Source organism: Streptomyces sp. NPDC107575, from assembly GCF_055657265.1.
Window position 1 is genome coordinate 223,447 of the sequence record NZ_JBVKBG010000001.1, and the last position, 113,635, is coordinate 337,081.

At 71.7% G+C, this 113,635-nt stretch carries 102 protein-coding genes, 1 tRNA gene, 1 pseudogene and 1 riboswitch (2 of these 105 running past the window's edge); of the genes and pseudogenes, 55 read left to right on the top strand and 49 right to left on the bottom strand.

The annotated features are described in order from the left end of the window. The 3 genes in view from ACZ7L4_RS01090 to ACZ7L4_RS01100 are tightly spaced (at most 35 nt apart) and all read right to left on the bottom strand, a layout consistent with a single transcriptional unit that may run on beyond the window. Window positions 1–975, bottom strand: partial view of an FAD-dependent oxidoreductase gene (locus tag ACZ7L4_RS01090; RefSeq protein ID WP_472098592.1) — the 5' portion only. The gene continues 156 nt to the left of window position 1, outside the view; the window shows 975 of its 1,131 coding nt (coding positions 1–975); the start codon lies at window positions 973–975; its stop codon lies off the left edge, out of view. A 35-nt stretch (window positions 976–1,010) separates the two neighbouring features. Next, complete coding sequence (locus tag ACZ7L4_RS01095; RefSeq protein WP_472098594.1) at window positions 1,011–1,973, bottom strand: cyclase family protein; 963 nt, start codon at window positions 1,971–1,973, stop codon at window positions 1,011–1,013. Continuing rightward, complete coding sequence (locus ACZ7L4_RS01100; RefSeq protein WP_472098595.1) at window positions 1,970–2,965, bottom strand: fumarylacetoacetate hydrolase family protein; 996 nt, start codon at window positions 2,963–2,965, stop codon at window positions 1,970–1,972. The genes ACZ7L4_RS01095 and ACZ7L4_RS01100 overlap by 4 nt, the downstream gene beginning before the upstream one ends. Window positions 2,966–3,110: 145 nt before the next feature. On the opposite strand from ACZ7L4_RS01100, the gene ACZ7L4_RS01105 reads away from it, so the two are divergent. The 4 genes from ACZ7L4_RS01105 (at window position 3,111) to ACZ7L4_RS01120 (ending at window position 7,055) form a co-directional block, all read left to right on the top strand. Further along, window positions 3,111–4,016: a LysR family transcriptional regulator gene (locus ACZ7L4_RS01105; protein ID WP_472098597.1), complete on the top strand. Its 906-nt coding sequence runs from the start codon at window positions 3,111–3,113 to the stop codon at window positions 4,014–4,016. A 30-nt stretch (window positions 4,017–4,046) separates the two neighbouring features. Beyond that, the gene (locus tag ACZ7L4_RS01110; RefSeq protein WP_472098598.1) at window positions 4,047–4,814 is read left to right on the top strand and encodes an IclR family transcriptional regulator; all 768 of its coding nucleotides are present in this window, start codon (window positions 4,047–4,049) and stop codon (window positions 4,812–4,814) included. 69 nt (window positions 4,815–4,883) lie between these two features. Then, window positions 4,884–5,834 carry a PDR/VanB family oxidoreductase gene (locus ACZ7L4_RS01115; protein WP_472098599.1) on the top strand — a complete coding sequence of 317 codons (951 nt, stop codon included), beginning with the start codon at window positions 4,884–4,886 and terminating at the stop codon, window positions 5,832–5,834. Between the two features lie 30 nt (window positions 5,835–5,864). After that, on the top strand, window positions 5,865–7,055 hold the full coding sequence (locus tag ACZ7L4_RS01120) for a cytochrome P450 (RefSeq protein ID WP_472098601.1): 1,191 nt from the start codon (window positions 5,865–5,867) through the stop codon (window positions 7,053–7,055). A 1-nt stretch (window position 7,056) separates the two neighbouring features. On the opposite strand, the gene mnhG is transcribed toward ACZ7L4_RS01120, so the two are convergent. The 8 genes from mnhG to ACZ7L4_RS01160 form a co-directional block, all read right to left on the bottom strand. Beyond that, complete coding sequence (gene mnhG / locus ACZ7L4_RS01125) at window positions 7,057–7,401, bottom strand: monovalent cation/H(+) antiporter subunit G (protein ID WP_399233614.1); 345 nt, start codon at window positions 7,399–7,401, stop codon at window positions 7,057–7,059. Beyond that, window positions 7,398–7,754: an MrpF/PhaF family protein gene (locus ACZ7L4_RS01130; RefSeq protein WP_472098603.1), complete on the bottom strand. Its 357-nt coding sequence runs from the start codon at window positions 7,752–7,754 to the stop codon at window positions 7,398–7,400. Before ACZ7L4_RS01130 ends, mnhG begins: the two co-directional genes overlap by 4 nt. Beyond that, complete coding sequence (locus tag ACZ7L4_RS01135) at window positions 7,751–8,344, bottom strand: Na+/H+ antiporter subunit E (protein WP_472098604.1); 594 nt, start codon at window positions 8,342–8,344, stop codon at window positions 7,751–7,753. The genes ACZ7L4_RS01130 and ACZ7L4_RS01135 overlap by 4 nt, the downstream gene beginning before the upstream one ends. Further along, window positions 8,341–9,933, bottom strand: a complete 1,593-nt coding sequence (locus ACZ7L4_RS01140) for a Na+/H+ antiporter subunit D (RefSeq protein ID WP_472098606.1) — start codon at window positions 9,931–9,933, stop codon at window positions 8,341–8,343. The genes ACZ7L4_RS01135 and ACZ7L4_RS01140 overlap by 4 nt, the downstream gene beginning before the upstream one ends. Next, entirely contained in the window at window positions 9,930–10,523 is a 594-nt protein-coding gene (locus ACZ7L4_RS01145; protein WP_472098608.1) for a Na(+)/H(+) antiporter subunit C, read from the bottom strand. Before ACZ7L4_RS01145 ends, ACZ7L4_RS01140 begins: the two co-directional genes overlap by 4 nt. Next, a complete protein-coding gene (locus tag ACZ7L4_RS01150) occupies window positions 10,520–13,414 on the bottom strand; it encodes a Na+/H+ antiporter subunit A (RefSeq protein WP_472098609.1) in 2,895 nt (964 codons plus the stop codon). Before ACZ7L4_RS01150 ends, ACZ7L4_RS01145 begins: the two co-directional genes overlap by 4 nt. Before the next feature lie 100 nt (window positions 13,415–13,514). Beyond that, window positions 13,515–14,756, bottom strand: a complete 1,242-nt coding sequence (locus ACZ7L4_RS01155) for a cytochrome P450 family protein (RefSeq protein WP_472098610.1) — start codon at window positions 14,754–14,756, stop codon at window positions 13,515–13,517. 111 nt (window positions 14,757–14,867) lie between these two features. After that, on the bottom strand, window positions 14,868–15,680 hold the full coding sequence (locus ACZ7L4_RS01160; RefSeq protein ID WP_472098612.1) for an SDR family oxidoreductase: 813 nt from the start codon (window positions 15,678–15,680) through the stop codon (window positions 14,868–14,870). 58 nt (window positions 15,681–15,738) lie between these two features. On the opposite strand from ACZ7L4_RS01160, the gene ACZ7L4_RS01165 reads away from it, so the two are divergent. After that, entirely contained in the window at window positions 15,739–16,317 is a 579-nt protein-coding gene (locus tag ACZ7L4_RS01165) for a TetR family transcriptional regulator (RefSeq protein ID WP_472098614.1), read from the top strand. Between the two features lie 3 nt (window positions 16,318–16,320). Here ACZ7L4_RS01165 and ACZ7L4_RS01170 read toward each other — a convergent pair whose 3' ends face one another. Both ACZ7L4_RS01170 and ACZ7L4_RS01175 read right to left on the bottom strand, forming a co-directional pair. Continuing rightward, window positions 16,321–17,346: an SMP-30/gluconolactonase/LRE family protein gene (locus ACZ7L4_RS01170; protein ID WP_472098616.1), complete on the bottom strand. Its 1,026-nt coding sequence runs from the start codon at window positions 17,344–17,346 to the stop codon at window positions 16,321–16,323. Between the two features lie 149 nt (window positions 17,347–17,495). Further along, the gene (locus ACZ7L4_RS01175) at window positions 17,496–18,548 is read right to left on the bottom strand and encodes an SDR family NAD(P)-dependent oxidoreductase (protein WP_472098618.1); all 1,053 of its coding nucleotides are present in this window, start codon (window positions 18,546–18,548) and stop codon (window positions 17,496–17,498) included. A gap of 165 nt (window positions 18,549–18,713) precedes the next feature. On the opposite strand from ACZ7L4_RS01175, the gene ACZ7L4_RS01180 reads away from it, so the two are divergent. Beyond that, window positions 18,714–20,516, top strand: a complete 1,803-nt coding sequence (locus ACZ7L4_RS01180; protein ID WP_472098620.1) for a flavin-containing monooxygenase — start codon at window positions 18,714–18,716, stop codon at window positions 20,514–20,516. 22 nt (window positions 20,517–20,538) lie between these two features. On the opposite strand, the gene ACZ7L4_RS01185 is transcribed toward ACZ7L4_RS01180, so the two are convergent. The 5 genes from ACZ7L4_RS01185 to ACZ7L4_RS01205 form a co-directional block, all read right to left on the bottom strand. Next, complete coding sequence (locus ACZ7L4_RS01185) at window positions 20,539–21,351, bottom strand: endonuclease/exonuclease/phosphatase family protein (RefSeq protein WP_472098622.1); 813 nt, start codon at window positions 21,349–21,351, stop codon at window positions 20,539–20,541. Window positions 21,352–21,410: 59 nt separating this feature from the next. Further along, window positions 21,411–22,277 carry a PaaX family transcriptional regulator gene (locus tag ACZ7L4_RS01190; RefSeq protein ID WP_472098624.1) on the bottom strand — a complete coding sequence of 289 codons (867 nt, stop codon included), beginning with the start codon at window positions 22,275–22,277 and terminating at the stop codon, window positions 21,411–21,413. A 52-nt stretch (window positions 22,278–22,329) separates the two neighbouring features. Further along, window positions 22,330–23,721 carry a prolyl oligopeptidase family serine peptidase gene (locus ACZ7L4_RS01195; protein WP_472098626.1) on the bottom strand — a complete coding sequence of 464 codons (1,392 nt, stop codon included), beginning with the start codon at window positions 23,719–23,721 and terminating at the stop codon, window positions 22,330–22,332. Further along, window positions 23,718–25,034 carry an MFS transporter gene (locus ACZ7L4_RS01200; protein ID WP_472098628.1) on the bottom strand — a complete coding sequence of 439 codons (1,317 nt, stop codon included), beginning with the start codon at window positions 25,032–25,034 and terminating at the stop codon, window positions 23,718–23,720. Before ACZ7L4_RS01200 ends, ACZ7L4_RS01195 begins: the two co-directional genes overlap by 4 nt. Before the next feature lie 109 nt (window positions 25,035–25,143). Continuing rightward, entirely contained in the window at window positions 25,144–25,596 is a 453-nt protein-coding gene (locus ACZ7L4_RS01205; protein ID WP_472098630.1) for an Lrp/AsnC family transcriptional regulator, read from the bottom strand. Between the two features lie 114 nt (window positions 25,597–25,710). On the opposite strand from ACZ7L4_RS01205, the gene ACZ7L4_RS01210 reads away from it, so the two are divergent. Then, a complete protein-coding gene (locus ACZ7L4_RS01210; protein ID WP_472098632.1) occupies window positions 25,711–26,325 on the top strand; it encodes a LysE family translocator in 615 nt (204 codons plus the stop codon). Between the two features lie 263 nt (window positions 26,326–26,588). Continuing rightward, the gene (locus ACZ7L4_RS01215; protein ID WP_472100323.1) at window positions 26,589–27,077 is read left to right on the top strand and encodes a GNAT family N-acetyltransferase; all 489 of its coding nucleotides are present in this window, start codon (window positions 26,589–26,591) and stop codon (window positions 27,075–27,077) included. Here the strand turns inward: ACZ7L4_RS01215 and ACZ7L4_RS01220 are convergent. Then, window positions 27,037–28,248, bottom strand: a complete 1,212-nt coding sequence (locus ACZ7L4_RS01220; protein WP_472098634.1) for an acyl-CoA dehydrogenase family protein — start codon at window positions 28,246–28,248, stop codon at window positions 27,037–27,039. The two genes, ACZ7L4_RS01215 and ACZ7L4_RS01220, sit on opposite strands and share 41 nt — an antisense overlap. A gap of 115 nt (window positions 28,249–28,363) precedes the next feature. On the opposite strand from ACZ7L4_RS01220, the gene ACZ7L4_RS01225 reads away from it, so the two are divergent. The 3 genes from ACZ7L4_RS01225 to ACZ7L4_RS01235 all read left to right on the top strand — a co-directional run bounded on the left by ACZ7L4_RS01225 (window position 28,364) and on the right by ACZ7L4_RS01235 (window position 31,231). After that, window positions 28,364–29,578, top strand: a complete 1,215-nt coding sequence (locus tag ACZ7L4_RS01225; RefSeq protein ID WP_472098636.1) for a CaiB/BaiF CoA transferase family protein — start codon at window positions 28,364–28,366, stop codon at window positions 29,576–29,578. 57 nt (window positions 29,579–29,635) lie between these two features. Next, complete coding sequence (locus ACZ7L4_RS01230) at window positions 29,636–30,307, top strand: GntR family transcriptional regulator (protein WP_472098637.1); 672 nt, start codon at window positions 29,636–29,638, stop codon at window positions 30,305–30,307. Between the two features lie 177 nt (window positions 30,308–30,484). Then, entirely contained in the window at window positions 30,485–31,231 is a 747-nt protein-coding gene (locus ACZ7L4_RS01235) for an SAM-dependent methyltransferase (protein ID WP_472098639.1), read from the top strand. A 68-nt stretch (window positions 31,232–31,299) separates the two neighbouring features. Here the strand turns inward: ACZ7L4_RS01235 and ACZ7L4_RS01240 are convergent, their stop codons facing one another. The 6 genes from ACZ7L4_RS01240 to ACZ7L4_RS01265 form a co-directional block, all read right to left on the bottom strand. After that, window positions 31,300–32,583, bottom strand: a complete 1,284-nt coding sequence (locus ACZ7L4_RS01240; protein ID WP_472098641.1) for a YeeE/YedE family protein — start codon at window positions 32,581–32,583, stop codon at window positions 31,300–31,302. 275 nt (window positions 32,584–32,858) lie between these two features. Further along, on the bottom strand, window positions 32,859–33,944 hold the full coding sequence (locus ACZ7L4_RS01245) for an ABC transporter ATP-binding protein (RefSeq protein WP_472098643.1): 1,086 nt from the start codon (window positions 33,942–33,944) through the stop codon (window positions 32,859–32,861). After that, complete coding sequence (modB, locus tag ACZ7L4_RS01250; RefSeq protein ID WP_472098645.1) at window positions 33,941–34,771, bottom strand: molybdate ABC transporter permease subunit; 831 nt, start codon at window positions 34,769–34,771, stop codon at window positions 33,941–33,943. The genes ACZ7L4_RS01245 and modB overlap by 4 nt, the downstream gene beginning before the upstream one ends. After that, a complete protein-coding gene (modA, locus tag ACZ7L4_RS01255) occupies window positions 34,768–35,559 on the bottom strand; it encodes a molybdate ABC transporter substrate-binding protein (RefSeq protein WP_472100324.1) in 792 nt (263 codons plus the stop codon). The genes modB and modA overlap by 4 nt, the downstream gene beginning before the upstream one ends. A 188-nt stretch (window positions 35,560–35,747) precedes the next feature. Beyond that, complete coding sequence (locus ACZ7L4_RS01260; RefSeq protein ID WP_422429451.1) at window positions 35,748–36,143, bottom strand: TOBE domain-containing protein; 396 nt, start codon at window positions 36,141–36,143, stop codon at window positions 35,748–35,750. 111 nt (window positions 36,144–36,254) lie between these two features. Further along, complete coding sequence (locus tag ACZ7L4_RS01265; protein WP_472100326.1) at window positions 36,255–36,863, bottom strand: TOPRIM nucleotidyl transferase/hydrolase domain-containing protein; 609 nt, start codon at window positions 36,861–36,863, stop codon at window positions 36,255–36,257. A 264-nt stretch (window positions 36,864–37,127) separates the two neighbouring features. On the opposite strand from ACZ7L4_RS01265, the gene ACZ7L4_RS01270 reads away from it, so the two are divergent. Further along, window positions 37,128–39,809: an ATP-binding protein gene (locus ACZ7L4_RS01270; RefSeq protein WP_472098647.1), complete on the top strand. Its 2,682-nt coding sequence runs from the start codon at window positions 37,128–37,130 to the stop codon at window positions 39,807–39,809. An 85-nt stretch (window positions 39,810–39,894) separates the two neighbouring features. Continuing rightward, on the top strand, window positions 39,895–40,494 hold the full coding sequence (locus tag ACZ7L4_RS01275) for a DUF4822 domain-containing protein (RefSeq protein ID WP_472098649.1): 600 nt from the start codon (window positions 39,895–39,897) through the stop codon (window positions 40,492–40,494). A gap of 58 nt (window positions 40,495–40,552) precedes the next feature. Here ACZ7L4_RS01275 and ACZ7L4_RS01280 read toward each other — a convergent pair whose 3' ends face one another. After that, complete coding sequence (locus tag ACZ7L4_RS01280) at window positions 40,553–41,224, bottom strand: GntR family transcriptional regulator (protein WP_472098651.1); 672 nt, start codon at window positions 41,222–41,224, stop codon at window positions 40,553–40,555. A 178-nt stretch (window positions 41,225–41,402) separates the two neighbouring features. On the opposite strand from ACZ7L4_RS01280, the gene ACZ7L4_RS01285 reads away from it, so the two are divergent. The 10 genes from ACZ7L4_RS01285 to ACZ7L4_RS01330 all read left to right on the top strand — a co-directional run bounded on the left by ACZ7L4_RS01285 (window position 41,403) and on the right by ACZ7L4_RS01330 (window position 53,582). Next, the gene (locus tag ACZ7L4_RS01285; protein WP_472098652.1) at window positions 41,403–44,300 is read left to right on the top strand and encodes an AMP-binding protein; all 2,898 of its coding nucleotides are present in this window, start codon (window positions 41,403–41,405) and stop codon (window positions 44,298–44,300) included. Window positions 44,301–44,395: 95 nt separating this feature from the next. Next, window positions 44,396–44,821 carry a malonate transporter subunit MadL gene (madL, locus tag ACZ7L4_RS01290; protein ID WP_472098654.1) on the top strand — a complete coding sequence of 142 codons (426 nt, stop codon included), beginning with the start codon at window positions 44,396–44,398 and terminating at the stop codon, window positions 44,819–44,821. A 1-nt stretch (window position 44,822) separates the two neighbouring features. After that, window positions 44,823–45,587: a malonate transporter subunit MadM gene (gene madM / locus ACZ7L4_RS01295; RefSeq protein WP_472098656.1), complete on the top strand. Its 765-nt coding sequence runs from the start codon at window positions 44,823–44,825 to the stop codon at window positions 45,585–45,587. A 79-nt stretch (window positions 45,588–45,666) separates the two neighbouring features. Next, a complete protein-coding gene (locus ACZ7L4_RS01300; protein WP_472098658.1) occupies window positions 45,667–46,938 on the top strand; it encodes a GDSL-type esterase/lipase family protein in 1,272 nt (423 codons plus the stop codon). Between the two features lie 108 nt (window positions 46,939–47,046). Next, a complete protein-coding gene (locus ACZ7L4_RS01305) occupies window positions 47,047–47,619 on the top strand; it encodes a TetR/AcrR family transcriptional regulator (protein WP_472098660.1) in 573 nt (190 codons plus the stop codon). Between the two features lie 65 nt (window positions 47,620–47,684). Continuing rightward, a complete protein-coding gene (locus ACZ7L4_RS01310) occupies window positions 47,685–48,893 on the top strand; it encodes a GDSL-type esterase/lipase family protein (protein ID WP_472098662.1) in 1,209 nt (402 codons plus the stop codon). Between the two features lie 27 nt (window positions 48,894–48,920). After that, window positions 48,921–50,366 (top strand): glyceraldehyde-3-phosphate dehydrogenase, encoded by a 1,446-nt coding sequence (locus ACZ7L4_RS01315; RefSeq protein WP_472098664.1) that lies wholly within the window; start codon window positions 48,921–48,923, stop codon window positions 50,364–50,366. Window positions 50,367–50,703: 337 nt separating this feature from the next. Beyond that, window positions 50,704–51,627, top strand: a complete 924-nt coding sequence (locus ACZ7L4_RS01320) for a TauD/TfdA dioxygenase family protein (protein WP_472100328.1) — start codon at window positions 50,704–50,706, stop codon at window positions 51,625–51,627. A 138-nt stretch (window positions 51,628–51,765) separates the two neighbouring features. Further along, window positions 51,766–52,935 carry a sensor histidine kinase gene (locus ACZ7L4_RS01325; protein ID WP_472098666.1) on the top strand — a complete coding sequence of 390 codons (1,170 nt, stop codon included), beginning with the start codon at window positions 51,766–51,768 and terminating at the stop codon, window positions 52,933–52,935. Next, complete coding sequence (locus ACZ7L4_RS01330; RefSeq protein ID WP_472098668.1) at window positions 52,932–53,582, top strand: response regulator; 651 nt, start codon at window positions 52,932–52,934, stop codon at window positions 53,580–53,582. Before ACZ7L4_RS01325 ends, ACZ7L4_RS01330 begins: the two co-directional genes overlap by 4 nt. A gap of 1 nt (window position 53,583) precedes the next feature. Here ACZ7L4_RS01330 and ACZ7L4_RS01335 read toward each other — a convergent pair whose 3' ends face one another. Then, window positions 53,584–53,955: a VOC family protein gene (locus ACZ7L4_RS01335; RefSeq protein WP_472098670.1), complete on the bottom strand. Its 372-nt coding sequence runs from the start codon at window positions 53,953–53,955 to the stop codon at window positions 53,584–53,586. 171 nt (window positions 53,956–54,126) lie between these two features. Here ACZ7L4_RS01335 and ACZ7L4_RS01340 point away from each other — a divergent pair, with 171 nt between their 5' ends. Both ACZ7L4_RS01340 and ACZ7L4_RS01345 read left to right on the top strand, forming a co-directional pair. After that, window positions 54,127–56,241, top strand: coding sequence for an MMPL family transporter (locus tag ACZ7L4_RS01340; protein ID WP_472098672.1), 2,115 nt, complete (start codon window positions 54,127–54,129; stop codon window positions 56,239–56,241). Window positions 56,242–56,300: 59 nt separating this feature from the next. Then, window positions 56,301–56,558 (top strand): hypothetical protein, encoded by a 258-nt coding sequence (locus ACZ7L4_RS01345; RefSeq protein ID WP_472098674.1) that lies wholly within the window; start codon window positions 56,301–56,303, stop codon window positions 56,556–56,558. Between the two features lie 199 nt (window positions 56,559–56,757). On the opposite strand, the gene ACZ7L4_RS01350 is transcribed toward ACZ7L4_RS01345, so the two are convergent. The 4 genes from ACZ7L4_RS01350 to ACZ7L4_RS01365 form a co-directional block, all read right to left on the bottom strand. Beyond that, window positions 56,758–57,246, bottom strand: a complete 489-nt coding sequence (locus ACZ7L4_RS01350) for a thioesterase family protein (RefSeq protein ID WP_472098676.1) — start codon at window positions 57,244–57,246, stop codon at window positions 56,758–56,760. Next, entirely contained in the window at window positions 57,243–58,223 is a 981-nt protein-coding gene (locus ACZ7L4_RS01355) for a 3-hydroxyacyl-CoA dehydrogenase NAD-binding domain-containing protein (RefSeq protein ID WP_472098678.1), read from the bottom strand. Before ACZ7L4_RS01355 ends, ACZ7L4_RS01350 begins: the two co-directional genes overlap by 4 nt. Before the next feature lie 53 nt (window positions 58,224–58,276). After that, window positions 58,277–59,167, bottom strand: coding sequence for a beta-keto acid cleavage family enzyme (locus ACZ7L4_RS01360; protein WP_472098680.1), 891 nt, complete (start codon window positions 59,165–59,167; stop codon window positions 58,277–58,279). An 80-nt stretch (window positions 59,168–59,247) separates the two neighbouring features. Next, window positions 59,248–60,096: a TetR/AcrR family transcriptional regulator gene (locus ACZ7L4_RS01365; protein ID WP_472098682.1), complete on the bottom strand. Its 849-nt coding sequence runs from the start codon at window positions 60,094–60,096 to the stop codon at window positions 59,248–59,250. Window positions 60,097–60,362: 266 nt separating this feature from the next. Here ACZ7L4_RS01365 and ACZ7L4_RS01370 point away from each other — a divergent pair, with 266 nt between their 5' ends. The 8 genes and pseudogenes from ACZ7L4_RS01370 to ACZ7L4_RS01405 all read left to right on the top strand — a co-directional run bounded on the left by ACZ7L4_RS01370 (window position 60,363) and on the right by ACZ7L4_RS01405 (window position 68,882). After that, on the top strand, window positions 60,363–61,346 hold the full coding sequence (locus ACZ7L4_RS01370; protein WP_472098684.1) for an ABC transporter substrate-binding protein: 984 nt from the start codon (window positions 60,363–60,365) through the stop codon (window positions 61,344–61,346). After that, a complete protein-coding gene (locus ACZ7L4_RS01375) occupies window positions 61,346–62,101 on the top strand; it encodes an ABC transporter permease (RefSeq protein WP_472100330.1) in 756 nt (251 codons plus the stop codon). The genes ACZ7L4_RS01370 and ACZ7L4_RS01375 overlap by 1 nt, the downstream gene beginning before the upstream one ends. Further along, complete coding sequence (locus tag ACZ7L4_RS01380; protein ID WP_472098686.1) at window positions 62,098–62,898, top strand: ABC transporter permease; 801 nt, start codon at window positions 62,098–62,100, stop codon at window positions 62,896–62,898. Before ACZ7L4_RS01375 ends, ACZ7L4_RS01380 begins: the two co-directional genes overlap by 4 nt. Continuing rightward, window positions 62,891–63,706: an ABC transporter ATP-binding protein gene (locus ACZ7L4_RS01385; RefSeq protein ID WP_472098687.1), complete on the top strand. Its 816-nt coding sequence runs from the start codon at window positions 62,891–62,893 to the stop codon at window positions 63,704–63,706. The genes ACZ7L4_RS01380 and ACZ7L4_RS01385 overlap by 8 nt, the downstream gene beginning before the upstream one ends. 69 nt (window positions 63,707–63,775) lie before the next feature. Beyond that, window positions 63,776–65,530: a sensor histidine kinase gene (locus ACZ7L4_RS01390; protein ID WP_472098688.1), complete on the top strand. Its 1,755-nt coding sequence runs from the start codon at window positions 63,776–63,778 to the stop codon at window positions 65,528–65,530. After that, a complete protein-coding gene (locus tag ACZ7L4_RS01395; protein ID WP_472100332.1) occupies window positions 65,527–66,165 on the top strand; it encodes a LuxR C-terminal-related transcriptional regulator in 639 nt (212 codons plus the stop codon). Before ACZ7L4_RS01390 ends, ACZ7L4_RS01395 begins: the two co-directional genes overlap by 4 nt. 320 nt (window positions 66,166–66,485) lie before the next feature. Next, window positions 66,486–68,012: pseudogene (locus tag ACZ7L4_RS01400) on the top strand (long-chain-fatty-acid--CoA ligase). 105 nt (window positions 68,013–68,117) lie between these two features. Then, entirely contained in the window at window positions 68,118–68,882 is a 765-nt protein-coding gene (locus tag ACZ7L4_RS01405) for a sulfite exporter TauE/SafE family protein (RefSeq protein WP_472098690.1), read from the top strand. Window positions 68,883–68,907: 25 nt separating this feature from the next. Here the strand turns inward: ACZ7L4_RS01405 and ACZ7L4_RS01410 are convergent, their stop codons facing one another. Next, window positions 68,908–70,995, bottom strand: coding sequence for an MDR family MFS transporter (locus ACZ7L4_RS01410; protein ID WP_472098692.1), 2,088 nt, complete (start codon window positions 70,993–70,995; stop codon window positions 68,908–68,910). Between the two features lie 104 nt (window positions 70,996–71,099). Continuing rightward, the gene (locus ACZ7L4_RS01415; RefSeq protein WP_472098694.1) at window positions 71,100–71,588 is read right to left on the bottom strand and encodes a DUF309 domain-containing protein; all 489 of its coding nucleotides are present in this window, start codon (window positions 71,586–71,588) and stop codon (window positions 71,100–71,102) included. 128 nt (window positions 71,589–71,716) lie between these two features. Here ACZ7L4_RS01415 and ACZ7L4_RS01420 point away from each other — a divergent pair. Next, a tRNA-Pro gene (locus tag ACZ7L4_RS01420) sits at window positions 71,717–71,793 on the top strand. A 108-nt stretch (window positions 71,794–71,901) separates the two neighbouring features. After that, window positions 71,902–72,414, top strand: coding sequence for a hypothetical protein (locus ACZ7L4_RS01425; protein ID WP_472098696.1), 513 nt, complete (start codon window positions 71,902–71,904; stop codon window positions 72,412–72,414). A gap of 16 nt (window positions 72,415–72,430) precedes the next feature. Here ACZ7L4_RS01425 and ACZ7L4_RS01430 read toward each other — a convergent pair whose 3' ends face one another. From ACZ7L4_RS01430 to ACZ7L4_RS01445, 4 genes are all read right to left on the bottom strand, one after another. Beyond that, complete coding sequence (locus ACZ7L4_RS01430) at window positions 72,431–73,525, bottom strand: hypothetical protein (RefSeq protein WP_472098697.1); 1,095 nt, start codon at window positions 73,523–73,525, stop codon at window positions 72,431–72,433. 157 nt (window positions 73,526–73,682) lie between these two features. Next, a complete protein-coding gene (locus ACZ7L4_RS01435) occupies window positions 73,683–74,573 on the bottom strand; it encodes a geranyl diphosphate 2-C-methyltransferase (protein ID WP_472098698.1) in 891 nt (296 codons plus the stop codon). A gap of 16 nt (window positions 74,574–74,589) precedes the next feature. Then, on the bottom strand, window positions 74,590–75,900 hold the full coding sequence (locus ACZ7L4_RS01440) for a family 2 encapsulin nanocompartment cargo protein terpene cyclase (RefSeq protein ID WP_472098700.1): 1,311 nt from the start codon (window positions 75,898–75,900) through the stop codon (window positions 74,590–74,592). Between the two features lie 53 nt (window positions 75,901–75,953). Then, window positions 75,954–77,372, bottom strand: coding sequence for a family 2B encapsulin nanocompartment shell protein (locus tag ACZ7L4_RS01445; protein WP_472098702.1), 1,419 nt, complete (start codon window positions 77,370–77,372; stop codon window positions 75,954–75,956). Window positions 77,373–77,785: 413 nt separating this feature from the next. Beyond that, a riboswitch (TPP riboswitch) is annotated at window positions 77,786–77,881 on the top strand. On the opposite strand from ACZ7L4_RS01445, the gene ACZ7L4_RS01450 reads away from it, so the two are divergent. From ACZ7L4_RS01450 to thiD, 4 genes are all read left to right on the top strand, one after another. Then, window positions 77,871–79,271 carry a purine-cytosine permease family protein gene (locus tag ACZ7L4_RS01450; RefSeq protein ID WP_472098703.1) on the top strand — a complete coding sequence of 467 codons (1,401 nt, stop codon included), beginning with the start codon at window positions 77,871–77,873 and terminating at the stop codon, window positions 79,269–79,271. It overlaps the preceding riboswitch by 11 nt. A gap of 54 nt (window positions 79,272–79,325) precedes the next feature. Then, window positions 79,326–80,144, top strand: a complete 819-nt coding sequence (gene thiM / locus ACZ7L4_RS01455; protein WP_472098705.1) for a hydroxyethylthiazole kinase — start codon at window positions 79,326–79,328, stop codon at window positions 80,142–80,144. Further along, complete coding sequence (thiE, locus tag ACZ7L4_RS01460) at window positions 80,141–80,851, top strand: thiamine phosphate synthase (protein ID WP_472098707.1); 711 nt, start codon at window positions 80,141–80,143, stop codon at window positions 80,849–80,851. The genes thiM and thiE overlap by 4 nt, the downstream gene beginning before the upstream one ends. Next, entirely contained in the window at window positions 80,848–81,657 is an 810-nt protein-coding gene (gene thiD / locus ACZ7L4_RS01465; protein WP_472098708.1) for a bifunctional hydroxymethylpyrimidine kinase/phosphomethylpyrimidine kinase, read from the top strand. The genes thiE and thiD overlap by 4 nt, the downstream gene beginning before the upstream one ends. 7 nt (window positions 81,658–81,664) lie before the next feature. Here thiD and ACZ7L4_RS01470 read toward each other — a convergent pair whose 3' ends face one another. After that, window positions 81,665–83,335 (bottom strand): amidohydrolase, encoded by a 1,671-nt coding sequence (locus ACZ7L4_RS01470; protein WP_472098710.1) that lies wholly within the window; start codon window positions 83,333–83,335, stop codon window positions 81,665–81,667. A gap of 47 nt (window positions 83,336–83,382) precedes the next feature. Further along, window positions 83,383–84,801 carry a purine-cytosine permease family protein gene (locus ACZ7L4_RS01475; RefSeq protein WP_472098711.1) on the bottom strand — a complete coding sequence of 473 codons (1,419 nt, stop codon included), beginning with the start codon at window positions 84,799–84,801 and terminating at the stop codon, window positions 83,383–83,385. Window positions 84,802–84,948: 147 nt separating this feature from the next. Here ACZ7L4_RS01475 and ACZ7L4_RS01480 point away from each other — a divergent pair, with 147 nt between their 5' ends. After that, window positions 84,949–85,566, top strand: a complete 618-nt coding sequence (locus ACZ7L4_RS01480) for a TetR/AcrR family transcriptional regulator (RefSeq protein WP_472098712.1) — start codon at window positions 84,949–84,951, stop codon at window positions 85,564–85,566. Between the two features lie 93 nt (window positions 85,567–85,659). On the opposite strand, the gene ACZ7L4_RS01485 is transcribed toward ACZ7L4_RS01480, so the two are convergent. After that, window positions 85,660–86,511: a DUF3626 domain-containing protein gene (locus tag ACZ7L4_RS01485; RefSeq protein ID WP_472098714.1), complete on the bottom strand. Its 852-nt coding sequence runs from the start codon at window positions 86,509–86,511 to the stop codon at window positions 85,660–85,662. 137 nt (window positions 86,512–86,648) lie between these two features. Continuing rightward, the gene (locus ACZ7L4_RS01490) at window positions 86,649–87,113 is read right to left on the bottom strand and encodes a hypothetical protein (RefSeq protein WP_472098716.1); all 465 of its coding nucleotides are present in this window, start codon (window positions 87,111–87,113) and stop codon (window positions 86,649–86,651) included. Window positions 87,114–87,302: 189 nt separating this feature from the next. On the opposite strand from ACZ7L4_RS01490, the gene ACZ7L4_RS01495 reads away from it, so the two are divergent. Next, window positions 87,303–87,914, top strand: coding sequence for a TetR/AcrR family transcriptional regulator (locus tag ACZ7L4_RS01495; RefSeq protein ID WP_472098717.1), 612 nt, complete (start codon window positions 87,303–87,305; stop codon window positions 87,912–87,914). After that, window positions 87,911–88,822, top strand: a complete 912-nt coding sequence (locus ACZ7L4_RS01500) for an SDR family oxidoreductase (protein ID WP_472098719.1) — start codon at window positions 87,911–87,913, stop codon at window positions 88,820–88,822. Before ACZ7L4_RS01495 ends, ACZ7L4_RS01500 begins: the two co-directional genes overlap by 4 nt. A gap of 21 nt (window positions 88,823–88,843) precedes the next feature. Here the strand turns inward: ACZ7L4_RS01500 and ACZ7L4_RS01505 are convergent, their stop codons facing one another. From ACZ7L4_RS01505 to ACZ7L4_RS01515, 3 genes are read right to left on the bottom strand one after another with little or no spacing between them, the layout of a single operon-like run. Next, the gene (locus ACZ7L4_RS01505; RefSeq protein WP_472098720.1) at window positions 88,844–89,086 is read right to left on the bottom strand and encodes a hypothetical protein; all 243 of its coding nucleotides are present in this window, start codon (window positions 89,084–89,086) and stop codon (window positions 88,844–88,846) included. A 39-nt stretch (window positions 89,087–89,125) separates the two neighbouring features. Then, on the bottom strand, window positions 89,126–89,824 hold the full coding sequence (locus ACZ7L4_RS01510) for a response regulator (protein WP_472098721.1): 699 nt from the start codon (window positions 89,822–89,824) through the stop codon (window positions 89,126–89,128). Further along, window positions 89,821–91,455 (bottom strand): sensor histidine kinase, encoded by a 1,635-nt coding sequence (locus ACZ7L4_RS01515; RefSeq protein WP_472100334.1) that lies wholly within the window; start codon window positions 91,453–91,455, stop codon window positions 89,821–89,823. Before ACZ7L4_RS01515 ends, ACZ7L4_RS01510 begins: the two co-directional genes overlap by 4 nt. Before the next feature lie 222 nt (window positions 91,456–91,677). Here ACZ7L4_RS01515 and ACZ7L4_RS01520 point away from each other — a divergent pair, with 222 nt between their 5' ends. Genes ACZ7L4_RS01520 through ACZ7L4_RS01530 form a run of 3 tightly spaced genes read left to right on the top strand, consistent with a single transcriptional unit; the run spans window position 91,678 to window position 94,498 of the window. Then, window positions 91,678–92,526, top strand: coding sequence for an ABC transporter ATP-binding protein (locus tag ACZ7L4_RS01520; protein ID WP_472098722.1), 849 nt, complete (start codon window positions 91,678–91,680; stop codon window positions 92,524–92,526). Beyond that, window positions 92,516–93,382 (top strand): ABC transporter permease, encoded by an 867-nt coding sequence (locus ACZ7L4_RS01525; protein WP_472098723.1) that lies wholly within the window; start codon window positions 92,516–92,518, stop codon window positions 93,380–93,382. Before ACZ7L4_RS01520 ends, ACZ7L4_RS01525 begins: the two co-directional genes overlap by 11 nt. A gap of 39 nt (window positions 93,383–93,421) precedes the next feature. After that, window positions 93,422–94,498 carry an ABC transporter substrate-binding protein gene (locus tag ACZ7L4_RS01530; RefSeq protein WP_472098724.1) on the top strand — a complete coding sequence of 359 codons (1,077 nt, stop codon included), beginning with the start codon at window positions 93,422–93,424 and terminating at the stop codon, window positions 94,496–94,498. A gap of 26 nt (window positions 94,499–94,524) precedes the next feature. On the opposite strand, the gene ACZ7L4_RS01535 is transcribed toward ACZ7L4_RS01530, so the two are convergent. Next, window positions 94,525–97,719, bottom strand: coding sequence for a cytochrome P450 (locus ACZ7L4_RS01535; protein WP_472098725.1), 3,195 nt, complete (start codon window positions 97,717–97,719; stop codon window positions 94,525–94,527). 194 nt (window positions 97,720–97,913) lie between these two features. Between ACZ7L4_RS01535 and ACZ7L4_RS01540 the strand changes: the two genes are divergently transcribed. After that, complete coding sequence (locus ACZ7L4_RS01540) at window positions 97,914–98,567, top strand: PAS domain-containing protein (RefSeq protein WP_472098726.1); 654 nt, start codon at window positions 97,914–97,916, stop codon at window positions 98,565–98,567. 26 nt (window positions 98,568–98,593) lie between these two features. On the opposite strand, the gene ACZ7L4_RS01545 is transcribed toward ACZ7L4_RS01540, so the two are convergent. Together ACZ7L4_RS01545 and ACZ7L4_RS01550 are read right to left on the bottom strand one after the other, a co-directional pair. After that, window positions 98,594–99,619: a LacI family DNA-binding transcriptional regulator gene (locus tag ACZ7L4_RS01545; protein ID WP_472098728.1), complete on the bottom strand. Its 1,026-nt coding sequence runs from the start codon at window positions 99,617–99,619 to the stop codon at window positions 98,594–98,596. Next, window positions 99,603–102,059 carry a glycoside hydrolase family 3 N-terminal domain-containing protein gene (locus ACZ7L4_RS01550; protein ID WP_472098730.1) on the bottom strand — a complete coding sequence of 819 codons (2,457 nt, stop codon included), beginning with the start codon at window positions 102,057–102,059 and terminating at the stop codon, window positions 99,603–99,605. Before ACZ7L4_RS01550 ends, ACZ7L4_RS01545 begins: the two co-directional genes overlap by 17 nt. Before the next feature lie 249 nt (window positions 102,060–102,308). Here ACZ7L4_RS01550 and ACZ7L4_RS01555 point away from each other — a divergent pair, with 249 nt between their 5' ends. From ACZ7L4_RS01555 to ACZ7L4_RS01565, 3 genes are read left to right on the top strand one after another with little or no spacing between them, the layout of a single operon-like run. Further along, entirely contained in the window at window positions 102,309–103,649 is a 1,341-nt protein-coding gene (locus tag ACZ7L4_RS01555; protein ID WP_472098731.1) for an extracellular solute-binding protein, read from the top strand. Further along, entirely contained in the window at window positions 103,646–104,548 is a 903-nt protein-coding gene (locus ACZ7L4_RS01560; RefSeq protein ID WP_472098733.1) for a carbohydrate ABC transporter permease, read from the top strand. The genes ACZ7L4_RS01555 and ACZ7L4_RS01560 overlap by 4 nt, the downstream gene beginning before the upstream one ends. A 10-nt stretch (window positions 104,549–104,558) precedes the next feature. Next, window positions 104,559–105,440, top strand: a complete 882-nt coding sequence (locus ACZ7L4_RS01565) for a carbohydrate ABC transporter permease (RefSeq protein WP_472100336.1) — start codon at window positions 104,559–104,561, stop codon at window positions 105,438–105,440. A gap of 6 nt (window positions 105,441–105,446) precedes the next feature. Here the strand turns inward: ACZ7L4_RS01565 and ACZ7L4_RS01570 are convergent, their stop codons facing one another. Further along, window positions 105,447–106,862 carry an MFS transporter gene (locus tag ACZ7L4_RS01570; protein WP_472098735.1) on the bottom strand — a complete coding sequence of 472 codons (1,416 nt, stop codon included), beginning with the start codon at window positions 106,860–106,862 and terminating at the stop codon, window positions 105,447–105,449. Between the two features lie 164 nt (window positions 106,863–107,026). Next, entirely contained in the window at window positions 107,027–108,469 is a 1,443-nt protein-coding gene (locus tag ACZ7L4_RS01575; RefSeq protein WP_472098736.1) for an aminopeptidase P family protein, read from the bottom strand. A 134-nt stretch (window positions 108,470–108,603) separates the two neighbouring features. Here ACZ7L4_RS01575 and ACZ7L4_RS01580 point away from each other — a divergent pair, with 134 nt between their 5' ends. The 6 genes from ACZ7L4_RS01580 to ACZ7L4_RS01605 all read left to right on the top strand — a co-directional run. Beyond that, complete coding sequence (locus ACZ7L4_RS01580) at window positions 108,604–109,224, top strand: helix-turn-helix domain-containing protein (protein ID WP_472098738.1); 621 nt, start codon at window positions 108,604–108,606, stop codon at window positions 109,222–109,224. A gap of 103 nt (window positions 109,225–109,327) precedes the next feature. Continuing rightward, complete coding sequence (locus ACZ7L4_RS01585) at window positions 109,328–110,521, top strand: NAD(P)/FAD-dependent oxidoreductase (protein ID WP_472098740.1); 1,194 nt, start codon at window positions 109,328–109,330, stop codon at window positions 110,519–110,521. Next, window positions 110,518–110,856, top strand: a complete 339-nt coding sequence (locus ACZ7L4_RS01590; protein WP_472098742.1) for a (2Fe-2S)-binding protein — start codon at window positions 110,518–110,520, stop codon at window positions 110,854–110,856. The genes ACZ7L4_RS01585 and ACZ7L4_RS01590 overlap by 4 nt, the downstream gene beginning before the upstream one ends. 66 nt (window positions 110,857–110,922) lie before the next feature. Continuing rightward, window positions 110,923–112,422 carry an FAD-dependent oxidoreductase gene (locus tag ACZ7L4_RS01595; RefSeq protein ID WP_472098744.1) on the top strand — a complete coding sequence of 500 codons (1,500 nt, stop codon included), beginning with the start codon at window positions 110,923–110,925 and terminating at the stop codon, window positions 112,420–112,422. After that, window positions 112,419–113,375: a dihydrodipicolinate synthase family protein gene (locus ACZ7L4_RS01600; protein ID WP_472098745.1), complete on the top strand. Its 957-nt coding sequence runs from the start codon at window positions 112,419–112,421 to the stop codon at window positions 113,373–113,375. Before ACZ7L4_RS01595 ends, ACZ7L4_RS01600 begins: the two co-directional genes overlap by 4 nt. Then, on the top strand, window positions 113,375–113,635 hold the beginning of the coding sequence (locus ACZ7L4_RS01605; RefSeq protein WP_472098747.1) for a proline racemase family protein. The gene runs 741 nt beyond the window's last position; 261 of the gene's 1,002 nt are visible here — the first part of the coding sequence; it begins with the start codon at window positions 113,375–113,377; its stop codon lies off the right edge, out of view. The genes ACZ7L4_RS01600 and ACZ7L4_RS01605 overlap by 1 nt, the downstream gene beginning before the upstream one ends.

The window sequence follows — 113,635 nt, forward strand, 5'->3', positions numbered from 1 at the left end:
CGCGTCGTCCCAGGTGTCGGTGGCGGTCAGCATCTGGGCGAGAACCCAGGCGTCCTCCAGGGACAGGGCCGCGCCCTGCGCGAGGGTCGGCGGGCAGCAGTGGGCGGCGTCGCCGACCAGCACGACGCGGCCGCGGTGCCAGGAGCCCTCGACCAGCATCCGGTCGAACCACGTGTAGTTGACCTGCGCCGGATCGGTGATGTGCCCGGTGATCTCCGGCCAGTGGCCGCCGTACGCCGAGGCCAGGCGGCGCATCTCGTCGGCGTAGGAGTCCGCCGGGACCGTCGCGCGGTCGCGGTTGGCCTCCACGACGTACGCGTAGATCGTGGACTCGCTCGTCGGGCAGTAGCCCGCGATGTAGGCGGGGCCGCCGTACGCGAGGTCCGTGCGGGTCAGCCCGGCCGGGCGCGGGGCGGCGACGCGCCAGATGGCCATGCCGGTGGGCTCCGGCTTGTCCGTGATGCCGATGGCGGCGCGGGTCGCGGAGCCCAGGCCGTCGGCGGCGATCACGAGGTCGTAGCGGTGCTCGCTGCCGTCGGTGAGGCGGACGGTGACTCCGTCGGCGTCCTGGTCGAGGGCGTCGGCGCGGACGCCGAGCCGCACGGTGGCGCCGCTCGCGCGCACCGCGTCGATGAGGATGCCCTGCAACCGTGGGCGCCGCATGCCGACGGTCGCGGGCAGGTCGTCGCCGCCGGTGCGCAGGTCCTCGGCGACGTGCAGGACGGTGCCGTCGGGGGCGGTGATGCCGACCGCGCCGAATCCGTATCCGGACTTCTCCACCTGGTCCCACACGCCCAGCTCGCGCAGTACGCGCAGCGCGTTGCCCTGCAGGGTGATGCCGGAGCCTGCGGTGGCGTTCCAGTCGTCCTTCGCCTCGATCAGGTCGACCGCGACCCCGGCGCGGCGCAGCAGGATCGTCGCCGCGCTGCCGGCCGCGCCGCCACCGATGACGAGGACGGTACGGGGTGTGCTCATAGGGGAACTCCTCTGTTCCTCAAGGCCGTTGAGGGTCACTTGACGGCGACGGGGTTGACCGGGGAGCCCACCGCGCCGGTGATCGGCAGGGGCGGGGCGGTCAGCCAGAACTCGTACACACCGTCGCGCGCGCAGTCCTCCGCGAGCGCGTCCGGGTCCCACATCTCGCCGATCAGCAGGCCCATGTTGGGGATCGCGACCTGGTGCAGCGGCTGGAAGGCGTGCTCGAACTCGTTGGGCCGCACCTCGAAGCCCCAGGTGTCCGTGGCGATCGCCGCGATCTCCGTGCGGTGCAGCCAGCCCGCGGTGGTGAAGGACAGGCCGGGAGCGGGGCCGCCCGCGTACTCGCCCCAGCCCTCGCGGCGGGCGCGGGCGAGCCGCCCGGTGCGCACGACCACGATGTCGCCCCTGCCGACGGTCACCCCGTGCGCCTCGGCGGTGGCGGCCAGGTGGTCCTCGGTGATGGCGAAGCCGTCGGGCAGCTCGCCGTCCTCGCCGACGACGCGGCCCACATCGAGCAGGACGCCGCGTCCCGCGACATGGGCGGCCATGTGCTCGATGCCGGTCACCAGGTCGCCGTCGGAGGTGACGGTGCGGGCCGCGTCGCGGCCGTTCCACGCCTTGCCGTGGTCGAAGATGTGGCCGAGCCCGTCCCACTGCGTCGAGCACTGCAGCGGCATCGCGATGACGTCGTCGGCGCCGCCCATCCCGTGCGGGAAACCCTGGTTGGCGAGCGCGGCGTCGGTGCCGGTGTCGAGCATCGTGTGCACCGGGTTGGTGCGGCGCCGCCAGCCCTTCTGCGGTCCTTCCATGTCGAAGCGCTGCGACAGCGAGAAACTCGCGCCGCGCCGCACCAGCTTCGCGCCCTCGCGCCGCTTGGCCTCGTCGAGGAAGTTGAGCGTGCCGAGCACGTCGTCCTCGCCCCAACGTCCCCAGTTGGAGTACGACTTGGCGGCCTCGGCGATCGCGCCCTCGGGGTCGTTCCTGTCCAGGCTCACCGCGCCACCTCCGCGACGCAGCGGGTGCGCTGGGCGCCGAGGCCCGTGATGGAGCCGTCCATCACGTCGCCGTCGCGCAGCAGCCGCCCCCAGTGCATGCCGTTGCCGGCGGGCGAACCCGTCAACACCAGATCGCCCGGTCGGAGTTCGACGCACTGCGAGGCGTAGGACACCATGCGGGCCACATTGAAGATCATGTCCTTGGTGGACTCGTCCTGCATGGTCTCGCCGTTCAGCTTCAGGGTGAGCTGAAGATCGGAGGTGTCACCGACGGAGGACGCCGGCACGATCCACGGCCCCAGCGGGGTGAACCCGGGCGCGTTCTTGCTGCGCAGCCAGTCCGTGCCGATCTGCGGCATGTCCCTGCGGAACACCGTGGCGCGATCGGTCAGGTCGTTGGCGATCGTGTACCCGGCGACGTACTCGAGGGCCTCCTCGACCGACACCCGGTGCGCGGCGCGACCGACGACCGCCGCCAACTCCAGCTCCCAGTCCGGCTTCTCGGCCCACGCAGGCAGCGTGACCTCGTCGTACGGTCCTGTGATCGCGCCCGGCAGGCCGATGAACACGTACGGCAGGTCATCGGCGGCCCGGCGGTCCATGATCTCCGCGGCCTCGGCGCGCCGCTCGTCCTCCGGGCGCTCGTCGCCCGGAGCCTTGTGCGCGACGTGCAGATCGATCACGTGCTGCCGGTAGTTGGCGCCCGACTGCAGCACCTGGCGCGGCGCGATCGGGGCATGCACCCGGAACGCGTCGACGTTCGCCGCGTCCGCCGGGCCCTCGGCCGCGAGACCGGCGAACCGCGGCTCCAACTCCTGCCACCGGTCGAGGACATCGAGCATGGTGAGGCGGGCGTCGTCGAGTGCGGCACACAGATCGACGACCGTACCGTCGCTGCGGACGAGGGCCGGGAACGCGGGGCGTTCGGCGTCGGACAGGGTCCCCAGGGCGTAGGGACCGGCGAAGAGCGGGGCGGCTGCTTCAGATTTCACAGGTGTGTCCTCCAGACGGCGTCAGGACCAATCTGGCCCCTCCACCCCCGATCAGGGAAATAGATTGTGTGGATGCCTTGCATCCACCCGATGGATGCCCGTCGTAGAGTGGCGGCAGCAGCCGTCGAGCCCCTTAGGACCCGCCGTGAACCTGTCCCGCCTGGACCTCAACCTCGTCGTCGCCCTCCGCGCCCTGCTCGAGGAACGCAACGTGACACGGGCAGGTCAGCGCGTCGGGCTCAGCCAGCCCGCCATGAGCGCCGCCCTGTCCCGGCTGCGCCGCCACTTCGGCGACGAACTGCTCGCGCGCAACGGCGGCCAGTACGAACTCACCGCGCTCGGCCAGGTCCTCCTCGAACGCACCTCGACCGCGTACGACCTCTTGGAGCGCCTCTTCAGCAGCCAGGCCGACTTCGACCCCGCCACCGAGAGCCGCACGTTCACGCTCATGGCCTCCGACTACGCCGTCGCCGTCTTCGGCACGGCCCTCGCGCGCCGCATCCACACCGAGGCGCCGCACGTCAGGCTCCGCTTCACCCGGACACCGCCCACCGTGGTCGAGGACCTGGGCGTGCTGCTCAGCACCTCCGACGGGCTGCTGATGCCGCACGGCGTCGTCAGTGACATGCCGCGCACCGACCTGTTCGCCGATGAGTGGGTCTTCCTGGTGGCGGACAGCAACGAGGAGGTCGGCGAGCGGCTCACCCTCGACGACCTCTCGCGGCTGCCGTGGGTCACCTACCAGCGCACCTACGACGCCCCTGCCGTACGCCAGTTGGGCATGCTCGGCATCGAACCCCGCGTGGAGGTCTCCGTCGACCACTTCGCGATGCTGCCGTTCCTGGTCGCGGGCACCGACCGCATCGCGCTCGTCCAGCGCCGCCTCGCCGAACTCCTCGGCTCGGCGGCCCCGGTGCGCATCATGGCGCCGCCCTACGAGTCGGTGCCGCTGCAGGAGGCCCTGTGGTGGCACCCCGTGCACACGCACGACCCGACGCACATCTGGCTCAGGGAAGTGGCCGAGGAGATCGGATCGGAGGTCGCCCCTTGACCCCGGCGCCCGTGCGCAGATGATGGCCGGGTGAGGACACAGAGCGGCGAATCGGTGCTGTCCAGGGCCGTGCGGATCTTCGAGGCGTTCACACCCGACGAACCCGCCCTGACCGTCTCCGCGATCGCGCGGCGCACCGGCCTGCACGTGGCCACGGCGTCCCGCCTGGTCGCGGAGCTGGTCTCGCACGGGTTCCTCGCCCGCGACGACGACGGCCGGGTGCGGATCGGCATGCGCATGTGGGAACTGGTGACCCGGGCCTCGCCCGCCCTGTCGCTGCGGGACGCCGCGATGCCGTTCATGGAAGGTGTGCACGACGTCGTGGGCCACCACGTCCAGCTGGGTGTCCTCGACGGCGACGAGGTGCTGTTCCTGGAGCGGCTGAGCGCACCCGGCGGTGTCATCAACTACACGCGGATCGCGGGCCGGCTGCCGTTGAACGCCTCCTCCAGCGGTCTCGTACTGCTGGCCCACGGCTCCGCCGACCTGCTGGAGCGGGTGTGCGCCGAACCCCTCCACCGGTACACGGCGAACACTCCGGGCACGGCCGCGGGACTGCGCGCCCTGCTCGCCGACATCCGCCGCCAGGGCTTCGCCGGCTGCCCCGGCTACGTCCACCCGGACGCGCTGGGCATCGCGGCGCCCGTGCGCGACGCCCACGGCGACGTGTGCGCCACCCTGTCGGTCATCGTGCCGAACGAGGAGGGCTCCGCCGCGGTGGTGCCGGTGGTGCGGACGGCGGCACGCGGTATCTCCCGGGCGCTGGCGGCGCGTTCGGGTTCGCCTCTCACTGGTTGAGAAAGGCCTCGCGGAGGCCGGGCGCGGCCGCGCATCCTTCCTGCCAACCCAACGACGGGAGGCGACAGCGTGGTCGGGACTGGCGTGGTCATCGGCAAGGAACCCATCTCGGAGGGCGTGGTGTCACTGACGCTCGCGCACCCGGACGGGGCCCGGCTCCCGGACTGGACACCGGGCGCCCACATCGACCTGGTCCTCCCGGACGGCACGGTCCGGCAGTACTCCCTGTGCGGCGACCGCTGGGACCCGGGCACCTACCGTGTCGCCGTGCTGCGGGAGCCGGACGGCAGGGGCGGCTCCGCGTACGTGCACGACAGGCTGAAGGCGGGCGACCGGGTCGGGATCGGCGGCCCGCGCAACAACTTCCCGCTCGCACCGCTCGCGGACCCGGGGTCGTACCTCTTCGTCGCCGGGGGTATCGGCATCACGCCGCTCCTGCCCATGATCCAGCAGGCGGAACTGCTGGGGGTGGACTGGCAGTTGCTGTACGGAGGGCGGGCCCGCGCCTCCATGGCCTTCCGTCAGGAACTCGCCGCGGCGTACGGCGGGCGCGTGCATGTCGTGCCGCAGGACGAGAGGGGGCTGCTCGACCTGGACGCCTGGCTGGGGACGCCGCGGGCCGGAGCCAAGGTGTACTGCTGCGGGCCCGCCCCACTGCTCGCCGCGGTGGAGGAGGCGTGCAGGAGCTGGGCGCCGCACGCGCTGCGCACCGAGCGGTTCACCGCCGCAGAGCGCGGAGCCCCTGCCCGCGACACCGCCTTCGACGTGGAACTGCGGCGCAGTGCGCGCACCGTGCGCGTCGACCCCGATGTGTCCGTGCTCCAAGCGGTGCGCGGCGCCGGGGCGGACGTGGTGTCGTCCTGTGAGCAGGGGACGTGCGGGACATGTCTGACGCCCGTGCTCGACGGCGAGCCCGACCACATGGACTCCGTCCTCACAGACAACCAACGAGACGCCGGTGACTGCATGTTGGTGTGCGTGTCGCGGTCCTGCGGGGACCGCCTCGTACTCGACCTCTAATGCCCGCCAGTGCACGAAGGAGTGTGTGACGTGACGCCCCCTGTCAGCGACGCCGACCCGTTCGCCCGCGACCACCTGCTGAACCCCGAGCCCCTGCACCGGGCACTCCGCGAGGCCGGGCCCGTCGTGCGTCTGACCCGCTACGACGTGCACGCGCTCGCCCGCTACGAGCAGGTGCACGCCGCGCTCGTCGACTGGCAGCACTTCGAGTCGGGCTCCGGTGTGGGCCTCGCCAACTTCCGCCACGAGGAACCGTGGCGCAAACCCAGCCTGCTCCTGGAGGCCGACCCGCCCCGGCACGATGCGCCCCGCCGCGTCCTGCGGGACATCCTCGCCCCACCCGCCCTGCGTCGCCTGCGGGACAGGTGGTCCGCGGCGGCCGAGGAACTCGTCGACCAAGTCCTCGCGGAGGGAACCGAGTTCGACGCACTCCCGGCGCTCGCGGAGGCCTTCCCCCTGCGTGTCTTCCCCGACGCCGTGGGGCTCGGCCCCGACGGGCGTGAGCACCTGCTGCCGTACGGGAACATGGCCTTCAACGCCTTCGGCCCGCGCAACGATCTCGTGGCCGCCGACGCCCATCGGGCCGCCGACCTCGGTGCGTGGGTGGGTGCCCAGTGCGCCCGCGAGGCGCTCGCCCCGGCTGGGTTCGGTGCCGACATCTGGGCGGCGGCCGACCGCGGCGACCTCACGTGCGAGCAGGCGCCGCTCGTTGTGCGCTCGCTGCTCACCGCCGGAGTCGACACCACCGTGCACGGCCTCGCCGCCTGCCTCTACGCCTTCGCGACCCACCCGCAGGAGTGGCAACGGCTGCGCGGAAGGCCGGAGTTGGCGCGCGTCGCCTTCGAGGAGGCGATCCGCTGGCAGTCGCCGGTGCAGACGTTCTTCCGCACCGCGACGGCCGATGTCACCGTCGCGGACACCGTGATCCCCGAGGGCACGAAGATCCTCATGTTCCTCGGCGCCGCCAACCACGACCCGGACCGCTGGACCGACCCGGAGCGCTTCGACCTCACCCGTGACCCGTCCGGCCATGTCGGCTTCGGCATGGGCCTGCACCAGTGCGTCGGCCAGCACGTCGCCCGCCTGGAGGCGGAGGCGCTGCTGACGGCGCTCGCCCGCCACGTCGAATCGTTCGAGCTGACGGCCGAGCCACGGCGGCATGCCAACAACACACTACGGGCGTGGGAATCACTGCCCGTCCGCGCAAGGACCACCGCCTGACTCACTGCCGCGGCGCCGAGGCCAACTCGTCCCGCAGCAGCGCGACCTCGCCGACCTGACCCGTGCGGTACGCGGCCCGCGCCACCAGATGCGCCGCGACCGCGCTGGTCAGGAGTTGGAAGAAGGCGACGAGCGCGAGCGTGCCCAGGTCGACGCCCGAGCGCAGCCGCAGCGCGACGCCCGCCACGAGGAGCAGCATGCCGAGGGTCTGCGGATTGGTCGCGGCGTGGCTGCGGGTCAGCACATCGGGCAGCCGGAGCATGCCGATGACGCCGGTCAGGCAGACCGCCGCGCCGAGGAACAGCAGCGCGGATCCGGCGAGATCGGTGACGTCGTGCCAGTTCACGGGCGCTCCTTGGGGCCTTGGCCCTTCTTGAGGGACGGGGTCTTCTTGAGGGAGATGGCGCCGGACCTCGGCCGGATGCCCGGCCGGTCGCGTGCCGCGATGAAGCGTGCGATGGCCACGGAACTCGTGAAGCCGAGGAAGGCGGTCACCAGCATGATCGACAGGTAGTAACTGGTGCGTGTGATGGCGGCGTTGACCCCGATACCGGCGATGATGAGCACCGCCGCGATGTCGACGGACACGGCCCGGTCCAGCATCGAGGGGCCCCGCCAGATCCGTACCAACAGCAGCGCGCCGGCCAGGACGATCAGCACGAGCGCGCCGTTGAGCAGGATGTCGTTGGCCAGCTTCATGCGTCGGGCGTCCTTCCCTCGGGAGCGTCATCTGCGTCCGGCGGTGGCGTCGAATCCGTGAGCCGGGCGATCTCCTCGCGTGTGCCGAAGGCCCGTACGACGAGGGTCTCCAGGCGCCGCACATCGGCGCGGGCCCGGTCCACCGCCTGCGGGTCGTCGGCGTGCACGACGTGCAGGAACAGGGTGGCGGTCGAGCCGTTGACCTCCACGAGCGCGCCACCCGGGACGCTGGACACCGCGACGGCGGTCGCCGCGATCATCAGGTCGGTGCGGCAGCGCAGCGGCACCGCGATCACGGCGGCGGGCCCCGGCTTTCCGTGCAGTGTCTGCCAGGTCACGGTGACGGTGGACGAGGTCATGTCGTACAGGAGATAGCCGGCGAGCCGGATGATGCCGACAGGCCGCAGGCGCAGGTCGAGTTCGACGGCGGGCAGCGGGAAGACCAGGCACAGCACGATCGCGACCACCACGCCGCTGATGACGTTGCCCCAGCTCAGGCCGGTCCACAGCAGCGTCCAGATGACCGTGAGCCAGGCGATCAGCGGCAGGTCGATGCGGCGCCAACGGGTCTTGTGTCCAGAGGAGTTCACTGGTCGAGCACCGCCTCCACGTAGGGCGTGCGGGAGAGGAGTTCGGCGGCCGAGCGGTCGGCGAGGCCCGTCAGTGGTGTGGCAAGCAGGGTGTAGGAGAGGCCGAGGAGGACCGCTGCGGCCGTCGCCGCGGTCATGACGCGGGGGACCCGCATGGTGGTGCGTACGCACACGGCGGTCGCCACCGCGGCTCCGCCGCCGCCGTCCTCCGGCGCCGAGTCCGGATCGTCGCTCTCCTCCAGCACGTCGTCCTCGGACGGCGGCTGGGCGGGGGCGGCCCGCCAGAACACCAGGTTCCACACCTTCGCCATCACGTACAGCGTCAGCAGGCTGGTCACGGCGGCCGCGGCGAGCAGGGTGTACGACCACGCGCCGCCGGCCGCCGCACCCGCCCGCATCAGGCCCAGCTTGCCGAGGAACCCGGACAGCGGCGGGATCCCGGCGAGGTTCATGGCGGGCACGAACCAGAGCGCGGCGAGCAGCGGGGCGGAACGCATCGTGCCGCCCAACCGTGTCAACTCCGTTGTTCCGTACCGCTTTTCGAGCAGCCCCGCCGCCAGGAACAGCGTCGTCTGTACGGTGATGTGGTGCGCCGTGTAGACGATGGCGCCGCCGATACCGCCCCGGGTGCCGAGCGCGAGCCCGTACAGCATGAAGCCGATGTGGCTGACGAGCGTGAAGGACAGCAGCCGCTTGAGGTCGGTCTGGGCCACCGCGCCGAGGATGCCGATGATCATCGAGGCGAAGGCCACCGCCATCAGCGCGCCGGAGAGCCGGTTGCCGGGGAAGAACAAGGTGTCCGCGCGGATCATCGAGTAGACACCGACCTTGGTGAGAAGGCCGGCGAACACGGCCGTCACCGGCGCGGGCGCCGTCGGGTACGAGTCGGGCAGCCAGGCCGCGACGGGGAACGCCGCCGCCTTCACCCCGAACACCGTGAGCAGCAGCACCTCCGCCAACGTGCTGACTCCCAGCGGTAGTTCGGGCATGCGCTGGGCGAGCTGCGCGAAGTTGACCGTGCCCACCGCCGCGTAGGTCACGGCGATTCCGCACAGGAACACCAGGGACGAGACGAGGGAGACGACGACGTACGTCGACCCGGCCCGCACGCGTGGCTCCGTGGCGCCCACCGTGAGCAGCACGAAGCTGGCCATCAGCATGATCTCGAAGCCGACGTAGAGGTTCACGAGGTCGCCCGCGAGGAAGGTGAGGGACACCCCGGCGACCAGGACCAGGTACGCCGGGTGGAACACGGCGATCGGTGCCCGCTCCTCGCGGTCGGCCATGCCCTGGCTCATCGCGTAGACCAGGACGATGAAGGTGACGGCGCCGGAGACCAGGAGCATCAGCGCGGCGAGCCGGTCGGCGACCAGGGTGACACCGAGCGGCGGCCCGAAGTCGCCGAGGTGCACGACGAGCGGGCCCGTGCGGTCGGCCTCGACGAGCAGGACGACATCGACCGCGACGACCGCGGCGAGCACCCCGACCGTGATCAGGCGGTGCAGCCAGCGCAGCCGCGGCCCGATGAACAGGGTCAGCCCGCACACCACGAGGGGCAGCACGACGGGCAGCGGGACGAGGGAGTTCACCGGGTCTCCTCCGGGCGGGTCTCGGTGGGCTCGGCCGGGTCGGCTGCGGACGGCTCGGGCGGGTCCGCGCCGAGCACGTCGTCCCACAGGTCGCCGTCCGCGTCCCGGGCGCGGGCCTGGTAGGCGCGGTTCGCGCGCAGCCGGCGGCGCTGCTCGCGCCGCTCGTCGCGCCAGGCGCTCGGCCCCTCGCCGCGATGGAGCTCGCGCAGCTCGGCCCGCTCGGCGGAGATCTCCGCGCGCAGCACCACCCGCCGGTCCGCGACGTCGTCCGGCACGAAGTCCGAACCGGTCAACTGGCTGCTGCGGTACGCCATCGCGAGCACGAACGCCGTGGTGGCGAGCGTGATGACGACGGCGGTGAGGATGATGGCCTGGGGGAGCGGATCGGTGACCTTGGCCGCGTCGACGCCCGGGTACAGCAGCGGCGGAAAGCCCGCGGCCCCGGTCGAGGCGAGGACGAAGAGATTGACGCCGTTGCCGCACACGATGATGCCGACCAGGACCCGGGTGAGGCTGCGCGTGTGGATGAGGATCCCGCCTGCGCTGGTCAGCACGACCGCGCAGACCAGCAGGGTGAGACTGACGGTCACGAGTTCTGCGCCTCCCCGGCGAGCGCGAGACTCGCCCTGTACTCGGTCTGCTGGTCGATCTTCGAGCCGAGCGCCCGTACGACGTCCAGGACCACCCCGAGGACCAGCAGATACACCCCGAGGTCGAAGATGACGGCGGTGCCCGCGTGCCAGTCGCCGATCAGCGGCAGGTGTCCGTGCCAGGTCCAGGCGTGCAGCACCGTGCCGTCGGCGAGTCCGACGAGCGCGACCGTCGTCGACAGGGTCAGGCCGAGCCCGGTGAAGAAGCCCGGGTGCACCGGCGCCGCCACCGCCAACTCGTGGCGCCCGCCGGCCAGATAACGGATCGTCAGGGCGACCCCGGCGACGAGACCTCCGACGAATCCGCCGCCTGGCAGGTTCTCCGCGCACAGCAGCAGATACACCGACAGCATCAGGATCGGGTGGAAGACGAGCCGGGCCACCACCTCGAAGACGACCGAGCGGTGCTCGGGCGCGAGGGTGTCACCGGCGACCAGCCAGCTGCGCTCGGGCGCGCCCTGCTGGTACTTGGCGGGCACCTTCAGCTTCGAGGTGGCCAGCGACCACGCGGTCACCCCGCCGGGCAGCCGGGGCGGTGGCGCGGTCGCCCGGCCCTGACGGCGGTGCACGTACAGCAGGCTCGTGACACCGAGGACGGCGACGGCGAGGACGGCCGACTCGCCCATGGTGTCCCAGGCCCGGAAGTCCACGAGGATCGTCGCGACGACGTCCTTGAGGCCGTGGTGCGCGGTCTCCTCGATGTGCGCGGCGCCCGCGGGCTCCGCGGTGCGCGCGCCCGTCGCCAGCCACACCGCGCACGCCACCGCGACGCTGCTGCCGAGCGCGAGCAGCATGCTCACACCCCAGCGCCAGGTCCGCTGCGTGTCACCGAAGAACACCGGCAGGCGCCGCAGGACGAGGACGAGCACCACGGTCGACACCGTCTCCACGCCGAACTGCGTGAGCGCCAGGTCGGGCGCGCCCTGCACGACGTACAGGAGCGCCGTGCCGTACCCGGTCAGACCCGCGAGCACCGCCGCCTTCATGCGCCGCTGCACCACCAGACACATCAGCGCGCACGCACATGTCAGCGCGCCGACGCCCGCCTGCATCGGGTGGTCCCACAGACGGGGCGCGGGTGTGCCGTGCCAGGGCCGGTCGGTGGCGAGGACCGCGAGCAGGCCGACGAACATGACGCCCAGGACCGTCGCCACGTACGAGGGCAGCGAACCCTTCTGGACCGCGCCCGTGATCTGCAGCGCGGAGCGTTCGAGGCCGAGGACGGTGCGGCCGAACGCCTCGTCCGCCTTCGGCCAGGCGAACCGCCGCCCGAGCCGCACCACCGGCTCCCGCGCGAGGAACAGCACGGCGCCGCCCGCCCACGCGAGCACCGACAGGCCGAGCGCCGTGCCGAACCCGTGCCACAGCGCCAGGTGGTATGGGTGCGCGGGGACCGGGTACTGCTTCGCGTACTGCTCGAAGAGGTGGGCCGTCCAGCCGATGCCCGGACCGAGCAGCAGACCGGCGAGGGCGAGCAGCGCGGGCGGCGCGAGAAAGGAGACACCGACGCGGTGCACGGGGGTGTCGGCGACCCCCGGCTTGCGCGCGAAAGCGCCCCACACGAAGCGCAGGGTGTACGCGGTGGTGAGCGCGGAGCCGACGACGATGCACGCGAGCACCCACCGCTCGCCCACGCTGCCGTGCAGCAGCGCGTCGAACGCGGCCTCCTTCGCGGCGAACCCGAGCAGCGGCGGAAGCGCCGCCATCGACGCACCCGCCAGGACGGCGGTGCCGGCCACCCACGGGAGCCGCCGCCCCACCCCCGAGAGCCGTCTCAGGTCACGGGTGCCGCTCGCGTGGTCGACGATCCCCGTCACCAGGAACAGGGGTGCCTTGAACAGCGCGTGCCCGAGGAGCATCGCGATGGCCGCGAGCGCGGCGTTGTACGTGCCGTCCCCGGCCAGCACCATCAGGAAGCCGAGCTGGCTGACGGTCCCGTAGGCCAGCACCAGCTTGAGGTCGTTGAGGCGCAGCGCGCGCCATCCGCCGAGCAGCATCGTCACCGCGCCCAGGACCAGCAGCACGGGGCGCCACGGCGCGACGTGCGCGAAGGCGGGAGCGAACCGCGCCACCAGATAGACGCCCGCCTTCACCATCGCGGCGGCGTGCAGATAGGCGCTGACCGGGGTGGGCGCCGCCATCGCGTTCGGCAGCCACATGCTCAGCGGCCAGATCGCCGACTTGGCGAGCGCCCCGCACAGGATCAGGACGAGCGCGGCCGACAGCGTGCCGCTCGCGGCGGGCGGCGACTGAAGGATGTGCGAGATCCGGTACGTGCCCGCCAGGTGACCCAGCATCAGGAAGCCGACGAACATCGCGAGCCCGCCGACCGAGGTCACCGTCAGCGCCTGCAACGCGCAGCGGCGGCTGGCGCGCTTCTCGCTGTCGTAGCCGATGAGCAGGAACGACAGGACGGTGGTGAGCTCCCAGAACAGATAGAGCGTCATGAGGTCGTCGGCGAGGACGAGCCCGAGCATCGCGCCCGCGAACGCGAGGAGGTTGCCGCCGAACGAGCCCAACTGCCGGGCGCCGCCGTCGAAGTAGCGCACGCAGTACAACAGCACGAGCGCCCCGATGCCGGCCGCGAGCAGCACCATGACCAGGGACAGCGCGTCGAGCCTGAACGCGATCTCGACGTCATAGTCCCTGATCCACCACCAGGCCTCTTCGCTCGCCCCGCCGTCGCTCACCTCGCCCCAGCGGGACAGTGCCCAGCCGAGGGCGGCGGCCGGCGGCAGGGCGAGCAGCACGAACGCGCGGGACCCCACCCGGCGGATCAGCGGGGCAGCGCAGAGCGCGACGACGAAGTGTGCGAGGACCAGTGCGGTCATACACGATACATATCGGGTGAAAAGGCGTACGCCGGGTGGGGCGCGCCGGGGGAGCCCCACCCGGTCCGCGACGGGGCGGGGCGCCGTGCTTCGTGCTGTGTCAGTGCCGAGGTGCCCCGCCCGGCTTCAGGCGCACGGGGAGCGAGGTGTGTCCGTTGCTGATCAGTGTCGGGGACGGCGCCAGGTCCGCCACGGGGACGGCGAGCTCGATGCCGGGGAAGCGGTCGAACAGCATGCGCAGGGCGGTCTCGACCTCCAGGCGGGCGAGCGGGGCACCCAGGCAGAAGTGCACGCCGTGGCCGAACGCGAGGTGTTCCTTGGACGGGCGGGTGGCGTCGAAGGCGTCGGCGGTGTCGCCGTGCAGGGAGGGGTGGCGGTTGGCGGCGGCGTACGAGGCGAGGATCGCGTCGCCCGTCCGGATCACCTGGCCGTCGGGGAGGGGGATGTCCTGGAGCGCGTAGCGCAGCGGGAGGTGCTTGACCGCGGGTTCGTGGCGCAGGGTCTCCTCGACGACGTCGTTCCAGGTGCAGCGGCCGGCCCGGACATGGGCGAGCTGGGCGGGGTCGGCGAGCAGCGAGGTGACGGCCTGGTCGATGACGTTGACGGTCGTCTCGTAACCGGCGCTGATCATCAGCAGCAGCGTGTCGCGCAGTTCGCCGTCGGACAGCTTGCCGCCGTCGCCCTCCTCGTCGCGGGTGGCGATGAGCAGCGACGTCATGTCGTCCTCCGGCCGGGACCGCTTGGAGGCGATCAGCTCGTCCAGGAGGTCGTAGACGGCGGCCGTGTTCTTCGCGGCCTCCTCGGCGGAGAGCGTCGTCGCGAACACCCGGTCCACCAGCGTGCGGAACTGCTCCCGGTGCTCCTCGGGCACCCCCATCAGACGGCTGACCACGGAGATCGGCAGCGGGTAGGCGAGACGCTCGCGCAGGTCGACCACCGTGCCGGCCGGGAGGGCGTCGAGCGGGTCGAGGATGCCGGTGACGAGCGTTTCGATGTCCGCCTGTAAGGCCGTGACGCGGCGGGCCGAGAAGGCCGGGGCGATCATGCGGCGCAGGCGGCGGTGATCGCTGCCGTACGCCGTGAACATGTTGTCGACGGCCACCCACAGCGCGAGTGGCCAGGTGGCGAGCGCGTCGGCGAACCCCGGCCAGTGGGCACGCGCGTTCTTGGAGATGTGCGGGCTGGTCAGGAGCTGCTTGAGGAGCGCGGGATCGGAGACGGACCAGGCGGTCACCCCGAGGAGGTCGACGCGGCTGGCGGGGTCGCGGGCGCGCAGGGCGCGGTGCTCGGCGTGGTGGTCGGACGCGGTGGGGTCGAGGGTGAGAACCGGCTGGTCGGGCATGGGGGCTCCTCTGCTTGGCGGGAGGCTCGCCCTTGAGCCTCCCGCCGGGTGCGCGGGGCGTCCAGGGTGGGTTCTCGGCCAACCCGGGGGCCGTTCCCACGCCTCGGGGCTCTATACGGCCCTCTGGGATGCCACCGCGCCGCCGTCCACCAGGAGGTCGGTGCCGGTGATGAAGGACGCCGCCGGGGAGAGGAGAAAGGCCGTTGCCTCCGCGATGTCGTTCGGGGTGCCGGCGCGGCCCGTGCCCGAGCCCTCGACCAGCGCGCGCATGTGGGAGCCGGACTCGCCGGCCAGCTCGGCGCGGCCCATCCGGGTCGAGACGACCCCGGGGCTCACCGAGTTGACCCGGGCCCCGCGCGCGCCCCACGCGAGCGAGGCGGCTTGGACGCGCAGGTGGTTGGCGCGCTTGGCGAGGGCGTACGCGGCACCGGGGTCCGACAGGGCGTCGGGCCGCAGGAACGGCAGGTCGAGCAGCTCGTCGGCCGCAGTGGAGCGCAGCGCGGACTCGACCTCGGGCGGCAGCGGCGCCATGTGCCCGGCCATCGACGCGATCACCACGCCCGCGCCGCCCGCCGCGACCACCTTCCCGAACTCCTCCAGGACGAGGGCCACGCCCAGCAGGTCCACGGCGAGCACCGCCGCCGTCGGCGCCTGCACCGGGGACAGGCCCGCGGTGTGCGCGACCTGCGTGACGGGGCCGAGCGCCGCGCACTGCTCGGCGAGCGCCGCGACCGACGCCCGGTCCGAGACATCGACGCGCACCGGGGTGACCTCGTACCCGTCGGCCGTCAGCTCGTCGGCCGCCGCGGCGAGCAGATCCTCGTCGAAGTCGGCCGCGACGAGCCGGGTCCCGGGGCCCTGGCGCCGGGCGATCTGCATCCCCATGCCGCCGACACCGATGACGACGACCACTGGCTTCGACATGCTCTTCCTCCTCGTTGACGTTGATCAGGTCGGTATTGCACTGCATTACGCTGCCAACGTGACGAACCCCTCCGAGCCCGACCGGGCCCGCCCGGCCAACCAAGGCCGGCGGGTCGCCGCCCGCAATCGCGCCGCCCTCATCACCGCCGCCCGCGAGGTCTTCGCGGAGCAGGGGCTGAACGCGCCGCTGTCGGCCGTCGCGCGGCGGGCCGGCGTCGGACAGGGGAGCCTGTACCGGCACTTCGCCGACCGGATGGCCCTGGCCTCGGCGGTCCTCGACGAGAACGTGCGGCAGATCGAGACGGCCGCCGCCGAGCCGGACGCCACCCTCACGTCCGTGCTCGGCGTCGTCACCTGGCACATCACCCGCTCCACCGCCTTCGTCGACCTGCTGCGCGTACGCGGGGGCGACGAGCAGGGCCGGGAGCTGTCGGCGCGGGTGCGCGGCGTGCTCGCCGGATGCACGCCCGCCGGGCGCGGGTTGTCCGCCGACGAGCTGATGCTCGCCATCGCGATGGTCTCCGGCGCCGTCGCGGGCCCCACCCTCGCCGAGCGCGAGCGCCTGGCACTCGCGGCCTGGGGGCTGCTCGGCGTCGAAGTGGGTCCGCTGCGGTCCGTCGAGCTCACGGAGGACTGAGCGTCAGCCGCCGTTGGACAGGCGGATGCCCTTGGCCAGCGCGTCGAACTCGTAGACGTACCCGCCCTTCGGCCCGCTGACCGTCATATACGCGTCCCGGCCGCCCGGCGTGATCGCGACATTGGTCGCCGACTGCAGGCCCTCGGCCTCCTTCGCGGGCACCTCCACCGTGCCGAGGCGCTCGCCGTACTTGCTGAAGACCGCCATGGCGGGGCGGCCGTGCAGCGCCTGGTAGAGGTTGCCCTTGGCGTCCACGGCGATCGAGTCCGTCTGCGCGACGCCGCCGTCGACGTGGATGGCCTCGTGCTGTGTGGTCACCTTGGTCCTGTCGGCGTCGAGCAGCAAGTACGAGACGGTGTCCTTGGCCAGTTCGCTGATCCACAGGCCCTTCTGCTCGGGGTCGAACATCACGCCGTTGGGGTGTGCGAGCTTGTCGGCGAGGACGGTGGTCTTCTCGCCGTCGCGGTCGATGCGCACGATGCGGCCCTCGGCCTCGCCCGTCTTCATGCCGTGCAGATCGCTGACGTAGAGATTGCCGTCGTCGTCGAACGCGATGTCGTCGGGGTTCATCGGGGACCCGTCGACCTTGCCGGAGAAGAACGTCCGCGGGTCCGAGCCGTCCTGCTCGATGCTGACGATGTCGCCCGACTGGTACTCCGTCAGATACACGCGGCCGTCGTGCGGGCTGATCTGCGCGGAGGTGTAGGCGCCCGTCTTGTCGGTGTAGACGCCCTTGTGGTCACCGGTCTTCACGTCGACGGAGATCACCTTGGGCTCGCCGGGCGGGGCGGTGACGTCCACGAGCCGCAGGTCACCGTCCTTCCCGAGGACCGGCCCTTCGAGGAGCGTCATGCCGGTGGCCTGGTGCGGGGTGGTGACGTGGGAGAGCTGGGTGGCGCGGATGGTGCGGCTCTCGCTCGAAGCGGCGGGGCGGGCGTCCGAGGTGGCGGCCTTCTCGGTGCCGCAGGCGGTGAGGGTGAGGAGGCCGAGGGCGGAGAGAGCGGCGAGGGTGTGTGTTCTGGTGGGCATGGGGGGTGAACCTTCCTTGCTGGAATGGGGGGCAGGTCCGGTTGCTTGGAGCCCTCGTGGCGGTTGAGCGGGTCTTTCAAGCCCCGGCGGCGATTGAGCAGCGGGGCCCGGGGCAGAGCCCGAGACCTCGGCCACGGTGGGCCGAGCGATCACGCCACCGACCAACCCCCGTCCGACGGCAGCACGACCCCGTTGAGGTTCACCGCATCCCGGCTGAGCAGAAACGTGACGGACGCCGCCAGCTCCTCCGCCATCGCGAGCCCGGGGATCGCCACCCGCATCTTCGCGGTGCGGGCCGAGCCGTAGGGCGCGCCCGCCGGGACCTGAATGCCCGTGGCGACGGCACCCGGTGCGACCGCGTTGACCTGAACTCCCGTGCCCGCGTACTGGTACGCCGAGGACTTAGTCAGCCCGACGAGCGCGTGCTTCGACGTCGTGTACGCCGCGCCGGCCGCCGAACCGCGCAGCGCCGCCTCGGACACGATGTTCACGATCCGGCCGCCGCCCGCCTCGAGCATCCCCGGCACGACGGCGCGCATCAGGTACATGGGGCCGTCGACGTTGATGCGCATGACGCGCTGCCAGATCTTGTCGTCGACCTCGTGCACGGCGGCGTCGTCGTCCATCACGCCCGCGACGTTCGCCAGCGCGTCGACGCGCCCGCCCGCCGCGGCGAGCACGGTGTCGGCGGCAGTCGGCTCGGTGATGTCCGCGGTGACCGGCACGAGCGCGTCGCCCAACTCGGCGGCCACGTCGGCCAGTTTGTCGCCCGACACGTCCACGGCTACGACCCGCCCACCCTCGCGCACGACACGCGAGGCGACGGCCCGGCCGATGCCGGAGGCGGCGCCGGTGACCACGACGGTCTGGCCGGCGAAGCGGCCGGAGGTGAGCTGCTCGGTCCACGGCTCCGGGGCGCCGATCTCGATGCCGAGGTCCGCGGCCGCGGCCGCGGCCGGGGGAGCGGTGGGCAGGCCCTCGGGGACCTCGCCGGTCTCGGCCGCGGTCACGAGCACGTCCACCAGCTCGGCCGGGAACTTCCCGCCGGACATCTTCACGAGCTGCTCAAGCGGCAGGCCGAGGGCGGGCGCCAGGGCCTCCTCGCTCTGCCCCTGCGAGGCCAGCATGCCGCGCAGGATCTGCCCGGCGGCCGGGTCGGCGAGCCAGTCGCGCAGCGGGGAGGCGGGGGTGAGGTTCGACATCGAGGACCTTTCGAGCCGGGGTGCATCGGATTCGGGGTCGGACCGCACCGAACCCCTACCGGACAATGGTGTCCGGTTGTTGGGTTACGGTACCCGTGACGGTGCGGAAGTCCCAGCGAGGGCCTCCCTCCGGCGTATGCCCCCCCCACGAGAGGAAGCCGTCGCATGACCCTGCCGCAGTGCGCCACGCCACCCACCCCGCAGGAGACGGCGGAGCTGCGCGAGCGCTACCGCGCCGAGCGCGAGCGCCGCGTCCGTCCCGACGCCACGGCCCAATACCGTTCCACCACCGCGGAGTTCGGCTACTTCGCCGCCGACCCGTACGCGGGCGAGATCCCCGAGCGCGCGCCGCTGCGCGACACGGTGGACGTCGCGGTCGTCGGCGGAGGGTTCGGCGGCATCCTGGCGGGCGCGCGGATGCGGCAGCAGGGCGTGACGAAGATCCGGGTGGTCGAGCAGGGCGGCGACTTCGGCGGCACCTGGTACTGGAACCGCTACCCCGGCATCCACTGCGACATCGAGGCACACGTCTACCTGCCGATGCTGGACGAGACCGGCTACGTGCCCGAGTGGAAGTACGCGCCGGGCGAGGAGATCCGGCGTCACGCGGTGCGGATGGCCGAGCACTTCGACCTGTACGAGGACGCGCTCTTCTCGACGGCGGTCACGGCCCTGACGTGGGACGAGGCGGCCCACCAGTGGCTGGTGACGACCGACCGCGGCGACGAGTTCCGCGCCACGTACGTCGTCACGGCGACCGGCACCCTCTCCGAGCCCAAGCTGCCCGGCATCCCCGGCATCGAGGACTTCAAGGGACACACCTTCCACACCTCGCGCTGGGACTACGGCTACACCGGCGGCGGCCCCGAGGGCGGCCTGACAGGCCTAGCCGACAAGCGCGTCGGCGTCGTCGGTACGGGCGCCACCGGCGTCCAGGCCATCCCCAAACTGGCCGAGGACGCCCGGCAGCTGTACGTCTTCCAGCGCACACCGTCCGCCGTCGACACGCGCGGGCAGCGGCGCATGACACCGCAGGACGTCGGGGCGGACAGGCCCGGCTGGGCGGGCGAACGCCGCGAGAACTTCCTGCGGATCGTGTCGGGCGAAGACGCCGACCGCGACCTGGTGGCCGACCGCTGGACGGAATCAGCGGCCCTCCTCGAGAAGCTCCTCCCGAGCTTCCGCCGCGACGGCGAACCGGACTTCGAGGCGGCGTACGAGGCCGCCGACCACGCCACGATGAACCAGATCCGCGACCGCGTCGCCGCGGAGGTCACCGACCCGGCCACCGCCGAGACCCTCAAGCCCTGGTACCGCTACGCCTGCAAGCGCCCGACGTTCTCCGACCTGTACCTCCCCGCGTTCAACCGCGAGAACGTGACGCTGGTCGACACCGCGGACACCCACGGCATCGAGCGGATGACGGAACGCGGTGTGGTCGTCGGCGGTGTGGAGTACGAGATCGACTGCCTGATCTTCGCGACGGGCTTCTCGGTGGGCGTCTCCGGAGTCACGTCCGGCAAACTCCCGGTAACAGGCCGCGACGGCCTCCAACTCCTGGCCTCTCTGGCCGAATTCGGCCCCCGCACACTCCACGGCTTCACCTCCCCCGGCTTCCCCAACCTGATCCAACTGGGCCCGATGCAGAACTCCTCCAGCGTCAACTTCAGCCACATCCTGGACGAACAGGCCATCCACGCCGCGGCGTTGGTCGCCGCGGCGGAGCGCGACGACGCCCTCCTGGAACCAACCCCGGAAGCGGTCACCGCCTGGCGCACAACGTGCTCCGAGGGCGCCCCCGACCACGAGTGGTTCCACGCGGACTGCACCCCCGGCTACTACAACCGCGAGGGCCGCGGCCGCCCGAACGGCCCGAACGCGTACCCACACGGAGCGGTCGCCTTCCACGAACTCCTGCGGAAGTGGCGGGAGGAGAGTGTGGGGGAGGTGCTGCGGAAGAAGGGGTGACGGTTCCTTCCCGGGCCGGCCTCTATGGCTTCAGGTCGGCCCGGAACGAATGGTGGTCCGAGTACTCGCTCGGATGCACCGCATGGTCGCGCGCTTCGAAGCCGCGCAGGAAGATGTAGTCGAACTTGCTGGACCAGTCCGTGGTTGTTTCGCAGGATGCGTCGGCCGTCGGGTGGCAGGCGGGGTCCGCGTCCTTCGCCAAGGACCACATCGGGGCGAGTTCGGGGGCGTCCGGGGGCGCGTTGAAGTCGCCCAGGGCGATGGTGCGTTCGTGGCGGGCGACCGCCTTGGCGAAGAAGGTGAGCTGCTTCTCGCGGAATGGCGCTTGTTGGCGTTGCGCGAGGTGGGTGTTGAAGACGCGGACCGGGCGGTTGCCCACCGTGGTCGTCACCGCCAGGTAGCCGCGGTCCTCGGAGCCGCCGTCGGGGTACTCGACAGTGACGGGGTCCGAGAGCGGCGTTGCCGACAGGATTGCCTGGCCGTAGCCGCCTGCTCGCCACGGGAGGCCCCCGCAGCGGCTCCAATTGCGCAGGACCGAGCCGTACTCGACGTGGTACGTCAGGCCGTAGAAGGTCTTCAGGTACGCGCGGATTTCCTCTACGTCGCGGACGCATGCCTCCTGGAGGCCGATGACCTGTGGTGCGTACGTCGCGATTTCCGCCGCCCGGCCGAGGTTCTGCGTGCTGCCGCAGGGGTTGCAGATGTTCCACGTCATGACGCGGTTCGGAACGATGTCCTTCGCCGCGCCGACCGGCAGCGGGAGGGGTTCGGAGACCAGTGCGCCGCTGGGCGTGCTCGGGCCGATGAGGGCCAAGCAGACTGCGGCTACGGCCACTGACCACCACCGTCTGCCCCGTACGAACACCGGCACCGCACCTCCTCAGGTGGATCCTGTCATCGCACCGTCGTCGTCTGGAGCAGTTCGCGGGCCATTTCCCGCGCGGGCGCCTCGGTTTGTTCGGCGATGTGGTGGAACGTCTCCTGGGCGCGGCGGGCCGGCCAGTCGTGCGGGAGGTGGCAGGACGGCAGCCGGGGGTCGGCCCGGATGGTGTCCAGCCACTCGCTGACCAGTCGCAGGCGGGTGCCGAGGGGGTCGGCGGACCCGGCCCCCGCCCGACCGCTCGGCCCGTCGCTCCACCGCTCCTCGAACGATCGGTAGCGGGACGCGATGCTTTCCAGGTCCCAGGTGTCGCGGATCATCTCCTCGATGTCCGTGGCCACCCCGGCCTCCCCGTAGAAGACCTTGACGTTCTTGGCGAGGCCGAGCTCCGCGACCACCGCCGACACGTCGACCTTCCCCGGCGCGATCCACAACCCGCTGTACAGCGCGCCGAACCCGGACCAGGCGAGGCGCGAACGCAGCTCGTGACGCTGGCGCTTCCAGGCGTCGGGGAGGGAGAACGCGAGCAGTGTCCAGGTGCCGTCCCACTCGTCGTTGACCGCGCCCTGCTTCCAGACGCGGGCACCGCCGTCGTACAGCACCCGCTTCGCCTGCTCCGTCAGACCGAAGTGCATGCGACGGCCCTCGCGCCGGCGCTCCAACAGGCCCCGGTTGACCATCCGCGTCAGCGTCGAGCGCACCGCCTGTTCGCCGACGCCGACCCGGCCGAGCACCTCGATGATGCTGCCCGAGTACACGTACAAGTCCCCTGCCTCCAGCACGTGGTTGCCGAAGAAGGCGAGCAGGAGCGACTGCGGGCGGGGTTGCGAGATGTCCGCCGCGTCGCTGGTCGGGTCGTCGTCGATGCCGATGTGCTCCACGGCGCCAAGACTACGGGCGCCCACCGACAACGCGGCGGGCGCCCGTCCCGGATCACCGGCCATCGGCGGGATGCGCGCGGTCGTACGGCCGCAGGTACTGGGTGGGGCGGTAGGCGACGTAGCGCGCGGGGTCGGCGGGGTTCGCTTCCGCGGCGCGCGAGTTGAGTGAGGCCGCGTCCGTGCCGTGCCACGTCCCCGTCTCGATGCGGTCCTCCAAGGTGTGCAGCGCGGCGAGCTGTTCCGCCGCGCTGAACGTGCAGTGCCCTGCGTTCTCGGTGTAGGCCTGCCGCAGCTGGGAGGAGGAGCCGGCGGCGGTGACGGCGCGGTGCAGCGCGCTCTCCGTCTGTACGGGGACCAGCGGGTCGCCGGTGGTGTGCACGTCGAACTGGGGCTTGGCGAGCTTCCCGGTGAACGTGCTGGTGCGGCGCATCCAGGACACCGCGTCCGGGTCGGCGGTGATGCGCGGCGCGCGGCCCAGCGTGGCAAGGTCCGCGCGCAGCGAGAGGCCCGCCTCGCGGTACAGCTCGCCGACCTCCTTGCGCACGGAGGACCGGGCGAGCAGCCGTGCGTAGTCGACGCCGGTGTTCCAGGAGGTGTTTCCGCCGGAGCGGGCCTCGGAGTCCTGGCGCCGGTTGAAGGCGGCCACCTTCAGCAGGCCCTTGACGGCCGTGTACTGGTTGGCCTGTTGGGCGTTCCAGTCGTCCGGCGCGGGGCGAGCCTGCGACTCCTGGTTCCAGCCGGGGATGTTGTGCAGGGCGGCGGCGAGCGCGATACGGGCCCGCCCTGCGGGGGAGGCCTGCGCCTTGTCGACGGCGGCGACCATGGTGTCCGCCGCGCGCGTGGCCGTCCGCTGGTCCGGCAGGTCGACCAGGGGAACGTCGGAGCCCGGCGCGAGGAGGGTCTTGAGCGCGAAGACGGGGTCCAGGGTGTTGTTCCAGTTGGCGACGCCGCCGTGGACGAGGCCGCACAGGGAGAGCGAGCCGTTGATGCGCCCGGGGTGCCGCTCGGCGATCGCGGTGGTGACCATCCCGCCGTAACTGCGGCCCCAGGCGACGGTGCGCCGGGCCGAGCCGAACCGCTCCGTGAACGCCGACAGGGTCGCGAGCTGGTCGTCGACCGCGCCCGGCATCGCCCAGCCCGTGGTGGCGTAGGAGGAGCCGATCAGGGCGTAACCCTGCTTCAGGAGCAGGGACTTGGTCGCGTCGTCCGGGGCGTTCTCGGCCGGATTGGGCGTGCCGACGTCGTTGTAGCCGTGGCTGAAGAGCAGGACCGTGCCGTTCCACGCGGAGGGTACGTCCATCACGTACGCGGCTCCGGAGGGCAGGGCGCCCTCCACGTGCCCGCTGTCCGGCGCGGCGGCGAGGGCCGGGGCGGGCAGCGCGGTGGCGGCCAGCGCGAGCGCGGCGGCGCAGGCGATACGTGTCCGGGAACCGGGTGTCCTCATGCGGAGGCCTCCTTGGCGGGGGTGACGGGCCGGTCGGTGGTGTGCGCGAGCGTGTCCTTGCCGGTCTCGCGGACGAACCACAGCGAGAAGGCGGTGATCAGCGAACCCCCGCACATCAGCAGGGCGATGGGAGTGCCGTTGCCACTGCCCGCCACCAGTGTTCCGGCGATCATCGGGGAGAACCCGGCGCCGATCAGAGTGGCGCCCTGGTAGCCGAGCGAGGCACCCGTGTAGCGCACGCGCGTGCCGAACATTTCGCTGAACAGGGCGCCCAGGGGGCCGTACATGATGGACTGCGCGAACCCGTGCCCCAGCACCACGGCCAGGATCAGCAGACCGGGCGAGCCGGAATCGACGAGCGCGAGAACGGGGAAGGCGAGCGCCGCCGAGAGCAGTGCTCCGGCGAGGACGACCGGGCGGCGGCCGATCCGGTCCGAGAGCACCGAGGCGCAGGGCAGTACGACCAGCGCGACCGACGAGGACACCGTGAGCGCGGTGAGCGCCTGCGGGCGGGCGTAGCCGATGCCGGTGGCGTAGGAGATCAGGTAACTGGTCAGCAGGGACTGCGTGGTGAAGGCGCCGATGCCGACGCAGCACGCCAGCAGGACGGGGCGCGGTCGGCGCAGCACGTCCAGGATCGGCAGCCGCGCCGTGCCGCGCTCCTGCTTCACCTCGGCGAACAGCGGGCTCTCGACGACCTTCAGCCGTACGAACAGACCGACGCCGAGCAGCACCACACTCAGCAGGAACGGCACCCGCCAGCCCCACGACATGAACTCTTCTTTAGGAAGTGTGACGACGAGGGCGACCACGGCGGCGGACAGCAGGGAGCCGAGCGGCGCCCCCAGTTGCGTGAAACTGGACCACAGTCCGCGCCGCCGCGCCCCCGCGTGCTCGACCACCATCAGCGTGGCGCCGCCCCACTCGCCGCCGATGGCGATGCCCTGCACGACGCGCAGGGTGATCAGCAGGAGCGGCGCCCAGACACCTACGGTGTCGTACGTCGGCAGCAGCCCGATGAGGAAGCTGGCGCCGCCCATCAGGCCCATCGTGAGCAGCAGCATCGACTTGCGGCCCAGCCGGTCGCCGAAGTGCCCGAAGACGATGCCGCCGAGCGGGCGGGCGACGTATCCGGCGGCGAAGGTTCCGAACGCGGCGATGGTGCCGACGGCCGGATCGGCGCCGGGGAAGAACAGCTCACCGAAGGCGACGGCGGCGACCGTGCCGTAGACGAGGAAGTCGTAGAACTCGACGGCGGTCCCGAGCAGCCCGGAGAGGGCAACTCGCCTTAGTTGCTTGGTGCGTTGGGACATCGCGGGCTCCCTGGGGCGGGGGAAGGGTGCCCGTGAATGTATGCGCGCCGATGACTGCGGTCAATAAAGTGCACAACATCGGGAGTCGGTGAGCCAGTGGATCGGCGGCTCAGTCCGGCAGCGGACGGTTCGTCACCACGTTCTTCATCACCAGCGTGGAGTTGAGGCGCTGCACCCCCGGAAGGCGTGCGAGCTGCTGGTCGTAGAGCTGCTGAAAGGCGGTCAGGTCGGCGGCGGCCACCCGCAGCAGATAGTCCGGATCGCCGAACAGGCGCTGCGCCTGCAGCACATGCGGCACCGCCGCCACCGCCTCCTCGAACGACGCGACGGTGTCCCGGTCCTCCCAACCCAGGGTGACGAAGACCAGCGCCTCGAAGTCCAGGCCGAGGGCGGACGGGTCGACGACGGCGCGGTACCCGCGGATCGCCCCCGAACGCTCCAGGTCACGCAGTCGCCGGTGGCACGGCGAGACGCTCAGCTGCACGCGGGCGGCCAGCTCGGTGATGGTGAGACGGCCGTCCATCTGCAGCTCGGTAAGAATTTTCCGGTCCATGGCATCCATGGAGAAGATTCTCCCTCACAACCGCCGGTGGTGGAGTAAAGAAGGGAACACTTACGGGCAGATCCCGCCTAGCCTTCCTCGCGTACAACTGCACGTGAGAGAGATCGGCAACACATGGACACGACCACGCTGGCGGCATTCCTGGCGGTGGACCTTCTGCTGGTGTTCACACCGGGCGCGGACTGGGCCTACGCGATCTCGGCCGGACTGCGGGACCGCTCGGTCGTCCCGGCGGTGGCCGGGCTGATAACCGGCTACGTGGGATACACGCTGCTCGCCGTCGCCGGCCTGGCGGTGCTCGTGGCGAGTTCGGCGACCCTGCTCACGGTGCTGACAGTCGCGGGGGCCGGTTACCTGGTGTGGCTCGGCTGCAACGTGCTGCGGCAGCCCGCGGTACTGACCGCCGGAGAGGAGCCCGTCGGCGCCTCCCGTCGCCAGGTCATGCTCAAGGGCATCGGCATCAGCGGCCTCAACCCCAAGGCGCTGCTGCTGTACCTCTCCCTCTTCCCGCAGTTCATCCACCCGGCGACGGGCTGGCCCGTCGCCGTGCAGACCGGTGTGCTCGGCACCCTCCACATGACCGCCTGCGCCGTCGTCTACCTCGGTGTCGGCGTGCTGGCGCGCACCGTCCTGAAGACACGGCCCGCGGCGGCGCGGGCCGTGACACGGGTGTCCGGGGTCATGATGATCGCGATCGGTGGTTTCCTGTTGGCGGAGCAACTGGCGTAGAAGGAGCGCCTGTTGTCCGGCCACTCAGGTTCCCTGCTGCCATCGGAGTGCGAGGAGCGCGCGTGAACGACGAGAAGGACGGGATGCGGGCGGTACAGGACCGCATCCGCAAGAGCTTCGAGAGTCAGGGCCTGATGGCCCACCTTGGTGCCCGGCTCACCGAGGTTGCCGAGGGCCGGGTGCGCATCGAGCTGCCGAGCAGGCCCGAACCCACCCAGCAGCACGGCTACGAGGTGTCCGGCTTCGCCACCGACCGGCTCACCATGCTGCCGTTGCGCGTCGAGCACGCCGAGGAGATGGCCGAGGTGCTCGCCGACCCGGCCCTGCACACCTTCATCGGCGGCACGCCGGACACGGTCGAGGAACTGCGGGCGCGCTACCGACGGATGCTCGCGGGCGCCCCCGACCCGGGCGTCGCGTGGCTCAACTGGGTGGTCCGACTCCGGGGCGATGAGCGCCTGGTGGGCACCGTGCAGGCGACCGTCCACGGGGGCCGCGTCGCCGAGATCGCGTGGGTCGTGGGTACGCCGTGGCAGGGGCGCGGGATCGCCACCGAGGCCGCGCGGGCGCTCGTCGCGTGGCTCGGGGAGCAGGGCGTCGGGACGTTCGTCGCGCACATCCACCCCGGGCACCACGCCTCCGCCGCCGTCGCCACCGCCTGCGGTCTTGCGCCCACGGACGAGTGGCACGACGGCGAAGTGACATGGGAACTCAGCGGAAGGCCGGAAGCCCCGTCAGGGTCTTGCCGATGACCAGCGAGTGGACCTCGCTCGTGCCCTCGTAGGTCAGCACCGACTCCAGGTTGTTGGCGTGCCGCAGCACCGGGTACTCGAGGGTGATGCCGTTCGCGCCGAGGATCGTGCGGCACTCGCGGGCGATCTTGATGGCCTCGCGCACATTGTTGAGCTTGCCGACGCTGATCTGCTCCGGCGTGCCGCGGCCCTCGTCCTTGAGCCGGCCGAGGCGCAGCGCGAGCAGCATGCCCTTGTCGAGCTCCAGCGTCATGTCGGCGAGCTTCTGCTGGGTGAGCTGGTACGAGGCCAGGGGGCGCTCGAAGACCGTCCGGTCACCGGCGTAGGAAATGGCCGCCTCCAGGCAGTCGCGGGCGGCGCCGAGCGCGCCGAACACGATGCCGAAGCGGGCCTCGTTGAGGCAGCCGAGCGGGCCCGACAGGCCGCGCGCGTTCGGCAGCATGGCGTCGGCGGGCAGGCGGACGTCCTCCAGGACCAGCTCGCTGGTGACACTGGCGCGCAGGGACAGCTTGCGCTTGATCTCCGGCGCGGAGAAGCCGGGGGTGTCGGTCGGCACGACGAAGCCGCGCACGCCGTCCTCGGTGCGGGCCCAGACGACGGCGACGTCCGCCACCGAACCGTTGGTGATCCACATCTTGGTGCCGTTGAGGACCCAGTCCGCGCCGTCGCGCTTGGCGTTCGTGCGCATCGAGCCGGGGTCGGAGCCCGCGTCGGGCTCGGTGAGGCCGAAGCAGCCGATCTTCTCGCCCGCCGCCATGCCCGGCAGCCACTGCTGCTTCTGCTCCTCGGAGCCGTACTTCCAGATCGCGTACATCGCGAGCGAACCCTGTACGGAGACGAGGCTGCGCAGGCCCGAGTCGACCGCCTCCAGCTCCATGCAGGCGAGACCGTACGAGACGGCGCTGGTGCCCGCGCAGCCGTAGCCCTCCAGGTGCATGCCGAGGACGCCGAGGCCGCCCAGTTCACGGGCCAGCTCGCGGGCGGGGATGGCGCCGGCCTCGAACCACTCGGCGACCTTGGGGCGCAGCTCGCGCTCGCCCATGGTGCGCACGGTGTCGCGGATGGCGCGCTCCTCGTCGCTCAGCATGCCGTCGATGTCGACGAGGTCGAAGGGGTGGAGGGGCGTTGAGGACGACGGCATCGCGGGCTCCTTGGCTGCTGACAAGTGCATGTGGTGACGCTAGGGTGCGGACATTGCGGATATCGGATTTTGGATCCAACTTCTTCAGGTCCTCGGATCGTAGCCGCACGCCCACCGCTTGCCAAGGTTCCACAAGGAGAGCCGTATGCCGGCCACAAGGCCCGTCGCCCAGGGAGCCCTTTCGGGGCTCGTCGTCGCCGACTTCGGCCGGGTCCTCGCGGCCCCGTACCTCACGATGCTCCTCGCCGACCTCGGCGCGGAGGTCATCAAGGTCGAGCGCCCGGGAGCCGGTGACGAGACCCGCTCCTGGGGGCCGCCGTTCGCCGACGGCGAGGCCACCTACTTCCTCGGCGTCAACCGCAACAAGCGCTCCGTCGCCCTCGACCTCAGCGCGGAGTCCGGCCGCGAGGCCGCCCGCGCCATCGCCGCACGCGCGGACGTCCTCGTCGAGAACTTCCGGCCCGGCACCATGGACAGGCTCGGCCTCGGCTACGAGGAGCTGAGCGCGCTCAACCCAGGGCTCGTGTACTGCTCGGTCACCGGATTCGGCACCGCCGAGGGCGCCGCGCTGCCCGGCTACGACCTCCTCGTCCAGGCCATGGGCGGACTGATGAGCGTCACCGGGGAACCGGGCGGCCAGGGCACCAAGGCCGGTGTCGCGCTCGTCGACGTCATCACCGGGATGCACGCGGGCCTCGGCGTCATGGCGGCACTGCGCCACCGCGAGCGCACCGGCGAGGGGCAGAAGGTCGAGGTCTCCCTGCTCACCTCGCTGCTCTCCGCGCTCACCAACCAGGCCTCCGCCCATGTGGCCGGGGGAGTGGTGCCCCGCGCGATGGGCAACAAGCACCCCAGCATCGCCCCGTACGAAGTGGTGGACGCCAAGGACCGGCCGCTCGCGCTCGCCGTCGGCAACGACCGGCAGTTCGGCGCGCTGTGCGCCGAGTTGGGGGTGCCGGCCCTCGCCGACGACCCGCGCTTCGCGAGCAACACCGCGCGCGTGGCCCACCGCGAGGAACTTCTCGCCGAACTCACCGAACGGCTTCGCGAGCGCGGGGCCGACGAGTGGTTCGAGACACTCACCGCCGTCGGCGTGCCCTGCGGCCCGATCAACGACCTGGGTGAGGCCTTCGCCTTCGCGGAACGGCTCGGCCTCGACCCCCGCGTGCACATCGACGACCCGAACCGCGAGGCCCCCGCCGCGCAGGTCGCCAACCCGATCCGGCTGAGCGCCGCCCCCGCCGCGTACGTCACGGCGCCGCCGCGGCTCGGGGAGCACACCGAGCAGATCCTCGCCGAGCTGGGGCTCTCGGGGAATTCCGCCGCAGGTGAGGCGGGCGATGTCAGTGACGCTCCGTAGGATGGGCGGCGTTCACCACGTGCTGCCGACGCCCGGCAGAGAGGACAAGGAGCCGCCATGACCACGCCCGCGAGCAGGCGGCGGCCCCCCACGGCGCAGCAGTTCGTCCTCGAGGAGCTGCGCCGGGCCATCACCAGCGGAGAGATCAGACCGGGCATGCCGATCCGGCAGGACGCCCTCGCCGAGCAGCTCGGCGTGAGCCGGGTGCCGCTGCGCGAGGCCCTCAAGACGCTGGAGGGCCAGTCCCTCGTCGTGCACCACGCGCACCGCGGCTACTTCGTCGCCGAGCTGTCCCTGGCCGAGCTGCGCGAGGTGTACCGCATCCGGGAGATCCTGGAGGCCGAGGCCGTACGCGAGGCGATGCGCACCGGCGGCGCCGTCCTCGACACCCTGGAGGAGGCCCAGGAGGAGGTGGAGGCGCAGGCCGCGGCGGCCGATGTCGCGGCGATGGCGGCCGCCAACCGCAGATTCCACTTCGTCCTCTTCGAGGCGTCCGGCATGCACCGCCTGGTGCGCCTCATCGCCACCCTGTGGGACGCCACCGACGCCTACCGCTCGCTCTACTACGCGGACTCGATCAGCCGCGAGCACGTCCTCGTCGAACACCGGGCGGTGCTCGACGCGCTGCGCGAGGGTCGCACAGAGGACGCGGTGCGGCTGCTCGACGGGCACCGGGAGCACGCGGTGGCGGCGTTGGAGGGGCTGCTCGGCGAGGGGACGGGCGCGTAATTCGGTGGAGGCGCGGAGCCGGAGCGCCTACGGTGGCCGGGTTCGCGGTCCACGCGTTCCAGATGTTCCAGACGATTCAATGAGGTGTGCTCGATGACGGTCCGTGCCACGGCGGTCGACTCCGGTCGGCTGTCCCGGTAAAGGACATGACCTCATCGAACGTAAGGAACACCCCTCGTGGATCTGCCACGCGTCTTCACCATTCGCGAAAGTAGCCACCGCATCCACAACCCGTTCACCCCGGGCAAGCTCGCCGCCCTGGGCCGGGCGCTGTGCCTGGAGCCGGGCACCCGCGTGCTCGACCTCGCCAGCGGTTCGGGCGAGATGCTGTGCACCTGGGCCCGCGACCACCAGGTCACCGGGACCGGAGTGGACATCAGCACGGTGTTCACCGAACAGGCCTGCGCCCGCGCCGCCGAACTCGGTGTCGCCGACCGGATCTCCTTCGTCCACGGCGACGCCTCCGGGCATGTCGCGGACGAGCCGGTCGATCTCGCCGCGTGCGTCGGCGCGACCTGGATCGGGAACGGAGTGGCCGGCACCGTCGACCTCCTCGCCAAGAGCCTGCGCCCCGGCGGCCTGATGCTCATCGGCGAGCCGTACTGGCGCCGGGAGGTGCCGGACGAGGAGACCGCCAAGGCCTGCCACGCCACCAGCAAGGCGGACTTCCTGCTGCTGCCGGAGCTGATCGAGAGCTTCGGTGACCTCGGGTACGACGTCGTGGAAATGGTGCTGGCCGACCAGGACAGCTGGGACCGGTACCAGGCGGCGCAGTGGCTCAACATGCGCCGCTGGCTCGACGGGAATCCGGATGACGAGTTGGCCGCCGAGGCGCGGGAGGAGCTCACCACCGAGCCCGCCCGCTACGCGCGCTACCAGCGCGAGTATCTCGGGTGGGGAGTCTTCGCGCTGATGGCGCGCTGACGCTTCTACGAGATCGGGCCCGGGGAACACGCTCCCCGGGCCCGCTCTTCTCTCTGATGTCTACGGGATCAGCAGACGCTGTCCGACGGCTTCGGGTTGCCGAGGCCGAACAGCGGGCGCAGCCGCAGACCGGCCCACGTGCCGAGGATGGCGACCGCGCCCCAGATCCAGCCGTGCAGCGAACCGGAGACGATGCCGGCGAGGTACGCGCCGATGTTGCAGCCGCCCGCGAGGCGCGCGCCGATGCCCATGAGGATGCCGCCGATGACCGCGGCGACGGCCGTACGGGCGGGGATGCCGCGGTGCAGCTTCCACACGCCGCCCGCCGCGGCGGCGACCGCCGCGCCGACCATGATGCCGATGTCGGTCAGGCTCGTCTTGTCGGCGAGCACCGGGCCCGTCAACTGTTCGGCGCTGCCGGGCTGCTGCCAGAACGCCCACGTCTCGGGGGACCCGCCGAGCGCGCCCACCACCTTCGAGCCCCACAGCGAGAACGCACTGGTCACACCCCATGCGCCACCGGACACGAGGAGCACGCCCGCGCCGAGCACGGCGAGCACGAGCGCGCCCGCCGCCAGCGGCCAGGAGCCACGGACCGTACGGAGCAGGGTGCCCTTCGCCGACGGCGGGGCGCCGACCGGCGGGGGATTGCGGCGGGCCTGCACGGCGCGCGCGACGAACCAGATGGCGGCGAGCGCGACGATGGTGATCACCCAGGAGCCGAACCAGCCGACGTGGTCGGACAGCAGATACGGGTCGAGCGCGGGCAGATCGCCCCAGAGCCCGAACTGCCAGGCGGCGAGGGTGGAACCGACGATGAACCCGAAGAGCGTGAGCACGATCGAGGTCTGCCCCGAGCCGACGGCGAACAGGGTTCCGGAGGCGCAGGCGCCGCCGAGCTGCATGCCGATCGCGAACAGGAACGAGCCGACGATGAGCCCGATGCCGATCGGCCCGGCGCTCGGCGCGGGCACCGAACCGAACAGCCCGGTGCCGGTGCCGATGATCAGCGCGAAGAGCGTCGCCGTGCTGCCGAGCAGCAGGGTGTGCGCCCGCAGCCCGGTGCCGTTGCCGACGGCCACGAGCTGCCGCCAGGCGGACGTGAACCCGAACCGCGAGTGGAACAGGGCGAATCCGAGCCCCAGGCCGAGCAGCAACAGGACGCCCGGCTTGGCGCCGTGCTGCGCGAACACGTACACGGCGAGCGCCGCGCCGATGACCCCGGAGCCGACGAGCGGCCCCCACCGGGTGGGCGGCGCGGCCTCGGCGACCGGGGCGGGCGAGGAGGTCGGGGACGGGGTGAGCAGGGTGGTGGCGCGCGGCGGCGCCCCGGCAGGGGGAGCGGTGGTCACGGCAGATCTCCGGCAGCTGGAGTGGGAGTTGTTCGGGCGCGGTGGAAGGACGTCAGCGACGACAGAGCGCGTCGTCGACACTCCACGTCGTGGCCGCGAAGAGCGCGAGAGCCAGGTGTCGAGCGGGTCCGAACATGTGCGCCACTTTAGGCTCCGCCGGGGGAGCGGTGGAGGGTGTCTCATATTTCGGGCGGGTGGTCTCGTGTGGCGGCCCGTGGCGCGTGGCCCGTGGCGCGGGTTGCGGGGCTCTCGTCCGAAAGGCGGGGCTGGAGTGGCTACGCCGGGTACGCGTGCGTCTGTGTCGCCTTCACCGTTGCCCATACCTCCGCCCCGAGGTGCAGCCCCAGCTCCGCCGCGGCCACGGTCGTGAGGTCCGCGGCGAGCGGAAGCTCGCCGGACAGGGCCGCGCGGATCTGGTCGCCGTGGGTTTCCATGCCGCTCACCTCGCAGCGCCACAGGTTGCGGGCGCTGGAGCCCGTCGGCCGCTCCCGGTGCAAGGTCACCGCGCTCGGCGGGAACGCGACGAAGACCGGGCCGGACAGGTGCTCCGTCGTCGTGATCGCGGGACCCTCGTCGTGTACGTGGACGGCGTGGCCGTCGGCCCGGCCCCGGTACAGGTTCAGGCCGACGAGTTGGGCGATGTAGTCCGTGCGCGGTCGGCGTGCGACGTCCGACGGGGCGCCCTCCTGGACGATGCCGCCGTGTTCGATGACGACGAGCCGGTCGGCCAGCACCATCGCGTCCAGCGGATCGTGCGTGACCAGGACCGCCACGGCCTCGAACTCGGCGAGGTGGCGGCGGAGTTGGGCCCGAACGTCCAGGCGGGTGCGGGCGTCGAGCGCGGCGAGCGGCTCGTCGAGGAGCAGCAGCCGCGGCTGCGTGGCGAGGGCGCGGGCGAGTGCCACGCGCTGGGCCTGGCCGCCGGACAGGCGGCGCGGCTTCGCCCCGGCGTGCTCCGCGAGCCCCATCCGGTCGAGCCAGGCCTGCGCCCGCGTACGGGACTCGGCCTTCGTGGCGCCCTGACAGCGCGGCCCGAACGCCACGTTGTCGAGCGCGGTCAGGTGCGGAAAGAGGAGGTAGTCCTGGAACACCACGCCCACCGGGCGGGACTCGGGAGGCGTGCCGTCGAGCGCCGCCCCGTCCAGCGTCAAGTGCCCGGCGTCGAGGGGTGCAAGGCCCGCCAAAGCGCGCAGCGCCGTCGTCTTCCCGGCCCCGTTCGGGCCGAGTAGCGCGACGACCTCACCGGGCTCGGCGGTCAGCGCGACGTCGAGCCGGAAGGCGCCGCGGTCCACGACCAGCCGTGCGTCGAGACCGGGCCCCGCCACCTCCTCGGGCGCCACCGTCTTCTGAAGGTCGGTCATGAGGCGGTCATCCAGCGGTCGCGCAGGCCCGCCAGGACCGTGACCGACACGGCCAGCAGCACCAGGCTGAGGGAGATCGCCGCGGCCGGGTCGCTCTGCATGGCGAGGTACACGGCGAGCGGCATGGTCTGGGTGCGTCCGGGGAAGTTGCCGGCGAAGGTGATCGTCGCGCCGAACTCGCCGAGCGCCCGCGCCCACGCGAGCACCGCGCCGGCCGCGATACCGGGTGCGATCAGCGGCAGCGTCACCCGCCGGAACGCGGTGAACCGGGAGGCGCCGAGCGTCGTCGCCGCCTCCTCGTAGCGCGGATCCGCCGCACGCAGCGTGCCCTCGACGCTGATCACGAGAAACGGCATCGCCACGAACGCCTCCGCGATCACGACACCCGTCGTCGTGAACGGCAGCGTGATCCCGAACCACTGGTCCAGGTACTGCCCGACGACCCCGTTCCTGCCGAGTGCCGTGAGCAGCGCGACGCCGCCCACCACGGGCGGCAGCACCAGCGGCAGCGTCACCAGAGCCCGTACGAGACCGCGCCCCGGGAACTCCGTGCGCGCGAGCAGCCACGCCAGCGGCACCCCGAGCACCAGACTCACCAGCGTCGCCAACGTGGCGCACATCAGCGACAGTTGGAGCGCCTGCCACACCTCGGGGCTGGTCAGCTGCTCGGGCAGCTGCGCCCACGGGGCCCGTACGAGCAGTGCGATCAGCGGCACCACCAGGAACGCGAGCCCCACGAGCGCGGGGACGAGCAGCGGCAGCGGAGGGACGCGGCCACGGCGACGCCGCGCCCCGCCCTCCACGGTGTCGGTCGCCGCCACGGTCACGGCTTCAGGAACCCGGCATCGGTCAGCGCCTTCTGCCCGTCGGCGGACTTGACCAGCTCGATGAACGCCTTGCCCGCCGCGGCGTTCGGCGCCTTCTTCAGCGGGGCGATCGGGTAGTCGTTGATGGCGTCCTTGGACTCGGGGAACTCCACGCCCTCCACCTTGTCACCCGCCGCGTGCACATCGGTCTTGTACACGACGGCCGCGTCCGCCTCCTTCAGTTCCACCTTCGTCAGGGCGCTCTTCACGTCCTGCTCGTACGAGACCGGGGTGAGCTTCAGCTTGCTCGCTGAGAGGGCGGTCTGCGCGGCGGCGCCGCACGGCACCTCCTTCGCGCACAACACGACCTTCTGGCCCGGCTTCGTGAGGTCCTTCAGGGACGACACCTTGTGCGGGTTGCCGGGGAGGGTGGCGATCTCCAGCTGGTTTCGTACGAAGGTGCTCGGCTCGCCCTCGGCGTCACCGGCGTCGGTCACCGTCTTCATCGTCTTGGGGCTCGCGGCCGCGAACACATCGGCGGGCGCGCCGCCCGTGATGCCCGCGGCGAGGCTGTCGCTGCCGCCGAAGTTGAAGGTGACCTTGGTGCCGGGGTGCTCCTTCTCGAACTGCTTGCCCAGCTTCGTGAAGCTCTCCTTGAGGGATGCGGCGGCGAACACGTTCACCGTCCCGGACAGCTTCTTGGCACCGGAGTCGCCACTGGAGGAGGAGCCGGAGGAGTCCGAGTCGGACGATCCGCAGGCGCTCAGCGTCAGCACCGCCACGGCCCCGATGCCGGTCACCTGGAGCATGCGGCGGGTGGTGGTCCTGCGCGCGGAACGGGTTGTCACGGGTCAGCTCCCCTGCTGTGTCCTGGAACGCTTACGGCGACCATACTGCCGCATCTGCCAGGCAGAAGTCCCCTGTGGGTTCGCATGATCCCGGCAGATGGACGATGTGGGTGTGCATGTGCGTTCGTACGGGCGCGGTGCGGGAGGGTTCAGGTGCGGTCGACATGGACATTCGTCGACTTCACGCGGGCCGTGGCCTCCATGCCGACCTCCAGGCCCAGCTCCTCCACCGCCTCCCGCGTGAGCAGCGAGACCAGCCGGTGCGGCCCGGCCTGGATCTCCACCTGGGCCGCGACGTCGCCGAGCTTCACGGCGGTGACGATGCCGGGGAACGCGTTGCGCACGGAGGTGTACGAGGGGTGGTCGTCGGCGTCGTCGCCCGCGGCCAGCTCCACGGAGAACGCGGCGAGGTCCTTGCCCTGGACGACCCGGCGCCCGCTCGCGTCGCGCTCCGTGGTGATCCGCCCGGCGTCCGCCCACCGCCGCGCGGTGTCGGGGCTGACGCCGAGCAGCCGTGCGGCCTGGCCGATTGTGTAGGACTGCATGCGGCAAAGATTAACTTCGGCCGCCCCGCGGAGATCTCCCGGCGCACCTGCCGAGGACGGCGCCGTGCGCCGCCTGCATCCGCGTACGCCGCCAGCATCCGCGTACGCCGTCTACAGTCGCGCGAACAGTTCCTCCAGCGGCGCGGGCACGCACCCGGCGTCGCACGCCGCCTCCGTCAGCAGCCGTCCGTAGCGGATCTTGCGGCCCGCCTTGGTGCCGAGGAAGCGCCGCAGGCGGCGGTGCGTGGTCCTGTCCTGCTGGGCGGGCTGGCGGGCGAAGGTCTGCCAGGGGTGCCACTCGCCGGCCTCCCGGATCAGCTCCTCGACCCGCCCGACGCCGAGCGCGCGGATGAACTCGTCCTCCAGGTCCGCGACGCACACGAAGACGGTGTCCGTGTCTGTGTCCGTTCCCAGCGCCCGGTCGTAGTACCGCCGCTCGCGCTCGTCGCACAGCCCGGTCAGTCGCAGCCCCAGCCCCTCCGGCCCGAGCAGTCGGGCGTACCGGCCGACGTTCATCGCGCCGCCCATGGACACGACGCACACGCCCTCCGCCGCGAGGTCGCGCCCGCGCCGCTCGGCGAGCGCGTCAACCGCCGCGGCGTCACTCAGCCCTTCGAGGAGCACCGCGGTGCGCACCCGCAGCCGCCCGGCCAGCTCGCGCACCGGCTCGCCGGGACCACCCGCGGCCCAGTCGGTGACCGCCTCGTGGAACGCCTTCATGCCCGCCGTGTCCGTCGTCTCCGTCACGCGCTCAATCCTCTGCTGGAAGGGCCCAGAGCCCAACCGAGTATCACGGCGAGGAGGATTCTCGGTCGAACCGCTCCCGCGCCGCACGGCGCCGGTACTAGCCTCGAAGTCCGTTCAAAACGCCCATGTGTGCCGTGGGCACATTCCGCGGGTCGTTTCTCCGGGCACGTACCGCGGACCGCACAAGTCCGGACAAGTCCGTACAAGCCCCATACAAGGCGACCCCCAGGGACCCGCATGGACGCCACACCGCCAGGACCCCGTCTCTTCGAGCGCGACCTCGAAATGGCCGCCGCGACACGGGCGTTGGACGCGTTGTGCGGTGCGCGGCGCACCGGCGGAGTCGTCGTCTACCGGGGCGAGGCGGGCGTCGGGAAGACCGCGCTGCTCACCCGGATCGCGGACGCCGCCCGCACCCGCTGCACCGTGTACGCGGCCCGGTCCGGCGAATCCACCACGCATCAGCCCTTCCACCTGGTGCGGCACCTGCTCGGCCCCGCCGCGCCGCGGACCGGTCCCGCGCTCGACGTCGCGGGGCCCGCCCTCGGCCTCACCACCCCCGGCGCCCGCCCCGCCGACCCGCAAGGCGTCCGCGACGCGCTCGACACCCTCCTCGCCGAACTGGCCCGCCAGCGGATCGCCGCCCCGGACGGCCCGAAGCCCCTCGTGCTGCTGGCCGACGACGCCCACTGGGCCGACGGCGAGAGCCTCACCTGGCTCGCCGCGCTGGCGCCGCGCCTCGCGGAGCTGCCGGTCCTGCTCGTCGTCGCGCACCGCCCCGAAGAGCTCGCGGACACCTCGCGCGAGGCCGCGGGGAACCTCGCCGCGCTCGCCCGCGCCGCCCGCCTGCACGTCACCCTCCAGTCCCTTACCCAGGAGGCCACCGGCGACCTGGTGCGGGGCGTGCTCGGCGACACCGCCGACGACGTGTTCTGCCGCGAGGTGTGGGCCGTGACCACCGGAAACCCGTACGAGGCCGTGGAGTTGCTCGCCAAGTGCAGCGCCCGCGGCCTCGCCCCGACGCAGGACGCCGCCCCCGTGCTGCGCGCCTTCGGGACCACGGCGCGCGGCGGCGGCATCGTGGCCCGGCTCGGCGAACTCGACCCGGACTGCAACCGGTTGGCGTGGGCCGCGGCGGTCCTCGGCGCCGACATCACGTTCGCCTCCGCTGCCGGGCTCGCGGGCCTGCCGCCGGAGCGGGCCACCCGGTGCGTACAACTGCTGCGCGAGGCCCGCATCCTGGCGCCCGACGGAGCACCGGGCGGCCCACGCCCGCCCGCCTTCGGCGAGGTCCTCGACCCCTCCGAGCCGCTCGACTTCCAGCACCCGCTCGTCGGCACCGCCGTCTACCGCAGCGTCCCGCCCGCCACCCGCACCGCCCTGCACGGCCAGGCCGCCTGGGCGCTGACCCGGCGAGGCCACGGACCCGCCGCGATCTCCCGGCACCTCCTGGAGGTGCACCCCGACGACGACCACGAGGCGGTCCGCCTGCTGCGCGCGGCCGCCGCCGAACACCTCGCGGTCGGCGCCCCCGAAGCGGCCCGCCGCTGCCTGGAGCGCGCCCTGCGCGAACCGCCGTCCGTCGTCGACCGCGCCCAGGTGCTCTACGAACTCGGCTGCGCCTGCCTGCTCTCCTCGCCCGCCACCACCGTCAAGCACCTGCGCGCCGCCCTCCAACTACCGGGCCTCACGCAGCAGTTGCGCATCGACGCCACCCTGCGCCTCGCGCAGGCCCTCGCCCACGGCAACGACATGCGGGACGCCGCGCGCTGCGTCGCCGACGCCGCCGCCGTCACCCCGGCCGGCACCCAGCAACTGCGGCTGCTGTCCGCCCGGTTCATGTACGAGGCGTTCCTCGCCGAGGAGGACGACGGGCCCGCGCGCTCCGAGCAACTCGTCCTGCTCGCCGACGCGTTGCCCGGCGCCGACAACGCCGAGCGCGCCCTGCTGACCCTGCGCGCCTTCGACGCGATGCTGCGCGGCGAACCCGCCGACCACGTGTCGGACCTGTGCGACCGCGTCCTCGTCGAAGGACGGCTCCCGCCCGGACTCGGCTGGACCGACACCGAATGGGGCTTCGAGATCCCCGCCCTGCTCGGCATCACGCTCGCCTACATCGACCGGCTGCACGACGCGGAGGGCCTGTTCAGCGAGGCGCTGCGGACCTTCGAGCTCGGCGGCTGGAGCGGCGCCCACCTGGCCTTCGCGCACATCCTGTGCGGAGCCGTCGAGCGCAGGCGCGGCCGCCTCGTGGAGGCCGAGGCGTACCTGCGCGAAGGGCTGCGTCTCGCGGGGCGCATCGGCGACCGGGCCACCGTCCAGTGGGACGCGCTCTGCCTGCTGATCGACACCCTGCTCGCCCGCGGCCACGTCGACGAGGCCCACCGGCTCGCCGACGACCACGGATTCTGCCCGCCCTACCCGGACGCCCTGATCCTCCCCGACGCCCGCTCGGTCCGCGCCCGCCTGCTGCGCGCGCTCGGCCGCACCAAGGAGGCCAGGGCCGAACTCGAGGGCACGGCCGCCTCGACGACGAAGCGCGGCCGCCACAACGTGCAGTGGGCGCCCTGGCCCTACGATCTCGCGGACCTGGTCGCCGCCGAGGACCCCGACCGCGCCGCCGGCCTGCTCGCCGACGCACGCCACTGCGCGCGCGTGCTCGGCACCCACAGCGCCGTGGGTGAGTCACTGCGCCGCGCGGCCGCCGCGGCGCCACCGGATCAGGCACGCGCCCTGCTCGCGGAGGCGGTCCGGGAGCTCGCCGCGTCCCCGGCGGCGTACGAGGAGGCGGCCGCCCGTCTCGACCTGGCGGAGGCCGCCACCGACCGCAACCAGGCCCGCCGGGCCCTCACCCTGGCGGAGACGTGCGGGGCCGACGGCTTGGCGGAACGGGCGCGGGCGCTGCTGGGGACGATCTAGGCCTCGCGAGTCGGCAATCCAGGGCATCCATCAATAGCCGATCGGATGACATGCCCGCCCCGGTGCCGCTCATAGCGTCGAGGACATGAACATCACTCGCATCTCCCGCCGTCCCGCTCTCACCGCATCCGCGATCGCGATCGCCGTGTCCGCCCTGGTGCCGGTCTCGGCGATGGCCGCCGAGGCGCCCGCCGCACCGGCACCCGCATCCGCGGCACTGAAGGACGCGACCCCGTCCGACCTGCTCGCCTCGACCCCGTGGAAGACCACCGGCGCCGTCGACCAGGACGGCAACCGCGTCGCCCTCGACGACCCGGCCGTGTCGAACTTCGTGGGCTGGGCGTACTTCGACGCCGACGGCACCTACACCATGTACAACCTGGACGACAGCCCGAAGATGAACGGTGACTGGACCGTCGCCCCCGACGGATCCGAGCGCTGGATCAACTCGAAGGACGCGAACGGCAAGGTGCTCTTCGAGCGCACCGTTCCGATCACTCAGCTCGACAAGCACACGTTCACCTACCGCGTCGTCCCGAACGCCGACGACCCCAGCGTGTACTACGACATCGTGCACACCAAGACCAACCACGCCGAGCCCGGCACCGACGACCGCGGCCCCGGCGCGAACGGCAACCAGGGTGGCAACGGCGAGTACCACTTCAACAACGGCAACGCCCACTGATCGCGATCCGCCGGAGCGGTTCGGTCCCTGGTAGCAGGGGCCGAACCGCTCCGGCGCGTCACCCGGTGACCGGCTCCGTCAGATGCCGCCACGTCCGCACCAGCTGGCTGAACTCCTTCACCTGCACCAGCACATGCTCACGCGCCGCCTCCTCCGCCCGCTCCGCCGCGCCGGAGGCGATCGCGTCGGCGATCGCGCGATGCTCCGCCAGCGACCGCCGCATCCGGTCCGGCACCCTCAACTGCAGCCGCCGGTACGGCTGGAGGGCCCGCTTGAGGGCATGGGCCTGCTGGCGCAGATACTCGTTGCCGCACGAGTCGTAGACGATGGCGTGGAAGCGGGCGTTGGCGTAGTAGTAGGGGTCGGCGTCGCCCGCGTGCGCGTGCTCCTCGCACTCCTTCAGCGCGTCCTCCAGCTCGGCGAGCGCTTCCCGCTCGATGCGCCGCGCCGAGAGCCGCGCCGCCATCCCCTCCAGCTCCGCCATGACCTCGAAGCGCTCGGCCAGCTCGGACACGCTCAGCTCGGTGACGTACGTGCCCTGCTTCGGGCGGATCTGCACGAGACCGGACCGCTCGAGCGCCTGCAGCGCCTCGCGCACCGGCGTGCGCGAGCAGCCGAACTCGCGCTCCAGCTCCGCCGGGTCCAGGCGCTGGCCCGGCCGGTACCGGCCGTCCACGACCGCGTTCTCCAGGGCGTCACGCACGCGCCTGGCCTCAGGGACTCGAGCCATCTCCACCTCCGATTGCCCAGATTATCGGCCCGCTCCAGGGGGTGGCGCGGGTGCTTCCTGTCATCTACGGTGCGCTTGTTATATACATCACGGCGAACGATGCATATCAAGCCTCGGGCGGCCCTCCGGACGGCCGGATGGCCGGATGGCACGTGGAGAAACGTGGAGAGGAGCGGAGATGGACCGGCACGACGGCTGGCTGCTGTCCGACCTGTACCGGGCTCTCGGGGAGCGGCGCACCGGCCGCCCGGAGCCCGATGCCCCGCTCGACCAGCTGCTCGCGGCCTGCGAGGTCCTGATGAGCGATGTCGGCGAGGCCTCCATGCGCGCCGTCGCGGCCCGCGCCCTCGCCGCGTACGACGCGCTCGACGACGCCGGCCGACAGGCCTTCTTCGCCCACATCACCAAGACCTACGACGCCGACGCCGACCAGGTCCGCGCCGCCTACCGCCGCTGGGAGGAGGCCCGCGCCACCGGCTCCCAGGGGGAGGCGGAGCTCGTGGGTCTCTTCGACGTCGTCGAACCGGCCCGCCAGCAGCTCCTGCGCCGCATGAACCACGCGCCCGACGCCACCCTCGCCCTGGTCCACATGCGCGCCGACCTGCGCCGCCTGCTGCCCGCCCACCCCGAACTGCGGCCCCTGGACCACGACTTCCACCACCTGCTGACGTCCTGGTTCAACCGCGGCTTCCTGCGCATGCAGGAGGTCACCGTCGACTCGCCGCCCGAGCTGCACCGGCATCTGCTGCGCGGCGAGCGCGTGCACCCGATGGCGAACGAGGCCGAACTGCGGCGCCGCATCCAGCCCGAGGACCGCCGCGTCTACGCCTTCTTCCACCCGGCCACCGGCGACGTACCCCTGATCTTCGTCGAGGTCGCTCTTGTCCGCGGGCTGCCCGACAGCATCGCCCCGCTGCTCGACCCCGGCCCCGTGCTCAGCCCCGCGGACGCGGACACGGCGGCGCTCTACTCCATCAACAACGCGCTCGACGGCCTCGCCGGAGTCTCCTTCGGCAGCTTCCTCATCAAGCAGGTCATCGAGCAGGTCGGCGAACAGCTCCCGCACCTGACGCAGTTCGCGACGCTGTCACCGATCCCCGGCTTCCGGGCGTGGCTGGAGGCGCGGGCCGAGCACGAGACCGAACTCGCCGCACTGGCAGCGGAGTTGAGCGTCCCGGACGCCGCCACCGCCGGCGCCGAACGCATCCGCCCCCGCCTCCTCCCGGTCCTCGCCCGCTACATCACCGCCGAGCGGCGCCCCGACGGCCGCCCCCTCGACCCCGTCGCCCGCTTCCATCTCGGCAACGGCGCCGCCGCCTGGCAGCTCGACTGGCCCGCCAACACCTCGCCCGACGCCTGGCGCCAGTCCTACGGAGCGATGATCAACTACCGCTACGAACCCGACCAGTTGGAGCGCCGTCACGAGGACTTCGTGCGCCGCGGCTCCGTCGCGGTCGGCGGACCGCTCGCGGCCGACGGTCCGCACGCGAGCGGCAATCCCCTCAAGAAAGGAACCACCCCGATGACCACCCCGACGAGCACGCACGAGAGCGATCCGGCGGCGCCCTTCCGCACCATCCACCGGTCCTTCGCCGAACAGGCGGAACTCCGCCCGGACAAGGCGCTCTTCGAGCTGCCCGACGGGCGGTCCGTCACCTACCGCGAGACCGCGGACCTCGTGCGCCGCATCGCCGCGCGCCTCGTCGCCGACGGTGTCACCCCCGGTGACCGCGTCGCGATGCAGGTCGACAAGTCGGTCGAGGCCATCGCCCTCTACCTGGCGACGCTGCAGATCGGTGGCGTGTTCCTGCCGCTCAACACGGCCTACACCGGCGCCGAGATCGACTACTTCATCGGCGACGCCGAGCCGCGCGTCCTCGTCTGCCCGCCCGAGCGCCGCGCCGACCACGCCCACCGCGAGGGCCCGGACCTCGTCGTCGAGACCCTCGGCACCGCGGGCGACGGCAGCCTCCTCGAAGGCGACACCCGCCACGACGACGTGTACGAGGCCGTGCCCGGCGACCCGGCGGCCATCCTCTACACCTCCGGCACCACCGGCCGCTCCAAGGGCGCGATCCTCACGCACGAGAACCTCGCGTCCAACTGTGAGGCCCTCCTGGGAAGTTGGCGGTTCACGTCCGAGGACCGGCTGATCCACGCCCTGCCGATCTTCCACGTGCACGGCCTCTTCGTCGCCGCCAACATGGTGCTCGTCTCGGGAGCCTCCATGTTCTACCTGCCGAAGTTCGACGCCGACGCCATCGCGGAGCTGCTGCCGCGCGCCACGGTGCTCATGGGCGTGCCCACCTTCTACACGCGCCTGCTCAAGCACGAGAAGGTCACCCCGGAGACCTGCGCGTCCATGCGCCTGTTCGTGTCCGGCTCGGCGCCGCTGCTCGCCAGCGACCACGAGGCGTTCGAGGCCCGTACCGGACACGCCATCCTCGAGCGCTACGGCATGACCGAGACCGGCATGAACACCACCAACCCGTACGAGGGCGGCCCCCGCAAGCCCGGCACCGTCGGCAAGGCGCTGCCCGGCACGGAGATCCGCGTGGTCGACGCCGAGACCGGAAAGCCGCTGCCCGACGGGGAGGTCGGCAGCGTCGAGGTCCGCGGCCCCAACGTGTTCGCCGGCTACTGGCAGATGCCCGAGAAGACGGCCGCCGAGTTCCGCGAGGACGGCTTCTTCATCACCGGGGACCTCGGCCTCATCGACGAGGACGGCTACCTCTGCATCTCCGGGCGCGGCAAGGACCTGATCATCTCGGGCGGCTACAACGTCTACCCGAAGGAGATCGAGACGCTCCTCGACGCCCACCCCACGGTCCTCGAATCCGCCGTGATCGGCGTCCCGCACCCGGACTTCGGCGAGACGGTCGTCGCCGTGGTCGTCGCTGCGCCGGGCCAGGAGCCGCACGAGAGGGAGCTCATCGACTCCATCGCCGCCGACCTCGCCCGCTTCAAGCACCCGCGCGCCGTACGCGTCGTGGACTCGCTGCCCCGCAACGTCATGGGCAAGGTCCAGAAGGCCGAACTGCGCAAGACCTACGCGGAGTTGTTCGCGACGTCCTGACCTCCACCCAGCCCTTTTTCGGTCCACCACTTTTTTCGTTCCACCCCCCACGTGCTCGCTTACTTACTTCCCGGTCTCTCAATGTGGAGAAGACGATGGTCCTCTATGGAGTGGCAGCGCTGGCGGTGTGCATGCTCACGGGCACGCTCGTCGGTGAATACCTGGGCGAGGCGCTCGGCGTCGACGCCAATGTCGGCGGCGTCGGCTTCGCCATGATCATGCTTGTGTTCGCGACCCACTGGCTGCGCCAGAAGGGGAAGTTCCCCGAGGCGAGCGAACAGGGCGTGCTCTTCTGGAGCGCGATGTACATCCCCATCGTGATCGCGATGGCGTCGACGCAGAACGTGTACAAGGCCGTCACCGGCGGCCCGATGGCCCTGCTCGCCGGGCTCCTCGCGCTCGTCGCGGGCTTCGCCCTGGTGCCGGTGATCGCGCGGATCGGAGGGCGCGGGGAGCCGCTCCCGCCGTTGACCGAAGCGGCGCCCGAGACCGAGCCGGCCACCGCGAAGCAGGGGGTGTGACGTGGACACGTTCCTCTCCGTCTGCAAGGACAACGGGCTCATAGTCGCCTTCGCCCTGGTCGGCACGTTGATGCTGGTCTCGGCCTGGCTGTCCAAGAAGCTGACCCGCGGGCGGCTCCAGGGCTCCGCCATCGCCATCGTGCTCGGTCTCGCGCTCGCCTATTGGGGCGGCTCGGCGACCGGGGGAGAGGCGGGCATCGCCGACATCGCCGCGCTCTCCGGGATGAGCCTGATGGGCGGCGCGATGCTCCGCGACTTCGCGATCGTCTCCACCGCGTACGGCGTCGACCTGAAGGAGATCAAGGGGGCGGGCCCCGCCGGCGCCCTGTCGATCCTGTTGGGTGTCGGCGTCTCCTTCGCCGCGGGCGCGCTCGTCGCCGCGCTCTTCGGCTACCGGGACGCGGCCTCGCTGGCGACCATCGGCGCGGGCGCGGCGACGTACATCGTGGGTCCCGTCACGGGCACCGCGGTGGGCGCGAGTTCCGACGTGATCGCGCTGTCGGTCGCCGCAGGGCTGGTCAAGTCCGTGGTGGTGATGGTGGGCACGCCGTTCGCCGCGCGCCTGATCGGCCTGAACAACGCCAAGTCGGCGATGGCCTTCGGCGGACTGCTCGGCACCACGTCCGGCGTCGCAGGCGGCCTCGCGGCCACCGACAAGCGACTCGTCCCGTACGGGGCGATGACCGCGACCTTCTACACGGGCGTCGGCTGCCTCCTCGGCCCTTCGCTCTTCTACGTGTCGCTGAGAGCGCTCGTCGGCGGCTGACAGCACAACGCAACAAAAGCACAGCACAGCACAGCACAGCACCATCCAGACTCCCGTTCACTGGAAGCAGGTTGTGCACATGCCTCGAATGCGTACGCTCACGACCGTCGCGGCCGCCGTTCTCGCCCTCGCGGGCGGCGGCCTGGCCGGGGCCCCGCACCCGGCCGAGGCCAGACCCGGACAGGGCGGCAGCGCCTGGTTCACCTCCTGGGCCCAGTCCCAGCAGGACGCGGCGACGGAACCGCTGCGCGACCAGTCCGTCCGGACGGTCACCCATCTCAGCCAGGGCGGGGACAGTGTCCGCGTCCGCATCCAGAACACCTTCGGCACGGCGCCCCTGGAGATCGGTGGCGCTTCCGTCGGTCTGAGCGGCGACGGGGCGTCCGTCAAGGGCGACACCCACCCCGTCCGTTTCGACGGGAAGACCCAGGTCACCGTCCCTGCGGGCGGCGAGGTGTGGAGCGACGCGACCGACCTCGACACGGCCGCCCAGGACGACGTGACCGTCTCCGTCGCGCTCAAGGGCGCCGCCACCCCCGGTCAGCACCGCACCGCGCTGCGCACCAACTACCTCACGCCCGAGGGCACCGGCGACCACACGGCGGACACCAGCGGCGCCGCGTACACCAAGACCGTCGACGCCACCTACCTGGTCAGCGCGGTCGACGTGCGCAACCCGCGCCTCAAGGGCACCTCCGTCGCCTACGGCAGCTCGGTCGTCGACGGCGTCGGCAGCACCAACTGCGGCCCCGGCTGCACCGAAACCGGCACCAACCGCCGCTGGACCGACGACCTGGCACGCCGCGTGCACACCGAACTCCCGCGCACCGAACAGGTCGCCATCGCCAACGCGGGGATCAGCGGCACGACGAGCGCGGCCGACTGCCCCGGCACCCCGTCGAACGTCCGGGCCCTCGATGCCGCCACCCGTCTCAAGCGCGACGTCCTCGCCCTGCACGGGGTCACCTCGGTCGTCTACTACTACGGCACCAACGACCTCGCCTTCGGCTGCGACGGCGAGCAGATCCTGGCCAGCTACCAGAAGGTCTTCAAGGAACTCCGCGACGCCGGGATCAAGATCTACGTCACGCCGATCACGCCGCGCCCCGGCTACAGCGACCAGAACAACCTGGACCGCCACACGGTCAACCTCTTTACGAAAAAGTCGAGTTCGTGCGACGGAACCTGCGACGGCGTCATGGACTTCGACGAGGTCCTGAAGGACCCCCTGCACCCCAACAGCATCGAGCCCGCCTACGACAACGGGGACGGCGTCCACGCGAACATCGCCGGGCAGCAGGCGATCGCCGACTCGATCTCGCTGCGGATGCTGACGGCCGGGAACCGGTAGCCGGCAACTGGAAGCCGAAAGCCGATGTCCATTTGCCTAAAGCTATTAGGCGGGTGCAGAATCGTTTTCGGTAACAGTGGCGGGAGCTGAGGGAGAGGGCGTACGGCCATGGTGCGTGCCGGACTGACCGCGGAGCGGCTTGCCCGGGCCGGTGCCGAGCTCGCGGACGAGGTCGGCTTCGAGCAGGTGACCGTCTCGGCGCTCGCCCGCCGGTTCGACGTCAAGGTCGCGAGCCTGTACTCGCACGTCAAGAGCTCGCACGACCTGAAGACGCGGATCGCCCTGATCGGCCTGCAGGAGATGGCCGACCGGGCCGCCGACGCCCTCGCCGGGCGGTCCGGCAAGGACGCGCTCGTCGCGCTCGCCAACGTATTCCGCGACTACGCCCGCGAACACCCGGGCCGCTACGCCGCCGCCCAGTACCGGCTCGACCCGGAGACGGCGGCGGCCAGCGCGGGCGTGCGGCACGCGCAGATGACACGGGCCGTGCTGCGCGGCTACGACCTCACCGAGCCCGACCAGACCCACGCCGTGCGACTCCTCGGCAGCGTCTTCCACGGCTACGTCAGCCTCGAACTGGCCGGCGGATTCAGTCACAGCGCGCCCGACTCGGGCGAGAGCTGGGCGCGCAGCCTCGACGCGCTCGACGCGCTGCTGCGCAACTGGCCCGCACAGGCGTGAGCCGCCGGGCTCCTTGAGCCCTTCCTTGAGCCATCCACACCCTTGATCAACGGATTGACACCACCATGCACACCTCTGACTCCGTCCATGAATTGACCACGACACCGCTGACGGACAACCTCGTCCACGGCGCGATCGACATCGAGCGCACCGCCCGCGGTCTCCTCCCGCACCGCCTCCCCGCCTGGGCCCGCGCCCAGAACACGGACGGCCAGCTGACCATGGCCGAGTCCCAGCCCTCCGGCGTCCGCCTCGTCCTCCGCACCCGCGCCACCGTCGTCGAACTCGACACGGTGCCGACCAAGCGCGTCTATGTGGGCGTGCCGTCGCGCCCCGACGGCCTCTACGACCTGCTGGTCGACGGCCGGCTCGCCGCGCAGGGGAGCGTGAGCGGCGGCGACACCCTCACCATCGACATGTCCCAGGGCACGTTCGAGCACGCGGCCGGACAGCCCGGCACGCTCCGCTTCGAGGGCCTGCCGGAAGGTGCCAAGACCGTCGAGATCTGGCTGCCGCACAACGAGACGACCGAGCTCGTCGCCCTGCGCACCGACGCTCCCGTGGAGCCCGCCGCGCCGCTGGGGGAGTCCGGCCGCAAGGTGTGGCTGCACCATGGCAGCTCCATCAGTCACGGCTCCGACGCCGCGAGCCCGACCACGACCTGGCCCGCGCTCGCCGCGTCCCTCGGCGGCGTCGAGCTGATCAACCTGGGCTTCGGCGGTGGCGCCCTGCTCGACCCGTTCACCGCGCGCACGATGCGCGACACCCCGGCCGACCTGATCAGCGTCAAGATGGGGATCAACCTCGCCAATGCCGACCTGATGCGCATGCGGGCCTTCACCCCCGCCGTGCACGGCTTCCTCGACACCATCCGCGAGGGCCACCCGGACACCCCGCTCCTCGTCGTCTCGCCGATCCTGTGCCCGATCCACGAGCAGACACCGGGGCCCGGCGCCCCCGACTTCAGCAGCATCGCCACCGGGCAGCTGCGCTTCGTCGCCACCGGGGACCCGGCCGAGCGCGCGCAGGGCAAGCTCACCCTCGAATCCATCCGCGAGGAGCTGGCCCGCATCGTCGCCCAGCGCGCGGCCGACGACCCGCACCTGCACTACCTCGACGGCCGCGAGCTGTACGGCGAGAAGGACCACGAGGAGCTCCCGCTGCCGGACTCCCTGCACCCCGACGCCACGGCCCACCGCCGCATCGGAGAGCGCTTCGCGGACCTGGGAATCGGCCCCCTGATCGATCACCCGAATGGGCGGGTTACCATTTGAGCGCCGCCTAGCTCGAAAGAGACGCACGTGACTGTCAACGACGACTCGTTCACCAACTGGAAGCACCGCGAGGAGACCGCGGAGGCAATGATCCCGATCATCGGGAAGCTGCACCGCGAGCGGGACGTGAACGTCCTGCTGCACAGCCGCTCCTTGGTGAACAAGTCGGTGGTCAGCCTGCTCAAGGCCCACCGATTCGCCCGCCAGATCGCCGGCGAGGAGCTCTCGGTCACCGAGACGATGCCCTTCCTGAAGGCTCTCGCCGAGCTCGACCTCGGGCCCTCCCAGATCGACCTCGGCATCCTCGCCATGACGTACAAGACCGACGACCGGGGCTTGAGCGTCGAGGAGTTCACCGCCGAGGCCGTCGCCGGAGCGACCGGCGCCCTGAAGCTGGAGCGCGGTGAGGGTCGTGACGTCGTCCTCTACGGCTTCGGCCGCATCGGCCGCCTCGTCGCCCGCCTGCTCATCGAGAAGGCGGGGTCCGGCAACGGTCTGCGCCTGCGCGCCATCGTCGTGCGCGGCGGCGGTGAGCAGGACCTCGTGAAGCGTGCCTCGCTGCTGCGCCGCGACTCGATCCACGGCCAGTTCCAGGGCACGATCACTGTTGACGAGGACAACAGCACGATCAATGCCAACGGCAACGCGATCAAGGTGATCTACGCCAACGACCCGTCCGAGATCGACTACACGGCGTACGGCATCAAGGACGCCATCCTGATCGACAACACCGGCAAGTGGCGCGACCGCGCGGGCCTCTCCGAGCACCTGCGTCCCGGTATCGACAAGGTCGTCCTCACCGCGCCCGGCAAGGGTGACGTGCCGAACATCGTGCACGGCGTCAACCACGACACGATCAAGCCGGACGAGCAGATCCTGTCCTGCGCCTCCTGCACCACGAACGCGATCGTGCCGCCGCTCAAGGCGATGGCCGAGGAGTACGGCGTGGAGCGCGGTCACGTGGAGACCGTCCACTCGTTCACGAACGACCAGAACCTCCTGGACAACTACCACAAGGCCGACCGCCGAGGCCGCTCCGCGCCGCTCAATATGGTCATCACGGAGACCGGCGCCGCCTCCGCCGTCGCGAAGGCCCTGCCGGACCTCAAGGCGCCGATCACCGGCTCCTCGATCCGTGTGCCCGTCCCGGACGTCTCGATCGCGATCCTCAGCCTGCGGCTCGGCCGCGAGACCACCCGCGACGAGGTCCTCGACCACCTGCGCGACGTCTCGCTGAACTCGCCGCTGCGCCGCCAGATCGACTTCACGGACTCGCCGGACGCGGTCTCCAGCGACTTCCTCGGTTCCCGGCACGCCTCGATCGTCGACGCGGGCGCGACCAAGGTCGACGGCGACAACGCGATCCTCTACCTCTGGTACGACAACGAGTTCGGCTACTCGTGCCAGGTGATCCGCGTCGTCCAGCACGTCTCCGGCGTCGAGTACCCGACGTTCCCGGCGCCCACCGCCTGACCTACGGCACATGTCCCGAGGCCGGTCCCGCATCCTGCGGGGCCGGCCTCGCGGCACTTGACGGGATGATCAACTGGGGCGCAGGATGGGGCACATGTTGACGTCTCGCACCCTCGCATCCGGAACGGCCCCCGTTCCGGACCGATGTGGTTGCGGACGCAGCGGCTTGTAGCGGGCTCGTAGACCCCTCGCCGCCCTTCCCGTACGTCTCGTAGCAGCCAGCGCCCCGTTGCAGGGCGCCGGCCGCCCACGTTCCGCATGTACGGATCTCTCTCGCGTTCAGCGCGTTCCCCCGTCACCCGCGTGCCTGTGGAGGCTCCCCTTGTCCGTGACCGAAATGCCCCCTTCCCTCTCGCTGCGCCCCGCCGAGATCCCCGCCGACGGCCTCTACGAGGGGCGCCGCGTGCTGCGCCGCACCCCCGAGGGCTGGCAGGACCGCCCCTACGAGCTGTTCGAGCTCGTCCCGCAGGGCGCCACCATCGGCGCCGAGATCCGCGGTCTCGACCTGAGCCGGCCGCTCTCCCCGGAGCTGCGCGAGGAGCTGAACCGGGCCCTGCTCGAATGGAAGGTCCTCTTCTTCCGCGGCCAGCACCTCACCAGCGAGAGCCAGCGCGACTTCGCCCGCAACTGGGGCGAGCTGGAGACCAATCCGCTCCTGGAGCGCGGCGACAGCGAGGACGTCGTCCGCTTCGACAAGGGTGCCGGCGGTGTCCCCAGCTACGAGAACGTGTGGCACACCGACGTCACCTTCCGCGAGCGCCCCGCCCTCGGCGCCGTGCTCCAGCTGCGCGAGGTGCCGCCGTTCGGCGGCGACACCATGTGGGCCGACATGGCGGCCGCGTACGACAACCTCTCCGACGAGGTGCGGGCGCGCATCGAGGGCACCGAGGCCGAGCACGACTTCCTGCCCGGCTTCCGCCGCTTCTACGGTCCCGAACGGCTCGCCCAGTGGCAGGAGTTGTTCCCGCCGGTCACCCACCCGGTCGTGCGCCGCCACCCCGAGACCGGGCGCCACATGCTCTTCGTGAACACGTCCTTCACCACCCGGATCCTCGGCATGGAGCGCGCCGAGAGCGACCGGCTGCTGCGGCTGCTGTACCAGCAGGCGCACGTGCCGGAGTTCCAGGTCCGGTTCCGCTGGCAGCCGGGCGACATCGCGTTCTGGGACAACCGTGCCACCCAGCACTACGCGGTGGCCGACTACGGTGACGCCCGCCGGGTCGCGGAGCGCGTCGCCATCGCGGGGGACCGACCCTTCTAGGGAACCCTTCCGGGAAACCGGTGCGGGCGGCCCGAAATCCCTCTCCCCGGCGAGGTGTTGGGGCGGGCCGCCCCTCGATACTGGCCCCGCGGAGCCGCTGCCGCTCCGCGCAGGGACCAGGCCACGAGGAGCCGCACCATGCGCCTGCCGCGCCGCACCAGCCCGTACCTCGTCGACGGGGCGCTGGCCGCCCTCGTCCTGTTCGCCGTGTCCCTGCAGTTCCTCTTCCCCGACGAGGGCGGCGACCCGCTGTCCTGGCAGGGCTTCCTGCTGGGCGCGGCCACGGCGGTGCCGCTGATCTGGCGGCGGCGCGCGCCGATCCTGTGCGCGATCGTGCTCTCCTGCGCGACCCCGGCCATGGCGCTCTACCACGCGCCGCCGCCCGACGTCGTGTACGGCGGACTCGTCCTGCTGTACACGCTCGCCGCGTACGCGGAACCGGTGCCGCGCCGCGTCATGCTCGTCGGCTGGGTGATCGGCGCGTCGGCGACGATGTCCATGAAGGAGCACGCCGAACCCTTCGAGTACGCCTTCCACCTGCTCAGCCTCCTCAGCGCCTACGGATTCGGGCTCCTCGCCCGCACCCAGCGCGCGTACACCGCCGCCCTGGAGGAGCGCGCCCGCGCCCTGGAGCGCGAACGGGAGGTCGACCGGGCCCGGGTGGTGGCCGGGGAGCGCGCCCGCATTGCCCGCGACATGCACGACGTGGTCGGCCACGCGGTCAGCCTCATGGTCGTCCAGGCCGAGGCGGGCCCCGTCGTGGTCCGCAGCAACCCGGCGCGCGCCGAGGCGGCGTTCGACGCCATCGCGGGCGCGGGCCGCGAGGCGATGCAGCAACTCCGCCTGATCCTGGGCGTGTTGACGGACACCGGGAACGGCGGAGGGGGCCTCGAAGCCCCGGTCCCGGGTCTCGCCCGCCTCCCCGACCTGATCCGCCAGGTGTCCGAGACCACCGAAGTCGCCGTCACCCTCCGCACCACGGGCCGCCCCCGCCCCATCGGCGCCGAAATGGAGACCGCCGCGTACCGCATCGTCCAGGAAGCCCTGACCAATACCGTCAAGCACGCGTACGCTGCCCGGGCGGACGTACAACTCGACTGGGGGGACGCGGAGTTGGCGATCACCGTGACGGACGACGGAACCGGCGCCGCACAGGCGGCCGGTGCCGGACGCGGCCTCGTCGGCATCGAGGAGCGCGCCGCGGCCTGCGGCGGCAGCGCGCACAGCGGACCGGGCCCGCACGGCGGGTTCCGGGTGGCCGCCCGACTGCCCGCGTCGGCCCGGCAGGCCGCCGAAAGGGCGCCATGAGCATCCGCGTCGTGGTCGCCGACGACCAGGAACTGGTGCGCAGCGGCTTCACCATGATCCTCGACGCGCAGCCCGACATCGAGGTGGTCGCCGAGGCGGCCGACGGCGCCGAAGCCGTCACCGCCGTGCGCCGGCACGCCCCGGACGTCCTCCTCCTCGACATCCGCATGCCGCGCATGGACGGCATCGAAGCGGCCCGCCGCGTCTGCGAACAGTCCAGCTGCCGGGTCGTCATGCTGACGACGTTCGACCTCGACGAGTACGTCTACGAGGCGCTGTACGCGGGCGCGTCCGGCTTCCTCCTCAAGGACGTACGCCGCGACGACCTCGTGCACGCGGTCCGCGTCGTGGCGGCGGGCGACTCGCTCCTCGCCCCGTCCGTCACCCGCCGCCTGGTGGCCGACATCACCCGCCGCAGGCCCAAGTCCCCGCAGCTGCCCACCCTTTCGGCCCTCACGGCCCGCGAGACGGAGACCCTGCGCCACCTCGCCCGCGGCCTCACCAACGCGGAGATCGCCGCGACCCTCCACGTCAGCGAACACACGGTCAAGACGCACGTCAGCAACGTCCTGAGCAAACTGCACCTGCGCGACCGCGTCCAGGCGGTCATCTGCGCGTACGAGTCGGGGTTGGTGGCACCGGGCTGATTCAGCCGATCAACGTCCGCTTCGGGCGGACCACGCAGAACTCGTTGCCCTCCGGGTCGGCCAGCACCGTCCACGACTCGTCGCCGCTCTGCCCGACGTCCGCCCGGCGGGCCCCGAGCCCGATGAGGCGCTCGATCTCGGCGTCCCTGTCCTCGGCGGTGCAGGTCAGGTCGAGATGCAGGCGGTTCTTGGTCGTCTTGCGGTCCGTCACGGGCATGAAGCAGATGCCGACCGGGGCGTTCTCGTCCGGGCCGACCACCACTTCCCGCTCCCGCTCGGACAGGATCCGCCAGCGCAGCGCCGCCGCCCAGAACCGGGCCAGGGCGGGCAGGTCGTGGGTGTCGATGACGATGTGGTGCAACGAGACAGGCATGCCGGCCAGTGTGCAGCGGGCTGTCGCCGCCCGTCCTCACTCGTGCGACCCATGCCGCGCGCCCCGCCTCCCTCCCGCGCGGGAGCCGCGAACCGCCCGCTCCGGCGATCCCTCGCACCCGGTGTGCGACGACGCTGACGGTGACCCATCGGAACCCTCCGAGGAGGCGCCGTGCTCAGCGCACTCGCCCGGGCGGCGACCCGCCGCCCCCGTACCGTGATCCTCACCTGGCTCGTCCTGATCGTGCTCGGTTTCGGGCTCGGCACCGGCGTCTTCGGCCGGCTCTCCGACTCGGTCCCCGACGTGCCGGGCACCGAGTCCGACCGCACCGCCGAACTCCTCGACGACATCGACCCGCGCGGCGAATCCCTCAGCGCCGTCGTCGAGGCGCCCCGCGTCGCCGCACCCGCACTGCGCGGACACGTCGAACAGGCCGTCACCGACCTGCGCCGCATTCCCGGCGTCGCCGCCGTCCCCGACCCGTACGCCACCCAGGGCCTGGCCTCCCGCGACGGCCGCGCGCTCGTCGTGCCCGTCACCCTGAAGGGCGGCCTCGACGACGACGCGGAGGACGGGACCGTCGACGCCGTCGCCGAACGCGTCAAGGAGATCGACGGCGCCGACGTGCACGTCAGCGGCGGACCGCTGCTCGGCCGGCAGCTCGGCGAGCGGGCCCAGGAGGACGTCCAGCGCGCCGAATTGATATCCCTGCCCGTCGTGCTCGGGCTGCTCCTGCTCATCTTCGGCGGGCTGCGCGCGGCCGGTCTTCCGCTGCTCGTGGCGGTCAGCGGCGTGGCGGGCGCGTTCCTCGCCCTGTTCGGCTTCAGCCAGGTCACCGAGATCTCCGTCTACGTGATCCAGGTGACGACCATGCTCGGCCTCGGCCTCGCCGTGGACTACGCGCTCCTGATGGTGATGCGGTTCCGGGAGGAACGCCGGACGAGCGCGGACGTCGCCGAGGCCGTGCACCGCACCGTCGAACGCGCGGGCCGCACCATCCTCTTCTCCGGCCTCACCGTCGCCGTCAGCCTCAGCGGACTGCTGGTCTTCCCGAGCCCGTTCCTGCGCAGCATGGGCCTGGCCGTCGCCGCCGTCGTGGTCGTCGACATGCTCGCCGCGCTGACGCTGTTGCCCGCGCTGCTCACCCGGTTCGGCGCGCGCATCGCCCCGTCCAAGCCGCGGGCGCCCGGCACGGAGGGCCGCGTCTTCGCCCGCCTCGCCCGGTTCTCCGCCCGCCGCCCCATCGCGGTGACGACGGTGAGCGTCCTCGCCCTGCTCGCCCTCGCGCTCCCGGTCGCGAACCTGCGCATCGACATCGGCGACGCCCGCCAACTCCCCGCCTCCACCGAGGCACGACAGCTGTACGACACCGTGGAGGCGCACTATCCGGCGGGCGTCGGCGTCGACCCGGTCGTCGTCGTGGCACGCCCCGGCACGGACCCGGCCTTCGAGACCCGCGTCAAGGCGCTGGACGGCGTCGCGTCCTCCGAGACACAGACCCTCGACGACGGAACCCGCGTCCTGCACATCACCCCGTCCGGCTCGGTCGACGGTGCCACGGCCACCCAACTCGTAGAACAGGTAAGGGAGTTGCGCGGCGACAATCCGGTGGCCGTGGCGGGCGTCGCCGCCCGGCTCGTCGACTTCCGGCAGATGCTCGCCGACCGCGCCCCGTGGGCCGCGCTCACCGTCCTCGCCGGCATCCTGGCCCTGCTCTTCGCGTTCACCGGCTCGCTCCTGATCCCCCTGCGAACCGTCCTCACCACACTGCTGAGCCTGGGTGCCGCGCTCGGCGTCGTGGTCCTCGTCTTCCAGGACGGGCACGCCGCGTCCTGGCTCGGCGGCGAGGGCCTCGGCGCGCTCAGCCTCACCGCACCCCCGCTCATCGTCGCCATCGCCTTCGGGCTCGCCATGGACTACGAACTGTTCATCCTCGCCCGGATGCGCGAGGCCTGGCGCGCGACAGGGGACGCGCAGGAAGCGGTGGTGACCGGGCTGCGGCGCTCGGGCCGCGTCGTGAGCTGTGCGGCGCTGCTCCTCGCCGTCGTCTTCGGCGCCTTCATGACGGGCGGCTTCGCCCCCATCCTGGAGATCGGCCTCGGCCTCACCCTGGCGGTCGTGATCGACGCGACGATCGTCCGGATGCTGCTCGTACCGGCGACGATGGCGCTGCTGGGCCGGCGCGCGTGGTGGGCACCGCGGGCGCTGCGCAGGCTGCACGGGCGGATCGGCCTGCGGGAGGCGGAAGAGGCCCCGGCGGAGCGCCTGGCGGCGCCGCGTCCGTAGGGGTGACGGCGGTGGCGGTGCGCCCGTGCCCTCGCGGAACCGTGATCGTTGGATGGGGCATGCACACCACGAAGCGCATCGCCGCCGCCCTCTTCCTGGCCGCTTCGGCGGCGTCCCTGGCCACTCCGGCCCTGGCTGCTGACGCCCCCGCCGGCGGTTCGGACATCGCGAGCCCGGACGCGCCCACTGCGGAGTCCCTGGCCGCTCCTGCCGCGGCCGACAACGCCTCCGACGCGGACGAGGGCGTCGACCCCGCGAAGGTTCTGAAGACCGGCACGATCAGTTCGCAGGGCTCGCCGATCGGGTTCCTGGGCTGACGCCGCTGCCCCACCGGGCCGCGTCGGGGCATGAGGGAGCCCCGTCGCGACGGGGGAGACACGACGGGGCCCAACGAGCGGGTGCCCCGAACCGTAGTGGGTATGCACGGTCGGCTCCGGCCCGCGGCACGGTGTGGACCACGAGGGCCCCGGACACATGTGTCCGGGGCCCTCGGGCGTCAGGCGGTCGAGCGCGACGTCAGACGACGGCGATCGACCGGCCCGCCCACTCCGGGGCGGGCTCCGTCAGCTCGGTGAAGCGGTCGCGGATCGCGGCCGGGAGCTCGGCCGCCTTCCCCGCCTCCTGGTCGACGTGGATCGCGAGCAGCTCGGTGGTCGCCACCGGGGCCGCGTTCGGGGCGGGCTCGCCCGCCTCGTCGTCGACCACGAACATCTCGTGCGTGAAGCGCGCCTTCTTCGAGGCGACGCCCAGCACCCTTGTACGGATGGCGAGATGGGACGCCTCGGGGACGTCTCGCAGATAGCGGATGTGCGACTCGACCGTGTAGAGCGAGCAGTGCGTGGACTCGCGGTACGTCGAGTCCAGGCCCGTCTCGATCATCATGGCATCGGTGGCGTGCCCGAAGGCGAGGACGTAGAACGCCTCGCTCATGTGACCGTTGTAGTCGATCCACTCGGGGCGGACCGTGCGGTGCAGAAGGGGCAGTGCGGTGGTTGCGGTACTCATCGCGCCTCCGCCTTCCCGCTGCCGCCCTTGTTCAACCGTCCTGTGGCACGCAGCACATCGATGACACCCTGGTCGCGCTCGGCGACGAGCTCGGCGATGGAACGGCCGTCCGCGGCGACATCGCAGCCCGCGACCACGGAGTCGTACAGCTGCTTGTCGAGCTCCGGGGCCTCGAGCCGCGTCCACGGCGACTTCAGGGACGGGCCGAAGTGGTCCAGCATGTGCGCCATGCCGCCCTCGCCGCCCGCGAGCGCGAACGTCAGCATCGGGCCCATGAACGCCCAGCGCAGGCCGGGGCCCTCGGTGATCGAGTCGTCGATCTCCTTCACCGTCGCCTCGCCGTTGGCGACCATGTGCAGCGCCTCGCGCCACAGGGCCTCCTGCAGACGGTTGGCGATGAAGCCCGGCACCTCGCGGTCCATGGTGATGACCGACTTGCCGGCGACCTCGTAGAAGCGGGAGGCCCAGGCGCTGGCGTCCGCGTCGGTCTTCTCGCCGCCGACGACCTCGACGAGCGGGATCAGGTACGGCGGGTTGAACGGGTGGCCGACGACCAGGCGCGCGGGGTTCGCGGCCGTGGTCTGCATGTCGGTCATCGGGTAGCCGGAGGTCGACGAGGCGATGACGACGCCCTCGGGGGCCGCGGCGTCCAGGCGGGACAGCAGATCGCGCTTGAGGTCGAGGTCCTCGGGGGCGCTCTCCTGCACGAACTCGGCGTCGGCGACGGCCTCTTCGAGCGTCGGGGCCACGGTGAGACGGTCGCGCGAGGCGCCGTCGGCGAGGCCCATCTCGGTGAGGGCGGGCCAGGCGGCGTCGACCAGTCGGCGCAGCTTCTGCTCGGCGTCCGGGGCGGGGTCCCAGGCCTTCACGTCGTAGCCGCGGGCGAGGAAGTGGGCGACCCAGCCGCCGCCGATGACGCCGGCTCCGACGCAGGCGACCCGGCGGACGTCCTCGGGAGCGGTGAGGGGGGAGGTCATGAGGGTGATGCTGCCTTCCGGTGATGCGGGTGGGGGTGCGGGGGCGCGGAGCTTCAGGAGCGCGGCTTGAGGCCGAGCATCGCGCGGGCCTCGTCCGGCGTCGCGACGCGCGAGCCGAGGGACTCCGTGATGGTCACGGCACGCTCGACGAGCTGCGCGTTGGTCGCCTTGTTGCCCTTGCCGAGGTAGAGGTTGTCCTCCAGGCCGACGCGGGCGTGCCCGCCGAGCAGGATCGACTGCGCCACCCACGGCATCTGCATGCGGCCGAGCGCGAAGCTGGCGAACTGGGCGCCCTCCGGCAGCATGTTGACCATCGACTGCAGCACGCCCGGGTCGGCCGGGGCGCCCCACGGGATGCCCATGCACAGCTGGAACACGGTCGGGTCGTCGAGCAGGCCCTCGGCGAGGAGCTGCTTGGCGAACCACAGCTGGCCGGTGTCGAAGATCTCCAGCTCGGGCCGCACACCCAGCTCCTGGATGCGCTTGGCGCCCTGGCGCAGCATGTCGGGCGTCGACACGTACAGGTTCGAGCCGTCGCCGAAGTTCAGCGAGCCGCAGTCGAGCGTGCAGATGTCGGGCAGCAGCTCCTCGACGTGCGGCAGCCGGTCGAGGCCGCTGACGAGGTCGGTGCCGGGCAGGTGGTTCAGCGGCTCGTCCGGGTCGATCACCAGGTCGCCGCCCATGCCGGCGGTCAGGTTGATGACGACGTCGGTGCCGGTCTCCTTGATCCGCTCGACGACCTCGCGGTACAGCTTCGTGTCGCGCGAGGGGTCACCGGTCTCGGGGTCCCGTACGTGGATGTGCACGACGGCGGCACCCGCGTCGGCCGCCTCCACGGCGTTCTTGGCGATCTGCTCCGGCGTGACGGGCACGTGCGGACTCCGCCGCACGGTGTCGCCGGCACCGGTGAGAGCGGCGGTGATGATGACGTTTTCGTTGGGCATAGAAGGACCTCCCAAGGTGAGTAAAAAAGCCCCTGCGGCGATTGAGCAGCGGGGTCCGGGGCAGAGCCCCGCGGCGTCGGCTACGGTTCCGTGATCACGCTGTCGACGTAGGAAACCAGCGCCGCGTGCATCGCATCCGCGGCCGACCCGAACGACTCCCGGCTCACCGACAGGACCTGCGTGGCAAGCCCGTCGATCAGCGCGGTCAGCGCGAACGCCGCCGCACCGGGGTCGACGGACGACCGGAACACGCCCTGGTCGACCCCGCGACGCAGGACATCCGCCACGGTCTCCCGCCACTGCCGGTAGTACTCGGTGTGCAGCCGCCCCACCGTCGTGGAGCGCGCCGCCTCGGCCCACAGGTCGAGCCACACCTTCCACTGGCGCCGCTGCTGGTCGGTGCGCGGTGTCTGCAGCTCGATGAGCTGGCGCAGCTCCGCCGCCGCGTCGTCCGCCTCCGCGAGGTGGGCGGCGCGGCGCGCGGTGTCCTCGTCCATGCACCAGCGCACGGAGGCCTCCAGGAGGTCTGCGCGGCCGGGGAAGTGGTAGTGGATCGCGGCGGTGCTGGTGGCGCAGGCGCGGGCGATGTCGGAGACCCGGACCGCGTGGAAGCCGTGCTCGGCCACGAGCCGCACCGTCTCCTGCACGATCTGCAGCGGCCGACCGCCCTCCACGGGCGCCGGCGCCTCGACCTCGGCCTCCAGGGGGCGCGCGCCGAGCAGCCAGCCGGGGTCGACGCGCGCCTCGTCGGCGATCCGCGCCAGCTCGGCCACCGTGAACCGGCGGGTGCCGCTCAGCGAGCGGGAGAGCTTCGACGGATCCATGACGATGCGGCGCGCGAACTCGCGCTGGCTGACACCGGCCGCCGTGATGACCTCACGGACGCGGGCGGCGGTGTCGGCAGGGGTTGCCTCGTTGCTGGATTCCACGGGACAGGACCCTAACCATGTGTTGAGAAGAACGCAATGCGATGAACGGTGAAGCCCGGTAAATGCTGGTCATTGAGCCTCTGACTGTCTCATCAGTCACCATCGCAACACGGGGGACGGTGTCGACGTGCCTCGCGAGGGCCGCCGCGCCCGCGCAACGAGTCCGCTGTGAATCGAGTCAATACCCTTGCCCGCAAGGGGAGTTGACCCCATAGGGTGCGGGCTCTACGTTGCCGCCGAGCACCAGGGCTCCCAGGGGGACACCCATGCGTTGCACGCGTCGCACACTCACCGCTGCCGCCGCCATGCTGCTGCTCGCGGCCACCGCTGCCTGTGGCTCCGACTCCGGCTCCGACGGCTCGACGTCCGGATCCACCGACGACGCCGGCACCACGAAGCTCAAGATCGGGATCATCCCGATCGTCGACGTCGCGCCCCTGTATCTCGGGCAGAAGAAGGGCTTCTACAAGGAGCAGGGCCTCAGCCTGTCCATGACCATGGCGCAGGGCGGCGCGGCGATCGTGCCGGGCGTGGTCAGCGGCCAGTTCCAGTTCGGCTTCTCGAACTCCACCTCGCTGATGGTCGCCCAGTCCAAGGGTGTCCCCGTCAAGGTCGTCGTCAACGGCGTCGGCTCGACGGGCAAGCAGGACGCGGACTTCGGCGCCGTCGTCGTGAACAAGGACAGCCCGATCAAGTCCGCCAAGGACCTCGAGGGCAAGAAGGTCGCCGTCAACACGCTCAAGAACATCAACGACACCACGGTCCGGGAGTCCGTCCGCAAGGACGGCGGCGACCCCTCCAAGGTGAAGTTCGTCGAGCTCGCCTTCGACCAGATGCCCGCGGCGCTCGACAAGGGGCAGGTCGACGCGGCCCAGGTCGTGGAGCCCGCCACCGCCACCGTCAAAGCACAGGGCGGCCGCGTGATCGCCTCCAACTACGTCGACACGGCGCGCAATCTGACGGTCGCGATGTACTTCTCGTCGAGTCAATACGTGGATCAACACCCGGACATCGTCAAGAAGTTCAACGCCGCCACCCAGAAGTCCCTCACCTACGCCAACGGTCACCCCGAGGAGGCCCGGGACATCGTCCGCACGTACACGAAGATCCCGCAGGCGACCCTCGACAAGGTGACGCTCCCGGCCTGGCCCGCCCAGTGGAACCGCCCCTCGCTCGACACCCTCGCCGAACTCGGCGACCGGGACGGCCTGTTCGAGAAGACCCCCGACCTGGACGCGCTGCTGCCGTGATCCCCGGCCTCCTGGGACTTCTCGCGTGCGCGGCCCTGTGGGAGGCGGTGCCGCGCCTCGGCCTGGTCGACCCCGCCTTCCTGCCGCCCTTCACGACGACGCTGAACGCCCTGCGCGGCGAGCTCACCGACGCCGCCTTCTGGACGGCGCTCGGCGACACCCTCACCGGCTGGGCGCTCGGCCTCGCCCTCGCCACCGCGGGCGGCGTCCTCGCGGGCCTGGTCATCGCCACGGTCCCGTACCTGCGCGCGCTGACCGCCTCCACCATCGAGTTCCTGCGCCCCATCCCGTCCGTGGCGCTCATCCCGCTCGCGATCCTCCTGTACGGCACGGAGCTGCGCTCGGTCCTGCTGCTCGTCGTCTACGCCGCGTTCTGGCAGGTCCTCGTGCAGGTGCTGTACGGGGTGCGGGACGTGGACCCGGTCGCCGAGGACACCGCGCGCGCCTTCGGCCTCGGCCCGTGGGCGCGCGTGCGGCACGTCGTGTGGCCCACGGCCCTGCCGTACGTGATGACAGGCGTGCGGCTCGCGGCGGCGGTCGCGCTGATCCTCGCCATCACCGTCGAACTGGTCATCGGCGCTCCGGGGTTGGGTCACCGGATCAACGTCGCGCAGAGTTCCCAGGCCGTCCCGGACATGTACGCATTGATCCTGGTGACCGGCTGCCTCGGCGTATTGATCAACACTGGAGCGCGGTTCGTGGAGCGCCGCGCCCTGTCCTGGCACCAGTCCGTACGGGCGGAGGCCCCGGCGTGAGCCGCACACTGCGCGCCCTGCGCGCCGCCGCACTCGCCGTGGCCCTGCCGTGCGTCCTGATCGCGGTCTGGTGGGTGGCCTCCGACGCCAGCACCAGCTTCTACGCGCCGCCCCTGCGCACGATCCTGTCCCGCTTCGACGACACCTGGACCGCGGACCGGCTCCAGGACGACGTCCTGCCCAGCGTGGCGCGGCTGCTCGCCGGATACGCGGCCGCGGGCGTCGCAGGCGTCGCGCTCGGCGTCGTCATCGGCTCCTCGCGCCGCGCCCGCGCCGTGTGCGAGCCCGCCCTGGAGTTCCTGCGCGCGGTGCCGCCGCCGGTCCTCGTCCCGGTCATCATGCTGTTCGCAGGCATCGGCGACACGATGAAGATCGCCGTGATCGCCTCGGGCTGTGTGTGGCCGGTGCTCCTGAACACGGCCGCGGGCGTACGCGCTGTGGACCAGGTCGCCGCCGAGACGGCCCGCTCGTACGGGATCGGGGGAGCGGCCCGGCTGCGCCATCTGGTGCTCCCCGCCGCGAGCCCGCAGATCTTCGCGGGCCTGCGCCAGGCCCTGTCCATCGGCGTGATCCTCATGGTCATCAGCGAGATGTACGCCTCCAGCAGCGGCCTCGGCTTCGCCGTCGTGGAGTTTCAACGATCCTTCGCCGTACCGGAGATGTGGACAGGCATCCTCGTCCTCGGCCTGCTCGGTGTGGTGCTCGCGCTGCTGTTCCGGCTCGTCGAACGGCGGGCGCTCGGCTGGTACCACGGATCGCGCGGGGCGCGGCGGAAGGCGGGAGGCGGCGGTGCTTGAGGTCACGGGACTGCGCAAGCTCTACGAGGGTTCGGGCCGGCAGGTGGAGGCGCTGTGCGACCTGACGTTCCGCCTGGACGCGGGCGAGCTGGTGTGCGTCGTCGGCCCCTCCGGCTGCGGAAAGACGACGCTCCTGAAGTGCGTGGCCGGGCTGCTGTCGCCGACCGGGGGCTCGGTCGCCCTGGACGGCACGCCGGTGACCGGCCCGCGCCCCGGCCTCGCCGTCGTCTTCCAGGAGTACGGACGCAGCCTCTTCCCGTGGATGCGGGTCGGAGAGAACGTCGAACTCCCGCTCAGGCAGCGCAAATCGATCCCCAAGGCGGCCCGCCACGCGCGCGTGGCGGAGTCCCTCGAAGCGGTCGGCCTCGCGGGCGTCCACCGCGCCTACCCGTGGGAGCTGTCCGGCGGCATGCAGCAACGCGTCGCCATCGCGCGCGCGTTGGCGTACGAACCGGAGGTGCTCCTGATGGACGAGCCCTTCGCCGCCGTCGACGCCCAGACCCGCGCCGAGCTGGAGGACCTGGTGCGCGGGCTGTGGCGGGAGCGCGGGATGACGGTCCTGTTCGTCACGCACGACATCGACGAGGCGGTGTACCTGGGGGAGCGGGTGCTGGTCCTGAGCGCGTCGCCGACCGTCGTCCTCGAGGACGTGCCCGTCGGACTCCCGCTTCTGCGCGACCAGTTGACGACGCGGGCGGACGCGCGGTTCACGGCCCTGCGGAGCCGGGTCCTGGAGCTGATCCGGGCGGGCGGCGGAGCGCGCGCGGGCGGCGAGCCCGAGGGGCAGGTTGCACAGGATAGGAGGTAACCCGCGGTTACGCTCAGGTGGGCGCCTTCGATTTCCCCGCCCCACCCCTGGATGCCTTACCGTGTGGCCGTGGACAGTCAGGGTGAGCGGGCGGTTCGGCTGCGCCTGACCGGGGCCGCGGCCCTCGCCGCAGTATCGGGCGCGGCAGGCGCGTGGGCGTACGCGCGCAGCGGCGCGTCCGCGGGCGATCTCGTGCGGGACCTCGCGGTGGGCTGGGCGTACGCGGTCGCCGGCCTCCTCGCCTGGCGGCGCAGGCCCGCCAACCACACCGGGCGCCTGATGGTGCTCGAAGGCATCACCTGGTTCCTCGGCAACCTCCAGGGCACCGCGGTGCCCGCGCTCTTCGCCTTCGGCGCCTGGTGGGAGGCGCTGAACATGGCGGTCCTCCTGCACCTCATCCTGTCGTTCCCCGAAGGCCGTCTCACCACCGTCCTCACGCGCCGCCTGGTCCAGGTCACGTACGGGCTCGTCGCGGTCGGCGGATTCGTGCGCACGCTCCTGTTCGACCCGGCGGCGCAGACCGGGGCGACGTACCTGGACTGCCGGGAGTGCGGGCCGAACCTGCTGCACGTGCCGGCCTGGGACCACCTCTTCGGCCCGTTCGACGCCGCCTACCACGCCGCGGGCTGGCTGATCTCGGCCGTCGCCGTCGTCGCGATCGTGCAGCGCTGGCGGCACGCCTCCGCCGCCCGCAGGCGCGCCCTGCTGCCCGCCTGGATCGGCATCGGCGTCGCCACCGTGTTCCTCATGTGGGACATGCTGTTCTACGTGGTGCCGTGGTTCGGCGGCGTCGGCTCGATCGCCGAACAGGCCGTCTACCTGCTGTCCGACCTCGCCCAGGTCGCCGTCCCCTTCGCCTTCCTCGCCGGACTGCTACGGATGCGCCTGCAGCGCGCCGAGGTCAGCGGGCTCGTCATCGACATCGGCACCGACTCCGACCCGGCACGCCTGCGCGAGGCGCTGGTGCGCGTCCTCGGCGACCCGACGCTGCGGCTCGGCCTGTGGGACGAGCGGCGCGGCGGCCACGTCGACGGCTCGGGGCGCGAGGTCGGCGCGGGCGGTCCTGGCAGGACTCCGGTCGCCGCCACCGACGGCCGCCCGCTCGCCCTGCTCCACCACGACCCGGCGCTCGACGAGGACCCCGAACTCCTGCAGTCCGTGGCGGCTGCCCTGCGCCTCGCCCTGGAGAACGTCTGGCTGCGCACGCGCGCGAAGGACGTCGCCACCCGCATCGTGCAGGCCGCCGACGCCGAGCGCGGCCGCCTGGAGCGCGATCTGCACGACGGCGCGCAGACCCGCCTCGTCTTCGCCCTGATGTCCGTGCGCCGCGTCCAGAAGGGCCTCGCGGACCACCCGGACGCGACGCTGCGCGAGGCCGCCGACGAGGCCGAGACCAGCGTGCGGCACGCCATCGACGAACTGCGCGGCATCGCGCACGGCATCCACCCCGCCGTCCTCACCCGCGAAGGCCTCGCCGCCGCGCTGAGCGAGCTGGCCGAGGAGGCCACCGTGCCCGTCGTCGTGGCGGCCGAGTCCCGCCGCTACGACCCGCTCGTGGAGTCCACCGCGTACTTCACCGTCTGCGAGGCGCTCACCAACGCGGCCAAGCACGCGGGGGCCCGGGCCGTCAGCGTCTCCGCCCGGCACCACGACGGGCGGCTCGTGGTGGAGACCGTGGACGACGGCGTCGGCGGCGTCGACCTCGCGCGCGGCACCGGCCTGCGCGGACTCGCCGACCGGCTCGCCGCCGTCGACGGTGTACTGCACATCGACAGCCCCGCAGGGGGCGGAACCAGAATCAGGGCGGAGCTTCCGTGCGGGTGATCGTCGCCGAGGACTCGGCACTCCTTCGGCTGGGGATCGTACGGCTGCTGACCGACGAGGGCGTCGAGGTCGTCGCCGAGTGCGCGGACACCGCGCCGCTGCTCGCCCTGGTCGCCGAGCACACTCCGGACGCCGTGCTGCTCGACATCCGTATGCCGCCCACCCATACCGACGAGGGACTGGTCGCGGCGGCGGCCGTGCGCTCGGCGCACCCCGGCATCGGTGTGCTGCTGCTGTCCCAGTACGTGGAGACGAGCGCGAGCGTGCGTGCGCTCGCCGAGCGGCCCGAGGGCTTCGGCTATCTCCTCAAGGAGCGCGTCGCCGACGCCGAGGAGCTGTGCGGGGCGCTGAAGCGGGTGGCCGCGGGGGAGACCGTCGTCGATCCGCGGGTGGTCGCCCGCCTCATGAGTGTGCCGCGTCCGGCGGGGCCGCTCGACGACCTCACCGGCCGCGAGCGCGACGTGCTCGCGCTGATGGCCGAGGGGCGCTCCAACGAGGCCATCGCGAACAAGCTGGTCATCGGCGGCAAGACGGTCGAGACCCATGTCCGCAACGTCTTCGCCAAGCTGAGCCTGGAGTCGGACCCCGCCGAGCACCGCCGTGTGATGGCGGTGCTGCGCTTCCTGCGCGGCTGACCCGCGCCCGCCCCCTGGGCGGAAGAGATTCCGGCTACCCGCTCCGGCGGACGACGCGCTACCCCCGTAGCCCCCGTACTTCCCCCGTACGTCGTCCGCGGAGCGGTGCCGGACCTCCACAGTAGGCGGGCCGACCGGGGCGGACATCAGGGCCAGCCCTGAGATCCGGAAGTGACCCAGGGCACATACCGCGCGGTAGGGGTGCGGGCGTAGAGTCCCCACAGGAGGGTAAAACTAGCGTCGCTAATTAACTGCTGTGGCGCCCTCCCGACCTGGTCCACCGCCGCACCAGCAGTCAGTACGGAACGGAGCGCTACCCGATGGCCACTCTCTCGCTCGCCGCGATCCTCGCCGACAACGCCCGTCGGCACCCCGACAAGACAGCCCTCGTCGCGGGCGAACTGCGCAGCACCTTCGCCGAGCTGTGGCTCCAGGTCCGCAAGCAGGCCGCCGCCCTCGCCGACCTCGGCGTCCGCCCCGGCGACAAGATCGCGCTGATGGCGCCCAACACCGCCGAGTTCCCGCGTGCCTACTACGCGGCCATCGCGGCCGGCGCCGCCGTCGTCCCCGTCCATCTGCTCCTGTCGGCGCCCGAGGTCGAGCACGTGCTCAAGGACAGCGGCGCGACGCTCCTGCTGTGCCACCCGGCGCAGGCCGAGACCGGCGAGGCGGCCGCCGAGGCGGTCGGCGTCCGCACCGTCGTCCTCGGCGACGACGGCGAGCTGGAGAAGCTCACGCGGGACGCCGAGCCCATCGCCACGTACGCCACCCGCGACGCGGACGACCCCGCCGTCGTCTTCTACACGAGCGGCACCACCGGCGTCCCCAAGGGCGCCGTGCTCAGCCACTTCAACCTCGTGATGAACGCGACCGTCGAGGCCTTCGACTGCAACGAGCACAGCCCGAACGACATCGTCCTCGGCGCGCTGCCGCTCTTCCACGCCTTCGGCCAGACCGCCTCCATGCACGCCACCTGGCGCGCCGGCAAGACCCTCGTCCTGATGCCGCGCTTCGACGCCGCCAAGGCCGTCGAACTGATGGTCCGCGAGAGCGTCACCGTCTTCCAGGGCGTGCCCACGATGTACGTGCACCTGCTCACGGCGGCCGCACAGGCGGTCGAGCAGGGGACCGAACTGCCGCGCCTGCGCGTCGCGGTCTCCGGCGGCGCCTCGCTGCCCGTCGCCGTCCTCGAACGCTTCCAGGAGCTCTTCGGCGCCCCCGTCCACGAGGGCTACGGGCTGAGCGAGACCTCGCCCGTCGCCGCCGTCAACCAGCCCTGGTACGGCGCGAAGGCGGGCACCATCGGCCACTCCATCTGGGGCGTCGACGTCGAGGTCGCCCGTGCCGAACTCGACGACCGCATCGAACTGCTCCCCACCGGCGAGCTCGGCTAGATCGTCGTCCGCGGCCACTGCGTCTTCTCCGGCTACCTCGGCCGTCCCGAGCAGACCGCGGAGGCCCTCGTCGACGGCTGGTTCCGCACCGGCGACCTCGGCACCAAGGACGAGGACGGCTATCTCCGCATCGTCGACCGCAAGAAGGACGTCATCATCCGCGGCGGCTGCAACGTCTACCCGCGCGAGGTCGAGGAGGTGCTGATGCGCCACCCCGGCATCGAGCACGTCGCCGTCATCGGCCTGCCCGACGACGTGCACGGCGAGGAGGTCTGCGCCGTCGTCGTCGCCAAGCCCGACGCCTCGCTGGACGCCGCGGAACTCACCGCGTGGTCCAAGGAGAACCTCGGCAAGCACAAGTACCCGCGCCGCGTGGAGTTCACCGACCGGCTGCCGCTCGGCCCGAGCATGAAGGTCCTCAAGCGCGAGCTGCGGGAGACGTACGCGGGCTGAGGCGCACGGGAGTTGGGGGCACCCCAGCTGGTGAAACGTAACCCGTATCACCATGTGGCGCCCCTGACGCCCGACAGGTAGTTGCGTCTAGCATCTGTCTTCGCCATGCACGACATATTCGGGATCACCCCCTGGGAGTTCTCCGCTCTGGCCGCCGCGGCCATGGTGGTGGGGTTCTCCAAGACCGCCGTCAGCGGCGCCAATACGGTCAGCCTCGCGGTCTTCGCCGCGATCCTGCCCGCGCGCGCCTCCACCGGGGTGCTGCTCCCCATCCTGATCTGCGGCGACATCCTCGCCGTGCTCACCTACAGGCGGCACGCCCACTGGCCCACCCTGTGGCGGCTGTTCCCGGCCGTCGGCGCGGGCGTGGTCCTCGGCACCGTCTTCCTCGGCTTCGCGGGGGACGGGGCCGTACGGATGTCGATCGGCGTGATCCTGCTCGTCATGGCGGGGGTGACGCTCTGGCGCCGCAAGCAGCAGGCCGCCGCCGAGTCCGAATCGACGCCCACCCGCGCGGCCCGCGTCAAGGCGGGCTCCTACGGGGTGCTCGGCGGCTTCACCACCATGGTCGCCAACGCGGGCGGCCCCGTGATGTCCATGTACCTGCTGTCGGCGGGCTTCAAGAAGCTCGGCTTCCTGGGCACCTCCGCGTGGTTCTTCCTCATCGTGAACTCCGCGAAGGTGCCGTTCAGCGTGGGCCTCGGTCTCATCGACGGCCGCTCGCTGCTCCTGGACGCGGCGCTCGCCGTGTTCGTGATTCCGGGCGCCATCATCGGCAAGGCGTGCGTGAACCGCATCAACCAGCGACTCTTCGAGCAACTCGTCATCGCGGCCACGGTCCTCGGCGGCCTCCAACTCCTGCTGAACTGACGGCGGAACCCCCTCAGCCGACCCCCTACATGGGCACGAGGGTGCGCTCCGAGCCCGGCCCGCTCGTCGAACCGCTCGCCATGTCCTCGGCCAGCAGCCGCTTCGCGATCGAGTCGACCGCGACCCGCAGCTCGGCGTCCGCGGGACGGCCGACGTCGGCCTCGACCTTCGCGCTCAGCCAGTCGCCCCACGCCTGGTTGATGACGGCCGACTCCCGGTGCCCCGCCTCGGTGTGCGAGAAGTACGAGCCCGTACGCGTCAGATAGCCCTCGTCGACCATCCGCTGGAACACCGGCACCAGCACCTCCGGCGGCACCCTGCGGCGCGCCGCGATCATGCCGAGGCTCGCGTGGCCGACCATCCGCGTGAAGAAGTCCACCTGCATCACGGCCCACGCGCCCGCGACGTCGAGCCGGGTCTCGGACTTCTCCAGGATCTGCCGCGCCGTGTTGAGGTTCGTCTCCTTCACCAGGTTCGCCACGGCGCGCTCCAGGACGTGTGACGAATCTCCGGTCGACGGCTGCGCGAAGCCCTCGCCCATGTCGGCGGAGCCCGCGCGCGCGGTGTCGCGCAACTCCACCTGCTTCAGGAACAGGGCCACCAGGAACCCGATGACCGCCACCGGCACCGTGCACAGGAACACCGTGTGCAGCGAGTCGGCGTACCCGTTGACGATCGGCTCGCGCGCCGCTTCCGGCAGGCTGTGCAGGCCCTGCGGGCTCTGCGCGGCCTTGGCCAGGGCCTCCGGCGCGATCCCGGTCCCGGCCCGCGCCGCCTCCGCCACGCCCTGCTTCAGGTTCGGCTCCAGGCTGTTGGCGTAGATCGTGCCGAACACGGCGGTGCCGAACGAGCTGCCCAGCGTGCGGAAGAACGTGACACCGGAGGTCGCGGTGCCCAGTTCCGCGTACTCGACGGTGTTCTGCACGGCGATCGTCAACACCTGCATGCACAGACCGATGCCGAGGCCCAGCACGAACATGTAGACCGACTCGAGCCACGCGCTGGTCGAACTGTCCATCAGGGACAGCAGATACAGGCCGAGCGCCATCACCAGGGCGCCCACGATCGGGAAGATCCGGTACTGCCCGGTCTTGCTGACCACGTTGCCGGAGAAGATGGACGCGATCAACAGACCGATCACCATCGGCAGGGTGCGTACACCCGAGATGGTGGCCGAGTCCCCGTCCACGTACTGCAGATACGTCGGCAGGAACGTCATCGCGCCGAGCATCGCGAAGCCCACGATGAAGCTGAGGATCGAGCAGACCGTGAACACCGGATTGCGGAACAGATGCATCGGCAGCATCGGTTCCTTGGCCCGCGTCTCCACCCAGCAGAACAGCCCGAGCGCGACGAGGCCGCCGACGAACAGCCCGATGATGACGCCCGAGCCCCACGCGTACTCGTTGCCGCCCCAACTGGTCCCAAGGATCAGGGCGCTCGCCCCGACCGCGACGAGCGCGATGCCGATGTAGTCGATGATCGGCTTCGCCGCCGACTTCACCACCGGGATCGTCCGGGCCGCCGCGATGACGACGACGATCGCGATCGGTACGTTGACGTAGAACGCCCAGCGCCACGTCAGGTGGTCCGTGAAGAGGCCGCCGAGCAGCGGGCCGATGACGGTCGAGACACCGAAGACGGCGCCGATCGCACCCTGGTACTTGCCGCGCTCGCGCAGCGGGATGACGTCCGCGATGAGCGCCATCGCCGTGACCATCAGACCGCCGGCGCCGATGCCCTGAAGCGCCCGCCAGGCGATGAGCAGCGACATGTTCGTGGACAGGCCGCACAGGAACGACCCGGTGATGAAGATGATCGCCGAGAGCTGGAAGACGATCTTGCGGCCGAACATGTCGCCGAACTTGCCGACGAGGACCGTGGCGACGGTCTCCGCGAGCAGATAGGCCGTCACGACCCACGACATGTGCGCCGCCCCGCCCAGGTCCGAGACGATCGTCGGAAGCGCCGTACCGACGATCGTCTGGTCCAGGGCGGCCAGCAGCATGCCGAGCATGATCGTCCCGAAGACGACATTGCGGCGGCGTCTGTCGAGGACCGGGGGAGCCGTCTCGGCGGCCGGCGGCGGGGCTGCTTCTTCGGTGGTCGTCACTCTCGCAGCGTCACATCGGGGCCCGGACGGCGCATGCGGGTGGGGGCCGGACCGGTGACGTGCGGGTTTGGGCCCGGACGGCGGTACGCGTCCGGCGCCCCGCGTCAGGTGAGGCGCGGCGCGACGGTGGCGGCGTCCACGGGTTCGGCGGCCCGCTCCACCTCGTCGGCCAGCCCACGCGCCCAGCCCACCAGCGCCGCCGTGTCGAGGCCCGCCGGGGCGACGCCCTGCCATGCCGCGATGCCGTCCGCGCCCCGGCGCAGCAGCCGGGCGCCCCCGGTTGCGTTGCCGCGCGCCGCGTGCGTGAGGCCCACGGCGGTCTGCGCGAGGGCCCGCCACAGTTCGCGCTCATTCTCGGGCCCGGACTTCCACGCGTCCTCGAAGACCTCGTGCGCGTGGAACGGTCGCCCGGCATCCAGCAGCGCCTGCGCCTCCGCGACGCTCTCCGCGGCCGTCCGCACGACCCCTTCCGGCTGTCGCTCGACCCCGGGCGTGCCGTAGGGGAGCGGCCGCCCGAGCCCGTCACGGGGCCGGGCATTGCGGGCCCGTCCCTCCTGGTCACGGTCCCGTTCACCGTTGCGCGAAGTGCTCATGCCCCGATTCTCGCGCAGCCGCCCGCAGGCCCGCAGATCCGGTTTCAAACCACCCCTGAGCTTGGGGTATTGTTCTTCTTGTCGCCGCCGGAAGGGCCGGACAACACCGGGCCGGAGGCAGTGGACATCGGGACGTGGCGCAGCTTGGTAGCGCACTTGACTGGGGGTCAAGGGGTCGCAGGTTCAAATCCTGTCGTCCCGACCAGCTTTTGCAGGTCGGAGGCCGTTTCTGCCGTTGGGCAGGGACGGCTTTTTCGTTTGCGGCTTTGTGTGTGGTGCCACAACACCCCGCCGCCCTCTATAGGTTGACTTCATGGGACTTTTCGACAGGCTGACCGGGACCAGGCGCCCCGCCGAGGGAGTTGCTCCACGATCAGCGACCGGGGTGCGCGAGGCCCTGCTCGGTCTGAACCGTCCCGACGTCCCGTACGTCGTGAGGAGCGGCCGCGACGAGGCCGCGGACCTGGTCGCCGAGTGGCGCCTCACGGACCCGGCCTGGCGGACCTTCTTCTTGCGCACCGAGGTGAGCCGCGTCTTCCAGGTGCACATGCGCCTGGTCCCGGACAAGCGCGAAGTGCGCTCCCTCGACCAGCAGTACGAGGTCACGTGGGCCGGCGGCGTCCCCACCCTGGCGCTCTCGACCGAGAGCCGACGCGGCCAGGTGCGGACGACCTCGAAGCGCTGGACGCTCGGCCGGGGCGCGGCCGGCGGCCCGGAGGCAACCGAGACGTTCGGCTTCGACACGTCCGACCTGAAGGAACCCCTGCGGAAGACGGTGCTGGGCGCGGGGTGGACGTGGCGGGGAGTCGTCACCGGCAGGTTGTGAGACGTGCCGCCGCTGCTCACGACCGCGTCGCGGTCCCGCACCTCTCGTCCCCGGCGCCGCCCATTCGCTCGTCCATCGCCGTGCTCCGGTCGTACGGGTCCACCGCGGGCCCGTCGGCGGAGTCGCGGTCGGTGGTGAAGGACGGGGTCAGGTAGCCGTTGTAGGTCTCGCAGCCGGCGTTGGTGGTGTCCACGCGGTTCGAGACGACCGAGAAGGTGCCGGGCTCGGTGATGATCTTCGACGGGTCGGGCCAGTTCATCACCACTTCGCGGCGGACGATGACCCGCGTGACACGCTCGTCGTCCGGGCTCGCCACCGGGTACACGTACGTGATGTCCGTAGTGACCTTCAGCGCTCCCTTGTCGCCCTCGGCGTACGTGATGCGGCCGCGCGTCTTGACCACGTCGCCGACCAGTTCCGCCTTCGACGGGTCGAAGCGGCTGAACAGGACGAGGGGGTTGTACTTCTCGCTCGGCGAGGTCAGCGACCTGTCCAGGAAGGTGGCTTCCTTCGGCTGGTGGGGGTTGATGAGGGCGATGGCCTTGGTGGGGCGCTCGCCGCGCAACACCGCCCGGTCCAGGCTCGAGGCGACCAGGAAGTCGCGGGAGCGGTTCAGTGTCTCGGCGACCTGTGTCCTGGTCATCCAGCCCGTGGCCCGGGCCGGGGGTACGTCGATTCCGGCCGTCCCGTCGGCCCAGTGGGCGGCGGGGGAACCCCTGAACGGCTCGTCCAGCGTGGGGCGTGCGGCCGACTCGCCCGGGGGCGGCGCCGTCGGCCGCACGCTCTCCCCGACCAGTGGCGTCGCATCGGCGTCGGAGCCGCCGGTGAACCACCCCGTCACCCGCCCCGGATTGAGCGCCACGACCGCCACCGCCACCGCCGCCACCACGCCGAGCGCGTACCAGCCCTTCCGTCTTCGCGGCCGGGGCGGCCGGTGTGCGCGCCACGGCTCGGCCCGGGCGTCCTCCTCGCGCAGGCGGCGCGTCACCATGCGGGCGCGTGCCGACGGTTCCTTGGGCGCGTCCCGTACGCCGTCCTCGGACTCCTGGAGGAAGCGCTCCCACTCCTCGTCCGACAGCGACGAACCGCCGTGATCCCCACCCGAATTCAACTCTGAACTCCCCTTGTGCCGTGCGGTTTCCGTGGCGGCCGGTCCCTCCCCAGGGCCGGTCGCCGTCGACGGATCATGGCACAGGCGCGAACGCCGTAGACACAGCAGGAGGCGGGACCGTTCGGGAACGGTCCCGCCTCCCAGGTTCAGCCGGGGATCAGACGCGGTCTGCCGCGATCAGCAGGTACTGGAACGAGCCGTCCCTGTACGAGTTGATGAACGCGTCCTCGATGCCGGTGACCAGCGACGACGTGGCGCGCAGCTCCCAGTAGGGGAGGGTGTCGGGGGTCAGGTCGATGACGGTCTGCGGGACGAGGCGGTTGTCGGCCATCGCGCGCAGGTACTCGCGGCGCGAGTGGATGTTGCACTCGAAGTGCGCGTTGATCTGCGACACCCACTTCGAGGGCTGGCCGTAGCGCGGGTTCCAGCAGCCCGTGATGGTGACGTAGCGGCCGCCGACCTCCAGGATGCGGGAGTGCTCGGCGAACAGGTCGTGCAGGTCGACGTACATGGTCGACTCGTTGTTCCACGACGCCGAGATCTGCCCGGTCTCGAACGGGGTGTCCAGCATGTTGCAGACACGGGCCCTGACGTGGTCCTGGATGCCGAGTTCCTCGGCCCGGCCGTTGGCGAAGTCGGCCTGCTTGGCCGAGAGCGTGACCCCCTCGACCTTGCTCCCGAAGCGCTGGTGCGCCATCACCATCGAGCCACCGCGGCCGCAGCCGGCGTCGACCAGGGTGTCGTCGCGGCCGATGTCACCGAGGTGCCCGAGCAGGTACGCGGCCTGCGCGGACTCGAGGCGGTGCAGCTCGGCGATCAGCTTCTGCTCGCTCGCGTCGCCCGCCGGGTCGCCGAGCGCGGCATGGTCGACCTCACCGATGCCGTAGTGGTGGTGGTACAGACCGTCGACATCGCCGAGCCGCAGATTGACCGGCCGGGCCTCACCGTCCCAGTAGCGGGCGATGTCACCCTGGTAGGGCGTGGCCGGCTCGGGGATGTACGGGGTGGCGGTGCTGTGGGCCGTGGCGGTGAGTTCGGTGCTGGTCACTGATGAGTCCTATCTCTTACCAGAAGTCGGGCAGGCTGTAGCGGTAGGTGTTGTTCTGGTGCCATTGGTGGTTGCCGTCGACCCACGCCGCGACGCCCCGCAGGAAGCGCTGGACGTTCGGGAGCGGGCAGGCGGCGGCCAGGGCCGCGGCCTCTGTCTCGAAGGCGTGCATGAGTTCGTTGTGGACCTCGACCGACTTGAGGTAGGCCTCCTTGTCGGACAGGTCCTCGCGCTCGGCGATCACGACCGGCAGGTTCAAGTGCCGTCCGGGGGCGTCGAGTTCCTTCGTGTACGAGTACAGGTCGTTGACGATGGTCGTCGCGTTGCCGGCGAGCGCGATGACCTTCTGCATGTCCGGCAGGGCGTGCAGGTCCGCCGGCAGTTCGTAGCCGCCGACGGTGTCGGTGATGGTCGGGCAGGGGCGGAAGTTGTTGAACTGGCGCATCGCCAGGTACTCCCACACCTCCGGTACATGGTCGTGCTCGGACCAGGCCGCCTCGGCGAGATAGCCCATGTGCAGGCGGGCCATGTCGTGCCGGTACCGGTCGGCCTGGGAGGGGCTGCTCGCCCGGACGAAGTACTCCATGGCCGAGCGGTAGGCGCGCCGGGGCGCGTCCGCGTGCAGCGACCGCGCCCACTGCGGCTGGTACTCCTGCGTCGTGTACAGCGGGTCGAGGGTGGTGTGTGCCAGCAGGAGGCGGGAGCCGAGGCCGACCGGCGAGCCCCCGTGGTCCTCGCAGTAGCAGTCGTCCAGCGCGTTCTCCGCCATCATCAGGCGGGTGGCGATCATGACGTGGTCGACGCTGGGTGCGTCGGGGTGGCAGCCGACCATGTAGCTGCCCACGGAGAATCCGTCGAACTCCTCCTCCCAGTCGTCGGGGTACAGGTCGACCTCGTCGAGCGCCCAGGCCTTGATCCTGCGGCTGACCTCCGCGACCCGTACGGGATCGGGCTCGGGCGCCGGGTGGTGGTACAGGCCGGGGACGGGCCGACCCTTCTCGGCGGTACCTGCCGCCGGCGGCGGTTGGTGTGTCGGCGGCTCCTCGCGCGGAGTCAGCCGCAGGCCCGCCGTTCCGAGGCCGCTGGGCCCGCGCAGCAGCCGCTCCAAGTTCCCTTCGCAAGCCGGTACTTGGGGCTCCGGCACCTCGACGGTCGGAGCCTCGACCGCCGGGGCCTCGACGGCCTGCGAGGGCACGCGCGGCGGGCCGCCCGTGACGGCGCCGATGTCACGGGCGCGGGCCGCGGCGTCGGCCAGGACCTGCGCCCCGAAGCGGGAGACCGCTTCCGGCAGGCTCGACTGAGGAGGTGTCGGCTCGGGCGGGGGCATCCATGTCTCCTTGAGGGCTCCTCGGCGGGGTGGGCGGCTGCGGTCCTGGCCCGCTACCTGCTGGGCCAGCGGCCGATCTGCACGTTCTCCAGCACGCCGACCGCGTCCGGCACGAGGATCGCGGCGGAGTAGTAGGTGCTGACGAGGTACTTGGTGATGGCCTGCTCGTCGACGCCCATGAACCGCACCGAGAGCCCCGGCTCGTACTCGTCCGGCAGGCCGGTCTGGTGCAGGCCGATGACACCCTGGTTGTCCTCGCCGGTACGCATGCAGAGGATCGAGCTGGTGCGTTCCTTGGTGACCGGGATCTTGTTGCAGGGCAGGATCGGCACCCCGCGCCAGGCCGGGACCTGCTGGCCGCCGAGGTCGACGTGGTCGGGGTACAGGCCGCGCGCGTTGAACTCGCGCCCCATCGCCGCGATCGTGCGCGGGTGCGCCAGGAAGAACTTCGAGCCGCGGCGGCGGCACAGCAGCTCGTCCAGGTCGTCCGGAGTGGGCGGTCCCGAGTGCGGCTGGAGGCGCTGCTTGAAGTCGGCGTTGTGGAGCAGGCCGAACTCCCGGTTGTTGACGAGCTCGTGCTCCTGACGCTCGCGCAACGCCTCGACGGTGAGCCGCAGTTGCTCCTTCGTCTGGTTCATCGGCTCGTTGTAGAGATCGGCGACCCGGGTGTGGACCCGCAGGATCGTCTGGGCGGCTGACAGCTCGTACTCGCGCGGTTTCGCCTCGTAGTCGACGAAGGCGCCCGGCAGTTCGTGCTCGCCGACGTGCCCCGCCGACATCGGGATCTCCGCCTCGCCGCGGTGGTTCTGGCCCCGGCCCGCGAGCGACTTGAACTCCTCGATGTGCTCCCGCAGGGGCGGCGCCGAGGACAGCACGGACGCGAAGTCGGCGCGCGAGAGGGTGAGCAGGGTGCCCGAGGTCTCGGCGACCACGGTCTGCTCCCAGCGGGCGTCCTCGTCGAGGAGCGCGTTGTCGCCGAAGCGGTCGCCGTCGGCGAGGACGTCGAGCGCGACCTCGTCGCCGTACTCTCCCTCGGAGAACTGGTTGATGCGGCCGTGGGCGATCAGATGGAGCTTGTCCGCCGGTGCCCCGCGCTCCACCAGCGTCTCGCCGGCCCGGAAGTCGCGCTGCTCGCACCGGTCGGCGAGGGCGGTCAGCACCTCGACGTCGTCGAAGCCCCGCAGCAGGGCCAGTTCGCCGAGTTCGCGGGGGATCACGCGGACGTCGCCGCCGTCCTGGATGAACTCGATGGTGCCGTCGCCGACGGTGTACGTCAGGCGGCGGTTGACCCGGTAGACGCCACCCTTGGTCTCCACCCACGGCAGCATCCGCAGCAGCCACCGCGAGGTGATCTCCTGCATCTGCGGGGCGGACTTGGTGGTGGTGGCGAGATTGCGGGCGGCCGCCGTGCCCAGGCTGGTCTGCTGCGGCGGCACCGACGCGGTGTCCGGGGTGGTCGAGTCAACGGTCATCGGATGAGCTCTCCTTGGTCGGGCGAAAGCGCGCATGCCCGTTGCTACGGGACAGAAGAAGGAAAAGTGAACAATTCGGCGGGAATGCGTCCAGAACCAGAATCACCGTAAGGGCCGTCTCGCCCGCCCGACCAAGGAAAGTCGGCGACATTAGCTCGATACGATGATCAAGTCCGGTCGGTGTTTGCCCGGTGACCGACGGATCTCGGCCGGTTTCCCCGAAGCGTCCCCGCGGGCGTCGACCCCTGTGTCAGGCGGTGGGCGGGCGTCGCGGTGTCGCCAAACCGACAGAAGTCGGCCAGCGGCCGCAGCGGTCCTCATTGCGGACCTCGCGCCGTGCGAGGTAGGGGAACGCGGCGGAACCGGAACCCACCCGTGCGACATCGCGCGCCACCGCGTTACGCTGGCGGCCGTAACCGGACACGGGGTGCCCCGACCAGAGGGCTGAGAACACACCCGTCGAACCTGAACCAGTTCGTACTGGCGGAGGGATGTCTCATGCCTGTGACGCATGTTTCCAGTGGCCTGCCCGTCGACCGCGAGAGCGGCGCCTTCGACGGGCGGATGCCCGCGGCCCCCGGCGACCTCGGCATCGAGGGGCACGGCATCGAGCCGGTCCCCGAGGCCAACCGCTACGGCGGCGCCGGACGCCTGTTCACCGTCTGGTTCGCCCCGAACCTGACGATGACCGGCGTCTTCACCGGCACCGTCGGTATCGCCCTCGGCCTCGACTTCGCCACCGCGCTCGCCGCCGTCGTGCTCGGCACCCTGATCGGCGCGGTGCCGACCGCGTACCTGGGGACATGGGGGAGCAGGACCGGCGCGGGCCAACTCCCGCTGGCGGGGCTCGCGTTCGGGCGCGGCGTCGCGCTGCCCGGCGTGCTGCAGTGGCTGTCCTCCATCGCGTGGGACGCACTGATCGGCCTGTTCGGCGGTGACACGCTGGCCCGGCTGCTCGGCTGGCCGTTCTGGGCAGGCGTCCTGGTCATGCTGGCCGCCCAGGGACTGCTCGGTGTGTTCGGCTACGAGGCCATCCACCGGCTCCAGATCGTCATGACCTTCGTGCTCGGCGCCGCCTTCGCGCTCATCGCCTGGCGGATGCTCGACGGCGTGCACCCGGCCGCCCACGCCTCCGTGCACGGGGCCGACCGCGTCGGCGCGTTCGTCCTGACCAGCACCATCGCGCTCAGCCTCAGCCTGTCCTGGGCGCCGTACGCCAGCGACTTCAGCCGCTACCTGCCCGCCGCCACCTCCCGTACCCGCATGTTCTGGTACACGCTGCTCGGCCTGCTGGTGTCCTTCGTGGCCGTCCAGGCGCTCGGCCTGTGGGGCGCCTCCGTACTGACCGACCAGACAGCGGCGGGCGTCGACGAGATCCTCGGCGGGGGAGTGCTCGGCGGCTTCGGGCTGCTCGCCGTGGCGCTGGCCGCGCTGTGCAGCAACGCCATGAACGACTACAGCGGCTCACTCGCCCTGCAGACCATCGGCGTGCGCATCCCGCGCCCGGTGGCCGCCGCCCTCGCCGCCGTCCTCGGGTTCCCGCTGGTGCTCTGGATGCACGCCGCGGACACCACCGCGCGGTTCCAGAATGTGCTGCTGTTCGTCGGGTACTGGATCCCCGGCTTCGTCGCGATCGTCCTCGTCGACTGGCGCGCACGGGCCACGGCGCGCGCCGGCGCGCCGCTCGACCTCGCCGTCGAGCGCGAGCGACGGCAGCCCGCCTGGCCCGCCCTGCTGGCGTTCGCGGCGGCCTTCGCCGCGGCGGTCCCGTTCATGGACACCAGCCTGTACGTGGGGCCGGTGGCGGAGGCCCTGCACGGCGCGGACGTGTCGTACTACGTGGCGTTCCTGGTGGCCGCCGCGGTGTACGCGCCGCTGCGGCTGCGGCGCCGCGGCTGACCTGTCCCTTCCCGTACGTACGAACCACGCACCTCGTCCACTTGGAGCGACCTCATGCCCACGACGTCCACCGCAGGACCCGACCTCGTCGCCTTCGCGGCGCAGGCGCTCGGGCGCGTACAGAGCGAGTCACCGTTGGTGCAGTGCCTGACCAACGCGGTGGTCACCGGGTTCACCGCCAACGTCCTGCTCGCGTTGGGCGCCGCGCCCGCCATGGTCGACATCCCGGACGAGGCCGGGCCCTTCGCCCGCGTGGCCTCGGGCGTGCTGGTCAACCTCGGCACCCCGCGCGCGGAACAGCGTGCCGCGATGCCCGAGGCGGCGCGGGCCGCGGCCGACGCGGGCACGCCGTGGGTCCTTGACCCGGTGGCCATCGGCGCGCTGCCCGTACGCACGGCGCTCGCCGCCGAGCTGCTCGCGCTGCGGCCGACCGTGATCCGCGGCAACGCCTCCGAGATCATCGCGCTCGCGGGCGCGGGCGGCGGCGGCCGGGGCGTGGACTCCTCCCACGGTGTCGACGACGCCGAGGGCGCGGCAGCGGAACTCGCGCGCACGGCGGGCAGCGTGGTCGCGGTGTCCGGTCCCGTGGACTACGTCACCGACGGCACGCGCACCGCCCGGATCGCCAACGGGGACGCGCTGTTGACCCGGGTGACCGGCGGTGGCTGCGCGCTGGGCGCGGTGATGGCCGCGTTCGCCGCGGTGGACGAGGACCGGTTCGCGACGACCGTGGCGGCCGCCACCGCGTACACCGTCGCCGCCGAGTCCGCGGCGCGGGCGGCGGCCGGTCCCGGCAGCTTCGCCGTCGCCTTCCTGGACGCGCTCGCCGCGCTCACCCCGGAGGACGTGGAGAAGCGGGCGGAGGTGTCATGACGGCTCGTGCGCGACCCGTGCACGCGGGTGTCGACCTGTCGGTGTACCTGGTCACCGACACGGACCAGTGCGCGGCCCGCGGACGCACCGTGGCCGAGACCGTCGCGCGGGCCGTGGCCGGAGGTGTCACAGCCGTACAGATCCGCGAGAAGCACGCGAGCGGCCGGGAGTTCCTGCGGACCGTCCTGGACGTGGCCGAGATCCTCCCCGACCATGTCGCGCTGATCGTCAACGACCGGGTCGACGTGTTCCTGGCCGCGCGGGCGCACGGCGCACGCGTCACCGGCGTCCACGTCGGCCAGTCGGACCTGCCCGCGACCTCCGTACGTCAACTCATCGGGGACGACGCGGTATTGGGCCTGAGCGCGGCCACGGCCTCCGAGCTGCACGCCGCTGCGACATCGACGGCACGCGTCGACCACGTCGGCATCGGCGCGCTGCACACCACCCGCACGAAGGCCGACGCACCCGAGGCACTCGGCCGCGACGGGTTCGCCGCGCTGGGCGCACTGAGCGCGTTGCCCGCTGTGGCCATCGGTGGTGTCACTCCCGACGACATGCCGCACCTGCGGGCCGCGGGGGCGGCGGGAGGCGCGGTCGTGTCGGGAATCTGCGCGGCGGAGGATCCCCGCGCGGCCGCCTGTACCTACGCCAATGCCTGGTGGAGCAGTCCCCACCCCCGTACCCGAGAGGATGCCTCCGCATGACCGAGACGCCGCCCCGCGTGCTGACCATCGCCGGATCCGACTCCGGCGGAGGCGCCGGGATCCAGGCCGACCTCAAGACCATGCTGGCCCTCGGCACGCACGGCATGAGCGTCCTCACCGCCGTGACGGCCCAGAACTCCCTTGGTGTACAAGGCGCTTGGAGCCTTCCGCTGGAGGCCGTGCGCGCCCAGTACCGCAGCGTCGTCGACGACATCGGCGTGCAGGCCCTCAAGACCGGAATGCTCGCCGACCCGGACATGGTGGTCACGGTCGCCGAGCTGCTGGCCGACGCGCCGGCCCCCGTCGTCGTCGACCCCGTCAGCGTCTCCAAGCACGGCGACCGGCTGCTCGCGGACGACGCCATCGACGCCGTACGGGACCGCTTGCTGCCGGTGGCGACGGTGGTGACACCGAACCTCGACGAGGTCGCCGAGATCACCGGCGTCGCGGTCGAGGCCGCCACCGCGGAGGCCGACATGCGGCGCGCCGCCGAGCGCCTGCTCGCCTACGGTCCCCGCTGGGCGCTCATCAAGGGCGGCCACCTGCCCGGCGAGGCCGTCGACCTCCTCACCGACGGCACGGACGAGCACTGGCTGCGCTCGCCGCGCCACAACAACGCCCACACCCACGGCACCGGCTGCACCCTCGCCTCGGCGATCGCGTCCGGCCTCGCACAGGGCCACGAGGTGCCGGAGGCGGTACGCCGGGCGAAGGAGTACGTCACCGGGGCGATCGCGGCGGGGTTCGCGCTGGGGGCCGGGATCGGGCCGGTCGATCATGGGTGGCGGTTCCGCGGGAACGACTGATGGTGTCTCAGGCCCGGGCCTCGTGGACGACGTCCCCGCCCACCACGACGATCTCCGCGACGGTTCCGGGAATGTCCTCCGGGGCGGCGGCGAGGATGTCGCGGGAGAGTACGGAGAAGTCCGCGAGCTTGCCCACCGACAGTGAACCCCGTTCGTTCTCGAGGAAGTTGGCGTAGGCCGAGCCCATCGTGTACGCGTGCACGGCCGTGGTCACGTCGACCGTCTCCTCGGGCATCCAGGCCGGGCCGCCGGTCAGGGGCTTGCGTGTGATGGCCGTGTAGATGCCGATCATGGGGTCCATCTCCGCGACGTTCCAGTCGCTGGAGAACGCGAGGGTGGCGTCTGCCGTGTGGAGGGTGCGCATCGGCCAGGCCTTGTGCCAGCGGTCCGCGCCGACGTTCGCCGCCCAGTCCTGCCCGGGGCCCGCGATCTCCGGGGCGCAGTGCCGCGGCTGCATGCAGGCCACGACGCCGAGTTCGGCGAAGCGCGGCGCGTCCGCCGGGTCCAGGCACTCGACGTGCACGACCTGGTGGCGGGCGTCGCGCGGGCCGTTGACGGCGCGGGCCTGTTCGACGGCGTCCAGGACCGTGCGGATGCCCCGGTCGCCGGTGGCGTGCACGAAGCACTGGAAGCCGCGCGCGTCCAGCTTCGTCAGCAGGTCGGCGAACTCCTCGGCCGGGTAGAACGTCTCGCCCCGGTGGCCCGCGCAGCCGGTCGAGTACGGTTCGAGGAGCGCGGCCGTGCGCGGCTCCACGACGTCGTCGATGTAGAGCTTGAGCGGGCCGAGCCGCATGTGCTCGTCGCGGTACGCGCGCGTGGCGGCCTCGAAGTCGTCGAGGTCCGCGTCCGAGGTGCCGCGCGGGTGGAACAGGGCGGCGACGAGCCGCGAGCGCAGCCGCCCCTCGGTCCTCGCGCGCTCGAACAGGGCCAGGTCGTCAAGGGAGTTCTGCGGCTCCACCACGGTGGTGATCCCGAACCGGATCGCGTCGTCGAGGGACTTCGCGAGCCGCCCGTACTGCCGCTCGGGGGACGCCCACGGCACACCGATCTCGCGCAGCGCCCGGTGGCCGTCGCGGGACAGGCCGCGCACCGCGAAGTCCCGTACGAAACCGGTGGGTTCGCCTGTCGTCGGGCCCGTCTGCGCGATACCGAAGGGGAGTTCCGTGCGGTCGGCGCGGACACCGAGCCGGTCCAGGGCCGCCGTGTTGAGCCAGGCCGTGTGCACGTCGTAGCTCAGGACCATGGCCGGGGTGTCGCCGGTGGCCGGGTCGAGGTCGGCGGCCGTGGGCATCCGGCCGTCCGGAAGTGCCGAGTAGTCGAAGGCCTCGGCCTCGATCCAGGCGGCGTCCGGGTTGCGCTCGCGCCACGCGGCGATGCGGGCGTGGATCTCCGACAGGCTTGTGGCGCCCGCGAGTTGGACGCAGGCGTCGTCCGAGCCGAGCCGGACGTGGTTGTGGGCGTCGATGAACCCCGGCAGTACGAGCCGCCCGCCCGCGTCGATGACCCTGGTGTCCGGGCCCGTCCAGTGGTCGGCGTCCGCGTCGGCGCCGAGCCACACGATCCGCCCGTCGCGCACGGCGAGCGCCTCGGCCTCGGGCAGTTCGGGGTCGACGGTGTGGACGCGGGCGCGGCGCAGGACGAGCTCGGCGGGGGAGTGGTGCTGGGGTGCGGGTGCCATGGGGTGGGGCTCTTTCTCGTACGAGGGTGTTTCGGGGGACGGGGGTGTTACGCGGGGTGCGGGCGGACGCTGCCGCGGGCCAGCGCCGCGTACACGACGCCCGCGACGACGGCGCCGAGCGCGCTGAGGTCCATGCCGCCGAGCGGGGCCACGAGCGGGCCGCGCCACAGGGCGCTGTCGCAGGTGAGCGCCGCGAAGACCATGCCGGTGAGCAGGGCGGTGAGGCCGGCGGGGCTGTACCCGGCGCGGTACCAGTAGCGGCCCGCGCGCCCGGTGTGCAGGGACTCGGCGTCGTAGCGGCAGCGGCGCAGCACCATGTCGGTGAGGAAGACGCCGCCCCACGGCGCGAACACGATGACGAGCAGCGACAGGAACGAGAGCAGCGACTCCGTGAAGTCGACCAGGAAGAGCGCGGCGAGCGAACCGGCGGCCGTCACCGCCGCGCTGATCAGGATCGCCTTCGCGCGGCTCCAAGGGATGCCGAGGACCTGGAGGTTGAGGCTCGACGAGTACAGCGTGATGATCGAGTTGGTGACCGAGCCGCCGAGCACCAGGGCGAGGAACAGCGGCTGGAACCAGGCCGGCAGGAGTCCCTGCGTCCCGGCCACCGCGTCCGTGAGGTCGGCCTGTGTCGCGGCGGCCGCGCCCGCGATCCCGAGGGCCACGGAGGAGATGAGGCCGCCGAGCGCCCCGTTCCAGGTGAGCGCGCGCATCGTGGTGGTCGCCGGGAGGTAGCGGGTGTAGTCGGCGGGCATCGGCACGTAGCTGATCGGCCCGGCGAGCACCACGACGAACGCGAGGGACCAGGCCGCGGCGCCGCCCGGCGCGGGCGCGGCGCCGGTGTCCGTGCCCGGCAGCAGGAACAGCAGCATCGCGGCGAACCCGATCGTCAGCGCGTACGCCATCCAGCGCTCGGCCCACTGTACGGTGGCGTGGCCCCACAGGGCGACGGCGAACGTGAGGGCCAGGGTGGCGGCGAGGCTCGCGGCGCGGGCGGCGGTGCCGTGCCAGCCGAGTTCGGCGCAGATCGCCTGGAGGGCGAGGACGCCGACGACCGTGTTCACGATGGTGTAGCCGATGCTGACTATCCAGTTCAGCAGGCCCGCGGGCCAGTTGCCGCGCACGCCGAACGCGGCGCGGGAGATCACCAGTGTCGCCGTGCCCGTCCGTACGCCGCTCATGCCCGCGGCGCTGATGGCGAAGAACGTCAGGCCGCCCAGGACGACCGCGAGGACCGCCTCCCAGAAGGACAGGCCGAAGGAGACGGCCAGCGCGCCGTTGATGACGTAGGTGAACGTCAGGTTCGAGCCGAACCAGAGCCAGAACAGGTCCCGGGCCCCGCCGTGCCGCTCGGACTCGGGGATCGGGTCGATGCCGTGCTCCTCGACCTGGAACACCTCGTCCCGGGGTGGCTGCGGAGGTGTGTCAGGGCCGGCGGCGCTGCGCGCGGTCGGGTGTGCCGTCATGCCGTCGCCTCTCTTCGTGTCTCTTCGTAAGGAAGTGGCTTGAATGGCGTTCAAGAAACTTGAATGGCATTCAAGATGCGGCGAGGTGCCGCCCCACGTCAAGAGGTAGGCTGCGATCCGTACGAACAGCGGTGAGGGACGGTGCGCATGGCCGGGGCGGCAGCGGCACGACCGGGGCGGTCGTCGGGCGGCGATCTGCGCACCCGTACGCTCCAGGAGGCGACGGCCGTCGTCGCCGAGCAGGGTCTCGCGTCCCTGACCATGGCCTCGCTCGCCAAGCGGCTCGGCACCAGTGGCGGGCACCTGCTCTACTACTTCCGCTCCAAGAACCTGCTGCTGGTCGAGGCCCTGCGCTACAGCGAGGCCGCGCTGACGGAGGAGCGGGCGGCGCTGCTGGCCCGCCGTGTCACCCCGGCCCGCCGGCTCGACCTCTACCTGGACCTGTACCTGCCGGCCGGGCCGCGCGACCCCCGCTGGATGCTCTGGGTCGAGCTGTGGGCGCGCTCCGGCTCCGACGACGAACTGCGTGCTGCGCAACAGGAGTTGGACCAGGGCTGGCAGCGCGACCTGGAGGCGATCCTCACCAAGGGGGTCGACCGGGGCGCCTTCACGATCGACGACGTCCCCGGCCGAGCGACCCAACTCCTGGCGCTCCTCGACGGGTTGAGCACGCGGGTCGTCCTGGGCCAGCCGGGCGCCGAGCGCTCCCAGGCGTTGGCGGCGGCGCGGGATGCGGTGGCGGCGTTGGTTCCGACGGGGGGCTGACCGGTGTGTGTCCAGGGGGAACTGGTGGGCACGGTGGGGGTGCAGTCCGATCCGGCGGATGCGCCTTTCTGTGGTGCCGGACCCGTCGACTGATCAGCGGCCTGACGACGCAGGCGCCCCGAACCGTGCCAGGTAGTGCCACACCTTCTTGACCGCCTGGGGGTCGTAGCGGCCGGTGCGCGCGGCATCCCCGACGATGCGGGGGTCGAGGACGTCGTCGATGGCGATCCGCGCACCCAAGTCGACATACTCCTGGCCGCGATAGGTGGGATGGCGGCGGAGTTCGTCGACCGTGAGTCGGAAGCCTTGGTGCCACTCCACCGCGCAGCCCACGCGCAGGGCCGAGGCCTCGACGCTCGTGCCTCGGTAGCAGGGGTCGAGGACCAGTGCCTCTGCGTGGTGACGGAGCTGCACCGGTCCGTGCACGTGTGCCTCGATGCAGTCATCGAGAACGTCCTGATGGTCGGCCAGGGCGATTTCGATGAGCCCCATGCTGGCCGCGACGCCGAAGTCCGTGGGCTCCAGGACACTGTCCGGGTAGCAGAACGTGGTCCGGGCCAGTGTCTCGGCGGTCAACCGGAAGTGGGCCGAGCCGAACCGTGCCGCGCCGCCGGTCGGTCTGCGGCGAAAGTTCAGAGCCCCGTACACCGGGCGCTCGTGGGCGGGCGCCGCGTCGTACGCTCCGCCGAACATCCGGCTCTCCCAGCGCCATCGGTCGCCGCCGGGGTGTGCCGTCAGGCCGCCGTTGCTGGTCCCCGTGACGAACTGCGAGCGGTAGACGCCGTCGTCTGCCATGGCGTCCAGGATCGGCTTGCCGCGCAGCAGCCGGTCCGGGTGGAAGTTGAGGGTCACCCGCAGCGTCGGGTCGAGCGGGGGGCCGGACGCCAGTCCGGCGACGTGGTCGAGGGTCCGTTCCTGTGCTGTCCGGTGGGTTGTGGAGCTCATCGGCACAGTGTTCTCCAAGCCGATGAACCAGTGCACGTGGATTGTTCACCGGCAGGCCGACAGGCCGTCCGCTAGAACGCCGATCGAGACAACCTCCAGGACCGGCCCGGCGGGCGCGGCGGAACGGCATGCCCGGCTCAGCTCCTGGTGTACCGATCGGCGTGCGCCAGGATTCGCTCGATGTCCCAGGCGTGATGGGCGGCATCGTGGGCGTTGTTGCGTGCCACATCCTCGGCCCGCTGCACGCCACGATCGGCATGCTCAAGCGCCACGTCCTCTTCCAGCGCGGCGGACACCGAGTCCGCCCAGGCGTCGACCGCCCGCTGAAGCGACCACAACGCACCGGCTAGGGGGACGTCGTTGTAGTAGCGGGCCTGCGCCAGAAGGTCCTGGTCGTAGCCGGGGACGTGCCGCACGCCGGCGAGCCTTGCTCCGGCCAGTCGCTCGGCCCAGTTGCGCAGATTGTCGGTGACGTGGCTGGTGTAGGCCGCGACGTTCCAGGCCAGCTCCGGATGCCGTTCATCGCCCCGGCGTCCACTCGTCAGGGCCGCGTACCGCGCAGGCAGATCCTCGACCTGGCCAATGGCTTCGCGCGGGTTCAACGACCAGTCGAATCCGCAGTCCCGACAAGGGTTCCCATAGAGGCGTGCTCCCCAAAGTTCCATGGGATCCCAATCTATCGAGCCCTCGACGGCCGCGGTTCACCGGCCGTCGGCCCGGCGCGGGGTTGACCGCCGGCCGGTGGCGCGCTTTTATGAATGAACGGGCATTTATTAATTGATGGAGTCGTGATGGCAGGACGCCCCCGAGGGATCGAAGACGCGGTGATCTTGCGCGCGGCGGCCGACGTGATCGGGCGGGTGGGCCCGGTGGGGCTGACGCTGGCCGTCGTGGCGCGGGAGGTGGGGCTCGTGCCGGGCACGTTGGTGCAGCGGTTCGGGTCCAAGCGTGGGCTGCTTCTGGCGCTCGCCGAGCAGTCCGCGAAGGACGCCGAGGCGCGGCCCGGACGCGTGCGCCAGGAGCACGAAACGGCGCTCGACGCTCTCGCGGAACTGATCGTGGAGCCGATGGCCTCGATGGCCACGCCGGAGACCTTCGCCAACCATCTGGCGTTCCTGTGCATCGACCTCACGGACCCGGAGTTCCGCCGCCACGCCTTGTCCATGCACCGCGCCCAGGGCCGAGCCGTCGAGGAACTGCTCCAGGAGGCACTGCTCGCGGGCGAGCTCCGCGCGGGGACGGATGTCGCGGCCCTGGCCGCGACCGTGCAGGCGATCGCCTCTGGAACGGGCCTGACCTGGGCCCTCGACCGTCGGGGCACCCTCGCGCAGCGGCTCCGCCGGGAGCTCGACAACCTGTTGTCCCCGCACCGTCCCTCTCGCCACGACCTGGAGGATTCATGACGAACGACGCACGGACGTTGGCCGGGAAAGTGGCCCTGGTCGCCGGAGGAACCCGCGGCGGCGGGCGGGGCATCGCCGTCGAACTCGGGGCCGCCGGTGCGACGGTGTACGTCACCGGCCGCAGCAGCACCGCAGGACGCTCGGACATGGGCCGGCCGGAGACCATCGAGGAGACCGCCGAGAAGGTCACCGCCGCCGGAGGACTGGGTGTCCCTGTCCGTACCGACCACAGCCGGCCGGACGAGGTCCGTGCCCTGGTCGACCGGATCGCGGCCGAACAGGACGGGAGGCTCGACATCCTGGTCAACTCCGTATGGGGCGGCGACCCGTTGACCGACTGGGAGCGACCGCTGTGGGAGCAGGACCTCGACACCGGCCTCCGGCTGCTCCGGCAGGCGGTGGAGACGCATGTGATCACCAGCCGGTTCGCGCTTCCCCTGCTCGTCGCCCGCGGCAGCGGCCTGGTCGTGGAGGTCACCGACGGCAACACCGCCCGATATCGCGGCTCGTTCTTCTACGATCTCGCCAAGGCGTCGGTGATCCGTCTCGCGGTCGCCCAGGCCGCCGAACTGAAGCCGCACGGCATCGCGGCCGTGGCGATCACGCCCGGCTTCCTGCGCTCGGAGGCCATGCTGGAGGGCTTCGGCGTCACCGAGGCCAACTGGCGGGACGGCGCGGCCAAGGACCCGAACTTCGCCCGCTCCGAAACCCCGACCTACCTGGGCCGGGCGGTCGCGGCGCTGGCCGCCGACCCTCACGTCATGGACAAGTCCGGTCAGGCGCTGGCCACTTGGGGCCTGTACGAGGAGTACGGGTTCACCGACGCCGACGGCACGCAACCGGACTGGCACGCCCATTGGGCCGAAGCCCTGGAAGGGGAGTACGGGCCGCTCGGGGATCCGCTGTAACCCGGTGGGGGAGGCGAGTCGTCAGGTGCCCGGTCGGTCGGCCGGCTCCGTGGTGGCCACCGGCCCGCGAGTGGGCATCGAGAGTGCCAGGAACAGGGCCACGAACCAGAACACTCCGGTGAAGGCGGCGATCACGCTGGCCGCGACGACCCACCCCATTCGCTGGACCCTCCTGCGGTGGGCGATGAACGACGGGACGGCGAGGACGAGGAGCCCGATGAGCGCCACGACCAGCAGTTCGAAGGGGCCTATTTTTGAGAACACCCCGTCACCCTATCCGGGCCCGCGCCCTCGGCAGCAGGGCTAACGCCCGTCAGGCGCACACGCATACCGATGCTCCGGCCTCCCCGCATCCCCATACCGCAGTGACAGCTGGAGCACCCCCTTGTCCTGGAGGTAGCGCAGGTAGCGCTGCGCCGTCGAGCGGCTGATGCCCGTGCGGGAGGCCACGTCGTGGGCGGACAGCGGGGTGTCCGCGGTCTCGATGACCTCGCAGATCAGGTCCACCGTGGGGCCCGACCAGCCCTTGGGCGGGGCAGGTGTGGAGGTGCTCGTCGGGGTGCGTACCGCTCCGAAGATGCGGTCGATCTGCTGCTGGCCCGGTGTTGAGGCACTGACGGCGTCCCGCAGGGTGCGGCGCAGTTCCGCGTAGCCCGCGAGGCGGGAGCGCAGGCCCTCGAACGTGAACGGTTTGACGAGGTAGTTCAGCACGCCGTAGCGCAGCGCCGCCTCCACGACCTCGACGTCCTGCGCGGCCGTGACCATGATGACGTCGCTGCGCATGCCACGTCGGCGCAGGTCGCGCACGAGGTCGAGGCCCGTGCGGTCCGGCAGGTAGTGGTCGAGCAAAAGCAGGTCGGCGTGGTGGTGTTCCAGCGTCTGCATGGTCTGCAGGGCGGTGTGGGCCGTGCCGACGACGTGGAAGCCCGCCACCTTCTCCACGTAGGCGGCGTTGATCTCCGCGACATGGAAGTCGTCGTCGACCACCAGAACGTCAATCACGGGGTGTCTCCTGGGTGTTGGAGTGCGGGGACGCGCGGTGCGGCCCTCGACACGATGTCGGGGAGGACGACCGTGAACACGGCGCCGCCACCGGCCCGCGCGGCGATGCGGGCGGTGCCGCCGTAGCGCTCGGCGAGGCTGCGGACCATGGCGAGGCCAAGCCCGCGGCCGCGGTGGGCGGGGGACTCCTTCGTGCTCCAGCCCTCCTGGAAGATGGTGTCGCGCAGCTCGACCGGCACACCGGGCCCGTTGTCGCTGACGCGGAGCACGACCGTGTCGGCCTCCGCGAAGGCCTCGACCTCGATGACGGCCCCGTCCGTGCGCCCGCCGCCGACCACGTCGAGCGCGTTGTCGATGAGGTTGCCGAGGACCGTCACGATGTCCCGTGCCTCGATCAGGCCCGCGGGCAGGTGGGTGCGGTCGGACAGGCGCAGGGTCACGCCGCGTTCCGCGGCGATCGCCGACTTCCCGGCCAGCAGTGCCGACACCATCGGCATCCGGATGCGCTCCGCGACCTCCTCGGCCGAGGCCCGCCGGGCGCGCGTGAGACCGGCGACGTAGGCGCGCGCCCGCTCCGACATGTCGAGATCGAGATAGCCGAGCACGGTGTGCAGCCGGTTGGCGTGCTCGTGGTCCTGGGCGCGCAGCGCGTCCAACAGGCCCTTGATGGAGTCGAGTTCACGGCCGAGGAGTTCGAGCTCGGTACGGTCCCGGAGGGTGACCACCGAGCCGCCGTCGGGCGTCGGCATCCGGTTGGCGATCAGCACCCGGTTCTCCCGTACGGTCAGCAGGTCGCGTCCGGTGACCTGCCCGGTGATGACATCGCGGGAACGGCCGGGCGGGAGCACGTCCTTGAGGTCGCGGCCCTCCGCCTCGTCCTCCAGCGCGAGCAGCCGGGCCGCCTCGTCGTTCACGAGCCGCACCCGCTCGTCCTCGTCGAGGGCGATGACACCTTCCCGTACGGCGTGCAGCATCGCCTCCCGCTCCGACAGCAGCGCCGAGATGTCACCGACCGAGACACCATGGGTGCGCTTGCGCAGGACGCGCGCCACCACGAACGCCGCGCAGGCCCCCGCCGCGAGCGCCGTGCCCGCGTAGCGCAGCAGCCCTGGCAGGGCGGCCATGAGCCGGTCCTGCACACCGGAGTACGCGATCCCCACGGACACCGCGCCGATCACCTCTCCGGCACGGTCCCGCAGCGGCACCTTCGCGCGCGCCGACGTGCCCAGGGTGCCGCGGTCGATCTGCAGCACCACGTGCCCGTGCAGCGCGAGGGAGGGGTCCGTCGACACATGGTGGCCCACCTTGCCCACGTCGGTGTGCGACCAGCAGGTCCCGTGCAGGTCCATGACCACGACGTACAGCGCTCCCGTGGCCCGGCGGGTGCGCTCGGCCTGGCGCTGCACGGGCCCCCGCGGGTCGGGGGCGCTCGACAACAGGCCGGACGCGATGGCCGGATCGGCCGTCGTGGTCTGCGCGATGGCCAGGGCCTGGTGCTCGGCCTGGTCGTCGAGCTGCGTGCGCAAGGGCTGCAGGAAGAGCCCCGTCAGCAACAGCAGGACGCCCGTGGTGATGAGCAGCTGCGCGAGCAGCACCTGCGCGAACACCTGCCGGGGCCAGCCGATGCGCATGCGGGCCACGATGACACCTGCCTTCGGGAACTCTCCCGCGTGATCGGACGTTTCGCGGGGCGAACGCACCGTAACCGCAGGTGTTTTCGCCGGGGAAGGCCCCGGGCGCAGGCGCGTGCGCGAGCCGTCGGCACAATGAGCACAATGCCGCGCAACAGGCACAAGCGGCGGTTGCGGGCCAATACTTCCCCGCCGGCGGCGGCGTTCCTAACGTTCCGCGGCATGACAAGCGTGCCCACCCCAGCCAGCACTTCAGCGAACAGCCCATCCAGTCCGGCCATCGAACTCCGCGGCGTCCGCAAGGCCTTCAGCACCCCGTCCGGAGCCCTGCACACCGCCGTCCACGACCTCGATCTGACCGTCGAGCAGGGCGAGTTCGTCGCCATCGTCGGCCCCACCGGCTGCGGGAAGTCCACCACCCTCACCCTGGTCAGCGGCCTGGAGGAACCGACTGAGGGCGAGGTCATGCTGTCGGGCTCGCCGGTGCGGGGCATCGACGAGCGGGTCGGCTTCGTCTTCCAGCAGGACGCCGTCTTCCCCTGGCGCACCGTCCTGTCGAACGTCATGGCGGGGCCCCGGTTCCGCGGTGTGCCGAAGGCGGAGGCCAAGGACCGGGCCCGCGCGTGGCTGTCCCGCGTCGGCCTGACCTCCTTCGAGGACCGCTACCCGCACCAGCTCTCCGGCGGCCAGCGCAAACGCGTCGCCCTCGCCTCCACCTTCGTCAACGATCCGTCCATCCTGCTCATGGACGAGCCCTTCTCCGCCCTCGACGTGCAGACGCGCGCCATGATGTCGGACGAGCTGATGGAGCTGTGGGCGGGCACCGGCTCCTCGGTCGTCTTCGTCACGCACGACCTGGAGGAGTCCATCGCGCTCGCCGACCAAGTGGTCGTGATGACGGCGGGCCCGGCCACAGTCAAGGAGATCTTCACCGTCGACCTGCCGCGGCCCCGCCGCGTCGAGTCGATCCGCCTGGAGCCGCGCTTCATCGAGATCTACCGCGAGATCTGGTCCTCCCTGGGCGAAGAGGTCCGCATCACGCGGGAGAGGGGCGCGCAGAATGTCGCCTGACACCACCACCGCACCCGCCGCCGCGGCCGTCACCAAGCCGGGCCGCGCCGAGGAGCGCGCACGGGCCGCGCGCCGCCGCCGCGCCGTCGTCCTCCTGTCGCGGGCCGCGCTGCTCGTCTTCGTCCTCGGTGTGTGGGAGTGGTTCTCCCGGGCCGGGATCATCGACCCGTTCAACTTCTCCATGCCCTCGAAGATCTGGGACCAGATCCAGCAGTGGGCCCTGCACGGCACCCCGCAGGGATCCCTGCTCGAACAGATCTGGTACACGCTCTACGAGGCCCTGCTCGGCTGGGTCATCGGTGTCATCGGCGGCGTCGTCCTGGGTATCGCGCTCGGCCGTGTCCGCTTCCTCGCCGACGTCATGGGCCCCTACATCAAGGTCCTCAACGCGCTGCCGCGCATCGTCCTCGCACCGATCTTCCTCATCTGGTTCGGCCTCGGACCGGCCTCCAAGGTGGCCTCCGCCGTCGTCCTGGTCTTCTTCCCCGTCTTCTTCAACGCCTTCCAGGGCGCCCGCGAGGTCGACCGGAACATCATCGACCACGCCCGCATCCTCGGCGCCCGCGACCGGCAGGTGACCTTCCAGGTCGTCATCCCCGCCGCCACCTCGTGGATCTTCACCAGCCTGCACGTCAGCTTCGGCTTCGCGCTCATCGGCGCCATCGTCGGCGAGTACATCGGCGCCACCAAGGGCATCGGCCTGCTCGTCTCCGCCTCCCAGGGCACCTTCAACTCCGCGGGCGTGTACGCGGCCATGGTCATCCTCGCCGTCGTCGCCCTGCTCGCCGAAGGGCTGCTCACCTTCCTGGAGAAGCGCCTCTTCCGCTGGAAGCCCGCCGGCAACGACGCCCGCTGACCCCCCGTCCCCCTCTGCTTCATCAGTCAGGAGCCGCACATGTCCCGTCGTACCCGTGTGTCCCGCCGCACTCTCACCACCAGGATCACCGCCGCCACCGCGGCCCTCGCCGCGCTCGCAGCCCTCAGCGGCTGCGCCGACGAGGTCTCCTCCAAGTCCGCCGACGCCGGTGACGGAGGCGGCAAGGGCGGCAAGGTCAAGATCATGGTGGGTGGCATCGACAAGGTCATCTACCTGCCCGCGATGCTGGCCCAGCGCCTCGGCTACTTCAAGGACGAGGGCCTCAACGTCGAGCTCCTGAGCGAACCCGCAGGCATCGACGCCACCACCTCCCTCGTCGCCGGGAACGTCCAGGGCGTCGTCGGCTTCTACGACCACACCCTGGACCTCCAGACCAAGGGCAAGCAGGTGGAGTCCGTCGTCCAGCTCGCCAGAACACCGGGCGAGGTCGAGGTCGTCTCCAACAAGGCGGCCGCCGGCCTCAAGTCGCCCAAGGACTTCGCCGGCAAGAAGCTCGGTGTCACAGGACTCGGCTCGTCCACCGACTTCCTCACCAAGTACCTCGGCGTGCACGACGGTGTCTCCACCGACAAGTTCACCAACGTCGCCGTCGGCGCCGGGCAGACGTTCATCTCCGCCCTGAAGAAGGGCTCGATCGACGGCGGCATGACCACCGACCCGACCGTCGCCCAGATCCTGGACAAGAAGCTGGGCAAGGCCGTGGTCGACATGCGCACACCGGAGGGCTCCAAGAAGGCGCTCGGCGGCCTGTACCCGTCCTCCAGCCTGTACATGAACACGGACTGGGTGAACGAGCACAAGGACACCGTCCAGAAGCTCGCCAAGGTCTTCGTGCGCACTCTCAAGTGGATGTCCACGCACAGTGCCAAGGAGATCGCGGCCAGGATGCCGAGCGACTACGCGCAGGGCGGGGAGGGTCTGTACGCCCAGGCCATCGACAGCACCCTGCCGATGTTCACCAAGGACGGCCGGATGCCGGCCGACGGACCCGCCACCGTGCAGCGGGTCCTGAAGTCCTTCAACCCGAACCTGAAGGACGCCACCATCGACCTGAAGAAGACGTACACGACCGAGTTCACCGACAAGGCCAACTGACCCCGGGTGTGCGGGGACGTGTGCGGTCAGCCCCCGTACACGTCCTCCACGTACCGGCCCTCCGCCATCAGGTCGGTGAGCCACTGCTCGGCCGCGGCCTCGTCGGCGCCTTGCGTGCGCTCGCGGTGCAGCGCGCGGAACGCGGCGCGTACGCCGGGTGCCATCCGGGCGCCGTCCCCGCACACGTACACCCGTGCTCCCGCGTCGAGGAGGCGGCCGAGCTCGGCCGCCTCGGCGGCGATGCGGTGCTGGACGAAGGCGTGGCCGTCGACCGGTGCCTCGCTGAAGACGGGCCGCAGCGAGACCGCCCCCGCCGCGTCGGCGGCGCGCAGCTCGTCGGCGTGCATAAAGTCCCGCTCGGGGTGGTCGCAGCCGAAGTACAGGAGGGCGGGCGGCAGTTGGGCGTTCCGCGCCGCTGCTCGTTCAGCCACCACTCCGCGGAACGGGGCGAGGCCCGTCCCCGCCGCGATCATGATGACCGGCTCGGGGGTGTCCGGCGCGATGCGGAAGGCGTCGCGGCACGGCTGGACCCGGCCGAGGGCGGTGTCTCCAGGGCGCAGCGAGGCCAGGTGGTGCGATCCCGTGCCCCGGTAGCGGCCGGTGCCGGAGGCGGCGGGCGCGTCGAGCACCGACACCATCAGGTCTACGTGACCGGGGAGTTCGGCCGGGCTGGAGGAGACGGAGTAGTGGCGCGGGCGCAGCGGCGGAAGGAGCCCGAGCAGCAGGTCCCAGGTCAGGACCTCGCGCAGCGCGGGGTGGTCCTCGACAAGCTCCAGGAAGGTGCGCGGGTCGTCAGCGGACAGCTCCCGCAGCGCGGCGGCCTCGGGCGGGCAGGGGTTGGCGGCGGCGAGCGCGGCCACCTCGTCCGGGGCAGGGCGGTTCTGCAACTCGACGTGATGCGTGAGCAGTTCGCGTACGGTCACGGGCCGGTCGAGCGGCAGGGCGTCGCGCCGCGGACGGGCGTCACGGATGTCGAGCAGCGTTTCCGGGGCGAGGCCGAGCACCTTCAGCGCACGCTCGACGAGCCCGTCCTCGTGCGCGGGCAGGACGGCGAGGTGGTCGCCGGTCCGGTACGACACACCCTCGGGCAGCGCGAGCCGTACGAACCGCTTGACGCGCGGGTGGCCGGGCGCCGTCAGGTCACTTGCCTCGGTGACCGTGAACGGAACGAGCCCGTGGCGGGCCGCCGCCGTGTCCAGCGGACCACCGCTGATCTCGCGGATCTCGTACGGGGCGGTGGGCCCGGCAGGGGCGTTCGCCGCGGTGGCCTCCGGGTCCCCGTACCGCTCCAGGAGCGCGGTGCGCAGGTCGGCGGTGAAGGTGCGGACGGTGCCGCCGAGGTCGCCGGAGGCGTCGGCGGCGGCCCGCTCGCACAGCCGCTCGGCGCCGAGCTCGGCCAGGCGCGCGTCGATGCGGGTGGGGAAGTGCTGGTACGTGGCGGCCCAGTTGCGGTCACCGACGCCGAGCACGGAGTAGGTGACACCCTCGGTGGGGGTGCCGGCGTCGAGCAGCCGGGCGGCGAACTGTCCGGCGTCGTCCGTCGGCCGGCCGTTGTAGGACGCGGCGACGATCACCACGGGCCGGTCGGTCGGAAGGCCATCGGCGTAGGCGTCCAGCGGGGCGACCTCGGTCTCGCAGCCGAGCGCGGCGGCCTCGTCGGCGAGCTGGGCGGCGAGACCCGTGCAGGTGCCGTAGTTGCTGCCGTGCAGGAACAGGGCGCGGGTGCCGGGCAGGACGCGCGTCGGCAGGGTGTCGGACACGAGGTCCTTCTCCGGTGTCGCGGCGGCACCGGGCAGCGGAGTGTGTCGGCGGTCGGCCGGGGTGCGCGGCGCGAGCGTGAGGGTGAAGCCGTCGGGCTTCAGGGTGAGGGTCTCCTTCACCGACAGCTGGTAGTCGGCGTGGTCGACCAGGCGGTAGCGGTGCACGAGCATCGCGAGCAGCATCGTCGCCTCGTGCAGCGCGAACTGCCGCCCGATGCAGGCCCGTTCGCCCGTCCCGAAAGGCTTGAACGCGTGCGGGGAACGCTCCGCCTCCGCCTCCGGCGTGAACCGGTTCGGGTCGAAGCGCTCCGGATTGTCGCCCCACACCGGACCCCGGTGCAGCATCGGAGCGAGCACCGTCACACCCTGTCCGGCGCGCAGCGGAATGCGCCCGCCGAGCAGCGTGTCCTCGCGGGCCTCCCGGCTGAACGCGGCGGCCGTCGGCCACAGGCGCAGCGCCTCGTTGAGCACCTGCCGGGTGTACGTGAGCCGGCCGACCTCGTCGAAGTCCGGATCCGGGTCCGTGGTGTCACCCCACAGGGCGTCCACCTCGCGACGTACGAGATCGAGGACGGCCGGGTTCTTGGCGAGGTAGTACAGGGCGAAGGACATCGCGCCCGACGTCGTCTCGTGCCCGGCGATCAGGAACGTGATGACCTGGTTGCGGATGTTGGCGGTGTCCAGCGTCGAGCCGTCCTGCGGGTGCTCGGCCGTCAGCATCAGGCCGAGCAGGTCGTCGGTGTGCCGCTCGCCGCTCTCGACGCGCGCGGTGATCACGTCGTCGACGACCTGGGCGAGATAGTCGGCGTCGGCGCGGAACGCCGCGTCGGCGGCCTCGTAGTCACCACCAGGGACACGTGCCAGCCGCTTCATGCTCCACTCCAGGCAGCGCACCATCGCCTCGACGAACGGGTGCGGCTCGCTGCTGTCGAAGGAGGCGAAGTCGTAGCCGAATCCGGCGAGCCCGATGGTGTCGAGCGTCATGCGGGTCATGTCACCGGGCACGTCGACCGGGCTGCCGTCGCCGGCCGCCAGGTCCCAGGAGTCGACGAGGCGGCGCGCCACCTTGTACATCACCGGGTGGTACGTACGCATGGAGCCGAGCGCGAAGGCCGGCATCAGGATGTCGTGGGCGCGCGCCCAGTTCGGCTCGTCGTTGTAGGCGGTGAACAGGCCGTCGGCGGCGAACTCGCGGACGTTGCGCAGCGCGGGCCCGATGCTCTTGGCGAAACGGGTCTCGTCGGCGAGCTCGGTGACGAGATCGAGGTCGGAGACGAACAGGGCGTCGCGCCCGTGCACCCGCCGCACCAGCTGCGGACCGTGCTCCCGCATCAGGCCCATGATCTGCTGCAGCGGTCCGGGGCCGAGACCGGTGGCGGTGACGTCGACGACGGGGACCCCGGCGGCGGCGTAGGCGCTGTCGTCGGGCGTGGGGGAGGGGGCGGGCGCGGAGTCCGGCATGGTGGGGCGGTGCCTTTCGCGGAGGGGACCTGCTGTTGTCGCGGGGTGGGGGGAACTGCGGCTTCCAGCTTGATCCGCTCCCCCTGCCGGTCAGTCCCTCTCCACTACATGATTGTGTAGTGGCTGACGGTGCATCGGACTTGTGCCCGGGCGCGGTCCGTGGCACGGGCGACACTCACGGAGGCGATCGGCGAATGGACACCGGGGACGCGGTGCTGTGGCGCAACCGCGCGATGGTGCTGTTCGACCGCATCCCGATGCCGGTCGCGGTGTGCGACCCGTACGGAAACGTGCGGCTTGTCAACGCCGCGTTCGCCCTGGAGTGGGGCACCACCGCGGGCCGCCTGAAGGGGCGCGCGATCCTCGACCTGTTCGTGCCGGTCGACGACGCGCAGGTCGACCGGATCGCGCAGGCCCTGAAGGCGCGCCGCCGCTCGCGCTACACGGTGGCGGTGGCCTGGCACGGCGGCGACGGAACGCGGCGCCGCGGCGAGTTGATCGTCGACACGGTGAGCGAGAGCGCGCACCGGGTGCCCGACCTGCTGGTGACGGTACGGGTGCTGGACGCTGCGGCGGCGCCCGAGCGGGCCCCGTCCGCGGCCCCGCCGCCGCACCCGCAGGAGGCGCGGATCCTGGCCCTGCTGGCGGCGGGCGCCACGACGGCCCGCGCGGCCCGCGAGACCGGCCTGACCACCGACGGCGTCACCTACCACCTGCGCCAACTGTCGCGCCGCTGGGGCGCGTCGAACCGCACGGAACTGGTCGCCCGGGCGTATGCGGAGGGGGTGCTGGTGGCGGGGGAGTGGCCGCCCCGGCTCGCGGCGGAGGCGCGGGAGGACGGTTCGTGACCAGGTGCGAGCGGATCCCGCACTCCCTACTGCGCCGCAGGCGCATCCTGTGGCGCGGCCGTCGACGCCCGTACGACCAGTTCCGTGGCGAGTTCGATGTGGTGGGACTCGACCCGCTCGCCGTTGGCGAGGCGCAGCGCGGTGCGCAGGGCGATGCCGCCCATCTCGCGCAGTGGTTGGCGCACCGTGGTCAGGGGTGGTGCCGCCATCCTGGCCAGGAGCGTGTCGTCGAAGCCGACCACGCTCAGGTCCTCGGGGATGCGCAGGCCGCGGGCGCGGGCGGCCTCGATGACGCCGAGGGCGATCTCGTCGTTGCCGGCGAAGATCGCCGTCGGTGGTGTGTCCAGGTCGAGGAGCGCGGCGGCGCCGACCATGCCGGCCTGGTGCGTGAACGCCCCGTGCCGGACGTAGTCGGCAGGCGTCGGGGCGCCCACCGCCTCCAGGGCGGCGCGGTAGCCGTGCATACGGGCCTGGTTGCACACCGCCATGGTCGGTCCGCCGAGATAGCCGACGCGGCGGTGGCCGAGGCCGAGCAGATGCTCGGTCGCGGCCAGTCCGCCGGCGAAGTTCGTCGCCCCGACGCTGTGCACCCGGTTGTGCGGCAGGTGCAGCGGGTCGAGGACGACGAGCGGAAGTCCGGCCCTGGTCAGCTCCTTCACATGTGCGGCCGTGTACATGCTGGTGACCGCGATGAGGGCGCGCCGCCCGGCGGATGCGAGGTCGCGCGCCCAGTGCGGGGCGGGTGACGACTTGCTGATCACGACGGACGCGCCCAGCTCGGCCGCGGCGTCGATGATGCCTTCCAGCGCCTCGGCCGAGTACGTCTTCAGGTCGCCGTTGAACTGCACCTCGATGGTGGGGTTCTTCGCGGCCTCCGTGTGCCGGAACACGGGGGCCAGGTAGTCGTGCTCGCGCAGCAGCTCCTGCACCCGGGCGCGGGTCCGCGGCGCCACGTCACTGCGGTCGTTGACCACCTTCGACACGGTGGCCACGGAGACCCCCGCCTCGCGGGCGATGGTGGCCAGGGTGGTGCGTCTAGCGTGCGGTGGCATCTGCTTCTTCCAGGGTCACGTCCACCGGTGTGGTGAGCCGCCGGTCGTGGCCGACCACCCGGGTGGGGCCCGACAATCGTACGACAGCCCGGCACGGCAACTCCTGCGACGAGGCGCCGACCTGCACCTCGAGCTCGCCGGGTTCGACGATCCGGGTGAGGTCGCGGCCCGTGAATGCGGTCCGGTCGGCGTGCACCCGGAAGCTCACCCGTGCGCTCGCCCCCGGATCGAGGTGCACCTGCGCGAAGCCCGTCAACTGCCTTACAGGCCGGGTGACTTGCGCGACCGGGTCGCGCAGATACAGCTGGACGGTCTCGCGCCCCGCTCTGGCGCCCGTGTTGCGCACCCGCGCCGACACGGTGAACTCGCCGTCGGTGGGGACGTCGTCCGCGCTCACGCGCAGGTCCCCGATCTCGAAGGTCGTGTACGACCTGCCGTATCCGAACGGGAACAGCGGCGTCGGGTCGACGCTGCTGATGCCCTGCGTGTGCGCGCCCAGCGGCGGCTGCAGATAGGTGCCGGGCTGGCCGCCGGGGCGGCGCGGAATCTGCACCGGAAGCCTGCCCGCCGGCTCGACGCGTCCGGACAGCACACCCGCGATCGCCGCCGCGCCCTCCTGGCCCGGCATGAACGCCTGGACGAGCCCTGCGGCCCGCGGATGCACCTCGCCGAGGGCGTAGGGGCGGCCGGAGAGCACGACCACGACCACGGGCGTCCCGGTGGCGAACAGCTCCGCGAGCAACTCGGCCTGTACGCCCGGCAGTCGCAGGTCCTCCACGTCGCAGCCCTCGCCCGACGTGCCGTTGCCGAACAGGCCCGCACGGTCGCCCACCACCGCGACGCACAGCTCCGCCCCGCGCGCCGCTGCCGCCGCCGCGGCGAAGCCGGAGCGGTCCTCCTCGCGCACGTCGCAGCCCGGCTCGAAGACGATGTCGGTGTCCGGGAGTTCGCCGCGCAGCGCCTCCACGACGGTCGGCGCCGCGATGCCGAGCGGCAGGCCGGGATGGCGGGGCAGCACGTGGTTCGGGAAGGCGTAACAGCCCATGAGGGTGCGCGAGTCGTCCGCGCACGGCCCCACCACGGCGATGCGGCCCGGCGCCCGGCGTCCCGCCTCCGCGTCGACGAGCGGCAGTGCGCTGCCCGCGTCGAGCAGCACGACGGACCGCTCGGCCACCTCGCGGGCCAGTTCCCGGTTCTCCGGCGAGTCCAGGTCCCTCGACGCGGCGGAGGCGGCCGAGTCCTCGGGCGTCCAGCCGGGGTCGAGGAGGCCCAGCTCGACCTTCTGGGTCAGCAGGCGGCGCACCGCCCGGTCGAGCAGGGATTCGGGAAGCTCGCCCCGCCGGACCCGGTCCTCCAGATGCCGGCCGAAGGTGAGCGTGTCCGGCAGCTCCACGTCGATGCCCGCACCGAGCGCCAGTACGCCGGCCTCGTCGAAGTCGGCAGCGACCCCGTGCATCCCGGCGAGGAACGCGAGCGACCCGTAGTCGGAGACGACCGTGCCGGTGAACCGCCAGTCGTCGCGCAGCAGTTGGGTCAGCAGCCACGGGTCGGCGCCGGCCGGTACGCCGTCGATGTCGGAGTAGGAGTTCATCACGGACCGGGCGCCGCCCACCGCGATCGCCGTCTCGAACGGCGGCAGAACGACATCCATCAGTTCGCGGCGGCCCATCGGAACGGGGCCGTGGTTGCGGGCGCCGCGGGCGGCCGAGTACCCGGCGAAGTGCTTCAGGGTGGCGATGACACCCGCGCCCTCCACCCCGCCGACGTACGCGGCACCGAGCACCGACACCAGGTAGGGGTCCTCGCCCATCGTCTCCTCGACCCGGCCCCACCGGTAGTCCCGCACGACGTCCAGGACCGGAGCGAGCCCCTGGTGCACGCCGAGCGCCCGCAGGTCCCGCCCGATCGCCCCGCCGAGGCGGCGCACCAGGTCCGGGTCGAAGGCCGCCGCCCACGCGAGCGGAGCCGGGTGGACGGTGGCGCCGTAGGTGTTGACTCCGGTGAGGCACTCCTCGTGGGCCAGGGCCGGGATGCCGAGCCGGGAGGCCTTGACGACGGTGTGCTGCTGCGCGACCAGAAGGGCCGCGCCCTCCCGCGCGCTCACCGGACGGCTGCCGAACACGCGCGTGAGGTGGCCGAGCCCGTCCCGCGCCGCCTCTTCGAGCGGAACGCGACCGGCGTCCTCGAACAGGGCTTCCAGGGGCGCCACTTGTGGCTTCTCGACCCGCTCGCCGCCGGTCTCCCCGGCGCCGTCCTCCCCGTCGTCGCCCGCCTCGTGCCCCATGAAGTTGCCGAGCCAGCGGCTGCCGAGCTGCGCCACCTTCTCCGCCACCGTCATCTCTGCGAGCAGCGCCTCGACCCGGTCGGACACGGGCAGTTCCGGGTCCTGCCAGCGCGGCGCGACCCGCTCAGTCCCGGCGAGTGAATCAGCCGCGGCCATCCACATCCTCCTCTGTCATCAGCCGCAGAACTTCGAAACATTTTCGATGTCTGTCACGGCTTCCACGAGTGTCGTGTCTGCGCGACGCTACGCACAAGTTCCTTGTCCCACAACGTTCTTGCAGATGCCTTGACAGCCCTGTGGCCGCTACCTAATTTGCATTCACAGAGCTGAACCTTGGCTGGATTTCGAAAACTTTTCACGGCGGCTCACGCGTCGCCGGCGGCACTCGAGTGCGGAGATACAGACATGGAAATCCCCCTCTCACGACGTCCCGTCTCAAGACGGACCGCCCTCGGCATCGCCGCCGGCGTCCCGCTCTCGGCGGCGCTCGCGGCCTGCGGCTCGTCGGGGCCGACCAAGAACGGAGCGAGCGGCAAGGGGGCCACGTACTGGTACCTGAGCGGCCAGCCCGACGAAGGCGTCAGGGCCAATGCGGTGAAGGCCTTCAACGAGGCCCACCCCAAGAGCCAGATCGCCGGCACCGCGTTCCAGAACGACGCGTTCAAAACGAAGATCAAGACCGCGATCGGTGCCGGGAAGGCGCCCACCATCATCAAGAGCTGGGGCGGCGGGACGCTGCGCAGCTACGTGGAGGCGGGCCAGGTCGAGGATCTGACGTCGTTCTTCGATCAGCACCCCGAGGTCAAGAAGAAGATCTTCCCCACCGCGTTCCCCGCGGCGACCGTGAAGGGCAAGATCTACGCGATGCCCGTCGAGCGGGTGCAGCCCATCTTCCTCTACTACAACAAGAAGGTCTTCGACAAAGTTGGTGTGAAGCCGCCGCAGTCGTGGGACGACATCATGGCGCTCGTGCCCAAGTTCAACGCCGAGGGCATCGCTCCGTTCTCTCTCGGCGGGCAGTCCCGGTGGACGAACATGATGTGGCTGGAGTTCCTCTTCGACCGCATCGGCGGCCCCGAGGTGTTCCAGGCCGTCTTCGACGGCGAGAAGAACGCCTGGTCCAACCCCGCCGCCATCAAGGCGCTCGGTATGGTGCAGGACCTGGTCAAGGCCAAGGGCTTCATCAAGGGCTTCTCGTCGATCACCGCGGACTCCAACGCCGACCAGGCCCTCCTGTACACCGGCAAGGCCGCGATGATGCTGCACGGCTCCTGGTCGTACGGCATCCAGAAGAGCGCCGGCGGCGACTTCGTCTCCAGCGGCGGCCTGGGCTACATGAACTTCCCGCCGGTCAAGGGCGGCAAGGGCGATCCGAGCAACACCGTCGGAAACCCCGGCGAGTACCTGTCCATCTCCTCGAAGGCCAGCGCCAAGGAGAAGAAGATCGCCGAGGAGTTCTTCGCCAAGGGCATGCTGCAGGACGCCGAGGTGAAGGCGTGGATCGACGGCGGCGGTGTCCCGGTCAAGCTGGGCACGGAGAAGCTGCTCGCCGCCTCCAAGGACGCCGACTTCCTGCAGTTCACCTACGACGTCGCCACCAAGGCGAAGTCGTTCAGCCAGTCCTGGGACCAGGCACTCAGCCCGACGTCGGCGGAGACACTGCTCGACAACATCGTGAAGCTGTTCCAACTGTCCATCTCGCCGAAGCAGTTCGCCGCCAACCTCAACGAGGTCATCGGGAAATGACCTCGCTCACCGCCCACCCGCCCCGTCGCGGTCAGCGTGGCATCCTGCCGTGGCTGACCGTGCCGGCGCTCGTGGTCTTCGTCGGGTTCGCCGTCGTCCCGCTCGTCGGTGTCTTCGTCCTGTCCTTCACCACCTGGGACGGAATCGGCGCCATCCACCCGTCGGGGCTCACCAGTTGGCGGTCGGTGCTCACCAACCCCGGCCTGCCGCACGCGGTCCTGGTGACGTTCGGGGTGATGATCGCGTCCTGGGCGTTCCAGACCCCGATCAGCATTCTGCTCGGTACGTTCATGGCCGGGCGCCAGCGCTACCGGGCGGTCCTCGGAGTGGTGTACTTCATCCCGCTGCTGCTCAGCTCCGCCGCCATCGCCGTCGCGTACAAGGCGCTGCTCAACCCCACCTTCGGGCTCGGCGCAGGCCTGGGCATGGACTGGCTGAGCAAGGACTGGCTGGGACGGCCGGGACTCGCGTTCGGCGTCGTCATCTTCATCGTCTCCTGGCAGTTCGTCCCGTTCCACTCGCTCATCTACCAGGGCGGGGTGCAGCAGATCCCGAAGTCCCTCTACGAGGCGGCGGAGTTGGACGGCGCCGGACGGATCCGGCAGTTCTTCAGCGTCACGCTGCCCCAGCTGAAGTACACCATCATCACCTCGTCGACGCTGATGGTGGTCGGCTCGCTGACCTTCTTCGACCTGATCTACGTCCTGACCGAGGGCGGGCCCGGGGACGCCACCCGGGTCCTCGCACTCGACATGTACAAGCGGGGCTTCCAGGCCAACCTGATGGGGCCGGCCAGCGCCATCGCGGTCATTCTCGTCCTGGTGGGTCTCGCCCTGGCCCTGCTGCTGCGCCGCCTCGGCGGCCGGGACGCCAGTGAGAGCCAGCTCGAGGGAGCCTGACGTGACGACCATGCTGACCAAGCCGCAACCGCAGAAGACCGCCCACCGCGAGCGGCGCCGCACCCGCTCGGTCACCGGGCGGCGCAACTGGGGCGGGGGCCTGGCCGGATGGCTCTGGCTCGCCGTCGTCGCCGTCCCCCTGTACTGGACGCTGATCACCAGCCTCAAGGACCAGAGCAACTACTACGCGGGCAACGCGCTGCTGCCGTCGGGCGACTCCACGCTGGCCAACTACCGGCTGGTCATCGAGTCCGACTTCGGCCAGTACTTCCTGAACAGCGTCCTGGTCGCCGTCGGAGCGGTGGTGCCCGCGGTCGCCTTCTCCTTCATGGCCGCCTACGCGATCGTGCGCGGCTGGCGCCTGCGGTTCCTGCGGGCGGTCAACGGCCTCTTCCTCATGGGCCTCGCCATCCCGCTGCAGGCGACGGTCATCCCGATCTACCTGATCATCATCAGGCTGCACCTGTACGACAGCCTGCTGGCGCTCGTCCTCCCGTCGATCGCCTTCGCCATCCCGCTGTCCGTGCTGGTGCTGTCCAACTTCATCCGGGACGTGCCCAAGGAGCTGTTCGACTCGATGCGGGTCGACGGCGCCACCGAGTGGACGACCCTGTGGCGGCTGGCGGCGCCGCTCACGCGGCCCGCCATCGTCACCGTGTCCATCTACAACGGGCTGACCATCTGGAACGGGTTCCTGCTGCCGCTGATCCTCACCCAGAGCCCGGACAAGCGGACCCTGCCGCTCGCCGTGTGGTCCTTGCAGGGCCAGTACCAGACCAACGTCCCGGCCATCCTCGCCGCCGTCGTCCTCACCACGCTGCCGATCCTGATCCTCTACGCGATCGGCCGCAGGCAACTGCTCAGCGGACTGACGGCCGGGTTCGGCAAGTGACGGCGGCTACGCCGGGCTCTCGCCCGCCTCCAGCTGCACATCCTTCGTCTCCTTGCTGCACAGCAGCGCGACGAGGGTGAGGACGGCCATCGCCGACAGGTAGACGCCGACCAGCCACGGGGAGCCGTCCCCGGCCTCCCACAGCGCCACCGCGATGAACGGGGCGACGGCCGCGCCGAGGACGGAGCTGACGTTGTAGGAGATGCCGGAGCCGGTGTAGCGCACGGACGTCGGGAACATCTCCGGGAGCAGCGCGCCCATCGGGCCGAAGGTGAGGCCCATCAGCGTGAAGCCGAGGACCAGCCACAGCACCACACCGAGCGTGCCGAGCCCGATCAGCGGCACCCACACCAGGCCGAACACGAAGATGCCCGCGGTGATCCACGAGAGCGTCTTGCGGCGGCCGAACCTGTCGGCCAGCGGACCGGAGATGAGCGTGAACGCGGCGAAGAAGACCACGCCGAAGATCAGCATCAGCACGAACGTCGTGTAGCTGTAGCCGAGGCCGGGCACGGCGGCGTCCGTCGCGGTGCGGCCGTAGCTCAGCGAGAACGTCGTCATCAGGTAGAAGAGCACGTACGTCGCCAGCATTGCGAAGGTGCCGAGGATCAGCTGCTTCCAGTGGTGCCGGAACACGGTCGCCAGCGGCAGCTTGCGGACCTGCTTGGTCTCCTGCGTCTTGGTGAAGACCTCCGCCTCGACCAGGCGCATCCGCACCCACAGGCCGATCGCGACCATCACGGCCGAGAACAGGAACGGGATCCGCCAGCCCCACGACAGGAACGCCTCGGAGGGCTGCGAGGGGTCGGCGCCCGCGGCGGACGGCAGGAGAGCGGCGATGATCAGGAACAGACCGTTGCCGATGATGAACCCGAGCGGCGCGCCCAGCTGCGGGAACGTGCCCCACAGCGCCCGCTTGCCCGGCGGCGCGTTCTCCGTGGCGACCAGCGCCGCGCCGCTCCACTCGCCGCCGAGCGCGAAGCCCTGCGCGAGCCGCATCAGCACGAGGAACGCGGTGGCGACCCAGCCGATCGACCCGTACGTGGGCAGCACGCCGATCAGGAACGTGGCGATGCCCATCGTGAGCAGCGAGACGACCAGCGTCTTCTTGCGGCCGAGCCGGTCACCGAGGTGACCGAAGAAGGCCGCGCCGATGGGGCGGGCCACCATCGCCGCGCCGAACACGGCGAACGACGACAGGAGCGCGGTGGTGGGGTCGCTGCTCGGGAAGAAGAGCGCGGGGAAGACGAGTACGGCCGCGGTCGCGTAGACGTAGAAGTCGTAGAACTCGATCGTCGTCCCGATGAGGCTGGCGATCAGGACCCGCGAACGCGGGTTGACCGGCGCGGCCGGATTCGGGCCGGAGGCGGGTGACGGCGCGGCGGACGTGGCAGGCGCCGGGCCGGTGGCAGAAGCGGACATCTTCGGGTCAATCCCAGGGGGCGTTGCGGTGTGCGTCCACCGGCACTCGACGCCGGCGACCCTCGTACCGGTCGGACGGTACGAGGATCGCAACCCTTTCATGTGTCTCACTGACCGGTAATCGGTGTTCGATATATGAGACACGTAAGGAGTGGGCGGTTCGCCTACTCCGCCATCCAGCGCTCCAACCCCGCCGCGTCCAGCGGCAGTTCGGCGGACAGCACCTCCGACCCCGTCTCGGTCACCAGGATGTCGTCCTCGATACGCGCCCCGATGCCGCGCAGCTCCGGCGGCACCGTCGTGTCATGGGCGTGGAAGTACAGGCCCGGCTCGACCGTGAGCACCATGCCCGGAGCCATGCGGGCGCCCTGGTACGCCGCGTAGTCCGCGTGGGCGCAGTCGTGCACGTCGAGGCCGAGGTGGTGACCGATGCCGCACACCAGGTAGCGGCGGTGGTGCTGGCCCTTGGGGGAGAGGGCCTCGTCCACGGAGACCGGGAGCAGACCCCAGTCGTCCAGGCCGCGCGCCACGACCTCCATCGCCGCCGTGTGGAAGTCGGTCCACTGCCGCCCCGGGCCCACGGCGTCGAGCCCGGCCCGGTGCGCCCGCTCCACCAGGTCGTGCACGGACCGCTGGGCCTCGGTGAAGCGGCCGGAGGCCGGGAAGGTGCGGGTGACGTCGGCCGTGTAATAGCTGCGCGTCTCGACACCCATGTCCAACAGCACCGCGGCGTCCTCCGCCACGGGCCCGTCGCAGCGCACCCAGTGCAGGGTCGCGGCGTTGCGGCCGCTGCCCACGATGGTCGCGTATCCGGGGCCGTTGCCGAACGTGCGGGCGTAGCGGTCGAAGGTGCCCTGCAGCCAGCGCTCGCCACCGCCCCGCACGGCAGCCGGGAACTCGCGCACCACGGCCCGGAACCCCTCGACCGTACGGTCCACGGCCTCGCGCAGCTGCCCGATCTCCCACGCGTCCTTGACCATGCGCAGCTCGGACAGCGTGCGGCCGAGGTCGGCGGACGGTGCCAGGGAGTGACGGCGGGCCGTCCCGGCGTCGAGCGGCCCGGTGAGCAGCGGCCCCTGCGCGGCGCACGCGGCCAGCGCCTCGTCCAGCGAACCCAGCGGCTCCGTCTGCACCCCCAGCGCCTCGCGCCAGTCGTCGAGGCCCGGCGCGGGACCCACCCACAGCTCACCGTGCGCCGCGTCCGCGAAGAAGCCGGGCTCACCGGGACGGGCCGGCGGCGGCAGATACAGCACCGCGTCGTGCCCGCCGGGCGTGGGCCGCAGCACCAGGACGGCGCCCTCGACCGTGCAACCCGTCAGCCAGTAGAAGTCGCTGTCGGGCCGGAAGTCGTACGCGGTGTCATTGCTGCGCACCGGCGCCCGTCCGGCGGCGATCACGAGCGGCCGCCCGGCGAACTCCGCGCCGATCCGAGCCCGGTGCGCGGCGGCCGCTTCGGCGACGCCCGGCACGGTCGGCGGCGTACGGTCGGCCTCGTCCCAGCCCTGCCCCATGTACGCGGTGAAGTCCGGCAGTTCGGCCAGCCGGGGCATGCGCGGGTCCGGGGTGCCGGGGCGGGGGGCGGAGCTGCCGAGGGTCGTGTCGGTCATCCCGACTCCACTTCGTGGTAGTGCCGTTGCATCGAGGTCAGTACAACGAACGAGAAACTGTTCGAAACACCAAACGCTTCGTGCGGCATAGTGTTCGGCAAAGCGAACGCTGTCAAGGGAGCCAGGGAGAGGCTATGGACGTTCCTCAGGAGTCGGTCCGCGACATGGTGGCGGCCAATCTCCGCCGCGCCAGGACGCGTCGCGGCCTGTCGATCTCGGAGCTCTCGCGACGCTCCAAGATCGGCAAGGCGACGCTCTCCCAGCTCGAGTCCGGCACCGGAAACCCCACCATCGAGACGGTGTTCAGCCTCTCGCGCGCCCTGGAGGTGCCCGTCTCCGACCTCCTGGAGACGCGGGCGCCCGGCGGCCTCACCGTCGTGCGCGCCAAGGAGGTCGAGGTGCTCAGGGGCGAGGGCGTCGACCTGCGGCCGCTGCGCCGGATGGACTTCGGCGACCTGGTCCTCGAGGTGTACGACCAGGTCGTACGGGCCGACAGCAGGCAGGACTCCCTCGGCCATGTCGGCACCGAGCACACCGTCGTGCAGACCGGCCGCCTCCAGGTCCGCGTCGACGGCGACGAGGTGGAGCTCGGCCCCGGCGACTACGTCGGCTTCGACGCCACGCTCCCGCACTCCTACACGGCGCTCGACGGCGACGTGCACTCGGTGCTGCTGCTCCAGTACCGCCCGCACGAGCACGCCCACTTGGGGATCCCGCACCCCGGGGCCGGAGCCGTGGAGCCCGAGGATGCCTGACCCCTGCAAGCATTTTTCGATCACCCTCAGCACATCCGTTGACACTCCCTGAAGGGCCGTCCTAGCCTCCGAGCTGTTCGATGAAACGAACGGAGGCGGTTCGATGCACGGAACACGGGCGGTCATTCTCGGAGCCGGGATCGTCGGATCCGCCTGCGCGCGGGAGTTGGCCACAGCGGGCTTCGCCACCACGGTCGTCGACCGCGGCCGCCCGGCCGCCGCGACCACCGCGCACGGCGAGGGCAACATCCTCGTGTCCGACAAGGGCCCGGGCCCCGAACTCGAGTTGGCGCAACTGTCCGGGCGCCTGTGGCCCCAGATCGTCGACGAGATGTCCGAACGGGCCTCAAGCGCAGGCGACTTGACGGAATGGGACCCCAAGGGCGGCATCGTCGTCGCCACCACCGACGACGGCGCGCGCGAACTCACCAAGTTCGCCGAGTCCCAACGCGCGGCAGGCGTACGGGCGCAGGCCCTGGACGCCGCCTCCCTCGCCGCCGCCGAACCGTACGTCACCCGCAACCACACCGCCGCGATCCACTACCCCGACGACGCCCAGGTCCAGCCCTCCGGCGCGGCCGCCGCCCTCCTCGTCGACGCGCTCCGCGCAGGCGCCACCCTGCGCACCCACTGCGAGATACGCGCCGCGGTCACCCGCTCCGGCCGCCTCACCGCCGTCCGCACCACCGACGGCGACCTCATCGAGGCGGACCTCTTCATCAACGCCGCGGGCCCCTGGGCGGGCGAACTGTCCACCCGCCTCGGCGCGCCCATCGACGTACGCCCTCGCCGCGGCGACGTCCTCGTCACCACACCCCTTCCACCCACCGTCTTCCACAAGGTCTACGACGCCGACTACGTGGGCGCCGTCGGCAGCAGCGCAGAGGACCTCCAGACCTCCGCCGTCGTCGAATCCACCCGCGGCGGCAGCGTCCTCATCGGTTCATCGCGCCGCCGCGTCGGCTTCGACGACCGGCTCCGCCCCGACGCCCTCTCCGCGATCGCCGGCAAGGCGCTGCGCCTCTTCCCGACCCTCGCGGACGTACCGATCATGCGCGCCTACGGCGGCTTCCGCCCCTACGTGCCCGACCACCTGCCCGTCATCGGCCCCGACCCGCGCCTCGCCGGACTGTGGCACGCGGGCGGCCACGAAGGCGCGGGCATCGGCCTGTCCGTCGGCACCGCACGCCTCGTGCGGGACCTGCTCCTGGACCGGCCCACCGAGATCGACGCGACGCCGTTCCGGGTCGACCGGCCGGCCGTCCTGGGAACCACGGAGAAGGGAAGGGCGGCATGAGCCCACGACGCGTACCGGCGGCGACGGACGCCGTGGGGCGGCGCGAGACACCGCTCACGATCACCGTCGACGGCGAGCCCGTCGCCGGCGTCGAGGGCCAGTCCGTCGCGGGCGTCCTGCTCGCCTCCGGCCGCCGCGCCTGGCGCACCGGCCGCTCCGGAGCGCCCCGCGGGGTGTTCTGCGGCATCGGCGCCTGCTTCGACTGCCTGGTCACGGTCGGCCCCGAGCGCGACGTACGGGCGTGCCGCAGGCGGGCGCGGGACGGGGACGAGGTGCGAACGCAGACACGCGAAGCAGGTGGCGGGGCGAGGTCGGGGAGCGACTGTGACGCGTAATGACCGCTGGATGGCCATCTCACGTCACAGTCCCCGAACCCCCACCCCAACCCCGACGGAGGCCACATGACACGCCACGTAGTGGTCGTGGGCGCGGGACCCGCAGGGCTCGCCGCCGCCGATGCCGCGCTCGGCGCGGGCGCCCGGGTCACCCTGATCGACGAGGCCGAACGGCCCGGCGGCCAGTACCACCGGATGCTCCCCGAGGCCTACGCCGCCGAACGGCCCGAGCGGCTCCACCACGGCTGGCGCGCCTTCGACGAACGCCGCCGCAGGGTCCTCGCCCACCCGCGCTGCGCCTGGTGGTCCGAGACCGCCGTGTGGGCCCTGGAGCGGCCCGATCCGGCGGAGCCGGGACCGCCGCGCGTGCACGTGCTGCGCGGGCCGGCCGACGGGGGCGGCCGGGAGCGGCAGGCGCTCGACCCCGACGCGTTGGTGCTCGCGGTCGGCGCCCACGACCGCGTACTGCCGTTCCCCGGCTGGGAGTTGCCCGGCGTGTTCACCGCGGGCGCGGCGCAGGCGCTGGCCAAGGGGGAGCGGGTGGTGGTCGGCGACCAGGTGGTCGTGGCCGGGAGCGGGCCGTTCCTGCTGCCGGTCGCCGCGTCGCTGCTCGAGGCGGGGGCACGGGTGCGTGAGGTGCTGGAGGCCAACACGCCGGGGACGCTTGCCCGTGGCTGGGGGCGGCGGCCCTGGGAGCTGGCGGCGCAGGCCGGGAAGGGCGTCGAACTCGCCGAGTACGGTGGGCTGTTGGCCCGGAACCGGGTTCCGTACCGCACCGGACGTACGGTCGTCGAGGCGCGCGGGGACGGGTGCGTGGAGGAGGTCGTCACCGCGCGGCTGCGAGCGGACTGGTCGGTCGTGCCGGGCAGTGAGCGCACCGTGGCCGTCGACGCCGTGTGCGTGTCGCACGGGTTCAGCCCGCAGTTGGAGCTGCCGGTTGCCGCCGGGTGTGCGCTGCGTGCCACCCCGGGTGGTGAGTTCGTCGAGGTCGACGGCGACCAGCGCACCACCTGCCCCGATGTGTACGCGGCCGGCGAGATCACCGGGATCGCGGGTGCGCCCGCCGCGCGAGTGGAGGGTGCGCTCGCCGGGTGGCTCGCAGGGGGCGGAAACCGGAACACCGCCAAGGTGCGCAGGCTGCGGACCAGCCGTGACCAGGGGCGTGCCTTCGCCGCCCGGCTCGCCCGTGCGCATGCCATCGGGGCGGGCTGGACCGGGTGGATGCGGCCCGAGACCGTGGTGTGCCGGTGCGAGGAGACGGACTACGCCACCGTGTGCCGGGCCGCCGCCGACGAGTGCACCGCCGCCCCGCGCGCCGCCAAGCTCGCCACCCGGGCCGGACTCGGGCCGTGCCAGGCCCGGATGTGCGGGCCCACTGTCGCCGAGATCGGTGCGCGATTGCGAGGGACCGGAGGAGTGGACCGTGACATCGAGGGTCTGCCTCCGGCCAGTGAGCACCGGCGGCCCGTCGCCCGCCCGATCCGCCTCGGCGATCTGGCCGCGGCTCCAGACACCACCCCTAAGGAACAATCCGGCAACTCCCGTACAGAGGAGAGCAGTTCATGAGTGACACCCAGCACGCCCAGCAGCAGAAGCAGGGTTCCACCGGTCTCGGCCTCGGTGGCGTCGTCGTCGCCACCGCCCTGCCCTACTCCGAGGACGCCTCCGCGCCCGCCGGGCTCGCCGTCGACTACGACCGGTACGCCGAGCACTGCCGTTGGCTCGTCGACAACGGCTGCCGCGGCGTCGGCCCGAACGGGTCGCTCGGCGAGTACTCGTCCCTGACGGACGAGGAGCGCCGGAAGGTCGCCCGTACCGCCATCGAGGCCGTCGGGGACGACGGCGTCGTCGTGGTCGGTGTGCACGGCGTCGGGTCCCACCAGGCGAAGCACTGGGCCGAGGTCGCGGCCGAGGACGGCGCCGACGGTGTGCTGTGTCTGCCGCCCACCCTGTACCGGGCCAACTCCCGTGATGTCATTGACCACTTCGCGGCGGTGGCGTCGGTCGGGCTGCCGGTCATGGTCTACAACAATCCCTTCGACACGAAGGTCGATCTCACGCCGGATCTGCTCGGTGAGATCGCGCAGATCGACAACATCGTCGCCGTGAAGGAGTTCTCCGGTGATGTGCGGCGGGTGCTTGAGATCAAGGAGAAGGCGCCGTCGCTGGAGATCATCAGTGGCGCCGATGATGTGGTTCTGGAGAGTCTGTTGATGGGGGCCACCGGGTGGTTCGCCGGGTTCCCGAACGTGTTCCCCGCCGAGTCCGCCCGGCTCTACGACCTGGCGCTCGCAGGCAAGCTGGAGGAGGCGCGGGCGCTGTACGAGCCGCTGGTCGCCGCCTTCCGCTGGGACTCGCGCACCGAGTTCGTGCAGGCCATCAAGTTGGGCATGGAGCAGGTCGGCCGGTTCGGCGGGCCCTGCCGGCCGCCGCGCGGGGCGCTGCTGCCCGGGGTGCGGGAGCAGGTCGAGGCGGACATGGCGCGTGCCGTCGCCGCCCTGGAGAAGGGGAACATCTGATGCGGTCCGTGCGCACGCTGAGTGCCGTCGACTCGCACACCGAGGGCATGCCCACCCGCGTCGTCACCGGCGGCGTGGGTCCCATCCCCGGTGACACCATGGCCGAGCGCCGTACGTATGCGTTGGAACATCTCGATGAGCTTCGTCGGTTCCTCGTCGACGAGCCGCGCGGGCACTCCGCGATGAGTGGTGCCATCCTGCAGCCGCCGACCCGCCCCGACGCGGACTGGGGTGTCCTGTACATCGAGGTCAGCGGCTTC

Coding starts and splice junctions, on each gene's coding strand:
- ACZ7L4_RS01130 (WP_472098603.1), bottom strand. CDS start 7,754: ATGAAGCTGGCCAACGACATCCTGCTCAACGGCGCGCTCGTGCTGATC.
- ACZ7L4_RS01150 (WP_472098609.1), bottom strand. CDS start 13,414: ATGACCGCACTGGTCCTCGCACACTTCGTCGTCGCGCTCTGCGCTGCC.
- ACZ7L4_RS01155 (WP_472098610.1), bottom strand. CDS start 14,756: ATGCCCGACCAGCCGGTTCTCACCCTCGACCCCACCGCGTCCGACCAC.
- ACZ7L4_RS01160 (WP_472098612.1), bottom strand. CDS start 15,680: ATGTCGAAGCCAGTGGTCGTCGTCATCGGTGTCGGCGGCATGGGGATG.
- ACZ7L4_RS01170 (WP_472098616.1), bottom strand. CDS start 17,346: ATGCCCACCAGAACACACACCCTCGCCGCTCTCTCCGCCCTCGGCCTC.
- ACZ7L4_RS01175 (WP_472098618.1), bottom strand. CDS start 18,548: ATGTCGAACCTCACCCCCGCCTCCCCGCTGCGCGACTGGCTCGCCGAC.
- ACZ7L4_RS01180 (WP_472098620.1), top strand. CDS start 18,714: ATGACCCTGCCGCAGTGCGCCACGCCACCCACCCCGCAGGAGACGGCG.
- ACZ7L4_RS01195 (WP_472098626.1), bottom strand. CDS start 23,721: ATGAGGACACCCGGTTCCCGGACACGTATCGCCTGCGCCGCCGCGCTC.
- ACZ7L4_RS01200 (WP_472098628.1), bottom strand. CDS start 25,034: ATGTCCCAACGCACCAAGCAACTAAGGCGAGTTGCCCTCTCCGGGCTG.
- ACZ7L4_RS01205 (WP_472098630.1), bottom strand. CDS start 25,596: ATGGATGCCATGGACCGGAAAATTCTTACCGAGCTGCAGATGGACGGC.
- ACZ7L4_RS01210 (WP_472098632.1), top strand. CDS start 25,711: ATGGACACGACCACGCTGGCGGCATTCCTGGCGGTGGACCTTCTGCTG.
- ACZ7L4_RS01215 (WP_472100323.1), top strand. CDS start 26,589: ATGCTGCCGTTGCGCGTCGAGCACGCCGAGGAGATGGCCGAGGTGCTC.
- ACZ7L4_RS01220 (WP_472098634.1), bottom strand. CDS start 28,248: ATGCACTTGTCAGCAGCCAAGGAGCCCGCGATGCCGTCGTCCTCAACG.
- ACZ7L4_RS01225 (WP_472098636.1), top strand. CDS start 28,364: ATGCCGGCCACAAGGCCCGTCGCCCAGGGAGCCCTTTCGGGGCTCGTC.
- ACZ7L4_RS01230 (WP_472098637.1), top strand. CDS start 29,636: ATGACCACGCCCGCGAGCAGGCGGCGGCCCCCCACGGCGCAGCAGTTC.
- ACZ7L4_RS01245 (WP_472098643.1), bottom strand. CDS start 33,944: ATGACCGACCTTCAGAAGACGGTGGCGCCCGAGGAGGTGGCGGGGCCC.
- modA (WP_472100324.1), bottom strand. CDS start 35,559: ATGCTCCAGGTGACCGGCATCGGGGCCGTGGCGGTGCTGACGCTGAGC.
- ACZ7L4_RS01260 (WP_422429451.1), bottom strand. CDS start 36,143: ATGCAGTCCTACACAATCGGCCAGGCCGCACGGCTGCTCGGCGTCAGC.
- ACZ7L4_RS01265 (WP_472100326.1), bottom strand. CDS start 36,863: ATGAAGGCGTTCCACGAGGCGGTCACCGACTGGGCCGCGGGTGGTCCC.
- ACZ7L4_RS01270 (WP_472098647.1), top strand. CDS start 37,128: ATGGACGCCACACCGCCAGGACCCCGTCTCTTCGAGCGCGACCTCGAA.
- ACZ7L4_RS01275 (WP_472098649.1), top strand. CDS start 39,895: ATGAACATCACTCGCATCTCCCGCCGTCCCGCTCTCACCGCATCCGCG.
- ACZ7L4_RS01280 (WP_472098651.1), bottom strand. CDS start 41,224: ATGGCTCGAGTCCCTGAGGCCAGGCGCGTGCGTGACGCCCTGGAGAAC.
- ACZ7L4_RS01285 (WP_472098652.1), top strand. CDS start 41,403: ATGGACCGGCACGACGGCTGGCTGCTGTCCGACCTGTACCGGGCTCTC.
- madL (WP_472098654.1), top strand. CDS start 44,396: ATGGTCCTCTATGGAGTGGCAGCGCTGGCGGTGTGCATGCTCACGGGC.
- ACZ7L4_RS01300 (WP_472098658.1), top strand. CDS start 45,667: ATGCCTCGAATGCGTACGCTCACGACCGTCGCGGCCGCCGTTCTCGCC.
- ACZ7L4_RS01305 (WP_472098660.1), top strand. CDS start 47,047: ATGGTGCGTGCCGGACTGACCGCGGAGCGGCTTGCCCGGGCCGGTGCC.
- ACZ7L4_RS01310 (WP_472098662.1), top strand. CDS start 47,685: ATGCACACCTCTGACTCCGTCCATGAATTGACCACGACACCGCTGACG.
- ACZ7L4_RS01320 (WP_472100328.1), top strand. CDS start 50,704: ATGCCCCCTTCCCTCTCGCTGCGCCCCGCCGAGATCCCCGCCGACGGC.
- ACZ7L4_RS01325 (WP_472098666.1), top strand. CDS start 51,766: ATGCGCCTGCCGCGCCGCACCAGCCCGTACCTCGTCGACGGGGCGCTG.
- ACZ7L4_RS01330 (WP_472098668.1), top strand. CDS start 52,932: ATGAGCATCCGCGTCGTGGTCGCCGACGACCAGGAACTGGTGCGCAGC.
- ACZ7L4_RS01335 (WP_472098670.1), bottom strand. CDS start 53,955: ATGCCTGTCTCGTTGCACCACATCGTCATCGACACCCACGACCTGCCC.
- ACZ7L4_RS01345 (WP_472098674.1), top strand. CDS start 56,301: ATGCACACCACGAAGCGCATCGCCGCCGCCCTCTTCCTGGCCGCTTCG.
- ACZ7L4_RS01350 (WP_472098676.1), bottom strand. CDS start 57,246: ATGAGTACCGCAACCACCGCACTGCCCCTTCTGCACCGCACGGTCCGC.
- ACZ7L4_RS01355 (WP_472098678.1), bottom strand. CDS start 58,223: ATGACCTCCCCCCTCACCGCTCCCGAGGACGTCCGCCGGGTCGCCTGC.
- ACZ7L4_RS01360 (WP_472098680.1), bottom strand. CDS start 59,167: ATGCCCAACGAAAACGTCATCATCACCGCCGCTCTCACCGGTGCCGGC.
- ACZ7L4_RS01370 (WP_472098684.1), top strand. CDS start 60,363: ATGCGTTGCACGCGTCGCACACTCACCGCTGCCGCCGCCATGCTGCTG.
- ACZ7L4_RS01405 (WP_472098690.1), top strand. CDS start 68,118: ATGCACGACATATTCGGGATCACCCCCTGGGAGTTCTCCGCTCTGGCC.
- ACZ7L4_RS01415 (WP_472098694.1), bottom strand. CDS start 71,588: ATGAGCACTTCGCGCAACGGTGAACGGGACCGTGACCAGGAGGGACGG.
- ACZ7L4_RS01425 (WP_472098696.1), top strand. CDS start 71,902: ATGGGACTTTTCGACAGGCTGACCGGGACCAGGCGCCCCGCCGAGGGA.
- ACZ7L4_RS01440 (WP_472098700.1), bottom strand. CDS start 75,900: ATGCCCCCGCCCGAGCCGACACCTCCTCAGTCGAGCCTGCCGGAAGCG.
- ACZ7L4_RS01445 (WP_472098702.1), bottom strand. CDS start 77,372: ATGACCGTTGACTCGACCACCCCGGACACCGCGTCGGTGCCGCCGCAG.
- ACZ7L4_RS01450 (WP_472098703.1), top strand. CDS start 77,871: ATGCCTGTGACGCATGTTTCCAGTGGCCTGCCCGTCGACCGCGAGAGC.
- thiM (WP_472098705.1), top strand. CDS start 79,326: ATGCCCACGACGTCCACCGCAGGACCCGACCTCGTCGCCTTCGCGGCG.
- thiE (WP_472098707.1), top strand. CDS start 80,141: ATGACGGCTCGTGCGCGACCCGTGCACGCGGGTGTCGACCTGTCGGTG.
- thiD (WP_472098708.1), top strand. CDS start 80,848: ATGACCGAGACGCCGCCCCGCGTGCTGACCATCGCCGGATCCGACTCC.
- ACZ7L4_RS01470 (WP_472098710.1), bottom strand. CDS start 83,335: ATGGCACCCGCACCCCAGCACCACTCCCCCGCCGAGCTCGTCCTGCGC.
- ACZ7L4_RS01475 (WP_472098711.1), bottom strand. CDS start 84,801: ATGACGGCACACCCGACCGCGCGCAGCGCCGCCGGCCCTGACACACCT.
- ACZ7L4_RS01480 (WP_472098712.1), top strand. CDS start 84,949: ATGGCCGGGGCGGCAGCGGCACGACCGGGGCGGTCGTCGGGCGGCGAT.
- ACZ7L4_RS01485 (WP_472098714.1), bottom strand. CDS start 86,511: ATGAGCTCCACAACCCACCGGACAGCACAGGAACGGACCCTCGACCAC.
- ACZ7L4_RS01495 (WP_472098717.1), top strand. CDS start 87,303: ATGGCAGGACGCCCCCGAGGGATCGAAGACGCGGTGATCTTGCGCGCG.
- ACZ7L4_RS01500 (WP_472098719.1), top strand. CDS start 87,911: ATGACGAACGACGCACGGACGTTGGCCGGGAAAGTGGCCCTGGTCGCC.
- ACZ7L4_RS01515 (WP_472100334.1), bottom strand. CDS start 91,455: ATGCGCATCGGCTGGCCCCGGCAGGTGTTCGCGCAGGTGCTGCTCGCG.
- ACZ7L4_RS01520 (WP_472098722.1), top strand. CDS start 91,678: ATGACAAGCGTGCCCACCCCAGCCAGCACTTCAGCGAACAGCCCATCC.
- ACZ7L4_RS01525 (WP_472098723.1), top strand. CDS start 92,516: ATGTCGCCTGACACCACCACCGCACCCGCCGCCGCGGCCGTCACCAAG.
- ACZ7L4_RS01530 (WP_472098724.1), top strand. CDS start 93,422: ATGTCCCGTCGTACCCGTGTGTCCCGCCGCACTCTCACCACCAGGATC.
- ACZ7L4_RS01535 (WP_472098725.1), bottom strand. CDS start 97,719: ATGCCGGACTCCGCGCCCGCCCCCTCCCCCACGCCCGACGACAGCGCC.
- ACZ7L4_RS01540 (WP_472098726.1), top strand. CDS start 97,914: ATGGACACCGGGGACGCGGTGCTGTGGCGCAACCGCGCGATGGTGCTG.
- ACZ7L4_RS01545 (WP_472098728.1), bottom strand. CDS start 99,619: ATGCCACCGCACGCTAGACGCACCACCCTGGCCACCATCGCCCGCGAG.
- ACZ7L4_RS01550 (WP_472098730.1), bottom strand. CDS start 102,059: ATGGCCGCGGCTGATTCACTCGCCGGGACTGAGCGGGTCGCGCCGCGC.
- ACZ7L4_RS01555 (WP_472098731.1), top strand. CDS start 102,309: ATGGAAATCCCCCTCTCACGACGTCCCGTCTCAAGACGGACCGCCCTC.
- ACZ7L4_RS01560 (WP_472098733.1), top strand. CDS start 103,646: ATGACCTCGCTCACCGCCCACCCGCCCCGTCGCGGTCAGCGTGGCATC.
- ACZ7L4_RS01565 (WP_472100336.1), top strand. CDS start 104,559: ATGCTGACCAAGCCGCAACCGCAGAAGACCGCCCACCGCGAGCGGCGC.
- ACZ7L4_RS01570 (WP_472098735.1), bottom strand. CDS start 106,862: ATGTCCGCTTCTGCCACCGGCCCGGCGCCTGCCACGTCCGCCGCGCCG.
- ACZ7L4_RS01575 (WP_472098736.1), bottom strand. CDS start 108,469: ATGACCGACACGACCCTCGGCAGCTCCGCCCCCCGCCCCGGCACCCCG.
- ACZ7L4_RS01580 (WP_472098738.1), top strand. CDS start 108,604: ATGGACGTTCCTCAGGAGTCGGTCCGCGACATGGTGGCGGCCAATCTC.
- ACZ7L4_RS01585 (WP_472098740.1), top strand. CDS start 109,328: ATGCACGGAACACGGGCGGTCATTCTCGGAGCCGGGATCGTCGGATCC.
- ACZ7L4_RS01590 (WP_472098742.1), top strand. CDS start 110,518: ATGAGCCCACGACGCGTACCGGCGGCGACGGACGCCGTGGGGCGGCGC.
- ACZ7L4_RS01595 (WP_472098744.1), top strand. CDS start 110,923: ATGACACGCCACGTAGTGGTCGTGGGCGCGGGACCCGCAGGGCTCGCC.
- ACZ7L4_RS01600 (WP_472098745.1), top strand. CDS start 112,419: ATGAGTGACACCCAGCACGCCCAGCAGCAGAAGCAGGGTTCCACCGGT.